Annotated in this window: 114 protein-coding genes, 1 tRNA gene and 1 pseudogene (1 of these 116 running past the window's edge); 87 read left to right on the top strand and 29 right to left on the bottom strand. The window is 68.2% G+C overall.

All coding sequences use genetic code 11. The features are described from left to right. Positions 1-29: the 5' end (the start) of a MarR family winged helix-turn-helix transcriptional regulator gene (locus ACFXIV_RS03100; protein ID WP_379400472.1), read on the bottom strand. It extends 418 nt beyond the left edge of the window; the window shows 29 of its 447 coding nt (coding positions 1-29); it begins with the start codon at positions 27-29; the stop codon falls past the left edge of the window. An 81-nt stretch (positions 30-110) separates the two neighbouring features. Then, positions 111-1,559, bottom strand: coding sequence for an APC family permease (locus ACFXIV_RS03105; protein WP_379400471.1), 1,449 nt, complete (start codon positions 1,557-1,559; stop codon positions 111-113). 103 nt (positions 1,560-1,662) lie between these two features. Here ACFXIV_RS03105 and ACFXIV_RS03110 point away from each other — a divergent pair, with 103 nt between their 5' ends. From ACFXIV_RS03110 to ACFXIV_RS03190, 17 genes are all read left to right on the top strand, one after another. Continuing rightward, positions 1,663-2,871 (top strand): ROK family protein, encoded by a 1,209-nt coding sequence (locus ACFXIV_RS03110; RefSeq protein ID WP_379400470.1) that lies wholly within the window; start codon positions 1,663-1,665, stop codon positions 2,869-2,871. Positions 2,872-3,117: 246 nt separating this feature from the next. Beyond that, complete coding sequence (gene pyrR, locus ACFXIV_RS03115; protein WP_379400469.1) at positions 3,118-3,756, top strand: bifunctional pyr operon transcriptional regulator/uracil phosphoribosyltransferase PyrR; 639 nt, start codon at positions 3,118-3,120, stop codon at positions 3,754-3,756. After that, positions 3,753-4,718, top strand: coding sequence for an aspartate carbamoyltransferase catalytic subunit (locus ACFXIV_RS03120; RefSeq protein WP_379400468.1), 966 nt, complete (start codon positions 3,753-3,755; stop codon positions 4,716-4,718). Before pyrR ends, ACFXIV_RS03120 begins: the two co-directional genes overlap by 4 nt. An 88-nt stretch (positions 4,719-4,806) precedes the next feature. Beyond that, complete coding sequence (locus tag ACFXIV_RS03125; protein ID WP_379400466.1) at positions 4,807-6,099, top strand: dihydroorotase; 1,293 nt, start codon at positions 4,807-4,809, stop codon at positions 6,097-6,099. 104 nt (positions 6,100-6,203) lie between these two features. Beyond that, a complete protein-coding gene (locus tag ACFXIV_RS03130; RefSeq protein ID WP_379400465.1) occupies positions 6,204-6,704 on the top strand; it encodes a transporter in 501 nt (166 codons plus the stop codon). After that, positions 6,701-7,819, top strand: a complete 1,119-nt coding sequence (gene carA, locus ACFXIV_RS03135; RefSeq protein ID WP_379400464.1) for a glutamine-hydrolyzing carbamoyl-phosphate synthase small subunit — start codon at positions 6,701-6,703, stop codon at positions 7,817-7,819. The genes ACFXIV_RS03130 and carA overlap by 4 nt, the downstream gene beginning before the upstream one ends. Beyond that, positions 7,819-11,124 carry a carbamoyl-phosphate synthase large subunit gene (carB, locus tag ACFXIV_RS03140; RefSeq protein WP_379400463.1) on the top strand — a complete coding sequence of 1,102 codons (3,306 nt, stop codon included), beginning with the start codon at positions 7,819-7,821 and terminating at the stop codon, positions 11,122-11,124. The genes carA and carB overlap by 1 nt, the downstream gene beginning before the upstream one ends. Then, complete coding sequence (pyrF, locus tag ACFXIV_RS03145; RefSeq protein WP_379400462.1) at positions 11,121-11,945, top strand: orotidine-5'-phosphate decarboxylase; 825 nt, start codon at positions 11,121-11,123, stop codon at positions 11,943-11,945. The genes carB and pyrF overlap by 4 nt, the downstream gene beginning before the upstream one ends. 172 nt (positions 11,946-12,117) lie before the next feature. Then, a complete protein-coding gene (locus ACFXIV_RS03150; protein WP_379400461.1) occupies positions 12,118-12,666 on the top strand; it encodes a nuclear transport factor 2 family protein in 549 nt (182 codons plus the stop codon). A gap of 58 nt (positions 12,667-12,724) precedes the next feature. Continuing rightward, the gene (locus tag ACFXIV_RS03155; protein ID WP_379400460.1) at positions 12,725-13,573 is read left to right on the top strand and encodes a patatin-like phospholipase family protein; all 849 of its coding nucleotides are present in this window, start codon (positions 12,725-12,727) and stop codon (positions 13,571-13,573) included. A 183-nt stretch (positions 13,574-13,756) separates the two neighbouring features. Next, positions 13,757-14,185: a VOC family protein gene (locus ACFXIV_RS03160; RefSeq protein WP_379400459.1), complete on the top strand. Its 429-nt coding sequence runs from the start codon at positions 13,757-13,759 to the stop codon at positions 14,183-14,185. Between the two features lie 600 nt (positions 14,186-14,785). Beyond that, the gene (gene mihF, locus ACFXIV_RS03165; protein ID WP_033086940.1) at positions 14,786-15,109 is read left to right on the top strand and encodes an integration host factor, actinobacterial type; all 324 of its coding nucleotides are present in this window, start codon (positions 14,786-14,788) and stop codon (positions 15,107-15,109) included. Positions 15,110-15,116: 7 nt separating this feature from the next. Then, a complete protein-coding gene (gene gmk, locus ACFXIV_RS03170; protein WP_379400458.1) occupies positions 15,117-15,701 on the top strand; it encodes a guanylate kinase in 585 nt (194 codons plus the stop codon). A 74-nt stretch (positions 15,702-15,775) separates the two neighbouring features. Continuing rightward, positions 15,776-16,054, top strand: a complete 279-nt coding sequence (gene rpoZ / locus ACFXIV_RS03175) for a DNA-directed RNA polymerase subunit omega (RefSeq protein ID WP_067713345.1) — start codon at positions 15,776-15,778, stop codon at positions 16,052-16,054. 7 nt (positions 16,055-16,061) lie between these two features. Next, entirely contained in the window at positions 16,062-17,282 is a 1,221-nt protein-coding gene (gene coaBC, locus ACFXIV_RS03180; protein ID WP_354837421.1) for a bifunctional phosphopantothenoylcysteine decarboxylase/phosphopantothenate--cysteine ligase CoaBC, read from the top strand. Between the two features lie 216 nt (positions 17,283-17,498). Continuing rightward, on the top strand, positions 17,499-18,713 hold the full coding sequence (gene metK / locus ACFXIV_RS03185) for a methionine adenosyltransferase (RefSeq protein ID WP_379400457.1): 1,215 nt from the start codon (positions 17,499-17,501) through the stop codon (positions 18,711-18,713). Positions 18,714-18,797: 84 nt separating this feature from the next. Then, complete coding sequence (locus ACFXIV_RS03190; RefSeq protein WP_379400456.1) at positions 18,798-21,326, top strand: primosomal protein N'; 2,529 nt, start codon at positions 18,798-18,800, stop codon at positions 21,324-21,326. A gap of 6 nt (positions 21,327-21,332) precedes the next feature. Here the strand turns inward: ACFXIV_RS03190 and ACFXIV_RS03195 are convergent, their stop codons facing one another. The 3 genes from ACFXIV_RS03195 to ACFXIV_RS03205 are packed head-to-tail and all read right to left on the bottom strand — an operon-like array spanning position 21,333 to position 23,097. Continuing rightward, positions 21,333-21,770: a MarR family winged helix-turn-helix transcriptional regulator gene (locus tag ACFXIV_RS03195; protein WP_357003188.1), complete on the bottom strand. Its 438-nt coding sequence runs from the start codon at positions 21,768-21,770 to the stop codon at positions 21,333-21,335. A gap of 10 nt (positions 21,771-21,780) precedes the next feature. Continuing rightward, a complete protein-coding gene (locus tag ACFXIV_RS03200; protein WP_379400455.1) occupies positions 21,781-22,206 on the bottom strand; it encodes a hypothetical protein in 426 nt (141 codons plus the stop codon). Between the two features lie 45 nt (positions 22,207-22,251). Continuing rightward, a complete protein-coding gene (locus ACFXIV_RS03205; protein ID WP_379400454.1) occupies positions 22,252-23,097 on the bottom strand; it encodes an SDR family oxidoreductase in 846 nt (281 codons plus the stop codon). Between the two features lie 77 nt (positions 23,098-23,174). Between ACFXIV_RS03205 and ACFXIV_RS03210 the strand changes: the two genes are divergently transcribed. Next, complete coding sequence (locus ACFXIV_RS03210) at positions 23,175-23,768, top strand: TetR/AcrR family transcriptional regulator (RefSeq protein ID WP_379400453.1); 594 nt, start codon at positions 23,175-23,177, stop codon at positions 23,766-23,768. Positions 23,769-23,931: 163 nt separating this feature from the next. On the opposite strand, the gene ACFXIV_RS03215 is transcribed toward ACFXIV_RS03210, so the two are convergent. Then, positions 23,932-24,729, bottom strand: coding sequence for an ABC transporter ATP-binding protein (locus ACFXIV_RS03215; protein ID WP_379400452.1), 798 nt, complete (start codon positions 24,727-24,729; stop codon positions 23,932-23,934). Between the two features lie 237 nt (positions 24,730-24,966). Here ACFXIV_RS03215 and ACFXIV_RS03220 point away from each other — a divergent pair, with 237 nt between their 5' ends. The 6 genes from ACFXIV_RS03220 (at position 24,967) to ACFXIV_RS03245 (ending at position 31,206) form a co-directional block, all read left to right on the top strand. Then, entirely contained in the window at positions 24,967-25,656 is a 690-nt protein-coding gene (locus ACFXIV_RS03220; protein ID WP_379400451.1) for an HAD family hydrolase, read from the top strand. 194 nt (positions 25,657-25,850) lie between these two features. Then, positions 25,851-26,447 (top strand): PadR family transcriptional regulator, encoded by a 597-nt coding sequence (locus ACFXIV_RS03225; RefSeq protein ID WP_379400497.1) that lies wholly within the window; start codon positions 25,851-25,853, stop codon positions 26,445-26,447. 93 nt (positions 26,448-26,540) lie between these two features. Continuing rightward, entirely contained in the window at positions 26,541-27,560 is a 1,020-nt protein-coding gene (locus tag ACFXIV_RS03230) for an esterase/lipase family protein (protein ID WP_379400450.1), read from the top strand. Positions 27,561-27,624: 64 nt separating this feature from the next. After that, the gene (gene def / locus ACFXIV_RS03235) at positions 27,625-28,197 is read left to right on the top strand and encodes a peptide deformylase (RefSeq protein ID WP_040858552.1); all 573 of its coding nucleotides are present in this window, start codon (positions 27,625-27,627) and stop codon (positions 28,195-28,197) included. A gap of 1 nt (position 28,198) precedes the next feature. Next, positions 28,199-29,122, top strand: coding sequence for a methionyl-tRNA formyltransferase (gene fmt / locus ACFXIV_RS03240; protein ID WP_364612524.1), 924 nt, complete (start codon positions 28,199-28,201; stop codon positions 29,120-29,122). 707 nt (positions 29,123-29,829) lie between these two features. After that, positions 29,830-31,206: an RsmB/NOP family class I SAM-dependent RNA methyltransferase gene (locus tag ACFXIV_RS03245; RefSeq protein ID WP_379421204.1), complete on the top strand. Its 1,377-nt coding sequence runs from the start codon at positions 29,830-29,832 to the stop codon at positions 31,204-31,206. Between the two features lie 268 nt (positions 31,207-31,474). Here ACFXIV_RS03245 and ACFXIV_RS03250 read toward each other — a convergent pair whose 3' ends face one another. The 3 genes from ACFXIV_RS03250 to ACFXIV_RS03260 form a co-directional block, all read right to left on the bottom strand. After that, the gene (locus ACFXIV_RS03250) at positions 31,475-33,529 is read right to left on the bottom strand and encodes an NAD(+) synthase (protein WP_379400449.1); all 2,055 of its coding nucleotides are present in this window, start codon (positions 33,527-33,529) and stop codon (positions 31,475-31,477) included. A gap of 91 nt (positions 33,530-33,620) precedes the next feature. Further along, positions 33,621-34,508 (bottom strand): RNA polymerase sigma factor SigF, encoded by an 888-nt coding sequence (locus tag ACFXIV_RS03255; RefSeq protein ID WP_379400448.1) that lies wholly within the window; start codon positions 34,506-34,508, stop codon positions 33,621-33,623. Positions 34,509-34,525: 17 nt separating this feature from the next. Further along, entirely contained in the window at positions 34,526-34,948 is a 423-nt protein-coding gene (locus ACFXIV_RS03260; protein WP_354837446.1) for an anti-sigma factor, read from the bottom strand. A 127-nt stretch (positions 34,949-35,075) separates the two neighbouring features. On the opposite strand from ACFXIV_RS03260, the gene rpe reads away from it, so the two are divergent. After that, on the top strand, positions 35,076-35,741 hold the full coding sequence (gene rpe / locus ACFXIV_RS03265; protein WP_354837566.1) for a ribulose-phosphate 3-epimerase: 666 nt from the start codon (positions 35,076-35,078) through the stop codon (positions 35,739-35,741). 7 nt (positions 35,742-35,748) lie between these two features. Here the strand turns inward: rpe and ACFXIV_RS03270 are convergent, their stop codons facing one another. Next, positions 35,749-36,093, bottom strand: a complete 345-nt coding sequence (locus ACFXIV_RS03270) for a hypothetical protein (protein WP_379400447.1) — start codon at positions 36,091-36,093, stop codon at positions 35,749-35,751. Between the two features lie 627 nt (positions 36,094-36,720). Between ACFXIV_RS03270 and ACFXIV_RS03275 the strand changes: the two genes are divergently transcribed. The 4 genes from ACFXIV_RS03275 (at position 36,721) to ACFXIV_RS03290 (ending at position 39,923) form a co-directional block, all read left to right on the top strand. Next, positions 36,721-37,347: a riboflavin synthase gene (locus ACFXIV_RS03275; protein ID WP_379400446.1), complete on the top strand. Its 627-nt coding sequence runs from the start codon at positions 36,721-36,723 to the stop codon at positions 37,345-37,347. A 177-nt stretch (positions 37,348-37,524) separates the two neighbouring features. Then, positions 37,525-38,769 carry a bifunctional 3,4-dihydroxy-2-butanone-4-phosphate synthase/GTP cyclohydrolase II gene (locus ACFXIV_RS03280; protein ID WP_364612549.1) on the top strand — a complete coding sequence of 415 codons (1,245 nt, stop codon included), beginning with the start codon at positions 37,525-37,527 and terminating at the stop codon, positions 38,767-38,769. A 36-nt stretch (positions 38,770-38,805) separates the two neighbouring features. Then, positions 38,806-39,285, top strand: a complete 480-nt coding sequence (gene ribH / locus ACFXIV_RS03285; RefSeq protein WP_357003218.1) for a 6,7-dimethyl-8-ribityllumazine synthase — start codon at positions 38,806-38,808, stop codon at positions 39,283-39,285. Positions 39,286-39,287: 2 nt separating this feature from the next. Then, positions 39,288-39,923, top strand: coding sequence for a PH domain-containing protein (locus ACFXIV_RS03290; RefSeq protein ID WP_379400445.1), 636 nt, complete (start codon positions 39,288-39,290; stop codon positions 39,921-39,923). Here ACFXIV_RS03290 and ACFXIV_RS03295 read toward each other — a convergent pair. Continuing rightward, positions 39,920-41,875 carry a gamma-glutamyltransferase family protein gene (locus ACFXIV_RS03295; protein WP_379400444.1) on the bottom strand — a complete coding sequence of 652 codons (1,956 nt, stop codon included), beginning with the start codon at positions 41,873-41,875 and terminating at the stop codon, positions 39,920-39,922. The genes ACFXIV_RS03290 and ACFXIV_RS03295 overlap by 4 nt on opposite strands. Before the next feature lie 263 nt (positions 41,876-42,138). Here ACFXIV_RS03295 and ACFXIV_RS03300 point away from each other — a divergent pair, with 263 nt between their 5' ends. Both ACFXIV_RS03300 and ACFXIV_RS03305 read left to right on the top strand, forming a co-directional pair. After that, positions 42,139-43,608, top strand: coding sequence for an amino acid permease (locus ACFXIV_RS03300; protein WP_379400443.1), 1,470 nt, complete (start codon positions 42,139-42,141; stop codon positions 43,606-43,608). A gap of 241 nt (positions 43,609-43,849) precedes the next feature. Next, on the top strand, positions 43,850-44,359 hold the full coding sequence (locus ACFXIV_RS03305) for a hypothetical protein (protein ID WP_379400442.1): 510 nt from the start codon (positions 43,850-43,852) through the stop codon (positions 44,357-44,359). Positions 44,360-44,509: 150 nt separating this feature from the next. Here ACFXIV_RS03305 and ACFXIV_RS03310 read toward each other — a convergent pair whose 3' ends face one another. Then, positions 44,510-46,171 carry an FAD-binding dehydrogenase gene (locus tag ACFXIV_RS03310; RefSeq protein ID WP_379400441.1) on the bottom strand — a complete coding sequence of 554 codons (1,662 nt, stop codon included), beginning with the start codon at positions 46,169-46,171 and terminating at the stop codon, positions 44,510-44,512. Positions 46,172-46,296: 125 nt separating this feature from the next. Here ACFXIV_RS03310 and ACFXIV_RS03315 point away from each other — a divergent pair, with 125 nt between their 5' ends. Beyond that, positions 46,297-47,532 (top strand): winged helix-turn-helix domain-containing protein, encoded by a 1,236-nt coding sequence (locus ACFXIV_RS03315; RefSeq protein WP_379400440.1) that lies wholly within the window; start codon positions 46,297-46,299, stop codon positions 47,530-47,532. A gap of 36 nt (positions 47,533-47,568) precedes the next feature. Here ACFXIV_RS03315 and ACFXIV_RS03320 read toward each other — a convergent pair whose 3' ends face one another. Both ACFXIV_RS03320 and ACFXIV_RS03325 read right to left on the bottom strand, forming a co-directional pair. After that, positions 47,569-47,916, bottom strand: a complete 348-nt coding sequence (locus ACFXIV_RS03320; protein ID WP_379400439.1) for a hypothetical protein — start codon at positions 47,914-47,916, stop codon at positions 47,569-47,571. A 3-nt stretch (positions 47,917-47,919) separates the two neighbouring features. Continuing rightward, positions 47,920-48,276 (bottom strand): hypothetical protein, encoded by a 357-nt coding sequence (locus ACFXIV_RS03325; protein ID WP_379400437.1) that lies wholly within the window; start codon positions 48,274-48,276, stop codon positions 47,920-47,922. A 130-nt stretch (positions 48,277-48,406) separates the two neighbouring features. Between ACFXIV_RS03325 and uvrC the strand changes: the two genes are divergently transcribed. The 10 genes from uvrC to kstD all read left to right on the top strand — a co-directional run bounded on the left by uvrC (position 48,407) and on the right by kstD (position 60,314). Beyond that, on the top strand, positions 48,407-50,479 hold the full coding sequence (gene uvrC / locus ACFXIV_RS03330; RefSeq protein ID WP_379400436.1) for an excinuclease ABC subunit UvrC: 2,073 nt from the start codon (positions 48,407-48,409) through the stop codon (positions 50,477-50,479). Positions 50,480-50,695: 216 nt separating this feature from the next. Continuing rightward, the gene (gene rapZ, locus ACFXIV_RS03335) at positions 50,696-51,700 is read left to right on the top strand and encodes an RNase adapter RapZ (RefSeq protein WP_379400435.1); all 1,005 of its coding nucleotides are present in this window, start codon (positions 50,696-50,698) and stop codon (positions 51,698-51,700) included. After that, positions 51,697-52,755, top strand: a complete 1,059-nt coding sequence (gene yvcK / locus ACFXIV_RS03340; RefSeq protein WP_379400434.1) for a uridine diphosphate-N-acetylglucosamine-binding protein YvcK — start codon at positions 51,697-51,699, stop codon at positions 52,753-52,755. The genes rapZ and yvcK overlap by 4 nt, the downstream gene beginning before the upstream one ends. After that, complete coding sequence (whiA, locus tag ACFXIV_RS03345) at positions 52,746-53,729, top strand: DNA-binding protein WhiA (protein ID WP_040858457.1); 984 nt, start codon at positions 52,746-52,748, stop codon at positions 53,727-53,729. The genes yvcK and whiA overlap by 10 nt, the downstream gene beginning before the upstream one ends. A gap of 212 nt (positions 53,730-53,941) precedes the next feature. Continuing rightward, positions 53,942-54,961, top strand: coding sequence for a type I glyceraldehyde-3-phosphate dehydrogenase (gap, locus tag ACFXIV_RS03350; RefSeq protein ID WP_354837476.1), 1,020 nt, complete (start codon positions 53,942-53,944; stop codon positions 54,959-54,961). Between the two features lie 6 nt (positions 54,962-54,967). Further along, the gene (locus tag ACFXIV_RS03355) at positions 54,968-56,215 is read left to right on the top strand and encodes a phosphoglycerate kinase (protein WP_379400433.1); all 1,248 of its coding nucleotides are present in this window, start codon (positions 54,968-54,970) and stop codon (positions 56,213-56,215) included. Between the two features lie 3 nt (positions 56,216-56,218). Beyond that, positions 56,219-57,004, top strand: a complete 786-nt coding sequence (gene tpiA, locus ACFXIV_RS03360) for a triose-phosphate isomerase (RefSeq protein ID WP_354837480.1) — start codon at positions 56,219-56,221, stop codon at positions 57,002-57,004. A 134-nt stretch (positions 57,005-57,138) separates the two neighbouring features. Next, complete coding sequence (locus tag ACFXIV_RS03365) at positions 57,139-57,567, top strand: nitroreductase/quinone reductase family protein (RefSeq protein WP_379400432.1); 429 nt, start codon at positions 57,139-57,141, stop codon at positions 57,565-57,567. Between the two features lie 419 nt (positions 57,568-57,986). Continuing rightward, positions 57,987-58,580 carry a TetR/AcrR family transcriptional regulator gene (locus tag ACFXIV_RS03370; RefSeq protein ID WP_379421205.1) on the top strand — a complete coding sequence of 198 codons (594 nt, stop codon included), beginning with the start codon at positions 57,987-57,989 and terminating at the stop codon, positions 58,578-58,580. A gap of 54 nt (positions 58,581-58,634) precedes the next feature. Further along, on the top strand, positions 58,635-60,314 hold the full coding sequence (gene kstD / locus ACFXIV_RS03375; RefSeq protein ID WP_379400430.1) for a 3-oxosteroid 1-dehydrogenase: 1,680 nt from the start codon (positions 58,635-58,637) through the stop codon (positions 60,312-60,314). A 73-nt stretch (positions 60,315-60,387) separates the two neighbouring features. Here the strand turns inward: kstD and ACFXIV_RS03380 are convergent, their stop codons facing one another. Continuing rightward, positions 60,388-61,104, bottom strand: a complete 717-nt coding sequence (locus ACFXIV_RS03380; protein ID WP_379400429.1) for an SDR family oxidoreductase — start codon at positions 61,102-61,104, stop codon at positions 60,388-60,390. Positions 61,105-61,212: 108 nt separating this feature from the next. Here ACFXIV_RS03380 and ACFXIV_RS03385 point away from each other — a divergent pair, with 108 nt between their 5' ends. Both ACFXIV_RS03385 and ACFXIV_RS03390 read left to right on the top strand, forming a co-directional pair. Then, positions 61,213-62,067, top strand: coding sequence for a LysR family transcriptional regulator (locus ACFXIV_RS03385; RefSeq protein ID WP_379400428.1), 855 nt, complete (start codon positions 61,213-61,215; stop codon positions 62,065-62,067). Positions 62,068-62,146: 79 nt separating this feature from the next. Then, entirely contained in the window at positions 62,147-63,268 is a 1,122-nt protein-coding gene (locus ACFXIV_RS03390) for a DUF5685 family protein (protein ID WP_379400427.1), read from the top strand. A gap of 94 nt (positions 63,269-63,362) precedes the next feature. Here the strand turns inward: ACFXIV_RS03390 and ACFXIV_RS03395 are convergent, their stop codons facing one another. Further along, positions 63,363-63,782, bottom strand: a complete 420-nt coding sequence (locus ACFXIV_RS03395; RefSeq protein ID WP_379400426.1) for a hypothetical protein — start codon at positions 63,780-63,782, stop codon at positions 63,363-63,365. Positions 63,783-63,943: 161 nt separating this feature from the next. Between ACFXIV_RS03395 and ACFXIV_RS03400 the strand changes: the two genes are divergently transcribed. From ACFXIV_RS03400 to ACFXIV_RS03420, 5 genes are all read left to right on the top strand, one after another. After that, positions 63,944-66,298, top strand: a complete 2,355-nt coding sequence (locus ACFXIV_RS03400; RefSeq protein ID WP_379400425.1) for a galactose oxidase-like domain-containing protein — start codon at positions 63,944-63,946, stop codon at positions 66,296-66,298. A gap of 50 nt (positions 66,299-66,348) precedes the next feature. Continuing rightward, entirely contained in the window at positions 66,349-67,125 is a 777-nt protein-coding gene (locus tag ACFXIV_RS03405) for an enoyl-CoA hydratase-related protein (RefSeq protein ID WP_379400424.1), read from the top strand. Positions 67,126-67,209: 84 nt separating this feature from the next. After that, positions 67,210-67,698: a hypothetical protein gene (locus tag ACFXIV_RS03410; RefSeq protein WP_379400423.1), complete on the top strand. Its 489-nt coding sequence runs from the start codon at positions 67,210-67,212 to the stop codon at positions 67,696-67,698. 5 nt (positions 67,699-67,703) lie between these two features. Further along, on the top strand, positions 67,704-68,825 hold the full coding sequence (locus ACFXIV_RS03415; protein ID WP_379400422.1) for a sensor histidine kinase: 1,122 nt from the start codon (positions 67,704-67,706) through the stop codon (positions 68,823-68,825). Further along, positions 68,792-69,448 (top strand): response regulator, encoded by a 657-nt coding sequence (locus ACFXIV_RS03420; protein ID WP_379400421.1) that lies wholly within the window; start codon positions 68,792-68,794, stop codon positions 69,446-69,448. Before ACFXIV_RS03415 ends, ACFXIV_RS03420 begins: the two co-directional genes overlap by 34 nt. 167 nt (positions 69,449-69,615) lie before the next feature. On the opposite strand, the gene ACFXIV_RS03425 is transcribed toward ACFXIV_RS03420, so the two are convergent. After that, positions 69,616-70,440 carry a TIGR02452 family protein gene (locus ACFXIV_RS03425; protein ID WP_379400420.1) on the bottom strand — a complete coding sequence of 275 codons (825 nt, stop codon included), beginning with the start codon at positions 70,438-70,440 and terminating at the stop codon, positions 69,616-69,618. 119 nt (positions 70,441-70,559) lie between these two features. Here ACFXIV_RS03425 and ACFXIV_RS03430 point away from each other — a divergent pair, with 119 nt between their 5' ends. From ACFXIV_RS03430 to ACFXIV_RS03450, 5 genes and pseudogenes are all read left to right on the top strand, one after another. Next, complete coding sequence (locus ACFXIV_RS03430; protein WP_379400419.1) at positions 70,560-70,922, top strand: ACT domain-containing protein; 363 nt, start codon at positions 70,560-70,562, stop codon at positions 70,920-70,922. Positions 70,923-71,228: 306 nt separating this feature from the next. Next, the gene (locus ACFXIV_RS03435; RefSeq protein ID WP_364612631.1) at positions 71,229-71,603 is read left to right on the top strand and encodes a BlaI/MecI/CopY family transcriptional regulator; all 375 of its coding nucleotides are present in this window, start codon (positions 71,229-71,231) and stop codon (positions 71,601-71,603) included. Positions 71,604-71,897: 294 nt separating this feature from the next. Beyond that, the gene (locus tag ACFXIV_RS03440) at positions 71,898-72,287 is read left to right on the top strand and encodes a hypothetical protein (protein ID WP_379400418.1); all 390 of its coding nucleotides are present in this window, start codon (positions 71,898-71,900) and stop codon (positions 72,285-72,287) included. A gap of 100 nt (positions 72,288-72,387) precedes the next feature. After that, positions 72,388-73,476: pseudogene (locus tag ACFXIV_RS03445) on the top strand (PLP-dependent cysteine synthase family protein); the annotation flags it as partial. A gap of 191 nt (positions 73,477-73,667) precedes the next feature. Continuing rightward, a complete protein-coding gene (locus ACFXIV_RS03450; RefSeq protein ID WP_379400417.1) occupies positions 73,668-74,990 on the top strand; it encodes an MDR family MFS transporter in 1,323 nt (440 codons plus the stop codon). A gap of 38 nt (positions 74,991-75,028) precedes the next feature. Here the strand turns inward: ACFXIV_RS03450 and ACFXIV_RS03455 are convergent, their stop codons facing one another. The 5 genes from ACFXIV_RS03455 to ACFXIV_RS03475 all read right to left on the bottom strand — a co-directional run bounded on the left by ACFXIV_RS03455 (position 75,029) and on the right by ACFXIV_RS03475 (position 82,743). Beyond that, on the bottom strand, positions 75,029-75,970 hold the full coding sequence (locus ACFXIV_RS03455; RefSeq protein WP_379400416.1) for a M56 family metallopeptidase: 942 nt from the start codon (positions 75,968-75,970) through the stop codon (positions 75,029-75,031). A gap of 540 nt (positions 75,971-76,510) precedes the next feature. Continuing rightward, positions 76,511-78,802 carry a thiamine pyrophosphate-dependent enzyme gene (locus ACFXIV_RS03460; RefSeq protein WP_379400415.1) on the bottom strand — a complete coding sequence of 764 codons (2,292 nt, stop codon included), beginning with the start codon at positions 78,800-78,802 and terminating at the stop codon, positions 76,511-76,513. A gap of 279 nt (positions 78,803-79,081) precedes the next feature. Beyond that, entirely contained in the window at positions 79,082-79,636 is a 555-nt protein-coding gene (locus ACFXIV_RS03465; RefSeq protein WP_379400414.1) for an exonuclease domain-containing protein, read from the bottom strand. 71 nt (positions 79,637-79,707) lie between these two features. Beyond that, complete coding sequence (locus ACFXIV_RS03470; protein WP_379400413.1) at positions 79,708-80,487, bottom strand: META domain-containing protein; 780 nt, start codon at positions 80,485-80,487, stop codon at positions 79,708-79,710. Positions 80,488-80,574: 87 nt separating this feature from the next. Next, positions 80,575-82,743, bottom strand: a complete 2,169-nt coding sequence (locus tag ACFXIV_RS03475; protein ID WP_379400412.1) for an acyltransferase family protein — start codon at positions 82,741-82,743, stop codon at positions 80,575-80,577. Positions 82,744-82,803: 60 nt separating this feature from the next. Here ACFXIV_RS03475 and ACFXIV_RS03480 point away from each other — a divergent pair, with 60 nt between their 5' ends. The 3 genes from ACFXIV_RS03480 to ACFXIV_RS03490 are packed head-to-tail and all read left to right on the top strand — an operon-like array spanning position 82,804 to position 84,339. Then, positions 82,804-83,058, top strand: a complete 255-nt coding sequence (locus tag ACFXIV_RS03480; protein ID WP_379421206.1) for a helix-turn-helix domain-containing protein — start codon at positions 82,804-82,806, stop codon at positions 83,056-83,058. Between the two features lie 34 nt (positions 83,059-83,092). Next, entirely contained in the window at positions 83,093-83,563 is a 471-nt protein-coding gene (locus tag ACFXIV_RS03485) for a VOC family protein (RefSeq protein ID WP_379400410.1), read from the top strand. A gap of 20 nt (positions 83,564-83,583) precedes the next feature. Continuing rightward, positions 83,584-84,339, top strand: a complete 756-nt coding sequence (locus ACFXIV_RS03490; RefSeq protein WP_379400409.1) for a MerR family transcriptional regulator — start codon at positions 83,584-83,586, stop codon at positions 84,337-84,339. Positions 84,340-84,394: 55 nt separating this feature from the next. Here ACFXIV_RS03490 and ACFXIV_RS03495 read toward each other — a convergent pair whose 3' ends face one another. Beyond that, positions 84,395-84,931 (bottom strand): hypothetical protein, encoded by a 537-nt coding sequence (locus tag ACFXIV_RS03495; RefSeq protein WP_379400408.1) that lies wholly within the window; start codon positions 84,929-84,931, stop codon positions 84,395-84,397. 369 nt (positions 84,932-85,300) lie between these two features. On the opposite strand from ACFXIV_RS03495, the gene ACFXIV_RS03500 reads away from it, so the two are divergent. Continuing rightward, a tRNA-Glu gene (locus ACFXIV_RS03500) sits at positions 85,301-85,379 on the top strand. A 256-nt stretch (positions 85,380-85,635) separates the two neighbouring features. Here the strand turns inward: ACFXIV_RS03500 and ACFXIV_RS03505 are convergent. Continuing rightward, positions 85,636-85,764, bottom strand: coding sequence for an Rv1535 domain-containing protein (locus ACFXIV_RS03505; RefSeq protein ID WP_379400407.1), 129 nt, complete (start codon positions 85,762-85,764; stop codon positions 85,636-85,638). 63 nt (positions 85,765-85,827) lie between these two features. On the opposite strand from ACFXIV_RS03505, the gene ACFXIV_RS03510 reads away from it, so the two are divergent. The 3 genes from ACFXIV_RS03510 (at position 85,828) to ACFXIV_RS03520 (ending at position 91,619) form a co-directional block, all read left to right on the top strand. Further along, complete coding sequence (locus ACFXIV_RS03510) at positions 85,828-86,094, top strand: hypothetical protein (protein WP_379400406.1); 267 nt, start codon at positions 85,828-85,830, stop codon at positions 86,092-86,094. A 645-nt stretch (positions 86,095-86,739) separates the two neighbouring features. Further along, complete coding sequence (locus ACFXIV_RS03515; protein ID WP_379400405.1) at positions 86,740-91,326, top strand: HAD-IC family P-type ATPase; 4,587 nt, start codon at positions 86,740-86,742, stop codon at positions 91,324-91,326. A 158-nt stretch (positions 91,327-91,484) separates the two neighbouring features. Further along, on the top strand, positions 91,485-91,619 hold the full coding sequence (locus ACFXIV_RS03520; protein ID WP_379400404.1) for a hypothetical protein: 135 nt from the start codon (positions 91,485-91,487) through the stop codon (positions 91,617-91,619). A 201-nt stretch (positions 91,620-91,820) separates the two neighbouring features. Here the strand turns inward: ACFXIV_RS03520 and ACFXIV_RS03525 are convergent, their stop codons facing one another. Beyond that, entirely contained in the window at positions 91,821-93,125 is a 1,305-nt protein-coding gene (locus ACFXIV_RS03525; protein WP_379400403.1) for a hypothetical protein, read from the bottom strand. Between the two features lie 3 nt (positions 93,126-93,128). Further along, a complete protein-coding gene (locus tag ACFXIV_RS03530) occupies positions 93,129-93,329 on the bottom strand; it encodes a helix-turn-helix transcriptional regulator (protein ID WP_379400402.1) in 201 nt (66 codons plus the stop codon). 1,214 nt (positions 93,330-94,543) lie between these two features. Between ACFXIV_RS03530 and ACFXIV_RS03535 the strand changes: the two genes are divergently transcribed. Continuing rightward, complete coding sequence (locus tag ACFXIV_RS03535; protein WP_379400401.1) at positions 94,544-95,002, top strand: hypothetical protein; 459 nt, start codon at positions 94,544-94,546, stop codon at positions 95,000-95,002. An 84-nt stretch (positions 95,003-95,086) separates the two neighbouring features. On the opposite strand, the gene ACFXIV_RS03540 is transcribed toward ACFXIV_RS03535, so the two are convergent. Further along, the gene (locus ACFXIV_RS03540; protein ID WP_379400400.1) at positions 95,087-95,485 is read right to left on the bottom strand and encodes a hypothetical protein; all 399 of its coding nucleotides are present in this window, start codon (positions 95,483-95,485) and stop codon (positions 95,087-95,089) included. 425 nt (positions 95,486-95,910) lie between these two features. Here ACFXIV_RS03540 and ACFXIV_RS03545 point away from each other — a divergent pair, with 425 nt between their 5' ends. The 15 genes from ACFXIV_RS03545 (at position 95,911) to ACFXIV_RS03615 (ending at position 105,598) form a co-directional block, all read left to right on the top strand. Next, complete coding sequence (locus ACFXIV_RS03545) at positions 95,911-96,072, top strand: hypothetical protein (RefSeq protein ID WP_379400399.1); 162 nt, start codon at positions 95,911-95,913, stop codon at positions 96,070-96,072. After that, a complete protein-coding gene (locus tag ACFXIV_RS03550) occupies positions 96,069-97,061 on the top strand; it encodes a YqaJ viral recombinase family protein (protein WP_379400398.1) in 993 nt (330 codons plus the stop codon). The genes ACFXIV_RS03545 and ACFXIV_RS03550 overlap by 4 nt, the downstream gene beginning before the upstream one ends. After that, entirely contained in the window at positions 97,061-97,951 is an 891-nt protein-coding gene (gene recT / locus ACFXIV_RS03555) for a recombination protein RecT (RefSeq protein WP_379400397.1), read from the top strand. Before ACFXIV_RS03550 ends, recT begins: the two co-directional genes overlap by 1 nt. Before the next feature lie 3 nt (positions 97,952-97,954). Beyond that, a complete protein-coding gene (locus ACFXIV_RS03560; protein ID WP_379400396.1) occupies positions 97,955-98,164 on the top strand; it encodes a hypothetical protein in 210 nt (69 codons plus the stop codon). Continuing rightward, entirely contained in the window at positions 98,157-98,654 is a 498-nt protein-coding gene (locus ACFXIV_RS03565) for a hypothetical protein (RefSeq protein WP_379400395.1), read from the top strand. The genes ACFXIV_RS03560 and ACFXIV_RS03565 overlap by 8 nt, the downstream gene beginning before the upstream one ends. Then, positions 98,651-99,340: an exonuclease domain-containing protein gene (locus ACFXIV_RS03570; protein WP_379400393.1), complete on the top strand. Its 690-nt coding sequence runs from the start codon at positions 98,651-98,653 to the stop codon at positions 99,338-99,340. Before ACFXIV_RS03565 ends, ACFXIV_RS03570 begins: the two co-directional genes overlap by 4 nt. Next, positions 99,337-99,795 carry a hypothetical protein gene (locus ACFXIV_RS03575; protein ID WP_379400392.1) on the top strand — a complete coding sequence of 153 codons (459 nt, stop codon included), beginning with the start codon at positions 99,337-99,339 and terminating at the stop codon, positions 99,793-99,795. The genes ACFXIV_RS03570 and ACFXIV_RS03575 overlap by 4 nt, the downstream gene beginning before the upstream one ends. Before the next feature lie 239 nt (positions 99,796-100,034). Further along, entirely contained in the window at positions 100,035-100,673 is a 639-nt protein-coding gene (locus ACFXIV_RS03580; RefSeq protein ID WP_379421208.1) for a hypothetical protein, read from the top strand. Between the two features lie 68 nt (positions 100,674-100,741). After that, positions 100,742-101,695, top strand: a complete 954-nt coding sequence (locus tag ACFXIV_RS03585) for a general stress protein (protein WP_379400390.1) — start codon at positions 100,742-100,744, stop codon at positions 101,693-101,695. Then, a complete protein-coding gene (locus ACFXIV_RS03590) occupies positions 101,692-102,219 on the top strand; it encodes a hypothetical protein (protein WP_379400389.1) in 528 nt (175 codons plus the stop codon). Before ACFXIV_RS03585 ends, ACFXIV_RS03590 begins: the two co-directional genes overlap by 4 nt. Then, positions 102,216-102,611 carry a hypothetical protein gene (locus ACFXIV_RS03595; RefSeq protein WP_379400388.1) on the top strand — a complete coding sequence of 132 codons (396 nt, stop codon included), beginning with the start codon at positions 102,216-102,218 and terminating at the stop codon, positions 102,609-102,611. The genes ACFXIV_RS03590 and ACFXIV_RS03595 overlap by 4 nt, the downstream gene beginning before the upstream one ends. Before the next feature lie 31 nt (positions 102,612-102,642). Then, entirely contained in the window at positions 102,643-103,266 is a 624-nt protein-coding gene (locus ACFXIV_RS03600; RefSeq protein ID WP_379400387.1) for a hypothetical protein, read from the top strand. Next, positions 103,263-103,946, top strand: a complete 684-nt coding sequence (locus ACFXIV_RS03605; RefSeq protein ID WP_379400386.1) for a hypothetical protein — start codon at positions 103,263-103,265, stop codon at positions 103,944-103,946. Before ACFXIV_RS03600 ends, ACFXIV_RS03605 begins: the two co-directional genes overlap by 4 nt. 96 nt (positions 103,947-104,042) lie before the next feature. Further along, complete coding sequence (locus tag ACFXIV_RS03610; RefSeq protein ID WP_379400385.1) at positions 104,043-104,726, top strand: hypothetical protein; 684 nt, start codon at positions 104,043-104,045, stop codon at positions 104,724-104,726. A 200-nt stretch (positions 104,727-104,926) separates the two neighbouring features. After that, positions 104,927-105,598 carry a DNA-methyltransferase gene (locus ACFXIV_RS03615; RefSeq protein ID WP_379400384.1) on the top strand — a complete coding sequence of 224 codons (672 nt, stop codon included), beginning with the start codon at positions 104,927-104,929 and terminating at the stop codon, positions 105,596-105,598. Here ACFXIV_RS03615 and ACFXIV_RS03620 read toward each other — a convergent pair. Continuing rightward, on the bottom strand, positions 105,595-105,909 hold the full coding sequence (locus ACFXIV_RS03620; RefSeq protein ID WP_379400383.1) for a hypothetical protein: 315 nt from the start codon (positions 105,907-105,909) through the stop codon (positions 105,595-105,597). The two genes, ACFXIV_RS03615 and ACFXIV_RS03620, sit on opposite strands and share 4 nt — an antisense overlap. A 116-nt stretch (positions 105,910-106,025) precedes the next feature. Between ACFXIV_RS03620 and ACFXIV_RS03625 the strand changes: the two genes are divergently transcribed. From ACFXIV_RS03625 to ACFXIV_RS03660, 8 genes are all read left to right on the top strand, one after another. Then, complete coding sequence (locus ACFXIV_RS03625) at positions 106,026-106,274, top strand: hypothetical protein (protein ID WP_379400381.1); 249 nt, start codon at positions 106,026-106,028, stop codon at positions 106,272-106,274. Between the two features lie 44 nt (positions 106,275-106,318). Next, entirely contained in the window at positions 106,319-107,299 is a 981-nt protein-coding gene (locus ACFXIV_RS03630) for a hypothetical protein (RefSeq protein ID WP_379400380.1), read from the top strand. Continuing rightward, positions 107,296-107,514: a hypothetical protein gene (locus tag ACFXIV_RS03635; RefSeq protein WP_379400379.1), complete on the top strand. Its 219-nt coding sequence runs from the start codon at positions 107,296-107,298 to the stop codon at positions 107,512-107,514. Before ACFXIV_RS03630 ends, ACFXIV_RS03635 begins: the two co-directional genes overlap by 4 nt. A 124-nt stretch (positions 107,515-107,638) precedes the next feature. Next, positions 107,639-108,469, top strand: coding sequence for a hypothetical protein (locus ACFXIV_RS03640; protein ID WP_379400378.1), 831 nt, complete (start codon positions 107,639-107,641; stop codon positions 108,467-108,469). A gap of 20 nt (positions 108,470-108,489) precedes the next feature. Beyond that, a complete protein-coding gene (locus tag ACFXIV_RS03645; RefSeq protein ID WP_379400377.1) occupies positions 108,490-108,696 on the top strand; it encodes a hypothetical protein in 207 nt (68 codons plus the stop codon). Further along, entirely contained in the window at positions 108,693-109,124 is a 432-nt protein-coding gene (locus ACFXIV_RS03650) for a DUF6221 family protein (protein ID WP_379400376.1), read from the top strand. Before ACFXIV_RS03645 ends, ACFXIV_RS03650 begins: the two co-directional genes overlap by 4 nt. Beyond that, a complete protein-coding gene (locus tag ACFXIV_RS03655; RefSeq protein ID WP_379400375.1) occupies positions 109,121-109,285 on the top strand; it encodes a hypothetical protein in 165 nt (54 codons plus the stop codon). The genes ACFXIV_RS03650 and ACFXIV_RS03655 overlap by 4 nt, the downstream gene beginning before the upstream one ends. Then, a complete protein-coding gene (locus ACFXIV_RS03660) occupies positions 109,282-109,557 on the top strand; it encodes a hypothetical protein (protein ID WP_379400374.1) in 276 nt (91 codons plus the stop codon). Before ACFXIV_RS03655 ends, ACFXIV_RS03660 begins: the two co-directional genes overlap by 4 nt. Before the next feature lie 472 nt (positions 109,558-110,029). Here the strand turns inward: ACFXIV_RS03660 and ACFXIV_RS03665 are convergent, their stop codons facing one another. Then, the gene (locus tag ACFXIV_RS03665) at positions 110,030-110,332 is read right to left on the bottom strand and encodes a DUF6907 domain-containing protein (protein WP_379400373.1); all 303 of its coding nucleotides are present in this window, start codon (positions 110,330-110,332) and stop codon (positions 110,030-110,032) included. A 132-nt stretch (positions 110,333-110,464) separates the two neighbouring features. Here ACFXIV_RS03665 and ACFXIV_RS03670 point away from each other — a divergent pair, with 132 nt between their 5' ends. Both ACFXIV_RS03670 and ACFXIV_RS03675 read left to right on the top strand, forming a co-directional pair. Next, positions 110,465-111,820: a hypothetical protein gene (locus ACFXIV_RS03670; protein ID WP_379400372.1), complete on the top strand. Its 1,356-nt coding sequence runs from the start codon at positions 110,465-110,467 to the stop codon at positions 111,818-111,820. Between the two features lie 38 nt (positions 111,821-111,858). Further along, positions 111,859-112,053: a hypothetical protein gene (locus tag ACFXIV_RS03675; RefSeq protein ID WP_379400371.1), complete on the top strand. Its 195-nt coding sequence runs from the start codon at positions 111,859-111,861 to the stop codon at positions 112,051-112,053. Position 112,054 lies beyond the last annotated feature (1 nt).

Below are 112,054 nucleotides of genomic sequence, written 5' to 3' on the forward strand. Positions count from 1 at the left end.
ACGGACAGGATCGCGGGGGCATCGGTCATGCCTCGACCCTAGATAGACAATCCAGATTGCGCAATTGAAATTGAACAACCTGAATTGTCTATCTCGCCACGGTCGGCCGGTCAGGCGGCGGCGGGCTCGGCGTCGAGGTACTCCTCACGGATCTGCTTCGGCCCGAACGGCCAGGTCTTCTCCACCCGCGACCAGAGCAGGAAGGCCGCGATACCCAGGGCGGTCCAGGCCAGTGACCACTCGATCGGGTGCACGCCCGGATTCGCCTTGTCGGCGTACCCGTAGATGACCGCCCAGCCGATGGCCGCCACGACCGCCGGCAGCGGATACAGCAGCATCCGGTAGGGCCTCGCGAGCCCGGGCTGCCGTCGCCGCAGGACGGCTACGGCCGCGATCTGCGCGAAGGCCTGCACGATCACCATGACCGTGGTCAGCAGTGAGATCAGTACCGCCAGTGGGGGATGGGTGGCCGAGGCGCCGACATGCCGGGCGAAGACGAACCCGGCCGCGGTGATCGCACCCATCACGATCAGCCCGAGCATCGGGAACTCGTGTTCGGGGTGCAGCCGTCCGAAGGATCGGAAGAACACCCCGTCGCGAGCGGCGTCGAACGGTACGCGGGAGCCGCCGAGCAGTCCGGCGAAGACCGAGGCGAAGGCGGTGACGAGAATCAGCACGGTCACCACATCGGCGGCACCCTTTCCGAAGGTCTTCTCCAGCACCGCCGACGCAACCGATTGTGAGGCAACGTTGTTCGGGTCGAGCATGTCGTGCCAGTCGATGACACCGAGCACACCGATCTGCATGGCGAGATAGATGACCATGACCGCGAGCACCGCGTAGATGATCGAGCGGGGGAGGACCCGCCCCGGACTCTTCAGCTCCGCACCGATGTATGCGCTGGTGTTGTAGCCCAGGTAGTCGTAGATGCCGATGGTGAGCCCGGAGGCGAAGCCCAGCCAGAAGCCGCCCCGACCGAAATCGATGGCATGGTCGGGCCAGGTGAATGCCATGCTCGGATGAAAGTGGGTGAACGCGGCCAGGATCACCGCGGCCACCGACACGATCATGACCGCCCACATCACCACGGTGATGCGGCCGATGGAATCCACCCGCCGCCACAGCAGCACCACGGCCAGCGCCACCGCCGCGAGCCCGACGATGTCACCCTGCCCGGTGGTCATGGACGGCCACAGATAGGTCAGGTACTGCACGAGTCCCTGCACCCCGGTCGACATGATCAGCGGAATGAAAAGGATTGCGGTCCAGACGAACAGGAACGGCATGAGCCGTCCCGTGCGGTACTGGAACGCCTCGCGCAGATACACATAGGTGCCGCCCGCGCCCGGCATGGCCGCGCCGAGTTCGGCCCAGATCAGGCCGTCGGCCAGCGCCAGCACCGCGCCGGCGACGAATCCGATGACGGCGTGCGGCCCGCCGAAGGCCGCGACCATGAGGGGGATGGTGACGAAGGGTCCGATGCCGACCATCTGGCTCATATTGATGGTCGTGGCCTGGAACAGGCCGATTCTCCGGGGGAGGGTGCGGGGGCCGGTCATGGCTGCCTCCGGGTCGCGCAGGGGAGGGCGTATGGGTTTTGTAAAGTTAAATTCCTTTACTATCGGAGTCAAGGGCTGCGGCCGATTGTTTACAGTCGGCTCGATGACGCATCAGAATCGGACGGTCATGGACGAACTCCCTTGGAACAGGCAGCGTTTGCGCAGCAACAACGAGTGGTTGCTGCTCGAGCAGCTGCGCACCGCCGGACCCAGCTCGCGTGCCCAGCTCGCCCGTGACACCGGCCTGTCCAAGCCCACCGTGTCCAGCGCCCTTGCCGCGCTGCAGGAGCACGGGCTGGTGCGGGAGGTCGGGACGGTCGTCCCCGAGCGCGGGCGGACGGCGGTGCTGTACGAACCGGATCCGACCGCGGGCTATGTGCTCGGCATCGACGTCGGCCGCGCGTTCCTGCGGACCGCCGTGGCCGATCTGTCGGGAAGAGTACTGTCCCGCACCGACATTCCGAACCGTGCGCGCACCGCCACCGCACTCGCCCGGACGACGGCCGGGGCCGTGCGCGAAACCCTGAGCGACGCCGCGATTCCCGTGGACCGTATCGTCCGCACCGTCCTCGGCAGCCCCGGCGTCTTCGATCCCCAGGACGGCCGGATGCACTACGCCGTCAACCTGCCCGGGTGGGGCCGTGTGGGCCTGCTCGACGAATTACGCGACGCTCTCGGCGTTTCCGAGCTGTCCGTCCACAATGACGCCAACCTCGCCGCTCTCGGCGAGTACGCCCTCGGCGGCGGCCGCGGCAGCCGCCTGTTCGTCTACGTCCTCATCGGCACCGGCCTCGGCGTCGGAATCGTCTCCCAGGGCGAGCTTTTCACCGGCGCCCATGGCGCGGCCGGCGAAGTCGGCTTCCTTCCCGCCGCTTTCGGCGATACCGCCGCCGGCGTCTCCCGGCGTGGCGCCCTCGAGGAGGCCGTCACCGCCGACGCCGTGGTCCGCGCCGCCCGCGCCCGCGGCATGACCGGCCGCCTCACCGCCAAACGCGTCTTCGATGCCGCCCGCGCCGGCGACGCCATCGCCACCGAGGTGGTCCGCCAGGAAGGCGAACGCATCGCCCTGGTGGTGGCCGCCGTCACCGCGGTCCTCGACCCCGATGTCATCGTGGTCGGCGGCGGCCTCGGCCGCAGCGCCGACCTACTGCTCGACCAGGTCCGCGCGGCGCTGCAACGGACGACCCCGCTGCGCCCCACCGTCCGTCCGAGTGAACTGGGCGACGACGCCGTGCTGCTCGGCGCCATCGCCACCGCCCTGCGCACCGCCCGCCCCTTGGTCTTCGACCGCAGAACCCCGAGCAGCCACTGACGCCGGACTGCTCCGGCGGCTGGATCGTGAACCTGGCCACAGGGCGACCGGGCTCGCATAGCTGCGGGCTTGCCGGTTGGTCTGGACGTTTCGGGTTCGGGCTGGTCGCGGCGTGTCGCGAAGGGCACGCTGACGCCGGTTGCGGAGGGGGGTGTGCGGTCAACTGCGGGTAAGCGCGCTGGTAGGGTGACCGCTCGAAAGACATCCTTTAACGGACCGTCCCGTGAGGCGGGGAAGGAGGTCGGCATGGCTGTGCCCGAAGACCGGGCGGCCAAGTCGAGCGCTGCCGAGGTCTCGCAGCGGCACGACCCGGACCGGGTCCAGACCGGACGCGAGCTGCTCTCGGATTCGGATGTGGGCCGGACCATCGCGCGCATGGCGCACCAGATCATCGAGAAGACGGCTCTGGACTCCGGCGACCCCCAGGTTGCTCGCGTGGTGCTGATCGGAATCCCCACCCGCGGAACCACTCTCGCCCATCGTCTGGCCGGCCGGATCGAGGAATTCTCCGGTGTCCGCCCCGCGATCGGCTCCCTGGACATCACCCTCTACCGCGACGATCTGCGCTCCAAGCCGCACCGTCCGCTCGAGCGCACCTCGGTGCCCGAGGGCGGGATCGAGGACGCGCTGGTGGTGCTGGTCGACGATGTGCTGTTCTCCGGCCGCACCGTGCGCTCCGCGCTGGACGGCCTGCGCGATCTGGGCCGCCCCCGCGCGGTGCAGCTGGCGGTGCTCATCGATCGTGGCCATCGCGAACTCCCCATCCGCGCCGACTATGTCGGCAAGAACGTTCCCACCGCCCGCACCGAGGACATCTCGGTGCTGCTGCGCGAGCACGACGGACGCGACGGTGTCTACCTGCGTCAGGAAGGTGACAACCAGTGAAGCACCTGCTGTCGGTCACCGACCTGGACCGGGACGCCGCCACCGGCCTGCTCGACGAGGCCGAGCGGTTCGAGCAGGCGCTGCTGGGCCGGGAGGTCAAGAAGCTGCCGACGCTGCGCGGGCGCACGGTCATGACCGTGTTCTTCGAGAACTCCACTCGCACCCGCGTGTCCTTCGAGGTCGCGGGCAAGTGGATGAGTGCCGACGTCATCAATGTCAGCGCGTCGAGTTCCTCGGTCTCCAAGGGCGAGTCGCTGCGCGACACCGCGCTGACCCTGCACGCGGCGGGCGCGGACGCGCTCATCGTGCGGCACCCGGCATCGGGCGCGGCCCATCAGATCGCGCGCTGGTTCGCCGAGATGAACGAGGCCGCAAGCGGTTACGCCGGTCCCGGCCCCGCGATCATCAATGCCGGCGACGGCACGCACGAGCACCCGACCCAGGCGCTGCTGGACGCGCTGACCCTGCGTCAGCGGCTCGGCGACCTGGAGGGCAAGCGGGTCGTGCTGGTCGGCGACATCCTGCACAGCCGGGTCGCGCGCTCGAATGCGTTCCTGCTCAGCACGCTCGGTGCGGAGGTCGTGCTGGTCGCGCCGCGCACGCTGCTGCCGGTGGGCGTGGAAGCCTGGCCGGTGCGGGTCTCGGATTCCCTCGATGCCGAGCTGCCGGGCGCGGACGCGGTCATGATGCTGCGCGTGCAGGCCGAGCGCATGAACGGCGGCTTCTTCCCGTCGGCGCGCGAGTACTCGATCCGGTACGGCCTCAACGAGCGCCGGATGAAGATGCTCGACGAGCACGCGGTGGTGCTGCACCCCGGACCCATGCTGCGCGGTATGGAGATCGGCTTCTCCGTGGCCGATTCCCCGAAAGCGGCTGTGCTGCAACAGGTCAACAACGGAGTCCATATGCGCATGGCGGTGCTGTTCCGCCTGCTGGTCGGAACCGACGAGGTGGTCGCGTGATCGGGTCAGGCCCGGAGGCGTCGCTCCTCCTCCCCGTGCTTGCCTGCGTAACCACGGAGGGCCCCCGATCGCGCGGAAAGGAGACAGCATGAGCGTCCTGATCAAGAATGTCCTTCTCTACGGCGAAGGCGATGCGGTCGACGTGTTGCTGGCCGACGGTGAGATCCGCGAGATCGGCGCCGGCCTGACCGCCCCGGACGCCGAGATCGTCGACGGCAAGGGGCAGTTCCTGCTGCCCGGCTTCATCGACCTGCACACCCACCTGCGCGAGCCGGGCCGCGAGGACACCGAGACCATCGAATCCGGTTCCGCCGCAGCGGCTCTGGGCGGCTACACCGCGGTGTTCGCCATGGCCAACACCAGCCCGGTCGCCGACACCGCGGTCATCACCGACCACGTGTGGAAGCGCGGCCAGGAGGTCGGCCTGGTCGACGTGCACCCGGTGGGTGCGGTCACCGTCGGGCTCGAGGGCAGGCAGCTCGCCGAAATGGGCACCATGGCCGCCGGAGTCGGCGGGGTGCGCATGTTCTCCGACGACGGTCACTGTGTCTACGACCCGCTGATCATGCGCCGCGCCCTCGAATACGCGAACTCGCTGGGCGTGCTCATCGCCCAGCACGCCGAGGAGCCGCGTCTGACCAAGGGTGCGGTCGCGCACGAGGGTCCGACCGCCTCCCGCCTGGGCCTGGCCGGCTGGCCGCGCGCCGCCGAGGAGTCCATCGTGGCCCGCGACGCGCTGCTGGCCCGCGATGCCGGCGCCCGCGTGCACATCTGCCACGCCTCCACCGCCGGCACCGTCGAACTGCTGAAATGGGCCAAGGCCCAGGGCATTTCGATCACCGCCGAGGTGACCCCGCACCACCTGCTGCTCGACGACTCGCGCCTGGAGACCTACGACGCGGTGAACCGGGTGAACCCGCCGCTGCGCGAGGCCTCCGATGTGGCCGCGCTGCGGCAGGCCCTCGCCGAGGGCGTCATCGACTGCGTCGCCACCGACCATGCCCCGCATGCCGACCAGGACAAGTGCTGCGAGTTCGCGGCCGCCCGTCCCGGCATGCTGGGCCTGGAGACGGCGCTGTCGATCATCGTGGAGACCATGGTGAAGCCCGGACTGCTCAACTGGCGCGGTATCGCGCAGGTGATGAGCGAGAACCCGGCGCGGATCGTGGGCCTGGACGATCAGGGCCGGCCGCTCGCGGTCGGCGAACCCGCCAACCTGGTGCTGATCGACCCGGCCGCCGAATGGACGGTGGAGGCGGACGAACTCGCCTCGATCGCCCGCAACACGCCCTTCCAGGCGATGACCCTGCCCGCGAAGGTGACCGCCACCTTCCTGCGCGGCCGGCTCACCGCCCGGGACGGCAAGATCGTCGCCGGTTAGCGGCGGGTGGGGAACCACGGGATGAGCGCTCAGGGGCCGGAGGCGGCAGCTTGCGTAACCACGCAGGTCCCCTCGCTCATCCCAAGAGGACACGGAGGACCGTAATGGAGCGCACACTGCAGGTACTGGTTTTGCTGGTGCTGTTCGCGCTGTGCCTGTGGCTGATGTACCGGGCGTGGACCCGGCGGGCCCAGAAGCAGGCTTCGGCGATCGGCGACCTGCCGCCGGTGCCCGCCGACTGCGGCGCGCAGCTGCTGGAGCCGACCACGGGGCTCTACCTCGGCAGCACCCTCGCCCCCAGCTGGATTCAGCGAATCACGGTGGGCGACCTGGGTTTCCGCGCCACGGCGGAACTGACCCGGTTCGAGCGCGGCATCCTGCTGGAGCGGGACGGCGCGGCGGCGATCTGGATTCCCCAGGAATCCATTACCGCGGTGCGCGCCGAGCGCGGGCACGCGGGCAAGGTAATGACGGAAGACGGTGTGCTGGTGATTCGCTGGACATTGCCGACGGGAACCGAGGTGGATACCGGTTTCCGCGGTGACGACAAAGCGGTGTACCCGGCATGGACCGCAGCAGCTACGAAGACGGGAGACGAGGCATGAGCAGCGGAAATACTGCCGTGATGGTGCTCGAGGACGGCCGCGTGTTCCGCGGGACGACCTTCGGCGCCGTCGGGCAGACCTTGGGTGAGGCGGTGTTCTGTACCGCCATGACGGGCTACCAGGAGACCCTCACCGACCCCAGCTACGACCGCCAGATCGTGGTGGCCACCGCGCCGCAGATCGGCAACACCGGCTGGAACGACGAGGACGACGAGTCCTCGAAGATCTGGGTCGCCGGGTACGCCGTGCGCGACCCCGCGCGCCGCGCCTCCAACTGGCGCGCCACCCGCACCCTGCAGGACGAACTGGAGAACCAGAACGTCGTCGGCATCGCGGGCATCGACACCCGGGCCCTGGTGCGGCACCTGCGCACCCGCGGTTCCATGAAGGCGGGCATCTTCTCCGGTGAGTCGCTCACCGAGTACGAGGACATGCTCGGCAAGGTCAACGGCCAGCAGTCCATGCTGGGCGCGGACCTGGCCGGTGAGGTCTCCACCGACGAGATGTACACCGTCGACCCGATCGGCGAGCACCGCTTCACGGTGGTCGCGGTGGACCTGGGCATCAAGTCCAACACCCCGCGCATGTTCGCCCAGCGCGGCATGCGGGTGCACGTGGTGCCGTCCAACGTCACCTTCGACCAGATCAAGGAACTGAACCCGAACGGTGTGTTCCTGTCCAACGGCCCGGGCGACCCGGCCACCCAGGACGCCATGGTGGCGCTCACCCAGCAGGTGCTGGGCGAGGACATCCCGCTGTTCGGCATCTGCTTCGGCAACCAGATCCTGGGCCGCGCCTTCGGGCGCAAGACCTACAAGATGAAGTTCGGCCACCGCGGCATCAATGTGCCGGTCGTCGAGCATCATTCGGGCCGCATCTCGATCACCGCGCAGAACCACGGCTTCGCCCTGGAGGGCGAGCGCGGCGAGGTTTTCGACACCCCGTTCGGCAAGGCCGAGGTCAGCCACGTCTGCGCCAACGACGGTGTCGTCGAGGGCGTGCAGCTGGTGAGCGGCCGCGCCTTCTCCGTCCAGTACCACCCCGAGGCCGCGGCCGGACCCCACGACGCCGCCTACCTGTTCGACCGTTTCGCCATGCTGATGGAAGGAGCCTGATGCCACGCCGCACCGATCTCAACCACATCCTGGTGATCGGCTCGGGCCCGATCGTCATCGGCCAGGCTTGCGAGTTCGACTACTCGGGAACCCAGGCGTGTCGCGTCCTCAAGTCCGAGGGCCTGCGCGTGTCGCTGGTGAACTCCAACCCGGCGACCATCATGACCGACCCGGAGTTCGCCGACTCGACCTATGTCGAGCCGATCACCTGGGAATTCGTCGAGAAGGTCATCGCCAAGGAGCGCCCGGACGCGATCCTGGCGACCCTGGGCGGCCAGACCGCGCTCAATTGCGCTGTCGCCCTGCACGAGAACGGCATCCTCGACAAGTACAACGTCGAGCTGATCGGCGCCGACTTCGAGGCCATCCAGCGCGGTGAGGACCGCCAGAAGTTCAAGGACATCGTCGCCAAGGTCGGCGGCGAGTCGGCGCGCTCCAAGGTCTGCTACACCATGGACGAGGTCCGCGAAACCGTTGCGGAACTGGGCTTCCCGGTGGTCGTGCGCCCGTCGTTCACCATGGGCGGCCTGGGCTCGGGCATGGCCTACAACCACGACGACCTCGATCGCATCGCCGGCGGCGGCCTGGCCGCCTCGCCCACCGCGAACGTGCTCATCGAGGAATCCATCCTGGGCTGGAAGGAATTCGAGCTCGAGCTCATGCGCGACGGCAGGGACAATGTCGTCATCGTCTGCTCGATCGAGAACGTGGACCCGATGGGCGTGCACACCGGTGACTCGGTCACCGTCGCCCCGGCCATGACCCTCACCGACCGCGAATACCAGAAGATGCGCGATCTGGGCATCGCCATCCTGCGCGAGGTCGGCGTCGACACCGGCGGCTGCAACATCCAGTTCGCGGTGGACCCGCGCGACGGCCGCCTGATCGTCATCGAGATGAACCCGCGTGTGTCGCGCTCGTCCGCGCTGGCCTCCAAGGCGACGGGTTTCCCGATCGCCAAGATCGCCGCCAAGCTGGCCATCGGCTACACCCTCGACGAGATCCTCAACGACATCACCGGCGAGACCCCGGCCTGTTTCGAGCCGACCCTCGACTACGTCGTGGTCAAGGCCCCGCGCTTCGCCTTCGAGAAGTTCCCGGGCGCCGACCCGACGCTGACCACCACCATGAAGTCGGTCGGCGAGGCGATGTCCATGGGCCGCAACTTCTCCGAGGCCCTGGGCAAGGTGCTGCGCTCGCTCGAGACCAAGGCCGCGGGCTTCTGGACCCAGTCCGACGGCGAGTGGACCGACGTGCAGGCCATCCTGGAGGACCTGAAGGTTCCGACCGAGGGCCGCATCTACCAGGTGGAGCGGGCGCTGCGCCTGGGCGCGAGCATCGAGGACGTGGCCGCCGCGTCCGGCATCGACCCGTGGTTCGTGGCCGAGGTCGCGGGCCTGGTGGAGCTGCGCCAGGAGATCATCGACGCCCCCGTGCTGGACGAGCCGCTGCTGCGCACGGCCAAGCACTACGGCCTCTCCGATCGCCAGATCGCTTCGCTGCGACCGGAACTCGCGGGTGAGGGCGGCGTGCGAGAGCTGCGCCACCGCCTCGGCATCCGCCCGGTGTTCAAGACCGTCGACACCTGCGCGGCCGAGTTCGAGGCCAAGACCCCGTACCACTACTCGGCCTACGAGCTGGATCCCGCCGCGGAATCCGAAGTGGCGCCGCAGAAGGAACGCGAGAAGGTCATCATTCTCGGCTCGGGTCCGAACCGTATCGGTCAGGGCATCGAGTTCGACTACTCGTGTGTGCACGCCGCGCAGACGCTGTCGGCCGCCGGGTTCGAGACGATCATGGTCAACTGCAACCCGGAGACCGTGTCGACCGACTACGACACCGCCGACCGCCTCTACTTCGAGCCGCTCACCTTCGAGGACGTGCTCGAGGTGTACCACGCCGAGACCGAGTCCGGCACCGTCGCGGGCGTCATCTGCCAGCTCGGCGGCCAGACCCCGCTGAGCCTGGCCCAGCGCCTCACCGACGCGGGCGTGCCCGTGGTCGGCACCTCCGCGGCGGCCATCGACCTGGCCGAGGACCGCGGCGAGTTCGGCGATGTCCTGGTGGCAGCCGGTCTTCCGGCTCCCAAGTACGGCACCGCCACCACCTTCCCGCAGGCCAAGAAGATCGCCAACGAGATCGGCTACCCGGTGCTGGTGCGCCCGTCCTACGTGCTGGGCGGCCGCGGCATGGAGATCGTCTACGACGAGAAGTCCCTCGAGGACTACATCTCCCGCGCCACCGAGATCACCCCGGACCACCCGGTGCTGGTCGACCGGTTCCTGGAGGACGCCATCGAGATCGACGTCGACGCCCTGTGCGACGGCGAGGAGGTCTACCTGGGCGGCGTCATGGAGCACATCGAGGAGGCCGGTATCCACTCCGGTGACTCGGCGTGCGCCCTGCCCCCGATCACCCTGGGCCGCAGCGATATCGAGGCCGTGCGCCGCTCCACCGCCGCGCTCGCCAAGGGCATCGGCGTGAAGGGCCTGCTGAACGTGCAGTACGCGCTCAAGGACGACGTGCTCTACGTCCTCGAGGCCAACCCGCGCGCCAGCCGCACCGTGCCGTTCGTCTCCAAGGCCACCGCGGTGCCGCTGGCGAAGGCCGCGGCGCGAATCGCGCTGGGCGCCAGCATCGCCGATCTGCGCAAGGAGGGCCTGCTCCCGGCCGAGGGCGACGGCGGCTACGCGCCGATCGACGCCCCGGTCGCGGTCAAGGAGGCCGTGCTGCCGTTCCACCGCTTCCGCCGCCCCGACGGCACCGGCGTGGATTCGCTGCTCTCCCCGGAGATGAAGTCCACCGGCGAGGTCATGGGCATCGACGCCGACTTCGGCACCGCGTTCGCCAAGTCGCAGTCGGCCGCCTACGGTTCGCTGCCGACCGAGGGCACCGCGTTCGTGTCCATCGCCAACCGTGACAAGCGCGCCATGGTGTTCCCGGTCAAGCGCCTGCACGACCTGGGCTTCCGCATCCTCGCCACCGAAGGCACCGCGGAAATGCTGCGCCGCAACGGCATTCCCTGCGATCAGGTGCGCAAGCACTCCGACGAGGTGGCCGACCAGCCCAGCATCGTGGACATGATCAAGGACGGCGACGTCGACATCGTGTTCAACACCCCGTACGGCAACAACGGCCCGCGCGTGGACGGCTACGAGATCCGCACCGCGGCGGTGGGCGCGAACATCCCGTGCATCACCACCGTGCAGGGCGCGGCCGCGGCCGTGCAGGGCATCGAGGCCACCATTCGCGGCGGTATCGGCGTGCGGTCCCTGCAGGAACTCCACGCGGTGCTGCGCGGATGACGACCTTCGGTGCGCGGCTGCGGGAGTCGATGCGCGAGCACGGCCCGCTGTGCGTCGGCATCGACCCGCATCCGACGCTGCTGCGGGACTGGGGCCTGAGCGAGGACGCCGCGGGCGTGGCGAAGTTCGCCGACGCCTGCGTGCGTGCCTTCGCGGGCCGGGTGGCGCTGGTCAAACCGCAGGTGGCGTTCTTCGAGACCTACGGTTCGGCCGGAATCCTGGTGCTGGAGGAGACGATTGCCGCACTGCGGGCGGCGGGCACCCTGGTGCTGGCCGACGCCAAGCGCGGCGACATCGGCTCCACCATGGACGCCTACGCCCACGCCTGGCTCGGCGACGGCCCGCTCGGCACGGACGCGGTCACCGTCTCCCCGTACCTCGGATTCGGTTCCCTCAGACCGGCTCTGGACCTCGCCGAGGCCAATGACCGCGGCGTGTTCGTGCTGGCCGCCACCTCCAACCCGGAGGCGGTGGAACTGCAGAACATCACTGGCTCCGACGGCCGCAGCATCGCCCAGCGCATGGTCGACGACGCCGCGGCCGCCAATGCCGGAGCCGAATTCGGTTCCGTCGGTGTGGTGGTCGGCGCGACCCTGGACGCGGCTCCGGACCTGAGCGCGCTCAACGGCCCCATCCTCATGCCCGGTGTCGGCGCGCAGGGCGGGGGAGCGGAGTCGATCCGCAAGCTGGTCCCCGCGAGCAGCCTCGGCGCGGTCCTGCCGAACGTCTCCCGCGAGGTCCTCAGGTCGGGGCCGTCGGTCGCCGCGCTGAAGCAGCGGGTCGCCGAGCTCGCAGCGGAATTCGCCTTCCTGCAGAACTGAATACGGTAGCGCCGCAACGCCCTACCCGATGCGGAATCGCCCCGGCCGCCCCAGCGCGACCGGGGCGATTCCCGTTCATCGGACACCGGGGACGGGTCATCGGGACACCCGCTGGCAGGCCCTTCCGCTCGCTCCAAGGATCGAGCCACCCCACCCCCTGGAAGGAATCCCGATGCGCCCCACCGCATTCGCCGCCACCATGCTGGCCGCCGCCTGCCTTGCCCTCACCCCCATCGGCGCGGGCGTCGCCACCGCCGCGCCCGCCTGCGACACCCCGAACCCGGAGACCCGCGCCCAGATCGACAACCTCTTCGCCGCCTACGGCCCGTACTTCGACTACGGGCAGTCCGACGCCTGGGCCGGATTGTTCACCGAGGACGGCGTTTTCAGCTTCCCCGGCAGCGACGGCAACCGGCAGGTGATCCACGGCCGCACCGCCCTGGCCGCCTTCGCGGCCAAGGCCCATCAGCCCGGCCAGGTGTTCGCACACTACCCCGGCAAGACGCTGATGATCCGGGAGGGCAACAAGGTGCACGCCTTCACCCCGGTCGGCGTGGTGCAGGTGGACACCACCAAGCAATTTGACGCCCAGTTCTCGGCGCTGGGTTCCTACGACGACATCATCGCCCTGACCCCGCAGGGGCCGCGCTTCGAGAGCCGGACCGCCGGAATCTACGGTGACGGCGCGCTACCGGACGCCTTCACCAGGTGCGGTTCCTGAATCCGATTTTCGGAGGAACCACCTCCGGTTCGGTCGCACTCGGGATAGAGTGGGCGGCATGTCTGCCGCAGTGCCGCCCAACGGAATTCGTCACGCGCTCGTTCTCGGAGGGGGTGGCGCGGTCGGCCTGAGCTGGATGGCGGGGGTTGTCATCGGCCTGCGCGAGAACGGTATCGACACCGCACTTGCCGAGCGAATCGTCGGCACCTCCGCCGGTGCCGTCGTCGGCGCGGCGCTCGCCGCCGAGGTCGATCTGAACATGCTGCTCCGGCGGCCCTCCCCGGACTCCGACACCCCGCCGATCAACTTCGACCCGAATGCCTTCGGCGAAATCATGGGCATTCTGGCCACTCCTGGTCTGGACCCGAACGAGGCCCGTCGCCGCGCCGGCGTCCGTGCACTCGAAATGAACGTCGGCGATCCGGCCGACCACGTCGCCCGCATCGGCGCCTTCGTCGGCAATGCCGAATGGCCGCGACGCGACCTCCGGATCACCGCCTGCAGCGTCACCACCGGCGAACTCCAGGTCTGGACCCCCGATGGCAAGGCCACCCTCCCCGAGGCCCTCGCCTCCAGCACGTCGGTCCCCGGCGTCTTCCCGCCCATCCTGGTCGACGGCACCTTCTACATCGACGGCGGTATGCGCTCACCCATCAATGCCGACCTGGCGGCGGGCGCGGAACGCATCCTGATCATCGAACCCCTGGCCCACCTGTTCCCGCACAGCCCATCCGATCGTGACCTGGGCGGCGCGGCAACGAGTTTCATCGTCCCGGACGCAGGTGCCATCGCCGCCTACGGTCCCGATCTGTTCAACGCCGCTGCCCTCGAACCTGCCTATGAAGCGGGTCTGCGGCAGGGTGTGGAGGCAGCCCCGGGCCTGAAGGACTTCTGGCCCGCAGCCTGAAGCAGATCCGAACCGGAACCTGGCCGCCGCGCGGGAGTTGCCGGTGAGGGCGGCATCGCGGTTGGGCTGGGCCTGCGAATCGCCATGGAGAGCAACCGATTCCGTCTCGGAGGGCCTGATCGGCCGCCTTCCCCGGAGCACTAGGCTGAAACCCGACCGCTCGGTAGAAAGGTGGGATTTCTCATGTCCGACGCCGGCCTCGGCCTCGTCTCCTACGGCCAAACCCGCGTCCTGGTGGACGATTTCGCGTCCAGCTATCGCTTCTATCGCGACGTCCTGGGCCTGCCCCTGAAGCAGGAGGTGCCCGGCGACGTCCCCGAATCCGACGCCGGCCCGTACGCCTGCTTCACCCTCGGCGGCCAGGATCTCGCGCTGTTCACCCGCGCCTACATGGACGCCGCGATCGGCGCCGCGCACCGCCCGCGCGGCGAGATCGACACGGTCGTCGTGGTTTTGCGCGTCGCCGATGTCGACTCGGCCGTCGAGACCCTGCGCGAGCGCGGCGCCCGGATCGCCGCCGAGCCCGCCGATCAGCCCGCGTGGGGCATGCGCGTGGCGCACGTGCGGGCTCCGGAGGGCACGCTCGTGGAGCTGTGCCACTACGACGACTGACGCGATCTTGTTCGCTGTTGGCGAACCCTTCCGGCGGGCGATCGAACGCTTGTCCGTATCGCCTCTCTCACGCCCGCCGCACCGCGGCGGGCGTAGTTCTCGGTGCCGGGAGGTTTGAGCCGTCAGTGGCCGCGTGAGGGGTGGAAAACGGGCCTTTCCGGCGGTGGCGGGGCTGCCCCGAACCGGCCCGACCTGCACGGGAAGGTGTCGGAATTGCGTGTTTCGGCACCGTTCGCAGTGCCTCGGGTGATACGCGACACGCGGTACTGAATCGAACGACACGCCGAGAAATCCAAGAAAAATCCAGGTCGCGTGATTACAGGTCGGTCACGGTTTTGCGCGGGGCCCGTCCGACCTCTCCCGGGCCCTGTCAAGTCCGTGAAAAAGCCCAGGCTGCAAGGCTATTCGTGACCGTGCTGAGCCGATCGCGGGGGGCGGTCCGGCACTGCCCGCGCCGCTGCCCATCCGGCCCGGTCGCGGCCCGAATCACGCGCTGACCTGGGGGGTGGGTTCGCAATCGGCAAGCGTCGTGGGTACGGTCGCTGAGACCACCGGGTTACCGGAGGTAGATCAAGCAATGAACGATGAGACGGAGGAACCGTGGCCCTTCCCCAGCTGACTGACGAGCAGCGCGCCGCTGCTTTGGAGAAGGCGGCTGCCGCTCGCCGCGCTCGGGCGGAGCTCAAGGAGCGCTTGAAGCGTGGTGGCACCGATCTGAAGACGGTCCTTGCGGACGCCGAGAAGGACGAAGTCCTCGGCAAGATGAAGGTTTCGGCGCTGCTCGAGGCCCTGCCGAAGGTTGGCAAGGTCAAGGCGGCCGAGATCATGAGCGAGCTCGAGATCGCTCCCACCCGCCGCCTGCGCGGACTGGGCGACCGGCAGCGTAAGGCGCTGCTGGCCCGGTTCGACTTCAGCGCCGAATAATCCGAGGGTGGTCGAACACACTCGGAAGGGTCGACTGGTTGTCCTGGTCGGCCCCTCGGCCGTCGGTAAGTCCACCGTCGTGCGCTGCGTGCGCGAACGACTGCCCGAATTGGTATTCAGTGTGTCGGCCACCACCCGGGCTCCGCGGCCCGGGGAGGTCGACGGCCGGGACTACCGATTCGTCACCCGTGAGAAGTTCGACGCCATGATCGAGGCGGGCGAACTGCTCGAATGGGCCGACATCCACGGTGGACTGCAGCGGTCGGGCACCCCGGCCGCACCCGTGCGGGAAGCGCTCACGTCCGGACATCACGTCCTGATCGAGGTGGACCTCGAGGGCGCGCGCTCGATCCGCAAGACCATGCCGGAAGCCAAACTGGTCTTCCTGGCCCCACCCAGCTGGGACGAGCTGGTGTCCCGCCTGACCTCGCGCGGGACGGAATCGCCCGAGGTGATCGAGCGTCGTCTGCAGACCGCTCGCACCGAATTGGCTGCATGTGACGAGTTCGACACCGTCATCGTGAACGACCACGTGACCAGCGCCTGTGAGCAGTTGGTATCGTTGTTCGTTAGCACAAATTCGGGGTCATAGGTCCCGAACCACCGGCTCGTCTTCGAAGTGAGCCGGACGCCACCCTTCCGAACAACCCCGCAGGAGTCCTCCTAGTGAGTACGGACATCAAGACCGCGCCCGCCTACGACACTCCGGTCGGCCTCACCAACCCGCCGATCGACGAACTGCTGGAGCGGACTTCGTCCAAGTACGCGCTGGTCATCTACGCGGCCAAGCGGGCCCGCCAGATCAACGATTACTACAACCAGCTCGGCGACGGCATTCTCGAATACGTCGGTCCGCTGGTCGAGCCGGGTCTGCAGGAGAAGCCGCTGTCGGTGGCGATGCGCGAGATCCACGCCGACCTGCTCGAGCACTCCGAAGGGGAGTAGTCCCGCGGTGACCCGGATCGTCGTCGGAGTCGGCGGCGGTATCGCCGCCTACAAGAGCTGCAACCTCGTGCGCCGGTTCACCGAAACCGGGCACGAGGTTCGTGTCATTCCCACCGAGTCGGCGCTGCAATTCGTCGGCAAGGCCACCTTCGAGGCGCTGTCCGGCCACCCCGTGCACACCGGTGTCTTCGCCGATGTGCCCGAGGTGCCGCACGTGCGCCTCGGCCAGGAGGCCGACCTGGTCGTCATCGCCCCCGCCACCGCGGACCTCATGGCCCGCGCCGCGCAGGGCCGCGCCGACGATCTGCTGACCGCGACGCTGCTGACCGCGCGCTGTCCGATCCTGTTCGCCCCGGCCATGCACACCGAGATGTGGGAGCACCCGGCCACCCGGGCGAACGTGGCGACGCTGCGCGCGCACGGCGCCGTGGTCATGGAACCGGCCTCGGGCCGGCTGACCGGCACCGACACCGGCCCGGGCCGGCTGCCCGAGCCGGAGGAGATCTTCGGTCTGGCCCGGCTGCTGCTCGAACGCGCCGACGCCCTGCCGCGCGATCTCGAGGGCCGCCGCGTCGTGGTGTCCGCGGGCGGCACCCGGGAACCGCTGGATCCGGTGCGCTTCCTGGGCAATCGGAGTTCCGGCAAGCAGGGCTACGCGATCGCCCGCCTGGCCGCCCAGCGCGGTGCGCAGGTGACGCTGATCGCGGGCAATACCATCGGGCTCGAACCGCCGGCCGCGGTCGAGGTCGTGCACGTGACCACCGCCGAACAGCTGAAGGTGGCCGTCGACAAGCACTCGCTGGGTGCGGACGCGGTCGTCATGGCCGCGGCGGTGGCCGACTTCCGTCCGGTGAACGTGGCGGCGGCTAAGATCAAAAAGGGTGCGGGAGAACCGGATTCGATCGCGCTCGCCAAGACACCGGATATCCTGGCCGGGTTGGTGCAGTCCCGTCGCGACGGGCACCTACCGGGCACCGCGATCGTCGGCTTCGCCGCCGAGACCGGGGACGAGCACGCGGATGTGCTCACCCACGCCCGGGCCAAACTGGCCCGTAAAGGCTGCGACCTGCTGGTCGTGAATGCCGTCGGGGAGGGGAAGGCCTTCGAGGTCGACACCAACGACGGCTGGTTGCTCGGTGCCGACGGCACCGAGATCGCCCTGGACCACGGGTCCAAGGCACTGCTGGCCAGCCGGGTGCTGGATGCACTCGGCCCCTTGCTCCGCTGAAGCCTCGGCACCGCAGGGTTCGGGCACTTGCCGCTGTCTCCCGCTGGGACGGCAGATTAACGGCGACTGTCTGAGTCACGATGTGTTCTTAACGAGGGCGGCTCGCCCCTGTGACGAACATATTGGAATAACCTGAGACAAAGGGTTGTGCGATGCAGCGGAGACGCTACTGTCGCCACCCGATACGAGAAACCCGTTGAGGGAGAGGGAACAACTGTGCGCACGTCTGGCAGCCGCCTATTCACCAGTGAGTCGGTGACCGAGGGTCACCCCGACAAGATCTGTGATGCCATCAGCGATTCCATCCTCGACGCGTTGCTCGCGGCCGATCCGCGCAGCCGGGTCGCGGTGGAGACCCTGGTGACCACCGGTCAGGTGCACGTGGCCGGTGAGGTCACCACCACGGCCTACGCCGATATCCCGACCATCGTCCGCGAGAAGGTCCTGGAGATCGGGTACGACTCCTCCGCAAAGGGTTTCGACGGCGCCTCCTGCGGCGTGAACGTCGCCATCGGCGCCCAGTCGCCGGACATCGCCATGGGCGTGGACACCTCGCACGAGGCCCGCGTGGGCGGCGAGGACGACGAGATCGCCCGTCAGGGCGCGGGCGACCAGGGCCTGATGTTCGGCTACGCCACCATCGAGACCCCCGAGCTGATGCCGCTGCCGATCTCGCTGGCGCACAAGCTGTCTCGCCGCCTGACCGAGGTCCGCAAGTCCGGCGTGCTGCCGTACCTGCGTCCCGACGGCAAGACCCAGGTCACCATCGAGTACGACGGCGCCATCCCCAAGCGCCTCGACACCGTGGTCATCTCGACCCAGCACGCGGCCGACATCGACCTGGACAACCTGCTCACCCCGGACATCCGCGAGAAGGTCGTCGACGCGGTGCTCGGCGAGCTCCAGCTGCCCAACCCGCTGGACACCTCCGACGTCCGCCTGCTGGTCAACCCGACCGGCAAGTTCGTGCTCGGTGGACCCATGGGTGACGCGGGCCTGACCGGCCGCAAGATCATCGTCGACACCTACGGCGGCATGGCCCGCCACGGTGGCGGCGCCTTCTCGGGCAAGGATCCGTCGAAGGTCGACCGCTCGGCCGCCTACGCCATGCGCTGGGTCGCCAAGAATGTCGTCGCCGCCGGCCTGGCCGAGCGGGTCGAGGTCCAGGTCGCCTACGCCATCGGCAAGGCCGCCCCGGTCGGCCTGTTCGTCGAGACCTTCGGCAGCGAGCTGATCGACCCGATCAAGATCTCCGACGCCATCGGTCAGGTCTTCGACCTGCGTCCCGGCGCGATCATCCGCGACCTGGACCTGCTGCGCCCGATCTATGCGCCGACCGCCGCCTACGGCCACTTCGGCCGCACCGACGTCGACCTGCCGTGGGAGCGCACCGACCGCGCGGAGAAGCTGCGTGCGGCCGCCGGGCTGTAATTGACCGGCACCCCACCACTCTCGACGGGAGCGTCGGGCACGGAGACCCCCTCCGAGTCCGACGCTCCCGCCGAGCGCAGGGAGGTGGAGCGCGTTGGCGCGTCCCGCCCGATCGCGCGGGTCCTGCCCCTGCTCGAACCCGCCCACCTGGACCGGGATTTCGACTACCTGGTCCCGCCCGAGATGGACGAACTCGCCCAGCCCGGCGTCCGCGTCCGCGTCCGCTTCTCCGGCCGCCTCGTCGACGGCTACCTCCTCGAACGCCGCGAAAAGTCCGATCACACCGGCAAACTCGTCCGCCTCGAACGCGTGGTCTCCGGCGAACGCGTCCTCACCCCGGAGATCCTCGCGCTCGTCACCGCCGTGGCCGCCCGATACGCGGGCACCCGCGCGGACGTCCTCCGCCTCGCCATCCCACCCCGCCACGCCAAGGTCGAATCGGAGGGCGTGGAAAAGCCCGAAAAGCCCAAGCGCACTTCGAAGAAGGGCCCACCGCCCGCTGATCCTGTTGTGGCAGCAGATGATTCGGCCCATCCCGACGTTACGCAGGCCCGCACCACCGCATCGCATCCGAGTGACGCGACGATCTCCGTCGTGCCCGGAAACGCTGAAGACGCTGCCGCACACCCCGTTCCGCAAGGTGCCGCATCGGCGGGGGAGTCGGCGCTCGCGATCGCGGAAGGCGGAAGCGACATCGGGGACGTCGCGCACGGCGAGGGCGCGGACACCGCCCCGGTTCCGGGCAGCGATGTATCCGCCGCCGATGAGGTGACTCTTGTCGCCGACACGGATTCGGTGTCGATGCCTGTGGCCGTCGATGCGGGCGCGGTCGCTGCCGAAAGCTCGACGGGAACCGTTGCTGCGCAGCCTGATCTGGTTGTGCTCGGCACCGGCGACCACTCGACGGCGTCAGCCGCCGCGGCGCCGGCAGACGAGTCCGGGGAGCAGCCGGTGACTGCTGCTTCGCCGACGTCGGCCGCTGAGTTCCCGGCGTGGGGGCGGTATGTCCACGGGCATTCGTTCCTGGGCGCGCTGGCGGCGGGGCGCGGGCCGCGGGCGGGGTGGCAGGCATTGCCGGGGGAGGACTGGGCGCGGCGGCTGGCGGAGCTGGCGGCGGTGACCGTGCGTGGCGGCCGCAGTGCGGTGATCATGGTGCCGGATCAGCGGGATCTGGATCGGGTGCTGGGGGAATGTGTTGTGCTGGTGGGGGAGTCGGCGGTGGGGCTGGCGGCGGGGCTGGGGCCCTCGGCGCGGTATCGGCGGTGGCTGTCGGTGTTGCGTGGGAAGGCGCGGGTCGTCGTGGGGACGCGTAGTGCCGTGTTCTCGCCGGTGAAAGATCTTGGGCTGATCGCCATCTGGGATGACGGGGACGATACCTTCGCCGAACCGCGGTCGCCGTATCCGCATGCGCGGGAAGTGGCCATGTTGCGGGCGCACGAGACCGGGGCGGCGTTCGTGGCGGGCGGGTTCTCGCGGACGGCCGAGGTGCAGGCGATCGTCGAATCCGGCTGGGCGCACGATCTGCTCGCGGATCGGGCCGTGGTGCGGCAGGCCATGCCGCGCATCACCGCGCCCGGCGACACCGACGCGGCATTGGAGCGGGACCCGATCGCGCAGGCCATCCGCATTCCGGCCGTGGCGTTCACGGAGGCGCGCAAGGCGATCAAAGCCGGTGGGCCGGTGCTGGTTCAGGTGCCGCGGCGCGGATACATCCCGGCGCTGGCCTGCGCCAAGTGCCGGACCCCGGCGCGCTGCCGCCACTGCAACGGGCCACTGGCGCTGCCGGACAGCGCGCCCGCGTCACGTGCCGCGCTGCGCAGCGGGCGGGAAGGGGCGGCCGAGGCGCAGAGTCCGGCCTGCCGCTGGTGCGGGATCACCGAGGCGGCCTTCCGCTGCGGAGCCTGCGGATCGCGGGCGCTGCGGGCCGTCGTCATCGGTGCGTCGCGCACGGCCGAAGAACTGGGACGCGCGTTTCCCGGTGTGCCCGTGCGAGGTTCGGGCGGGTCGTCGATCCTGAACACCGTGCCGGAGGGCCCGCAGGTCGTGGTGTCCACCATCGGCGCGGAACCCCGGGTGCCCGGCGGTTACGCGGTCGCCATGCTACTCGACGGCTGGGCCCTGCTCGGCCGTGCCGATCTCCGCGCCGCCGAGGATGCCCTGCGCCGCTGGATGTCGGCCGCGGCGCTGGTGCGCCCCGGCGGCCGGGTCATCGTCATGGCCGACGCCGGGATCCCGACCGTGCAGGCGCTGGTGCGCTGGGATCCGGTGTGGCACGCCGGTTTCGAGCTCGAGCAGCGCACGGAGGTGCGCTTCCCGCCCGCGGTCCGCTTCGCCGCCATCGACGGCACCTCGGACTCCATCGCCGAATTGCTCGGCGAGGCACAGCTTCCCGACGGCGTCGAGATCCTGGGTCCGGTGCCGCTGCCGCCGGGTGCGCGAAAGCCGTTCTCCTCCGGCGACTCTCCCGCCGAGGTCGAACGCATGATCCTGCGCGCCGACCGCGCCACCGGCGCGGCCCTCTCCCGTGCCCTCACCGCCGCTCAGGCCGTCCGCAGCACCCATCGCTCCGACGCGCCCCTGCGCGTCCAGATCGACCCCATCGACATCGGCTGAACGCGGTCAGGGGCCGGTGATTTCGTCGCGGGGGAGGGCGGCGAGGGTGATGAGGGCATTGAGGAAGCCGCGGCGATCGGCGGCGGGGAGCTTGCCCAGCAGGTGATCCTCCTGGGCCTGGATCCCCGCCTGCGCCGCGTCGCGGAGGCGACGGCCCTCGGGGGTGAGGGCGAGCAGCCGGGCCCGGCGGTCGGCCGGATCGGGGTGGCGTTCGATGAGGCCGCGTTCCTGCAGGTCGTCGAGCACCGCGATGATGCGCGTCTTGTCCGCCCCGATCTCCTGCGCCAGCACGCCCTGACCCCGCGCGGGCCCCTCGTCCAGATGCAGCAGCACGACGTACGCCCACATGGTGAGTCCGTGTGCGGCGAGCACCGGTTGCTCGGCCGCCATGAGGGCGCGGCCCAGGGGGACGATCATCGCTGCCAGGTCCGGACGGTCTGTCATGCGGACAAGATTAGGCGGCGCGCCGGTGCGGCCTTTCGATCGTGTCGCCGGCGCGGGTCAGAATCGCGTCGGCGTCGAACTTTTCGGCCTGCCAGGAGTCGACGCCGATGCCGACCCGGCCGCGCCAGGCCCGCACGATCGCGGTGTGCACCGGCCACCGCACGAACCGGCGCATATCCCGCTCCGACTCCCACACCGAGATCGAGCCGCCGCGGAACTCGGCCGGCCTGCCCCACAGCCACAGGCCGACCGCGCCCTGCATGACCGGCCACGTTTTCCCCAATTCCAGCCCGGTCGTATAGATCTCGCGCGACTCCGTCTCCGAGCTCGCGAGGAAATCGGTGACGCTGACGAAGACCGGGCCCGAGAACTGGTGATTCGGGCCGGGATTCCACGGCATCAGCACGGTGCCGTCCGAGAACGATTTAGTATGCATATGCTTACGATAAGCGATCGCGTACTAAATGTTCAATGGCGAGATTCACCGGAAGGCCGGAGCCACGCGGGCCGCCCAGTCGGCGTATCCGGTTGCCCGGCGGCCCAGCACCCGCTCGACATCGCCGCTGACCAGCTGCTCCTCGGGCGTCGGCTCACCGAGGATGGTGAGCGTGTGGTCCGCGACCGATTCCGGCATGAACCGCAGCATGTTCACCCGGGCCTGCGCGCGGGTGAGCTCCGCGAACCGCAGCGGCTCGCCCAGTGCGGCCGCCAGCGCCTGTGCCTGCTGGCGCGGGGTGACGAGCTCGGGGCCGGTCACCGTGTAGACCTGCCGGTCATGGCCGTCCTCCCGCAGCGCCGCCGCGGCCACGGCCGCGATATCGGCCGGATCCACCTGCGGCAGACCGACATCCCCGAACGGCGCGGGAATCATCCGCTCGGCCCGCACCGGCTCGATCCAGGCGAAGGTATTGCTGAAGAACCCGCCCGGCCGCAGCACCGTCCACTCCAGATCCGAAGCGGCCAGCGCCTGCTCGAATTCCAGCGTGCGCGCGTAGCCGTCGCTGCCCGGCCGCGTCACCGCGCCCTGCGAGGACAGGAACACCACTCGCCGGACACCCGCCGCCGCAACGGTTTCCAGCACCTCGGCGGCCGCCGGTCCCACCACCAACTGCGGGCCCGTGATGAGCAGGAACAACGCCCGCGCACCCGCCACCGCCTCGGCGAGGCTGTCCAGCTCCCCGATATCGGCGCGGCGGTGCTCGGCGCCCTCGGGCAGATCCACCGGCTTCTCGCCCCGCGACACCGCGACCACCTTCTCGCCGGCCTCCGCGAGCTCTTGCATTAGAGCGCTGCCGACATTTCCGGTCGCACCGGTTACCACGATCATCTGTCCACTCCTGAGTTAGTTGGCTGACTAACTCGAACCATAGGGCATGTGACCGGGCATTGTCTATAGTTAGTTGTATGACTAACTCAGTGCCGCGAGCGACGGCCCCGAAGGCGGGGAAGCGGGAGCGGCTCGCGGACGCGGCGGCCAAGGTATTCCACGAACAGGGCGTCGAGAAGACGACCATCGCCGATATCGCGCGCGCCGCCGAGGTGCCGGTGGGCAACGTGTACTACTACTTCAAGACCAAGGATCAGCTGGTCCAGGCCGCGATCGGCGCTCACGCCCGCACCGCCCAGGAGATCATCGCGGCCCTGGAACTCTTCGACGCCCCCGCCGAACGACTGAAGGCCCTGGTCCGCGGCTGGGTCGACCAGCGCGACCTCGCCGCCCGATTCGGTTGCCCCTCCGGGTCTCTCGCCACCGAACTCGACAAACGCGACGACGGCCTCGACCGCGAACTCGCCGCCGTCATGCGCGGCCTCCTGGACTGGATCGACACCCAGTTCGCCGCCATGGGCCGCGCCGACTCCCACGAACTGGCCGTCGCCCTGCTGGCTGCCTACCAGGGAATCTCCTTGCTCACCAACACCTTCCGCGACCCCGCGATGATGGAAGCGGAAGGCGCACGGCTGGAACGGTGGATCGACTCGCTCGTCCCCGCAACCTGAGCCCCCCATACGGCCTCAAGGCGCATTGGCCCATTCGCGCAGAGGAGCGGCTCGGGTCAGCTGGTCGAGCGCAATCTCGTGAAGCCGGGGCGCGCCGGATGCGGATGCGTGAGTGTGGCGCCCGTCGTGTGGTTCGGGGCCCGGGCGGCGCGGCGAGTTCGGGTCAGTTCAGTTGAGGCTGAGCGGGTCTCACGGACCAGCGGCCCTCGTCGCGGAGGATGCGGACCGGGTGGTCGAAGCAGGCGCTGATGTGGGCGGTGGTGATCACCTCGCCGACCGGGCCCGCGGCGACCGTGTGGCCGTTGCGCAGGAGCATGGCGTGGGTGGTGCCCGGCGGCAGTTCTTCCAGATGGTGGGTGACCAGGACCGAGGCGAGGTCGGGGTGGGCGCGCTGGAGCAGGTCGAGACGTTCCAGGAGTTGTTCGCGCCCGGCCAGATCCAGGCCGGTGGCGGGTTCGTCGAGCAGGAGCAGGCGCGGGTTGGGCATGAGGGCGCGGGCGATGAGGGTGCGGCCGCGCTGGCCCTGGGACAGGATCTGCCAGTCGGCGTCACGGCGGTGGGACAGGCCGAGCAGGTCGATCAGGCGGTCGGCCTCGGCGAGCTGGGCGGGCGTCGCGTGCCAGCGGGGGATGAGGCCGGCGGTGTTGGTCGCGCCGGTGATCACCACGTCGCGGACCGTGAGCGGGCCGCTCGGGGCGTGGCGCGGATCGACATGGCCGATGCTGGCCCGCAGGGCGCGCATGTCCACCCGGCCCAGCCGCTCCCCGAGCACCTCCACGCTGCCCCGGGTCGGATGCTCGAACGCACCGAGCATGCGCAGCAAGGTGGTCTTGCCCGCGCCGTTGGGACCCAGTAGCGCCCAGTGCTCACCGGCGCGCACGGTGAGCGAAACCCCTTGCAGGATGGGGTTTCCGCCGCGCACCACCGTCACGTCGCTCACGTTCAGCACCGGATCCGTCATGGGCCCACCGTAGCAAATTCCTCAGACAAGTTGAGGAGTAGTGGTTCGGCTCACGGACCGGCGGGGCAATGCGCGAGCGGGCTGACCGGTCACCGCGGTGTCGCGGGGGCCCGGCGTGGTTGCGTGGCGACCACATCGATATGTGCTGCGGCGCGCGGGCTGGATACGATGAGTCTGCTTGTGCAGGTGCGGGATTCGGCGACGTTCTCGGCGGGGTCGCCTGTGTAGGGTGGCGGGATGGCGATCGACGCGGTGCTGTTCGACTTCTCCGGTACGGTTTTCCGATTCGAGGAGTCCGCGTTCCACGACGCACAGCTCACCGACGCCGCCGGTCGCCTGCTCGATACCCACGAGATCGCCGAGATCATGCGCCGGCTCACCGCGCCCGTGGGGCAGATCGTGCGGTTCGATGCCGAGGGCCAATATGCCTGGGAGAACCGGGATCTCGATCCGGCGCTGCACCGCCGCGCCTATCTGGAGGTGCTCGAGCAGACCGGTGTTCCGCACGCGCAGGCTCTGCAGGTCTACGAGCTGCTGCTCGATCCGGACGGCTGGACGCCCTACCCGGATACCGGTGAGGTGCTGCGCGCGCTGCACGAGAGCGGCGTGCGGGTGGGCATGGTCAGCAATATCGCGTTCGACATCCGCCCGGCCTTCGCCGATCGCGGCTGGGATCGATATATCGGCGATTACGCGCTGTCCTTCGAAGTCGGTGCGATCAAACCCGACGCGCGCATCTTCAAATCGGCGCTCGACAACCTCGGCGCGACCCCGGCGAACACCCTCATGGTCGGCGACAGCGCCGAGGCCGACGGTGGCGCAGCCGCTATCGGCTGCGCATTCGCCCTGGTCGACCCACTGCCGACGGCTGAACGCCCGTTCGGGCTGTGGGAGGCCGTCCGCACCCATGGTCTCCTGACCGTCTAAGTCCAAACCGGACGGTTTGTGTCTCGCCTCACTCTTGTCGTGGATAGATTGTCGATATATCGTCGATAGCAACAAACACAACGACGAGCCTTGAAGGAGGCGCGACCATGGAGAACATGGACAACATCGAACGGGGCCGCGGCCCCTGGCGGCGACTGCGCGCAGAAGAGCAGCAGGGCCCCGAACACCCGCGGATGCGTCGCGGTGGCCCGCGTGGCCCGCGCGGCGACTTCGGCCCGCACCGCCACGGCCACGGTCGTGGTTTCGGCCCGGACTTCGGTCCCGGCTTCGGACCCGGTCCGCACTTCGGCCGCGGTCGCGGCCGGGGCGGGCGCGGCCGGCGCGGCGATGTCCGCGCGGCCATCCTCCTGCTGCTGCAGGAGCGGCCCATGCACGGCTACGAGCTGATCCAGCAGATTCGCGAACGCAGCCAGGATGTCTGGCGTCCCAGCCCGGGCTCCATTTATCCCGCGCTCGCGCAGCTCGAGGACGAGGGGCTGGTGCTGATCGAGAAGGTGTCGGGTCGAAAGACGGCCAAGCTCACCGAATCCGGTGTCGAGTATGTCGAGGCCAACCGCACCGAGCTGGGCGATCCCTGGCAGGACGTCAAGGACGGCGTCGGCGATCAGGCCCTGGACCTGCGCGGACTGGTCGGCCAGCTGATGGGCGCGGTCGCCCAGGTGGCCGCGGTCGGCACGCAGGAGCAGGCGGCCAAGGCGGCCGAGGTGCTCACCGAGGCGCGCCGCTCGCTCTACCGGATCCTCGCCGAGGACGACACACCCGAAAAGTAATGGCCTCGAAACCTCGCTTCTGGCTGGAACATTCGGGCCGATTCCGACGAAGATCGTGACATGGGACAAAAGCGCCCCATGCGATCTTGTGACATGGGACAACAGAGGAGCCGGACCCGCGCACTGCGCCGCGTGGCACCGGTGGGGGTGATGGCGCTGGCGGCCGCCGTGATCGGTACGGCCGCCACACCGACGGGGACGTACGCACAGGCCGAACCGGCCGTGACTCCGGTACTCCAGGTACCGGCGCAACAGGGGCCGCCGCAGACCGAACATCTGGCGGCGGCCCGCTATCTCAAGGAGCATCCGGACGCGGCGCCCCAGGGCGCCAACGATTTCGGCTGCAAACCGACCGCGGAGCATCCGCGCCCGGTGGTGCTCGCCCACGGCACCGACTCCTCGGCCTACTCCGACTGGTCGGGCATCAGCCCACTGCTGGCCCAGGCCGGGATCTGCGTGTTCGCCCTCAACTACGGCGGTAAACCCGGCAAGGACACCTACGGCACCGAGGACGTGTGGGCCAGCTCCGCGCAGATCGGCACCTTCGTCGATCAGGTGCTCGCCGCGACGGGGGCCACCCAGGTGGATCTGGTCGGTTTCTCGCAGGGCGCCAGCGTGACCCGGTACTGGATCAACAAGCTCGGCGGCGCGCCGAAGGTCGGCCAGTGGATCGGCCTGGCCTCGCCCAGCTACGGCGGGATCATGTACGGGCTGGTGCCGATCGCCGACGCGGTGCCGGGCATCTACAAGCTCGTGGAGATGGGATCCTCCACCGCCGCCATTCAACAGGCGGCCGGATCGCCGTTCATCAGGGACCTGAACGCGGGCGGCGACACGGTGCCCGGTGTGAAATACACGACGATCGGCAGTCGCGTCGATGAAATGATCCAGCCCAACACCAACATCGCGCTGCATGGCGCGGGCGCCACCAATATCGTGCTGCAGGAGCAGTGCGCGGAGGACCTGACCGGGCATTTCCACCTGGTGTACGACCCGTTCGTGCAGCGGCTGGTGGTCAATCTGCTCGATCCCGCGCACCCCGTGACGCCGGCCTGCGTGCCGGTCGCACTGGGCACCGGCATCAGCGATGTCGTGTTGGCGGCGCATTCCTGATCAGGGTGGTCACGGGCGTCCGTAAAATGAGACGACCGTATTCGTTCGCTATCGGGAGCTGCCCGTGACCATCCAGCCTGTCCGCCTGTTCGGCGATCCGATCCTGCGCGCCCGCGCGGCGGAGGTCGAGACGTTCGACCGGGAGGTGCGCCAGCTGGTGACCGACCTCATCGACACCATGTACGAGAGCGGGGGCGTCGGCATGGCGGCCCCGCAGATCGGGGTCGGGCTTCGGGTATTCGTCTACGACACCGGCGACGCGCAGGGGCATCTGATCAACCCGGTCTTCGAGGTGGTCGGCGACGAGACCCAGACCGGGCCGGAGGGCTGCCTGTCGATTCCGGGCGTGCGCTTCGACGTGACACGCCCGCTGACCGTACTGGCCCGCGGTGTCGACATGGACGGCAAGCCGGTCGAGTTCCGGGCCGAGGGGCTGCTGGCGCGCTGCGTGCAGCACGAGACCGACCATCTCGACGGGGTGCTGTTCCTGCAGCGGCTGGAGTCGGCCTCGCGCAAGGAGGCCATGCGTACCATCCGGGAATCCGGTTGGTTCACACAGGGAGTCACGGTGCTGCCGGCGTCCGAGATCGGTGGCGGGCGTCGCGCGGCGGCCGGTGACCGGGAACGGAGTCGCTGATATGCGTCTGGTCTTCGCGGGAACCCCCGAACCGGCGGTGCCGTCGCTACGGCGGCTCATCGAATCCTCCAGGCACGAGGTGGTCGGGGTGGTGACCCGGCCGGACGCGGTGGCCGGACGCGGCCGCAAGATCACCCGCTCGCCCATCGGGCGGCTGGCCGACGAGCACGGGATTCCCGTGTTCACGCCCAAGCGGCCGTCGGAGCCCGAATTCATCGAGCAGCTGACGGCTTTGGCGCCCGACTGCTGCCCGGTGGTGGCCTACGGCGCGCTGCTGCCCGAGCCGGTGCTCGACATCCCCCGGCACGGCTGGATCAACCTGCACTTCTCGCTGCTGCCCGCCTGGCGCGGCGCCGCACCTGTGCAGGCCGCCATCCTCGCCGGTGACGAGTACACCGGCGCGTCGACCTTCCGCATCGAGAAGGGCCTCGACACCGGCCCGGTCTTCGGCACCATGACCGAGCGCATCGCCGTCGCCGACACCGCGGGCTCGCTGCTGGAACGGCTCGCCGACAGCGGTTCGGTCCTGCTGGAATCCACCCTCGACGCGGTGGAAGACGGCACCGTGCACGCGATTCCGCAGCCCCTGGACGGTATCTCCTACGCCCCCAAGGTGGATCCCGAGGCCGGCCGCATCCGCTGGAGCCAGCCCGCCCTCGCCATCGACCGCCGGATTCGCGCGGTCACCCCCGCCCCCGGCGCCTGGACCGAAATCGACGGCAAACGCCTCAAACTCGGCCCTGTCGAAATGGTGGAGGAGACGCTCCCGGTCGGCACCATCGACATCCGCAAGACCGGCGTCTACCTCGGCACCGCGAGCACCGCGGTCCGCCTCACCCAGGTCCAGCCCCAGGGCAAACGCATGATGCCCGCCCTGGACTGGGCCCGCGGCGCCCGCCTCGAGCCCGGCACGGTGGTCGAGTGACCCGCCCGGACGGCGAAGGCCGCGACCGCGATTCGCGCACCGGCGGTCGCCCGCAGTCCGGCGACGGCGACCAGCGCCGCGGCTTCCGCCGCTCGGCATCCGCCGGGGATTCGGGCACCTCGCGGGCGAGCGACCGATCCCAGGGTGATCAGCGCCGCGCGCCGGGATACGGAACCGATGACACACGCGGCGCGAACTCGCAGGGCGGCACGCAATCCGGTGAGCGTGACCAGCGTCGCGGCTTCCGCCGCTCCACCGGGGCGGCAGGCGATTCGGGTGCGGCAGGATCCTCCGGATCGCGCGGGGCCGACGGCGGGGACCAGCGGCGCGCAGGCTTCGGCAAGGGCGAACGCCCTGCGGGAGACCGCAATTCGGGGTCGAACCGGTCGAGTGGCGGAAATCGCGGGCGTGACGGGTATGGGTCGGGCACCGGCCGCGGGCGCGATTCGGCGGTCGGCGGTCGGCAGAGCGACGACCGGCGTGGCGGATTCTCGGAAGGGGACCGGGATTCCGGGTCGAACCGGTCGGATCGCGGGTCTCGCGGTGGCGAGGGGCGGGGTGCGGGACGTGACCGCACGGCGTCCACGGGCGGACGTTCCGTCGGTGGTGACCGCGCGGGCGGCCGGAGTGGCTCGTTCGATCGCGAAAGCACCGCGGGGCAAGGGGGCCGGGGACCGAAGCGGACTGCGGCGGACGCGAAGGCCGGCATGAGCAGTGCCGCGGCCCGGCGGGCCGAGCGGGCCGGGGCCGATCCGGTGCGGGTGGTGGCGCGGGATGTGCTGCGGGCCGTGCGGGAGCGGGATGCCTACGCGAATCTGGTGCTGCCCGGACTGTTGCGGGAGCGGCATATCAGTGGGCGTGATGCCGCGCTGGCCACCGAGTTGACCTATGGAGCCTCGCGGTCGCAGGGGCTGCTGGACGCGGTGATCGCGGAGTGTGCGGGGCGAGGTGTCGAGGAGATCGACGGACCGCTCCTGGATGCGTTGCGGCTGGGGACCTATCAGCTGCTGCGCACCCGGATCGGCGCGCACGCGGCGGTCGACACCTCCGTCGCGCTGGTGCGAGCGGAGTACGGGCAGGGGCGGGCCGGGTTCGTGAACGCGGTGCTGCGGCGGGTGGCCGAACGCACTCCCGAGGAGTGGGTGGAACGGCTCGCACCGCGAGATCCGCTGGGGCACTTGGCATTCGAGTACGCGCACCCGGTCTGGATCGCGCAGGCCTTCGCGGACGCCCTGGGCGCGCGGGCCGGTGAGCTGGCCGACGCGCTGGCGGCCGACGACGCACGGCCCGCAGTGCACCTGGTGGCGCGCCCCGGCGATATCACCGCCGAGGAACTGGCCCTGGTCACCGGCGGCGAGGAAGGCCGCTGGTCGCCGTACGCGGTGTACCTCGAGGGCGGTGACCCGGCGAAACTGGAGCCGGTCCGCGAGGGCATGGCCGCCGTCCAGGACGAGGGCAGCCAGCTGGTCGCCCTGGCCGTCACCCGCGCACCCCTCGAGGGCCCCGACACCGGCCGCTGGCTCGACCTGTGTGCCGGGCCGGGCGGAAAAACCGCGCTGCTGGCCGCGATCGCGGATATCGACGGCTTCCGCGTCGATGCCGTCGAACCCGCGGAGCACCGCGCCGACCTGGTCCGCCAGGCGACCCGCGGCATGCCCGTGGACGTCCATGTCGCCGACGGCCGCGACAGCGGCCTGACTCCGGGCTTCGACCGCATCCTCGTCGACGCCCCCTGCACCGGTCTGGGCGCCCTGCGCCGCCGCCCGGAGGCCCGCTGGCGCCGCCAGCCCTCCGACGTCCGCGACCTGGTCACCCTGCAGCGCGAACTCCTCACCGCCGCATGGGATCTCGTCCGCCCCGGCGGTGTCGTGATCTACTCGACCTGCTCCCCGCACCTCGCGGAAACGGTCTCCGTGGTGGCCGATATGGTCCGCCGCACCGGCGCGGAACAGCTCGACACCCGCGAGCTGCTCCCGGGCGTCCCGGAACTCGGCGACGGCCCCGGCGCCCAGCTGTGGCCCCACCGCCACGGCACCGACGCCATGTTCCTGGCCGCCCTGCGCAAACCGCTTCAGCCGCAATAGGGTCCGACTCGCACCAGCATCCGGCCTCGGTCCACCCGTGCACCGAGGCCGAACGCTGGGCGAGCCGACCCGTGCGCCGCAGACCCATCGACGGTCGCGCGAGTCTGTGACCCGCAGACCCACCGGCGGTCGTGTGGGTGCGTGGCGCGGACCTACCGACGGTCAAGTAGTTCTGTGTGCCGCAGACTCACCGGCGGCTGCGCGAACGTGGACGTCGCCGCGGTCGTGGTTCGGTGCGGGCCGGGTGGTAGTGGATTCGCGGCGGTTGTCAGCCGGGGACGTTGCGGTCGAGCTCGTCGAGCCAGGCGGCGGCCGAGGCATCACTGGGCGCGCGCCAATCACCGCGTGGGGACAGGGATCCACCCGAGCCGACCTTGGGGGCATTCGGGAGGGTGGAGCGTTTGAACTGGCTGGTCTGGATGAAACGGCGCAGGAATTCGGCCAGCCAGTGTTTGACGGCGGGCAGGTCGTATTCGTGGCGCTGGTCGGCGGGGACGAGGTCGGGCCAGCCGCCGCGGGTGCGGTCGGACCAGACATGGTGGGACAGGTAGGCGATGCGGCTCGGCAGGTCGCCGAAGCGCAGCAGGTGGTAGAGGTGGAAGTCCTGGAGTTCGTACGGGCCGACGGTGGCCTCGGAGCTCTGCGGCGGAGCGTCGCCGTCGGCAGGAATGAGTTCGGGGGAGATCTCGGTGGCGAGAATGGAGGCCAGGACCTCACCCGCCTCGTGCCCCAGCTCGCCGGTGTCGATCGTCCAGGCCACCAGGTATTTGATCAATGTCTTGGGGACCGAGGCGTTCACGCTGTAGTGGGCCATGTGGTCGCCGACGCCGAAGGTGCACCAGCCCAGCGCGAGTTCGCTGAGGTCGCCGGTGCCGACGACCAGGGCATCGTGCAGATTGGCGAGCCGGAACAGGTGTGAGGTGCGCTCGCCCGCCTGCACGTTCTCGTAGGTGACGTCGTACTGCGGAACCCCTTCGGCGGCAGGGTGCTTCAGGTCTCTCAGCATCTGCGTGGCCGATGGCCGGATGTCGATCTCGTGTGCCGTCGCCCCGACCGCCCGCATGAGCCGCCGCGCGTCCTCGAGGGTGCGGGTGCTGGTGGCGAAGCCGGGCATGGTGTACGCCAGGACATTCGAGCGCGGCAGTCCCAGCCGGTCCATGGTCTTGGCGGCCACGATGAGCGCCACCGTGGAGTCCAGTCCGCCGGACACCCCGATCACCACCCGCTGTGATCCGGTGGCGATCAGCCGTGTGCTCAGTCCCTCCACCTGGATGCGATGCACCTCGGCGCAGCGCTCGTTGCGGCGGGCCGGATCGGCGGGAACATAGGGGAAGCGCGGGATCTCGCGCCGCAGCGCGACGGTCCCGGCGGGCACGGGCAGCTCGACGTCGATGCGCCGGAACCGTTCCAGCCGCTCCCGATGATCGTGCACGGTGTCGGCGAAGCTGGTGGTGCGCAGCCGGTCCGCGGCCAGCCGCCGCAGATCGATATCGGCGGTGACCACCTGCGGGTGTCCGGCGAACCGCTCGCCCTCCGCCAGCACATTGCCGTTCTCACATACCAGGGCCTGTCCGTCCCAGGCCATGTCGGTGGTCGACTCGCCGTGCCCGGCAGCCGAATACAGGTACGCCGCGAGATACCGCGCCGAATGTGAGGCGCACAGTTCGCGCCGGTAGTCGGCCTTGCCGATGACGATATTGCTGGCCGACAGATTCACCAGCACACTGGCCCCGGCCAGCGCGGCGAAACCGCTGGGCGGCAACGGTACCCAGCCGTCCTCGCAGATCTCGAGATGGAACACGAAGTCCGGCAGGTTGCTCGCGGCGAACAGCAGATCGGCCCCGAACGGCACCCGCTGCCCGGCGATCACCACCTGGTCGTCGAGGGCCTCCCGTGCAGCCGCGAACTGACGCTTCTCGTAGAACTCCCGATAGTTGGGCAGGTAGCTCTTGGGCGCGGCGCCCAGCACCCGGCCCCGGTGAATCACGATGCCGCAGTTGAACAGCCGGCCCTGCGCCCGCACCGGCGCGCCCACCACCAGCACCGTCTCGATGGCGGTGCTCTCCTCGACCACGCGCTCGAGCGCCAGGCCGACCGCGGCGTCCAGCGCGTCCTGATGGAACAGGTCGTCGGCGGTGTAGCTGGACAGCCCGAGCTCGGGGAAGATCGTCAGCGCCGCGTGCTCGGCCGCGGCGTGCCGGGCCAGCAGCAGGGTCTGTTCGGCGTTGAAGCCCGGATCGGCGACCCGCACCGGTGGCACGGCCACCGCGACCCGCGCGAATCCGTGCCGATACAGCGAATCGAACGGCAGTTGCTGTGACAACACCGACCCCTTTGCATCCGGCCGAGGCGATCATGACCCGACCGCAATCTACCCATGCCGGGCGCGCGCCGGGGCCCCGGCCACGCCGGAGTCACTCGCGGGCGGATTGTTCCCGCAGGCGGGCAAGGGTTTTCGAGAGGATCCGGGAGACGTGCATCTGCGAGATGCCCATCTGCTGGGCGATCTGGGTCTGGGTCATGGATTCGAAGAAACGCATGGTGAGGATGCGGCGTTCGCGTTCGGGCAGCCCCGCCAGCAGGGGCCGGATGGCCACGTACTCCTCGACGCGGTCGAACTGGGATTCTTCCTCGCCGAGAGTGTCGAGGAGCGAGGCCTCGGTGTCGCGGCCGACGGAGACGGCGTCGATGCTGCTGGGTTGGTAGGCGTTTCCGGCGATGACCGCCTGGGTGACCTCGTCGGCGTCGATCTCGAGGGCGGCCGCGATCTCCTTGGCGGTGGGGGAGCGGCCCAGCTGCTGGGAGAGGGCGTCGATGGCGGAGCCGATGCGCAGGTGGGTTTCCTTGACGCGACGCGGCACCCGCATGGCCCAGGTGTTGTCACGGAAGTAGCGGCGGACCTCGCCCATGATGGTCGGCACCGCGAAGGACAGGAAGTTGGAGCCGCGGGAGATGTCGAAGCGGTCCACCGCGTGCACCAGCCCCACCCGCGCGACCTGGGTGAGGTCGTCGAAAGGCTCACCGCGGCCGCTGAATTTGCGGGCGATGTGGTCGGCCAGGGGAATGCAACGGTTGATCAGTTCGGTGCGCAGTGCGGCGCGCCGCCCGGATTCCGGTGCGGCGGCGGCCAGTTCCGCGAACAGCGTGGCGACGTCGTCGTAGCCGGAGACGCTGCGCGCGACCTCCTCGGCCTCGTCGGCGTCGACCGTCTCCTCGGCGGTGTCCTCGGTCTCGGTCTCGTCCGGTTCCCGGTCGTCGCGCGGTTCCTCGGGTCCCGGCGCGGCGGCGGATGCTGCGAACACGTTGTCTCCGTCGGTCACTACGCCTTCCCCCGGACCCGCCGGAACTCCACCGCCGTCGGGTATCCGGAGATCGCCGGATCGAAGGGTTCCTGGGTGGCGGTGACCTCGTCGGAGAGCGTCCGCAGCACGTGCCAGCCGAAGCTGCGCTGGTCCGGTAGCCCCTCGGCCCCGGCGATGCCGCTCACCCGCACGATCAGATCCGAGTCGCCGACGGTGAACACGCACTGCAGCGTGGTGCCCGGCGCGGCGACGGCGATCAGCGTGGAGGCCGCCTCGTCGACGGCGAGCCGGATATCGGCCACCTCGTCCAGGGTGAAATCGCTGAGCAGCACCAGTGTTTCGGCGAGTCCGCGCACGATGGGCAACTGGGAGACGGACGCGGCGACACCGATCTCGACCGGTGTACCGCGCAACCCTTGTTCCGCCGAAATGTTGATCACTCTGTAGAGGCTACCCATTCCGGTGCGCGGCAATCAGCCATTCCCATTGACGTGGGGGCCTTGGGGGGCTGCCGATAGACTGCGGCCCGTGTGCACCTCTTCCTCCCCCTTCCAGCGGCCCGCTCCGATGATCGCCCCGTCCATCCTGTCCGCCGACTTCGCGAATCTCGCGGCCGAACTGCAAGCGATCGAGGGCGCCGACTGGGTGCACGTCGATGTGATGGACAACCACTTCGTCCCGAATCTGACGCTGGGTCTGCCGGTGGTGGAAAGCCTGTTGAAGGTGACCGACATTCCGATGGACTGCCACCTCATGATCGAGAACCCGGAACGCTGGGCCCCGGGCTACGCCGAGGCCGGTGCCTACAACGTCACTTTTCACGCCGAGGCCACCGACAACCCGATCGCGGTGGCGCGTGATATCCGCGCCGCGGGCGCCAAGGCCGGGCTCTCGGTCAAGCCGAACACCCCGATCGAGCCCTACCTCGAGATCCTGCGCGAGTTCGACACCCTGCTGGTGATGAGCGTCGAACCCGGTTTCGGCGGACAGTCTTTCATCGCGCACGTGCTCGACAAGGCCCGGCAGGTGCGCCGCCTGGTCGACGCCGGTGAGCTGCGCCTGGTCGTGGAGATCGACGGCGGCATCAATATGGACACCATCGAGCAGGCCGCCGAGGCCGGCATCGACTGCTTCGTGGCGGGCTCCGCGGTGTACGGCACCCCGGATCCGGCCGCGACCGTGGAAATCTTGCGGCAGAAGGTGATCGCGGTCGAGGCGGCGTCCGCGCAGTAGCGCGGGCTCAGTGCTGTAGCAGCGCTTCGATCACCGATTCCAGCGGCGGAACCGTGTCGCTGGAATCGGGGGAGTGCACCCAGGTGCGGTATCCCGTCCGCTCGTCGTCGGCGGACGGGAGCACGACCTGCGCTCCCGGGCACGCGACGGTGGCGTAGAGCCGGAACAGGGCGGCGGCCACCGATTTGGTGAGGGACTCCGGCCGGGCGGGGCCGGTGATGAAGGTCCATCGCCGTGCTCGGGGATGGTGCACGACCGGGCCGGCCAGATCGGCCTGCGCCAGCTGTTGCTGGACGCGTTCGCCGAGATCGGCGGGCATGGTGATGGCCCCGAACCGAGTGCCTATCTCCAACAGGATGTGCCGTGACGTCGGGTCGATCGATGCCGGCAGGTGAAATTCGCGTCGGTACTGTACGCAGCGAACTTCGAGTGTCGAATCGAGAAGCATGGTCACGCCGCACCCCCAACTGTGCCGATTGTGTTGTCTGCCACCTGAATCCGACCCGCGCGGGGTCCAACCTTCCTTCGGTTCTGCTTGCGATGATCGTCACGGCCCGGATCGGCCGTGGACGCGGTGACCGTTCTGCACTGAACTGCTCGCGGAGAAGTTGAACTGTGGGAATCAGCTGCATAACAATATTGCGACCATTCTCGCTGCCGCGCAAGATTCTGGGTTGAGCGAGTCGTGAATTGGGTACCACTCCGCGTTGGGCCAGGTCAGGCCATTCAAAGGAACGGTAGATCCCGGCGTTTCAATTGGCGATCGCGACCAATGAACACAATTATCCGATCGCACATTGGCTTACGCCCGATTTCGTCCATCCACCGGTATTCAACGCTCCAGTGAACGAGGCCGCATGTCGCCTACGACCCTGCGTCGTTAGGCTGAAGGGGACGGCCGTCCACGCGGGGAATACCACGTACCGCACCGGCTGTTGGCTCGATCGGAGCACGCACACGCGATCAGGGAGAGGTACGCATGTTCACAGGCATCGTCGAGGAGCTGGGCGAGATCCTCGCCACCGAGCAGCTGGACGACTCGGCGCGGCTCACCATTCGCGGCCCCCTGGTGACCTCCGATGCGGGACACGGTGATTCGATCGCCGTCAACGGCGTCTGCCTCACCGTGGTCGACCGGAAGGTCGAGGGCGACACCTTCACCGTCGACGTCATGGCCGAGACCCTGGACCGCTCCAGCATCGGCGGCCTGACCGTGGGTTCCCGCGTCAACCTCGAGCGCGCGGCGGCCGTGAACAGCCGCCTGGGCGGGCACATCGTGCAGGGTCACGTCGACGGCACCGGCACCATCGTCTCCCGCACCCCGTACGAGAACTGGGAGGTCGTGCGAATCTCCCTGCCCGACAGCATCGCTCGCTACGTGGTGGAGAAGGGCTCGATCACCGTGGACGGCATCTCGCTGACCGTCTCCGGCATCGGCCTGGCCGAGGACGCCTTCGCCGACGGCGCCAAGGACTGGTTCGAGGTGTCGCTCATCCCCACCACCCGCGAGCTCACCACCCTCGGCACGGCCCCGGTCGGCACCACCGTGAATCTCGAAGTCGACATCATCGCCAAGTACGTCGAACGGCTCGTACAGCGCGGCTGACGTCCAAGGTTCGCGGCCCGTCTCGTTCTGGACCGACGGAGCGGGGAGCGAAGCGGAAGAGCGGAGGAGGGAAGAACGAGACCTCCAGGGCCGCGAACCCGCGACGCCGGAGGCGGCGCAAATTGGACAGTGCCCTACTGTAATGAGGCACCTAATTCGAGATGGAGCACAACAGACGTGACCAGGTTCGACACCATCGAGCGCGCAGTCGCCGACATTGCCGCCGGTAAGGCGGTTGTCGTCGTCGACGACGAGGGCCGGGAGAACGAGGGCGACCTCATCTTCGCGGCGGAGAAGGCGACACCCGAGCTGGTGGCCTTCATGATCCGCTACACCTCCGGTTACATCTGTGTGCCGCTCACCGGGGACGACTGCGATCGCCTGGGCCTGCCGCCGATGTACGCGGTCAACCAGGACAAGCACGGCACCGCCTACACCGTCTCCGTCGACGCCCGCGAGGGCATCACCACCGGCATCTCGGCCGCCGACCGCGCCACCACCATGCGCGTGCTGGCCGACCGCAACGCCAAGTCCGACGATCTGACCCGCCCGGGCCACGTGGTTCCGTTGCGCGCCAAGGACGGTGGCGTCCTACGCCGGCCCGGCCACACCGAGGCCGCCGTGGATCTGGCCCGGATGGCCGGGCTCAGCCCCGCCGGCGTCATCTGCGAGATCGTCAGCCAGAAGAACGAGGGCGATATGGCGCGCACCGAGGAGCTGCGCATCTTCGCCGACGAGCACGATCTGGCGCTCATCTCCATCGCCGACATGATCGCCTGGCGCCGCCGCAACGAGAAGCACGTCAAGCAGGTGGCCGAGGCCAAGCTGCCCACCGAGTTCGGTGACTTCCTGGCGATCGGCTACGAGAGCGAATACGACGACGCCGAGCACGTGGCCCTGGTCATGGGCGATATCGGCGACGGCACGGACGTGCTGGTGCGCGTGCACTCCGAATGCCTCACCGGCGACGCCTTCGGCTCGCTGCGCTGCGACTGCGGCCCGCAGCTGGACGCCGCCATGGAGATGATCGCCCAGCAGGGCCGCGGCGTGCTGCTCTACATGCGTGGCCACGAGGGCCGCGGCATCGGGCTGCTGCACAAGCTGCAGGCCTACCAGCTGCAGGACGGCGGCGCCGACACCGTGGACGCCAACCTGGACCTGGGCCTGCCCGCCGACGCGCGCGACTACGGCATCGGCGCGCAGATCCTCGCCGACCTGGGCATCACCTCGATGCGGCTGCTCACCAACAATCCCGACAAGCGTGCCGGGATCGAGGGCTACGGCCTCAGCATCAGCGAGCGGGTGGCGATGCCCGTGCGCGCCAACAAGCACAATCTGCGGTATCTGCGCACCAAGCGGGATCGGATGGGCCACGATCTGGTCGGCCTGGAAGACCTGGACCTGGGCGAAACCGCGAACTGACGCGGCGGAACCGACTATCGAGAGGGCGGAACGAGAATGAGCGGTACGGGCGTACCGACCTTCGAGCTGGCCGATGCCAAGGACCTCAAGCTGGGGATCGTGGCGTCGCGCTGGCACACCACCATCTGCGACGCGCTGGTCGCGAACGCGGAGCAGACCGCCCGGGCCGCGGGCGTCGCCGACATCACCGTGGTCCGGGTCGCCGGTGCGATGGAGCTGCCGGTGGTGGCGCAGGCACTGGCCCGCAGCCATGACGCGGTGGTCGCACTGGGTGTCGTGATCCGTGGTGAGACACCGCATTTCGAGTACGTGTGCGATTCGGTGACCGCCGGTCTGACCCGGGTGTCCCTCGATGAGAGCACCCCGGTCACCAATGGCGTGCTCACCGTGAACACCGAGCAGCAGGCGCTGGATCGCGCGGGCCTGCCCGGCTCGATCGAGAACAAGGGCGAGCAGGCCGCGGCCGCCGCCCTCGATGCCGCGCTGACCCTGCGCGAGCTGACCCAGACCGTGTAGCCATGCCGGTCGTGCGGATCTGGAAGCGGGACGGCGGCTCCGAGGAGCCGCCCCGCAAGCCTGCCGCCACGCCGGAAACGCCTGCGGCGCATTCCGATCCGCGGGCCGAGCAGAGAGCGGAGTCCGAGGACGCCATGGCCGAGCCGACCGAAACCGAGACGCCGGTGCAGCCCGGTACCGCCGCGGGCGATTGGGATCTCGAGGTGCGACCGCACCACGCCATCGTCACCGTGCGGATCGTAGCGGCGGTGCTGGCGGCCATCTTCATCTTCGGCGGCATCGTGCTGCGGCACGGATCCACCGGCGTGAACTTCCGGGTCTCCGACCAGATCGGCCTGATGGTGTTCGGCCTGCTGCTGGCCGGCGGCGTGCTGACGCTCACCCGGCCCCGGGTGCGGGTCGGCCGGCGCGGGGTGACGGTGCGCAATATCGTGGGCGACAGCGAGTTCCAGTGGAAGGACATCCGCGGGATCTCCTTCCCGGACAAGAAGTCCTGGGCCCGGCTGGAATTGGTGCACGACGAGTACGTGCCCATGATGGCCATCCGCTCCAACGACAAGATGCGCGCTGCCGAGGCCATGGACCGGTTCCGGGAACTCGGCGCCAAGTACAGCGCCGAGAACCAGGACCGACGCTAGCGCGGGGCGCCGAGCACCGCGCCCTCGCGGCGCGGGTCCGCGCCGCCGATCCAGCCATTACCGTCGTGGACCAGGGCCGACAGGCCGCTGGACTGCGGGGCGACCGAGACCTGGTCGCCGTACTGGCGCAGTTTCTGCACCAGCGGATCGTGGTCGCCGTTGTCGGAGGCGTCGACGGCCGGGTGCTCGCCACCCACATAGGTGGTGGGGGAGTTGGCCGCGCCGAAGTCGATCATCGACACCGCCTGCTGCGGGTTCATGCCCCAATCCAGCATGCCCACCAGGGTTTTCACCACGAACTGGATGATCACCGCCCCGCCGGGCGAACCGGTGACGTAGCTGAGTCCGCCGCGCGAGCCGTCGGGATTGCGGTCGAAGACCAGGGTCGGGGCCATGGAGCTGCGCGGCCGCTTGCCGGGGTCGAGGCGGTTGGCGATCGGGGTGCCGTCCTTGTCGACCGGTTCGGCCGAGAAGTCGGTGAGCTGGTTGTTGAGGATGAACCCGTCCACGAAATGGAATGACCCGAACGCGGATTCGACCGTGGTGGTCATGGAGGCCGCGTTGCCGTACTTGTCGACGATCGAGATGTGGCTGGTACCGTGCTCGGGCTGCTGCGGGCCGTTGCCGACCGGCACCGGGCCGAAGTCACCCGGTTTGGCGGTGCCCAGGCTCTTGGTCGGGTCGATGAGCGACGCACGCTGCTTCAGATAGCCGGGATCCAGCAGGGTCTGCGGCGAATTGCCCGGCAGTGGAACGAAATCCGAGTCGGCGATGTACTTGTCGCGGTCGGCGTAGGCCAGGCGTTCGGCCTCGGCGATCAGGTGCACGGCCTCCGGGGTGGGCTTGCCGCCGTTGCGGGCGGTAGTGCTGTCGCCGCCGAGGTCCGTCGGTTTCATCGACGCCAGATCGAAGTTGGACAGGATGCCCAGGGTCGCCTCCACCGTGATGCCGCCCGAGGACGGGTTGGGCATGCCGCACACCTCGTGGGTGCGGTAGGGCGAGCACACCGCGGTGCGCTTCTTCGCCTGGTAGGACTGCAGATCCGCCAGGGACATCAGCCCCGGGGTGCGTCCGCCCGCGGTGGTGGCGGTGGTGTCCACGATGTCCGCGGCGATCGCGCCGGTGTAGAAGGCGTTCGCCCCGTCGGTCGCGATGGCCGAGAGGGTCTTGCCGAAGGCCGGATTGGTGAGCGTGGTGCCGGACGGCTTCGGGCTGCCGTCGGGCTGCAGGAAATACGCCTTGGCATTGTCGTCGCGCGCGAGGTCGGCCTTGGAGTCGGAGATCTGGCTCGCCATCCGCGGTGAGATCTTGAAGCCCTGATCCGCCAGGTTGATCGCCGGGGCGAACAGGTCCTTCCACGGCTGCTTGCCGTGCTCGTTGTGGGCCAGCTCCAGCATCCGCAGCACTCCCGGCGTGCCGATGGAGCGCCCGCTTGCCCGCGCATTCGGTTGCGGCACAGTGTGATCGGCGGCGCTGATGTAGCGCAGGTAGTCCTCGGTGGCGGCCGCCGGGGCGGTCTCGCGGCCGTCGTAGGCGTCGACGGTCCCGGCATTGGCGTCGTAGTACATCAGGAACGCGCCGCCGCCGATGCCGGTGGCCTGGGGCTCCACCAGATTCAGCACGGTCTGTGCCGCGATGAGCGCGTCCGCGGCGGTGCCGCCGTCCCGCAGTACCCGGCAAGCCGCCTCGGTGGCAACGGGATTGGCGGTGGAGACCGCGAAATCGCCGGTGCGCACGGGCGTCATGCCGGTGCGGTAGCCGGTGGCGACCTCGGGGTGCAGGGCCAGATTCGTGCTGCTGGGCCCGGCGGGCACCCCGGAGGTGACCGGAGTTCCGTTGGGGGACACCGTGCACGACGCACTCTGGTTCGTCGAGGACGAACAGGCGGTGACCAATCCGACCAGCAGCAGCAGAGCGGCAGCGCCGCTCCCGATTCGTCGCGAGCGCCTCATGATCGGACTCTAGCGCCGTGGGCCCGCGCGGGCAGGGCTTTGACGGGCCGGATCGGGGGGCTACCGGGGGAACTCCGGGCCGCCGGTCGCCCGAGGATCTCAGTGCCTTCGCGGCAATCTCCGAAAAAGCATGCCAATTGGTCGCTTGACTGGCCTTCTTTTTTCGAAGGTTTCCCCGCTCGGGGTACCAATGTGGAACTCAGCAAACGGCAAGGTACCCTCAGGCTGCCTCACTTCACGATTGCGGAGGGTTAACCCGGCGAATGACCGAGATCCGGACTACTGCCACCAGCCTCAATGCCGAGGACAGCGGCTATCACAAAGCCCTGAAACCCCGGCAATTGCAGATGATCGCCATCGGCGGTGCCATCGGTACCGGCCTGTTCCTGGGCGCGGGCGGCCGGCTGCACAATGCCGGCCCATCGCTGTTCCTGGTGTACCTGATCTGCGGCATCTTCGTCTTCTTCATCCTGCGCGCGCTCGGCGAACTGGTATTGCACCGCCCGTCCTCGGGCTCGTTCGTCTCCTATGCGCGCGAATTCTTCGGTGAGAAGGCCGCATTCGTGGCCGGCTGGATGTACTTCCTGAACTGGTCCATGACCGGCATCGTCGACACCACCGCGATCGCCACCTATCTGCACTACTGGGGACCCTTCCAGCCGATCGCGCAATGGCTGCTGGCGCTGGGCGCGCTGATCATCGTGCTCGGCATCAACCTGGTCTCGGTCAAATGGTTCGGCGAGATGGAATTCTGGGCGGCCATGATCAAGGTGGTGGCCCTGGTGACCTTCCTGGTCGTCGGTACCGTCTTCCTGGCCGGGCGCTTCGAGGTCGAGGGCCAGAGCACCGGCCTGCGCATGGTCTCCGACGCGGGCGGCTGGTTCCCGACCGGCGTGCTGCCGCTGGTCACCGTCACCTCCGGCGTCGTGTTCGCCTACGCCGCCGTGGAAATGGTGGGCATCGCGGCCGGCGAGACCGAGAATCCGGCCAGGATCATGCCGCGCGCCATCAATTCGGTGATCATGCGTATCGCCGTATTCTATTGCGGCTCGGTGATTCTGCTGGCGCTGCTGCTGCCCTACACCGCGTACAAGGGCGGCGAGAGCCCGTTCGTCACCTTCTTCGGCAAACTCGGTGTCGCGCACATGGGTTCGATCATGAATTTCGTCGTGCTCACCGCGGCGCTGTCGAGTTTGAATGCCGGACTGTATTCGACCGGCCGCATCCTCCGCTCGATGGCGATGAACGGCAGCGCGCCGAAATTCACCTCGCGGATGTCCAGTGCCGGTGTGCCGTACGGTGGCATTCTGCTCACCGCCACCATCGCGCTGTTCGGTATCTGGCTGAATTACATTGTGCCGTCGCAGGCTTTCGAAATCGTGCTGAACGTCGCGTCGCTCGGCATTCTGGCGTCCTGGGCGACCATTGTGCTGTGCCAGTTGAAGCTGTTCTACCTGTGGAAGAAGGGGCAGGCGGAGCGTCCGGCGTTCCGGATGTTCGGTGCGCCCTACACCGGCATCGCGACGCTGGTGTTCCTCTTCGCGGTGGTGGTGCTGATGGCTTTCGACCATCCGGTCGGTACGTGGACGGTGGCCAGCCTGGTGATCATCGTGCCCGCGCTGGCCATCGGGTGGAAGGTCGCCAGCCCGCGGGTGCTGGCCATCGCCAGGCTGCGCGAGGGCTACACCGGCGAGTTCCCGGTGATTCCGCCGATCCCCATGGACGACAAGTAGTTTTCCGCTTCCGGGGGTACACTGGGAAACTCTGTCCGGACCTGCGCTTTTCAACGGCCGCACGCGAGATCGCGTGCGGCCGTTATGTGTTCGAGATCACTGTTTTGAATGCTAGCTATCGGCTGTGGCCATGGTCATAACTTCGTCAACCAGATTGTCCGGAATCCGAACATTTGGTTAGCGTCAGGTTCAGCGCGTTCGCAGGGGGCGCGCGACCAGGGGTTACTCGATGAGGAGTGCTGTGAGTTCGCAAATGGCCGTTGCCGACGGGGCGAATATGACACCCGTCGCCACGGAAAACGGCATTCCAGCCACATTTTTCGAGCGGGTGCTCGACGGGGTGCGGGGGTTGCGCCGTGATGGTTCCGAGATCGACATGCCCGCCCAGGTGCGGGAAACGCAATACGCCGCGCTCGGCGCGATGGGACTGGCGGTGCTGCACAGCCTGCTGTCCATCACCGGCGGCGTCTCGTGCGTGGTCGGCAGTATCGGCCACTTCTTCGCCGCCTGGGTGACCGGTGGTGTCGCACTGCTGTTCGGGCTGCGCTCGCGCTGGATCTGGGTGACCGCACTCGGATTGGCCAGCCTGCAGTCGTTTTTGGGCATCTTCACGCTGGTGTCGGCCGAAATGCCCACGGGCGTGGGACCGTTCACCGTGCTCTTCGGCGTGATGGTGTCCGGCGTGGTGCTGGCGCTGCTGCTGCGCCGCGACCTCTACCGCTGGTTCAGTCCCGCCTCCCCGGAACTTTAGCGGACGGCCGAGTGCCGCGGACCGCTGTGCACCCGTGCCGGCGGTCGGGTGCCGAACCGATTCGGGACGTACCCGGCGAGTTACCCTGACGGGCGCGAAATCAGTTGTCGCCCACCGCCCGGACGCTGTCCGGGCGGCAGGATCGAACTTCTACTTCAGGGTGCGGCCCAGGGCACGCCCGGCATTGCGGCCGGAGAAGATGCAGCCGCCGAGGAACGTGCCCTCCAGCGCGTTGTAGCCGTGCACGCCGCCACCGCCGAACCCGGCGACCTCGCCCGCGGCGTAGAGGCCGGGGAACGGGGTGCCGTCGGCGCGGATGACCTGTGAGTCCAGATTGGTCTGCAGGCCGCCCAGCGTCTTGCGGGTCAGGATGTTCAGGCGCACGCCGATCAGCGGGCCGTGCGCGGGATCCAGGATCTTGTGCGGGCTCGCCACCCGGACCTTGTCGCCCAGGAAGCGGCGCGCATTGTTGACGGCCATCAGCTGGGCGTCCTTGCTGTACTTGTTCTCGACATCCCGGTCGCGGGCCACGATCTGACGCTCGATATCGGCGAGGTCGAGGTGCGGGCCGCGCGAGATCTTGTTCATGCCCGCGATCAGCTCGGCGAGGGTGTCGGCGACCACGAAGTCCACCCCGTGCTGCTTGAACGCCTCCACCGGGCCCGGCGCGCCCTTCGCCACCCGGCTCTTGAGGGCCAGCTTCAGATCCTTGCCGGTGATGTCGGGATTCTGCTCCGAGCCCGAGAGCGCGAATTCCTTCTCGATGATCGACTGATCGAGGATGAACCACGAGTAGTCGTAGCCGGTCGCCAGGATCTGCTTCATGGTGGCATTGGTGTCGAAACCCGGGAAAGCCGGTGCGGTCATGCGCTTTCCATTGGCGTCGAACCACAGCGAGGACGGGCCGGGAATGATGCGGATGGCGTGATCGGGCCAGATCGGATCCCAGTTGTGGATGCCCTCGGTGTAGTGCCACATGCGATCCCGGTTCACGATGCGCCCGCCCGCGGCCTCGGTGATGCCCAGCATGCGGCCGTCCACGTGCGCGGGCACGCCGGAGATCAGGTACTCCGGGCAGGGGCCGAGCCGGTCGGTCGGCCAGTTGCGGCGGATGAGGTCGTGATTGTGGCCGATGCCGCCGGAGGACACGATGACCGCCCGCGCACGGAACTCGAACTCGCTCACGACATTCCGTGAGGACGCGACCCCGCGGGCCTCGGTGGCGGGCTCCAGCACGCTGCCGCGCACGCCGGTCACCGCATCGTCCTCGACGATCAGTTCGTCGACCCGGTGCCGGAAGGCGAAGCCGACCTGTCCCCGCTGCTCGGCCTCGAGCACCGGCTCGAGGAACACCCGCACCACCTCGGGGCCGGTGCCCCAGGTGAGATGGAAGCGCGGTACCGAGTTGCCGTGCCCGTCGGCGGTCACGCCGCCGCGCTCGGCCCAGCCGACCACGGGCGTCACCCGCAGCCCGAGATCGTAGAGGTACTGCCGCTTCTCGGTGGCGGCGAACTCCACGTACGCGCGCGCCCACTGCCGCGCCCAGTGGTCCTCGTTCTCGCGGTCGAAGCCGGCCGAGCCGAACCAGTCCTGCATGGCGAGCGCGAGGCTGTCCTTCACGCCGAGCCGCCGCTGTTCGGGACTGTCCACGAAGAACAGCCCGCCCAGCGACCAGAACGCCTGGCCGCCCAGGTTGGCGCGGTTCTCCTGATCCAGCACGAGTACGCGGCGTCCCGCCTTGACCAGCTCGTGCGTGGCGACGAGACCGGCCAGCCCGGCCCCGACCACGATGACATCGGGATTCTCGATCATGCCCATGATTTCCTTGGTGTCGAAGTTCGATACACGAATGTATCGAACGAGGTCGCTGCTGTACAGGCGCTCGATACAGCGCTGTATCGAACGAGGTTGTCGGTGGGACATGGCATGGTTCGAGTGTGCCGACTTCTTCGTCCGGATCCCTGTCACTCGCGGCGGCGCGCCGCACTGCACTCGCGGCACAGGGCTTCGCCTCGGCGCCGCCGAGCGGGACGCCCACCCGGCGGACGGTTCTGAAGGTGCTCGACAGCACCCGGCTGCTGCAGCTGGACTCGGTGTCGGCGGTGGTGCGCGCGCACTATGCCCCGGTGTTCAGCCGGATCGGGGCCTACGACCGGGCGCTGCTGGACGAGGCCGCGTGGGGGCACACCGCCCGGCGGCCCCGGCAGCTCATCGAGTACTGGGCGCACGAGGCGGCGCTGATCCCGGTCGAGGACTGGTCGCTCCTGCGCTGGCGCATGGTGCAGTACCGGCACGGACGCTGGAACGGGATGCGGCAGGTACTCGAACGCAATCCGGCCCTGGCCGACGATGTGCTCGGCGTGGTCAAGGAGTTCGGGTCCAGCACAGCAGGCGAGATCGAGCGGCATCTGGAACTGGATCGGCCACGGGCCAAGGACAATTGGGGCTGGAACTACAGCGACACCAAGGTGGTCTGCGAGGCACTGTTCGCGGCGGGGGAGCTGACGGTGCCGAAACGGGTGGGCTTCCAGCGGCATTACGACCTGGCCGCGAATGTCCTTCCGCCCGAGGTCCTCTCGCGCGAACCGGACGAAGCCGACGCGGTGCGGGAACTGGTGCGGCGTGCGGCGCGGGCGCACGGCATCGGCACCGAAACCGATCTGCGGGACTACTACCGGCTCAACCGCCGCCAGACCGAGCCCGCCATCGCCGACCTCCTCGACGCCGGAGAGCTGGAGCAGGTCACCGTCGCGGGCTGGGACAAGCCCGCCTACCTGCATGCCGAGGCCCGCACCCCGCGCCGGGTCACGGGCGCGGCCCTGCTGTGCCCCTTCGATCCGCTCATCTTCTTCCGCGACCGCACCGAGCGGCTCTTCGACTTCCACTACCGCATCGAGATCTACACGCCGGAACACAAACGCGTGCACGGGTATTACGTCTTCCCGTTCCTGCTCGACGGCGAACTGGTGGCGCGGGTGGACCTGCGCGCCGAGCGCGGGACCGGGCGGCTGCTGGTGCCGGGCGCGTTCGCCGAGCCGGGCCGGGACCATCCGCGGGTGGCGGCCGCACTGGCCGCGGCGCTGCGGGACATGGCCGGCTGGCTCGAACTCGACACCGTCGAGGTGGGCGAAAAGGGCGATCTCGCACCGGCTTTGCGGCGTGAGATCGCCTAGCTCCACGCAACGCGGATCGGAACGGTGAAGGTCGGGTCAGAACGGCCCGTCGGTCCAGGCATTCAGCACGATGCCCTTCTTGCCCTCGCCGTTGCATTCGATCGTCATCGGGATGAGCGGCCGCGGCGAATCGCCCACGATGTAGGTGGGGGCCTGGTAGCCGCTGCCCACCTGCCGGGTGCCCAGGCACTGCACCACCGCGGCGTACCAGGTGTCCGCGGGGCAGGTGAAGGTGGCGGTGTCGAGCGTCCGATCGATGCGGCAGACCGAGTCGGCGCCGGCGGCCGGCGCCGATACCGCGATCAGGCCCGCGGCGCCGATGCCGAGTGCGGAACCGATCGCGAGCGACCGGCGGCGCGGGTGGAGATGGTGATGGTTCGTCATCGATCAAGCTCCCTCGTGTACGGACAGATCAAGCGAAACAGTTCGTCCCATACTGACCGCGGGACCCCGCTGGACGGCCGAACCTCGCGGAGATCGGTGCTCCGGCGTGGCGAGTCCTCCGGGACGCGCGGGTGCTGTCGGGCCGCGCCCGTGCTGGGCGACCAGCAGCTCCGGCGCCGAATTCGCCACGGCCCCAGCGCGGATCGGCAGCGGCGTCGTGTGCTCGCGGTGGTGGCCGTGGACGAAGATCGGCCCGGCGGCGGCCTCGGCCGGCACCGAGACCGCCACCAGCGCGGCGGCGGCCAGGCAGACCGCCCCCACGATGGCGAGCGAGCGGCGGCGCAAACGCAGTCGGATCATGGCGGTCCCTCCAGATGAATGATCTTGCGGATACTTCGTCGCCGTGACCGGCGCGGATGGTCGCCCGGGGGCCCGGCGGGTGTGTCGGAGGCCTTGGCCGCCTGTCGGGGGCACTGACTAACCTGGAGCCGTGGCAGATCCCGCGACCTACCGGCCCGCACCGGGCACCATTCCCGTCGAACCAGGTGTCTACAAGTTCCGGGACAAGTTCGGGCAGGTCATCTATGTCGGCAAGGCGAAAAGCCTGCGCCAGCGGCTGAACTCGTACTTCGCCGACGTGGCCGGGCTGCACCCGCGCACCCGGCAGATGGTGACCACGGCGGCCGGGGTCGAGTGGACCGTGGTGTCCACCGAGGTGGAAGCGCTGCAGCTGGAATACAACTGGATCAAGGAATTCGATCCGCGCTTCAATGTCCGCTACCGCGACGACAAGTCGTATCCGGTGCTGGCGGTCAGCCTCGACGAGGAGTATCCGCGGGTGTTCGTCTACCGCGGCGCGCGCAAGAAGGGCGTGCGGTACTTCGGCCCGTACGCCCACGCCTGGGCCATTCGCGAGACCCTGGATCTGCTGCTGCGGGTGTTCCCGGTGCGCACCTGCTCGGCCGGAGTCTTCAAGCGGCACAGTCAGATCGGGCGGCCGTGCCTGCTCGGCTACATCGACAAGTGCTCCGCGCCGTGCATCGGCCGGGTGAGCGCGGCCGAGCACCGGCAGATCGTGGACGACTTCTGCGACTTCCTCTCCGGCAAGACCGATCGCCTGGTCAAGCAGCTCGAGCGCCGCATGCACGAGGCCTCCGACGAACTCGACTTCGAACTGGCCGCCCGCCTGCGCGACGACGTGCAGGCGCTCAAGCGCGCCCTGGAGAAGCAGGCCGTGGTGCTGGGCACCGGCACCGACGCCGATGTCATCGACTTCGCGGTGGACGAGCTCGAGGTCGCGGTCCAGATCTTCCACGTGCGCGACGGCCGGGTGCGCGGGCAGCGCGGCTGGGTGGTCGACAAGTCCGGCGACGCCCTGGACCTGGGGCGGTCAGGCCCGGAGGCGGCAGCCGGCGTAACCACGGAGGGCCCCGGCCCAGGTCCGATCGAGCCCGACGTGGCGGAGTCCGGTGGGGAGCTGGCGGCCCTGGTCGAGCAGTTCCTCACCCAGTTCTACGGCGAGCAGACCGCGGTCGCCCAGCAGAGCGGGGACGCGCAGCCCGGGGCCGTGGTCCCGCGCGAGGTGCTGGTCCCGGCCCTGCCCAATGATCATGAGCAGGTTCAGCAGTGGCTCTCGGACCTGCGCGGGTCGGCCGTGCAGCTGCGGGTGCCGCAGCGCGGCGACAAGAAGGCGCTGGCCGAGACCGTGCAGCGCAATGCCCAGGAGGCCCTGGCCCAGCACAAGCTCAAGCGCGCCGGCGACCTGACCGCCCGCTCGGCCGCGTTGCAGGAACTACAGGACGCCCTGGATCTGGACAGCGCGCCGCTGCGCATCGAATGCGTGGACATCTCGCATGTGCAGGGCACCGATGTGGTGGCCTCGCTGGTCGTGTTCGAGGACGGCCTGGCCCGCAAGTCCGAGTACCGGCACTACGCCATCAAGGAGGCCGCCGGCGAGGGTCGTTCGGACGACGTCGGCAGCATCGCCGAGGTGACCCGGCGGCGCTTCGGCAAGCTCCGCCGCGACCTGGACGCCGCCGAGGCCGCCGAGCTCGAATCCGGTTCGGACCCGGTCGAATCCAGCCTGCCCGGCATCGATCCGAAGACCGGTAAGCCGCGCCGCTTCGCCTACCCGCCCAACCTGTACGTGGTGGACGGCGGTGCGCCGCAGGTGAATGCCGCCGCCGAGGTGCTCGACGAACTCGGCATCACCGATGTCGCGGTCATCGGGCTGGCCAAGCGCCTGGAGGAGGTGTGGGTGCCGAACGAGGCCGACCCGGTGATCATGCCGCGCACCAGCGAGGCGCTGTATCTGCTGCAGCGGGTCCGCGACGAGGCGCACCGCTTCGCCATCACCTTCCACCGCTCCAAACGCTCGCGGCGGATGACCGAGTCGGTGCTGGACTCGGTGCCCGGGCTGGGCTCGGCGCGCAAGACCGCGCTGGTCACGCACTTCGGATCGGTCGCCAAGCTCAAGCAGGCTACGGTGGAGCAGATCACCGAGGTCCCGGGCATCGGCGTGGCGACGGCCAAGGCGGTCCTGGCCGCCCTGCAGCAGCCGTAGCAATCGTGCACGGACCCATCGGTTTGCCGCGATGGCGCGTCGAATCGGGACGCACCGGGTAGAGTGCGACACGCCGAATAGAAAAACTGCGACACGCCGTGTGTGCAGGTCGGGAGCAGAAATCACAGCTGTATCTCGCTCCCGTCGTGTGCCTGCCGCGTTTCCGGGCGTCGGTGCAGGATGATCGAGGGAACTCCAGACACGAACCGGTAGGACATGACGCGCGTCGAAGCCAGTACTGATACGGCCGAAAACAGCAAGGCAACCGATACAGGTGAGTCCCAGCCGACCGCTCGCCGCGGGCGGTCGGCACCCGAATCCGCACCGGTCGAGGTCGTCATCGTGACGGGCCTGTCCGGCGCCGGGCGCGGCACCGCCGCCAAGGTGCTCGAGGATCTCGGCTACTACGTGGCCGACAACCTCCCGCCCGAATTGATCGGCCGCATGGTCGATCTCGGCCGCGGCGCCGAACCGCCCATCCGCAAACTGGCGCTCGTCATGGACGTGCGCAACCGCTTCTTCACCGGGAACCTCGCCGCGGTCGGCGAGCAGCTACGGGCCGCGGGTGTGCGCACCCGCATCCTGTTCCTGGAAGCCTCCGACGACGTGCTGATCCGCCGCTTCGGGTTCGCGCGCCGCCGCCATCCGCTGCAGAGCGAGAGCGCCGACGGCACCCTGACCGCCGGCATCGCCGCCGAGCGGCGGCGCCTGGACCCGGTGAAAACCGCCGCCGACGTGGTCATCGACACCACCGCGCTGTCCATCCACCAGCTGCACCGCAAGCTCGAGGAGGTCTACGGCGGCGACGCCGCCACCGTGCTGCAGCTGACCATTCAATCGTTCGGTTTCAAATACGGAGTCCCGCTCGACGCCGACATGGTGTTCGATTTGCGGTTTCTGCCGAATCCGCATTGGATTCCCGAACTCCGCGAAAAGACCGGACAGGACGCCCCGGTCAGCGAGTATGTGTTGTCGCAGCCGGGCGCGCAGGACTATCTGGGTACCGCGCGGCATCTCGTCGACCTGACGACCGAGGGCTACCGCCAAGAGGGGAAGCGATACATGACCGTGGCAGTGGGTTGTACCGGCGGCAAACACCGCAGTGTGGCGATAGCCGAGGCGCTGGGCGAGGCGCTGGCGGGCAACGAATCGGCCCCGGCCGGCAACAACGACTCGGGTGACGTGGTGCGTGTGGTTCATCGGGATCTGGGGCGGGAATGAGTGAGAACGACTCCGTCCGCACCACCAATCCGGCCATCGTTGCCCTCGGCGGTGGGCACGGCCTGTATTCGACGCTGACCGCCATCCGGCGGCTCACCCGCAAGATCACCGCGGTGGTCACGGTCGCCGACGACGGCGGCTCCTCGGGACGGCTGCGGTCCGAGCTCGGCATGCTGCCCCCGGGCGATCTGCGAATGGCCTTGGCGGCCTTGGCCGAAGAGGCCGACGGCATCTGGGCGCGAACTTTGCAACACCGCTTCGGCGGCACCGGCGCGCTGGCCGGGCATTCGGTGGGCAATCTGATTCTGGCGGGTCTCACCGAGGAGCTGGGCGATCCGGTCGCGGCCCTGGACGAGGCCGGAAAGATCCTGCGGATCACCGGCCGCGTGCTACCCATGTCGCCCATCGCGCTCACCATCGAGGCGGATGTGTCTGGGCTGGAAGGCGATCCGCGCGTGAGCCGCTGCATCCGCGGTCAGGTGGCCGTGGCGACCACGCCGGGCAAGGTGCGCCGAGTGCGGCTGATCCCCTCGGATCCGCCCGCCTGCCCCGAGACGACCTCGGCGATCGAGCACGCCGACGTGGTGGTGCTGGGCCCCGGAAGCTGGTTCACGAGCGTCATCCCGCATGTGCTGGTGCCCGAATTGCACGAAGCGCTGCTGTATACGCGGGCACGGAAAGTGCTGGTGCTCAACCTCGCTGCCGAACCGGGCGAAACGGCCGGATTCAGCGCCGAACGGCACCTGCATGTATTGTCCCAGCACGCACCGGATTTCACAGTCGACCATGTTCTGGTGGACTCCGGTTCCGTACCCGAGGGTAGGGAACGCGAACATCTGGCAAGAGCTGCCGAACAGCTGCGTGCGCGAGTAACCTTCGCTGATGTCGCCGAGGCGGGGACGGACCGGCACCACCCCGGAAAGCTTGCCGCCGCACTGGATCAGGTGATCCGGCAACCTCGGCCGGAAATGGCAGGGCTTCGAGTCGAAGGACGGCATATGGGCCAACGTGTGCGGTCCGGGTTGGGTGGAAAGGAGCGCGTCTCGTGGCGATGACAGCGGAAGTGAAGGACGAGCTGAGCCGGCTCTCTGTATCACAGGTGAGCTCGCGCAAAGCGGAATTGTCCGCGCTACTGCGGTTCGCCGGTGGATTGCACATCGTCGGCGGTCGAGTGATCGTCGAAGCCGAGGTGGACATGGGTTCCATTGCACGTCGGCTGCGCCGAGAGATCTTCGAGCTGTACGGATACGGCTCGGACGTGCATGTCCTCGGCGCCGGCGGGCTCCGGAAAACCTCCCGGTACGTGGTGCGGGTTTCCAAGGAGGGCGAGGCGCTGGCGCGCCAGACCGGATTACTCGATGTGCGCGGCCGCCCGGTGCGCGGGCTGCCCGCCCAGGTGGTGGGCGGCAGCATCGGCGATGCCGAAGCCGCCTGGCGTGGAGCGTTTCTCGCGCACGGCTCGCTCACCGAGCCGGGCCGCTCCTCGGCCCTGGAGGTGAGCTGCCCCGGGCCGGAGGCGGCGCTCGCCCTGGTCGGCGCCGCGCGGCGGATGGGCATCTCGGCCAAGGCGCGCGAGGTGCGCGGCACCGATCGCGTCGTGGTGCGCGACGGTGAGGCCATCGGCGCCCTGCTCACCCGCATGGGTGCGCAGGACACCCGGCTCACCTGGGAGGAGCGGCGCATGCGCCGCGAGGTCCGGGCGACCGCCAACCGGCTGGCCAATTTCGACGACGCCAACCTGCGTCGTTCGGCCCGCGCGGCCGTGGCCGCCGCGGCCCGCGTGGAGCGCGCGCTCGAAATACTGAGCGAGGATGTGCCGGACCATCTGGCCGCGGCGGGCAAGCTGCGCGTGCTGCACCGGCAGGCGTCCCTGGAGGAGCTGGGCCAGCTGGCCGATCCGCCCATGACGAAAGACGCTGTGGCGGGCCGGATCCGACGGCTGCTGTCGATGGCGGACCGGCGCGCCAAGGAACTCGGCGTGCCCGACACCGAAAGCGCTGTCACCGCAGAGCTGCTCGAAGAGGCGTGAAACACCCACGCGGCCGGATAAACTGATGAATACCGCACGGTGATTCCGTCCGGAAGCGCCGCAACCCCAAGGGTCGCGGCGCTTCCGGTCGTCTGTGACGAAAGTGAACGTTTCGTAGTTCACCGTGGCGGGGGTGTGTCCGTGATGTTTCTGTTACAGGTCTAGGGTTAGCACCGCAACGGAAACGATCCGCAAAGCTGAGGAGCGAAAACGTGACTGTCCGGGTAGGGATCAACGGCTTCGGCCGCATCGGGCGAAACTTCTTCCGAGCCGTCGAGGCGCAGAAGGCCCTCGGCACCACCGACATCGAGATCGTGGCGGTCAACGATCTCACCGACAACAAGTCGCTGGCGACCCTGCTGAAGTACGACTCGATCCTCGGCCGCCTGCCGCAGGACGTTTCCCTGGACGGCGACGAGACCATCGTTGTCGGCGACCAGCGCATCACCGCGCTGGCCATCAAGGAGGGCCCGGCCGCGCTGCCGTGGGGTGACCTGGGTGTCGACGTGGTCGTCGAGTCCACCGGTATCTTCACCGACGCCACCAAGGCGAAGGGCCACCTGGCCGCCGGCGCCAAGAAGGTCATCATCTCCGCGCCCGCCAAGGGCGAGGACATCACCATCGTGATGGGCGTCAACGACGACAAGTACGACGGTTCGCAGAACATCATCTCGAACGCGTCCTGCACCACCAACTGCCTGGGCCCGATTGCCAAGGTGCTCAACGACTCCTTCGGCATCGAGCGTGGTCTGATGACCACCGTGCACGCCTACACCCAGGACCAGAACCTGCAGGACGGCCCGCACTCGGATCTGCGTCGCGCCCGCGCCGCCGCGCTGAACATCGTGCCCACCGGCACCGGCGCCGCCAAGGCCATCGGCCTGGTGCTGCCCGAACTGCTCGGCAAGCTGAACGGTTACGCGCTGCGCGTGCCGGTCCCGACCGGTTCGCTCACCGACCTGACCGTGGACCTGGCCAAGACCGCCTCGATCGACGAGATCAACGCCGCCATGAAGGCCGCCGCGGACGGCCCGATGAAGGGCATCCTGAAGTACAACGTCGACCCGATCGTCTCCTCCGACATCGTGACCGACCCGCACTCCTCCATCTACGACGCGCCGCTGACCCAGGTCATCGACAACCAGGTCAAGGTCGCCTCGTGGTACGACAACGAGTGGGGCTACTCCAACCGTCTCGCCGACCTCGTCGGCCTCGTCGGCAAGTCCCTCTAAGCGCCGATGACGATCAAGACTCTGCAGGATCTGCTGACCGAGGGTGTCGAGGGCCGGGGCGTGCTGGTGCGCTCCGACCTGAATGTTCCCCTCGACTTCCCTGTTTCGAGCGACCCGCAAGCGATCGCTGGCGGCGGCGTCATCACCGACCCGGGCCGCATCATCGCGTCCGCGCCGACCATCAAGGCGCTGGCCGAGGCCGGCGCCAAGGTCGTCGTGACCGCGCACCTCGGCCGCCCCAAGGGCGAGCCGGATCCGAAGTTCTCCCTCGCGCCGGTCGCGGCGCGGCTGTCGGAGGAGCTGGGCCGCAATGTCCAGCTCGCCGGCGACGTGGTGGGCCAGGACGCGCTCGCCCGCTCCGAGGGCCTCACCGACGGTGATGTGCTGCTGCTGGAGAACATTCGCTTCGACGCGCGCGAGACCAGCAAGGACGACGCCGAGCGCACCAGGCTCGCCCGTGCCCTGGTCGAGCTGGTCGGCGACGACGGCGCGTTCGTGTCCGACGGTTTCGGTGTGGTGCACCGTAAGCAGGCGTCGGTGTACGACGTGGCCGAGCTGCTGCCGCACTACGCGGGCAACCTGGTCGCGGCCGAGACCGAGGTGCTGAAGAAGCTCACCGAGAACCCGGAGCGTCCGTACGCGGTCGTGCTCGGCGGCTCGAAGGTCTCCGACAAGCTGGCGGTCATCGAGGCGCTCGCGCCGAAGGTCGACACGCTGGTCATCGGCGGCGGTATGTGCTTCACCTTCCTTGCGGCGCAGGGACTTCCGGTGGGCACCTCGCTGCTGCAGCAGGAGATGATCGACACCTGCCAGGAGCTGCTGGCCAAGTACGGCGACGTCATCCATCTGCCGGTGGACATCGTGGTGGCCGACAAGTTCGCCGCCGACGCGGACTCGAAGACCGTGCCCGCCCACGAGATTCCCGACGGCTGGATGGGTCTGGACATCGGTCCCGACTCGGTCGCCCGCTTCTCGGCGCTGCTGACCGAGGCCAAGACCGTGTTCTGGAACGGCCCGATGGGTGTGTTCGAGTTCGAGAAGTTCTCGGCCGGCACCCGCGGTGTCGCCGAGGCGATCGCCACGGCGACGTCGAAGGGCGCGTTCACGGTGGTCGGCGGCGGTGACTCGGCCGCGGCCGTGCGCACCCTGGGTCTGCCCGACGACGGTTTCTCGCACATCTCCACCGGTGGCGGCGCGTCGCTGGAATACCTGGAGGGCAAGGAACTTCCCGGCCTCGCTGTCCTGGAGGACTGAACCATGGCACGTAAGCCTTTGATCGCCGGCAACTGGAAGATGAACCTCAATCACCTCGAGGCCATCGCTCTGGTGCAGAAGATCGCATTCGCGTTGCCGGAGAAGTACTTCGACAAGGTCGACGTGACGGTGATCCCGCCGTTCGTGGACCTGCGCAGCGTGCAGACGCTGGTCGAGGGTGACCGTCTCCTGATCACCTACGGTGCCCAGGACGTGTCCACCCACGACGAGGGCGCCTACACCGGCGAGATCAGCGGCTCCATGCTGGCCAAGCTGGGCTGCAGTTTCGTCGTGGTGGGTCACTCGGAGCGGCGTCAGTACCACAACGAGGACGACGCCACCGTGCTGGCCAAGGCCAAGCAGGCGCTCAAGTACGGCATCACCCCGATCGTCTGCATCGGTGAGGGCCTGGGCGTCCGCGAGACCAAGACCCACGTCGAGTACAACCTCGAGCAGCTCCGCGGCTCCCTCAAGGGCCTGACGCCCGAGGAGATCTCGAAGATCGTCATCGCCTACGAGCCGGTCTGGGCCATCGGCACCGGCAAGGTGGCCACCCCGGCCGACGCACAGGAAGTCTGCGGCGCCATCCGCAAGGAACTCGCCGAACTGGCGAATCCCGAAGTGGCGGCCGGTGTCCGGGTCCTCTACGGCGGCTCGGTCAACGCCAAGAACGTCGGCGAACTGGTCGGCCAGACCGACATCGACGGCGCTCTCGTGGGCGGCGCGTCGCTGAAGGGTGACGAGTTCGCCACCCTCTCCGCGATCGCCGCCGGCGGCCCGTTGCCGTAAGGGTTTCCGTTGCACAGGGCCGGGCATCCACTGGATGCCCGGCCCTTCGCCGTCTCCGGGCGTGAGTGGGTGATCGCGGGCGGATGACGCCGCGCCCGGAGCATTCCCCTCGGCCGCAGTGCTCGTACAGAAGAATGATCGGTATGAGCGACTGGAATACGAACATCATCAACGAGTTCCGGGCCAACGAGGGACGGGTCGGCGGGCCGTTCGAGGGGGCGCCGATAATTCTGGTGCACCATCGGGGCCGCAGGACCGGGCGGGAGCTGGTGACGCCCATGATGTACCTGGCCGATGAGCAGGATCCGGCGATCGTGTACGTTTTCGGGTCCAAGGCGGGCGGGCCCACCAATCCGGACTGGTACTACAACCTGACCAAGGCGGGGGAGGCCGAGGTCGAGGTCGGGACCGAGACCTTCCAGGTCGAAGTCACCGAGGTGACCGGCGCGGACCGCGACCGGATCTTTGACGAACAGGCCCGGCGATACCCGGGTTTCGGCGAATACGCCGTGAAGACCGCCGGTATCCGCACCATCCCGGTGCTGGCGCTGCGTCGGGCCTAGGCTCGCGGCCGCAGGGCGCGGGTGCTCGGCCCCGCGTCCTGGCAGGCGTCGGCGCGGGGGTGCGTTCGACGTGTGGGCGGTCGGGGTGTTTGCGGGGGATGGTGGGCGCGGAGATCGATCCCTAGGAGGCGACGGCCAGGGTTCGAGGTGGGGTCGAGGGTTTGGCGGCCTCGTTCGTCGGTGGGGAGGCCGGGAGCGGATGGGCCACCGTGTCCATGAATTCATTTGCGGCGGTAGGGGAGTCGGCGGGGGAGTGACGGCCGCCCAAGTGTAGGGGCGGGTGTTTCGAGGGCGAGTGGATCGCCGAATCTTGCTGGTCAGAACCTTGTCGAATGCTGTCCGCGATGCTGACAGGAAGTCCCTTCTTGACAGTAACTGTCATATCGGCAGATACTCGCTCTAACGAAGGAGGGCGACGGATGTCATTGCGGGAGCGGCAGCGCCGGCAGGTGCGCGGCGAGATTCAGCGGGCGGCGTACGAGTTGTTCGCGGAGAAGGGCTTCGGGGAGGTGACGACCGAGCAGATCGCCGCCGCAGCGGGTGTGTCGGCCAGTACCTACTTCCGGCATGTGCGGAGCAAGGAGGATCTGCTGCTGGATCCGGTCCGCGAGGGCGGGTCGGGAATCGTCGCGCTGCTCGAGGAGCGCGACGGCCACGAGCCCGCGGATGTGGCGCTGGCGCAGTCGCTTCTGGCGCGGTCCACCGCGCTGGCCCCAGCGGAGCTGGAGCAGTGGCGGGCCGCGTTCCGCACCGCGCCGCATCTCCTGGAGCGGGTGGCTCTGATCACTCCGGAGCATCGGGCGCGCCTGGTCGAGCTGGTCGCGCAGCGGATGGGCCGAGACTCGCAGCGGGACAGCACTCCGGGTTTGCTGGTGCATCTCATGCTGGCGGCGGCGGAGTTCGGCTACCTGCAGTGGCTGCGTAATTCGGCGCAGCCGGAGATGTCGCTGGCGGTGTGCGTCGAGGGCGCCCTCGACGCCGTGGCCGGGGAACGCTGGCGGCATCACGGCTGAGAGCCGTTGGCATGCACGCGGATAGCTACAACAGAACACGAAGATAGAGGAAACATGCAGCACGACAGGGCAACTGACGAGACGTTCGATCTGATTGTCGTGGGGTCGGGGGCGGCGGGCATGACCGCGGCGCTGACGGCCGCCCACCACGGACTGTCCACGGTGATCGTCGAGAAGGCGCGGGCATGGGGCGGATCCACCGCGAGATCCGGTGGCGGCGTGTGGATTCCGGGCAACGCGGTGCTGCGCCGTGACGCCCCAGCCGATGACCTCGAGGCCGCGCGAGCCTATCTGAAGCACATCGTCGGCCCCGGGGTGCCGCCCGAGCGGATCGACACCTTCCTCGACCGGGGGCCGGAGGCCTTCGACTTCCTGGCCGCGCACGCGCCGCTGCGCATGCGGTGGGTGCCGGGCTATTCCGACTACTACCCGGAGGCGCCCGGCGGCCGCGGCCACGGCCGCTCGATCGAGCCCGTGCCCTACAACGCCACCGGCCTCGGCGCCGAATTGGCCACGCTGGAGCCCGATTACGTGAAGGCCCCGAAGAATGTCGTGATCACCCAGGCCGAGTTCCGGCAGCTGCATCTGGGCCTGCGCAATCCGCGCAGTCCGCTGGCGGCCGTGCGCGTCGCCGGGCGGTGGCTGGCGGCGGCCGTGCTGCGCCGGCGCGTCCTGGCCCGCGGCCAGGCGCTGAGTGCCATGCTGCGCGCCGGCCTGCTGGAGGCGAATGTGCCGCTGTGGCTGGACACTCCGCTGGTGGACCTGCGCACCGAGGACGGCCGGGTCACCGGCGCGGTGGTGCTGCGGGACGGGCGCGAGCAGGTGCTCACCGCCCGCCGGGGCGTGGTCATCGCGGCCGGCGGCTTCGAGCACAACGAGGCGATGCGCAAGCAGTACCAGCGCGAGCCGATCGGCACCGACTGGACCGTCGGCGCGCAGGCCAATACCGGTGACGGCATCCGGGCGGGCGAGAATGCCGGTGGCGCGGTGGAATTCATGGCCGACGCCTGGTGGGGCCCGTCCATTCCGCTGCCCCGGCTGGCCTGGTTCTGCCTGGCCGAGCGCAATCTACCCGGCAGTATCGTGGTCAACGACCGCGGCGAGCGGTTCATGAACGAATGCCTGCCCTATGTCGAGGCCACCCACCGCATGTACGGCGGCGAGCACGGGCAGGGCGCGGGCCCGGGCGAAAACCTGCCCGCCTGGCTGATTTTCGACCAGCGCTACCGCAACCGCTACCAGTTCGCGGGTGTCCCGCCCCGTCAGGCCCTGCCCGGCCGCTGGTTCAAGTCGGGCGCGCTCACCCGCGCCGACTCGCTCCCCGAACTCGCCGAGAAGATCGGTGTCCCGGTCGAGAAACTCCGGGCCACGGTGACCCGTTTCAATGAATTCGCCGCCGCCGGTACCGATCCCGACTTCGGTCGCGGTGACAGCGCCTACGACAACTACTACGGCGACCCGCGCAACCGCCCCAACCCGAATCTCGGTGCGCTGGAGACGGGTCCGTTCTACGCGGCGAAACTGGTGCCGGGCGACCTCGGCACCAAGGGCGGCCTGAGCGCCGATGTCGACGGCCGGGTGCTGCGGGCGGACGGCTCGGTGGTCGAGGGCCTGTACGCGGCCGGCAATGCGAGCGCTCCGGTCATGGGCCACACCTACGCCGGTCCCGGCGCGACCATCGGCCCCGCTGTCGTCTTCGGCTACCTGGCGGCCCGCCACGCGGCCGGCCGGTAACCCCGGCGCCGACCGGCGCACCGCTGGGGGATCCGTCCGGTGTCCCGCGGCGGTGCGCCACCCGATGTCCGGGTCAGGCCAGGACCGCGCCGCCGTCGAGGGACAGCACGGTGCCGGTGGCGTGGGGCTGGGTGAGGAAGAAGACGAAGGCCTGCGCGATATCGTCCACTTCGGCGATGCGGCGCAACGGCGTCGCGGCCGCGGTGTCGGCGTAGAACTGCTCGCGCAACTCCTCGGGGAAGTTCCACAGCGGCGACCGGACCACGCCGGGCATGACCGCGTTCACCCGGATCGGCGCCAGTTCCACCGCCAGCGCCCGGGTCAGGGTCTCGATCGCGCCACAGACGCTGGACGTGATCGTCGAACCCGGGACGGGGCGCGGCCCGGCGGTACCGCTGGTCAGGGTGATCGACCCGTCGGCCCGCAGCCGCGGCGCGGCCGCCTGTACCGCGGCCACCACGCTGAAGTAGCGCAGGTCGAAGAACTTCCGCGCGGCGTCGAGATCCAGTTCGGCCAGCGGGGAGAGCAGCAGCGGGTCGCCGGCGGTGTAGACGAGGTGGTCGAGCGCGCCGAGTTCATCGAAGATCGCGCGAATCCGGTTGGTGTCGTTGAGGTTCGCGACCACGCCGGTGACGCCGGCCGGGAGTTCGGCCACCGCGCGGTCCACGTTCTCCTGGCGGCTGGAGACGACGGTGACCTTCGCGCCCTGTGCGGCGGTCGCGGCGGCCACGGCGTAGCCGATTCCGGAGGTGCCGCCCAGGATGACGACGTGCTGTCCGTCGAGAGACATCGGATTTCCTTTCGGGGAATGCTGTGCGTGTGTGCCTCTCCACCTTGGGTTTCGCGACCTGCTCCCGTCCAAGACCTATACCGCCGCCTGTAATACCCTGAAGACATCATGAGTGACGTCGATCTGCGCAAGCTGCGCTACTTCGTGGCGGTGGCCGAACACCTGCATTTCGGCCGCGCCGCGGAGCAGCTGTTCATCGCGCAACCGGTCCTGTCACGTCAGATTCGCGCGCTCGAGGAGGAACTGGGCGCGCAGCTGTTCGCCCGCGATCGGCGCGGGACCGCGCTGACGGCGGCGGGGGAGCAGCTGCTGGCCGACGCCAGACCGCTGCTCGCCGCCGCGGAAGCCTTGCAGCGCAGGGTGATTCGGGCCGTCGAGGGGATGCAGCGCTTCACCGTCGGCTTCATGCCCGGCCTCATCGTGACCGCCGCGGTGCGGACGCTCACCGAGCGTCACCCCGGCCTCACCGTCGATCTGGTGCGCACCGGCTGGTTCGATCAGGTCGAGGTGGTCCACGACGGCCGCGTCGACGTCAGCGTGGTGCGGCTGCCGGTGGACCCGCACGGTCTGGTCGTGCGCCCGCTCTACACCGAGCCCCGGGTCGTGGTGCTGCCCGCCGACCACCGCCTCGCGGGCAAGGACGCGGTCGCCGTCGGCGATCTCGCCGACGAGCACCTGCTCCAGGACCCGGACACGGTGCCCGAATGGAGTGCGGTGGCAACCGAATTGCGCACCGACCGCCGCGCCGTCCCGGTCTTCCACAGTGTGGAGGAGAAGCTCGAGCACGTCGCCGCGGGCCGGGGCATCATGTTCCTGCCGCTGTCGGTGATGACCTTCTACACTCGCCCGGACATCGCCTACGTCCCGGTTCCCGACCTCGCGCCGCTGCAGGTGAGCCTGGCGTGGTCGTCGGCGCGCCCGGTTCCGCTGGCCGAGGAGTTCGCCGCCCTTGCCGCCCAGTGAGATTCGATCTACGGCGTCCACGCGGGAGTGATCTCGATTCCGGGCGACGAATGCCGCGCGAGCGGCTACCGTCGATGGTGTGTTCGGCATCATCCGGCCCTGCCGTCATCGGCTGGGCGAGGAACTCGGGCGGGCCTGGCTGGCGCAACTGTGCGGACTCTGTCTGGCACTGCGTGACGACCACGGCCAGAGCGCCCGCATGGCAACCAATTACGACGGGCTGATCGTCTCGGCCCTGGTGGAGGCGCAGTCCACGGCGCCGCCCACCCGCCGCGCGGCCGGGCCCTGCCCGCTGCGCGGCATGAAACGCGCCGACGTCGCCACCGGCGACTGCGTCCGGCTGGCCGCCACGGTCTCGCTGGTGCTGGCCGCCGCCAAGGTGCGCGATCACGTGGCCGACCACGACGGCGTGGCGGGCGCGGCCGGATTCCGGCCCGCCGCCCGGCGCATCGCCCAGCGCTGGGCCCGGCAGGGCGAATCCACCGGCGCCGGACTGGGTTTCGACACCGGTGTGCTGGTGACCGCGGTGGATCGGCAGGGTGAGGTGGAGGCCGCGGCCGCGGTGGGCACCCCGTTGCTGGAGGTGACCGAACCCACCGAGACCGCGACCGCCGCGGCCTTCGGCCACACCGCCGTCCTGGCTGGACGCCCGGGAAACCAGGCAGCACTGTCGGAGGTCGGCCGATTGTTCGGCCGCATAGCGCATCTCGTGGATGCCGTCGAGGACCTGGACGAGGATCTCGCACACGGGAAGTGGAATCCCCTGGCCGCCACGGGAACCGAGGTGGCCGAGGCGCACCGCCTGTGCACCGACGCCTTGCTGGGTATCGAATTGGCGTTGGCCGACGTGGAATTCACCGATGGGCGGCTGATTCACAAACTGCTGAAGCATGAGCTGAACCGGTCGGTGGCAAGAACCTTCGGTGGTCCCGCGCACACCTGCGCGAATCACGGTGCGGCCACCGCGCCGCTGAGCCGCTGGCGTCGCCGGGGTCCGGGGCCGGGCCCATGGGGTCCGCCGCCGCCCGGCTACGGTCCGCCTCCGGGCTACGGCCCGGGTCCCGGCTACTACGGTCCCGCCCCGCGGCGCCGCAGTGGCTTCTGCCTGCCGTGCTGTGAGGGCTGCGTCTGCTGCGGCGAAGGGTGCTGCTGTTGTGAGGAATCCTGTTGCTGCTGTGAGGAAACCTGCTGCGACTGCTGAGTCACCGCGAGGGGCGGGCACTGCGGATTGCCCGGCCCTCCCGGCCCGATGAACCCGCCACCTCCGGGTAGACGGCTCACCGATGCCGGATCGGCTAGCTGGAGGCGGAGGCGGAGCCGGTCGAGAGCAGGCTGCTGCCGCTCGCGCTGCCGCTGATCAGATTCGACAGGCCCGACGAGCCGGTGTTCGTGGTGGTGGTCTGCAGGGTCCAGGTGCCGCAGCCGCTGGTGTAGAAGGCGACGTCGGTGGGCTTGATCTCGACGGTGACGGTGCCGTTGACCGCGCCGCCGGCCTGGATGGTGGCGCTGGTGTCGTTGGTGATGCCCGACAGCCGCGCCCAGGCGCACACGGTGGCGGCCGTCGTGGTCTTATAGACACCGGGCTGGATGTCGACGCCGACCTTGAAGGTGGCATCGGTGCTCATGCTGTTGCCGACGGCATTCGCGGTGCCGGTGGAGGCCAGGATGGCGGCCGCGGTGAGTGCGAGGCCGTTGGCCCAGACTGTCTTTCTCATGGTATGTCCTCCAGGGGTGTGAAACGAGAGCGTTTCGGAGGGTAATGGGCGCCCGGGTCGCCGGGGTGCGTTTTCCGTAACCTGGCGTAAATGGGCATCCGGACTATCCGGACATCGAACATCGGATGCCGGAATTGCCGCGGGCCGCCATGATTGGTTGCGTGGCAGGACAATTCGTTCCCATCCCGGATTGGTTCTCAGCGGACAACCAGGATTGCGGTCTCGCCGTCGCCGATCTGAGCGGCGACGGCACCCTCGACGCGGTGGTCCTCATGGTCGATAATCCGCCAGGTCAGAACACCGGAAACTATCGAGTCGGCCACGCCCTGGGGGCCGACGGCACCGTTCGCGAGTGGGGCCCGTGGCTGCAGGTGCCCGACTGGTGGGGCTGGGAGAACCAGGGCGCGGGCATCGCCATCGCCGACCTGAACGGCAACGGCCGCCCGGACATGGTGGTGTTCCTGGTCGACAACCCCGCCGGCCAGAACCAGGGCTACTTCCGCATCGGCCGCGACCTCGCCCCCGACGGCACCGTGACCGGCGGATGGACTGCGTGGCAACAGATTCCGGACTGGTACGGCTGGGAGAACCAGGGCGCCGACATCTGCCTGACCCACCTCGACGGGCAGCCGGTCCTGGTCGTCATGACCGTCGACGATCCGGTCGGCCAGAACAGCGGCCAGTTCCGGCTCGCCAAAGGTCTCGGTGCGGACGGCTCCGTCGCGGAATGGACACCGTGGCTGGCGATTCCGGACTGGTGGGGGTGGGAGAACCAGGGCGCGGGCATGACCGTCGCCGACCTGGACGGGGACGGGCGGCCCGAACTCATCGTCTTCACCATCGACCACCCGCAGAACGGCAATGCCGGGCTCTACACCATCGGCTGGGGCCTGGACGGAACCGGGCACTGCGTCGACGGCTGGAGCCGCTGGTCGCAGGTGCCGGACTGGGGTTTCCGGGAGAACGAGGGCGCGGCGGTCGCCCTGCTGCCCGGCGCCGGCGGACTGCCGCAGCTGGTGGTGTGCGCCATCGACCATCCGCCGGGCGGCAATGCCGGATACCTGCGCGTGCTCGACCTCGACACCGATCTGGCCACCGCGGCCACCCAGGGCACCTGGCGCATCCTGGATTTCGGCACCGAGATCAATCCGGTGCACGCCGCCCTGCTGCACACCGGCGATGTGCTGTTCTTCGCCGGATCCGGTAACGACCCGGATCGGTTGAACGCCCACGACTTTCGCACGCGGGTCTGGCACTACCCGAATCCGGGACTGGACGCGCCCGCGACGCCCTTCGACATGTTCTGTTCCGGGCAGGCGTTCCTACCGGACGGGCGGCTGCTGGCCGCGGGCGGGACCGAGCAGTACGACCCGTTCCTCGGGCTACGTGACGCGTTGCTGTTCGACCCGCAGTCGCTGAGCTGGAACCGGCAGCCCGATATGGTCTCCGGGCGCTGGTATCCGACCCTGACCGCGCTGAAAAACGGTGCGGTGGTGGCGGTCTCGGGCCTGGGGGAGGACGGGTTCCTGTCGGAGACGCCCGAGTTGTTCGACCCCGCCACGCTGACCTGGTCGAAACTGCCTGTGCCCGGACCCATTCCGACCTACGCACACCTCGTGCTGCTCGCCGACGGCCGGGTGTTCTACACCGGCGGGCAGTTCGGCACCAACAACGGTATGCACCCCTCGATCTGGGACACCGCCACCGGTGTGGTCACCGAGGTGCCGGGGCTCGTCGATCCGGAGTCGCGCAGCCAGTCCACCAGTGTGCTGCTGCCGCCCGCGCAGGCGCAGCGGGTGATGCTGATCGGCGGCGGCAGCGTCGACCCGCACGGTCCCGGCATGGCCTCCGCGGACACCCGGATCGTGGATCTGAGCGCGGCCGCGCCGGCCTATCAGGCCGGTCCTGCCATGGCGTATGCCCGCATGCACGTGTGCGCGGTGATCCTGCCGGACCGCACGGTGCTGGCCGCGGGCGGATCGAGCATGGAGGAGATGGCGGATTCGGTGCCGCCGCACGGCGAGATCTACGATCCGGTCGCCGGAACCTGGTCGCCCACCGGGCCGGAGCGGGTGGCGCGGCTGTACCACTCGGTGGCGCTGCTGACACCGGACGGCAAGGTGGTGACCGCCGGATCGAATCCGCTGCGCAAGACAGAGGAACTGCGCATCGAGATGTTCTGGCCGCCCTACCTGTTCAAGGGCGCCCGGCCCGAATTCCAGATATCCAGCGGCACAGCGGAATACGGCGCGACCCTGACGATCACCACCACGGCCGCCGTGCGCGAGGCCAGCCTGCTGCATCCCACCTCGTGCACCCACTCCTGCGACAACAACCAGCGGCTGATCGACCTGCCGATCGCCCCGGCCGCGCCCGGCGCCCTCACCGTCACGCTGCCCTCGAACCCGGCGCTGGCCCCGCCCGGCTGGTATCTCGTGGTCGTGGTGGACACCGACGGCGTTCCCTCGACCGGGCAGTGGCTGCACCTGAATCCGGACGTGCCCGCACCCGTGTGACCTGAGAAATGCAACATCCCGGGCCGGTACTCCGCACTACCGTGGAAGGCATGACCGCGGAGTACCGGCACCTGCTCGTGAAGCGCGACGGCGACACCATCACCGTCACCATGAACCGACCCGACCGACGCAACGCGCTGTCCGCCGACCACCTGACCGAACTGCTGGCCGCGTTCCGCGCCGCGGGCGACACCGACGCCACCGGCATCGTGCTCGCCGCCGCCGGGCCGGTGTTCAGCGCGGGCCACGATTTCGCCGATGTGGCCGCCCGTGACCTGCTCGGCGTGCGCGACCTGCTCACCCTCTGCCAGCAGGTCATGACCACCTTGGAGACGGTGCCGCAGGTGGTGATCGCCCGCGTGCACGGGCTGGCCACCGCGGCCGGCTGTCAGCTCGTCGCGTCCTGCGACCTGGCCGTCGCCGCCGATTCGGCGGGCTTCGCCCTCCCCGGCGGCAAGGGCGGCTGGTTCTGCCACACCCCGGCCGTCCCGGTCGCCCGTTCCATCGGCCGCAAACGCCTCATGGAGCTGGCCCTCACCGGTGAGGTCATCGACGCCCGCACGGCCGTCGACTGGGGTCTGATCAACTACACCGTCCCCGACGCCGACCTCGACGACGCCGTCGCCGACCTGCTCGCCCGCGCCACCCGCGGCAGCCGCGCGAGCAAGGCGCTCGGCAAACGCACCCTCTACGCCCAGCTCGACCGCCCCGAGGCCGACGCCTACACCCTCGCCCGCGAGGTCATGGCCGCCGCCTCCCAATTGCCCGGCGCCCGCGAGGGAATGGCAGCCTTCCTGGAGAAGCGCCCGCCCGTCTGGCCCGACTGACCGGCGAGTGGGTGGGCGGGAATCCCACCCGGTCTCCACCCTGGGGTGGTGGGTGGAGGCGGTTCGCGGGGCGACCGTAGAGGCATGAACTTGCAGAATGCGGTGGTCGACGGCGCGGTGGCGGTGCTGGTGATCGGGTGGATCATGTACCGGCAGACCCAGTGGCAGGCCCTCGACGCCAATCGGCTGTGGCGGGGACCGATCATTCTCGGGCTGGTGGGGTTTCTGCAGATGAAGTCCGTGGTCACCGGTGGCGGGCTCGGGGTGATGTCGGTGGCGCTGCTGGCCTTGTCGGCGGCGCTCGGTGTCGGGATCGGCGTGCTGATGGGGGTGCTGTCCCAGGTGCGCCGCACCGCCGCGGGATTGGAGGCGCGCACCGGGTGGGCCGGATCGCTGCTGTGGCTGGTGCTGCTGGCGGCGCGCATCGGGGTGGACGTGGTCGCGCACCTGGCCGGCGCGGTGGCCGTCACCTCGGTCGGGGCGATCCTGCTGGTGGTGGCGCTCAATCGGGCGGGCCGGGCGCTGGTGCTGACCCGGCGGGCCGAGCAGGCGCACCCGGTTGCGGCACACTGAGACCGATGTCCGTCATCGACCCACCCTCGAGCCTGTCCAGGCTGCTGCGCCTGGTCGGGCTCGTCGCCGTGGTCTCCTCCTCGGCGAGTGTGGCCCTGTTCCACCGGCCGTGGGTGGCGGCGCTGGTGGTGCTGTCATGGCTGGGTTGGGCGGCGTGGGTGGTGATGCCCGCACGGAAGTGGCGGCAGGAACGAATCTGCTTGTGCGTCATGGCCATCAGCGGGGGATCAACCGTCGCCCAGTCGGTCGGCTCCGGAATCACGGCCCTGGCCACGGTATTCATCGCCCTCGGCGTGCTGAGCGCGCCGCTGTGGTTCGGTCTGGCGATCGCGGTGTCCACCTCGATGCTCATGTGCGTCTCCATCCTGGTGGACGGTGCGCGTCCAGGGGCGTTGGTGGGATTGCTGGTCGGTGTGGTCGTGGTCGGCCTGGCGGGCTGGAGCCGCCGCCAGGCGCGGGTCGGCGCGGAGCGCAATCGGATGCTGGTGGAACAGAATCGGATCATCCGCGAGGAACGGGACCGGGCGGCGGCGCTGGCCGAGCGCGGGCGAATCGCCCGCGACATCCACGATGTGCTCGCCCACACTCTGGGCGGTCTGGTGCTCCAACTCGACGCCGCGGACGCACTGTTGGAGGCGGGGGAGACGGACCGGGCCGCGGAGCGGGTCAAGGCATCTCATCGGCTGGCGGTGTCCGGGCTGGCCGACGCCCGCCGGGTGGTGGGCACGCTGCGGTCGGGCGGCTTCGACGCGTCGGCCGAGCTGCGCCGGGTGATGGAGGAGCACCGCGCCGCCGGCGGGCAGCTGGCCGAACGATTCGATGTCGCGGTGGATCCGGCGAACGAGCAGGCGGCGGTGGCCCTGACCCGTGCGGTACAGGAGGCGCTCACCAATGCGCGCAAACACGCACCCGGGCAACCGGTTACGCTCACGCTGCGCGGGAGCGGCGCATCGCTGGAGGCGGTGGTTTCGAATCCGATTGCCGCGCAACGGATGCCGCTCGGCGGCACCGGATCGGGGGCGGGGCTGCTGGGTATGCGGGAGCGGATCGAGGCGGCGGGCGGGCTGCTGTCCGCCGGGAAGGAGGAGGGTCGGTGGACGGTGCGAATCCTGCTGCCGCGGAAGTGATCACGGTGGTGGTGGCCGACGACCAGACCACCGTGCGCGACGGGCTCACCACGGTGCTGTCGCTGCTGCCCGATATGCGGGTGGTGGGGGAGGCCCGCGACGGCGCGGAAGCGGTCGAGCTGGTACGGCGGGTGAAACCCCGGGTGGCGCTGATGGATCTGCGCATGCCCGGCATCGACGGCGTGGCCGCGACCGCCGCCATCACGGCCCGGTATCCCGAGACGGCGGTTCTGGTGCTCACCACCTACGCCGACGACGCCTCCATCGCGGGCGCGCTGCGGGCGGGTGCGCGTGGATATCTCACCAAGGACGCCGGTCGCGCCGAGATCGCCGCGGCCATCCGATCCGTCGCGAGCGGTCACACCACCCTGGCCGCCGATGTGGGCCGCCGCCTGCTCTCCGCCCTCGACGCGCCACCCGAACCGCCCGCCGACCTCACCGACCGCGAGCGGGACGTCCTGCGGCTGATGGCGCAGGGGCACAACAACTCCGAGATCGCCAAGGAACTGTTCATCGGCGTGAGTACCGTGAAGACCCACATCAATTCGCTGTTCGCCAAGCTCGGGGTCCGCGATCGCGGCCAGGCCATCGCCTACGCCCATCGCACGGGTCTGGCCCGCTGAGCGAGGGGTCCTCGCCTACCGGCCCTCAATCGACTATCTGAGTCTGTAGATATTGCAATCTGAGCATGGATTGCTGGTACGGCACCGCTGCCGCGACACTCGGACCATGAACCTGTTCAGCACACCCAGCTGAGAAGAGCGGTGCCCGCCATCGGATTTCGCCGCCGCTAGGGGGAAACCGCTTGCCCGAAGCGGGCTTCGAATGCGGCGCGGTTGGCCGAGACGGGGGAGCGGTCCCAGACGGCGAACACGACGCGATCGAAGGCGGCGCCGTGGATCTGGAGCGCCCGATCGAAGGCCTCGGCGACCTCGTTCGGGTCATTGCGGAACACGCCGCATCCCCACGCGCCGAGGACCAATTCGCGGACGCGCTCGTGGGCGGCGACGGCGAGCACCCGCTCGGCGCGGGCGATCAGGATCTCGCGAACATCGACCCGTTCGCCCGAACGGTCCGCCAGTGCACCAGCATTCGGGGCGGGTGAGGTCAGGAACGAGGTGGTGAAGGTGTGCGCGGTGAGCGCGCCGCGGTCGTCGCGGATGACCGGGACCTCGCGGGTGAAGATGACGCGATGGCTGTAGCGGAGGTCGTCGGATGCGCGGTGGGCCTCGTAGTAGCGGGGCGTCTCGAGCAGGCAGCGGTAGAGCAGGGCGCTGCGGCACAGGTCTTCCTCCTGGGCGCGGGCACCGCGGAGGTAGCCGCCGCCGGGGTTGCGGGCGGAGGCGAAATTGAGGACGGCGATGGCCTTTCCGCCTTCCCCGTGTAGCCGGCGCGCGGCCTGCATGCTGCCTTCGGCGGTGACCTCGGGGCGTCCGGTGAACGGTCCGAGGTCTCGGTTGTAGAGCTCCTCGTCGGGTTCGAAGCAGTGGGTCCGGGCGCGTGCCTCGGACAGTGCGTCGGTGATGTCGACGAGGGTGCCGTCGGCCGCACGATAGGTGCCGAGGGCGGCGATCCGCTCGTTCTCGTCGGCGATTTGTTGTGGGCGGGTACTCATTTCAGTGACCATACGGGCCGGGACCGGGGATGGCATCCGAATTTTAGTCGCAGACACCAATACTGGGCTGTCGTGGTGCACGCACCGGGTTTGTCCGACCTTCGGCCTACGATGTCGCCATGACCGGCTCCCAGCGTTTGCGGATCGTCCCGTCGCAGTTCGCGGTGGATCATCTGCCGAATTCCACCTTCCCGGAGGATGACGAGTGGATCGCCCTGGTGCGGGCGCCGGAGGGGCTCACCGTGATTCGCGAGGCGCCCGCGTGGGCCGAGGGGGAGACCTGGAAGGGCTTCTACGGTGTCGACGCGGGCAGCCTGAACGCACCCGGCACGCTGGCCGCCTTGATCGGGCCGCTGGGGGAGTCGTCGATCCCGGTGTTCGTCGCCTCCACCTTCCACGCGGATCTGGTGCTGGTTCCGGCACATCGGCTGGAGGAGGCTTCGGCGGCGCTGCGTGACGCGGGGCATCGCATCGCCGACTGATGGCACCGCATCGCCGGCTGACGGCACCGCATCGCCGGCTGATACCGCGCCGCGGTCGGCGGGCGGGGGCTGTCAGGTGTGAGAAATGCCGGTCCGGCGTTGTCCCGCTCTCCGGTTGCGTGGGACGGCCCACGGGTGCACCATATTACTGTCTACGTACGTAGAACGTATGAGCGGGCGCGCCCCCGGCGCCCGGGGCGGCTTGAGTCCATACCGGCGATCACCCTACGATCGGGTGCGCACCAGGACAGTGGGCCGACACGCGACGCGGAATCGGCTGAGCCGTGAGGTGAGGAGACGTCAGACGTGAGTGCGCGAGGCTTCGGAGATCTGGAAGCGGTCGTCATCGAACGCATCTGGGACCGCTCCGGCAAGACGACGGTCCGGGAAGTGTTCGACGAGCTGGCCGGCGAGCGCGACATCGCATACACCACCGTCATGTCCACCATGGACAATCTGCATCGCAAGGGCTGGCTGGAACGCGAACGCGTCGGCAAGGCCTACCGATACTGGGCCACCCTGAGCCGCGAGGAGTACAGCGCCCGCCTCATGCGTGAGGCGCTGGGCAGCGGCGGTCGTTCGGATCTGGTGCTCGCGCACTTCGTGGAGCAGATGAGCGCCGAGGAGTCCGAGGGCCTGCGCGCGGCCCTGCGCAAACTCGCGCGCTCCAAACTGCGCTGACCGAAGGGTCTGCACGCCACCTCGATTCCCGCCGCCGCCACCGGTAGTGGTGTGCTGCCGTATGTCGGCCGCGGGTTCGGCGTGTCGGGTGGCCGATTGCGCAAACCTCATGCGTGTCCTGTCGCTTTGCCTCGGATTCGCCTCGGCCGGGCGTGAGCCCGATCACCGGCTCCCAACTAACTACGTACGTAGATAGTAGATTGTTTCGAGGGTGTGTCAATGACATGCCGGCGAGGAAACCGGTCGGTCAAAACATCGGCCGGGCAGTCGGATTCGAGGCGGGAGGTGTCGGCGGTGGGTCGTGTCGGCGGGTTCGGCCGGTCGCTGTGGGTGCTGCTCGGCTCGGGGCTGGTGCTGCTCGCCGCGATTGCCGGTTGCGCGCTCGGCGATGGGTCCGACCATGCGCGCCCGCTGGAAGCGGTGTCGATCGCCCCGGGCGAACCGGGGGATCCGGGACCGCACGGCGGCGAATCCGTGCACTGCGACCCGCATGTCGAGGACGCGATCCGGACGGCCTCGCCCGGCGCGGAACACCCGCCGGAGGCGGCAGCCGATCCCGTTATCCCGGCGGCCGGACCTGCGGATACCGGAATCGCCGCCGTGTCCCACGGCGTCCGGGGGCCACCCGATTACGCGGTCGGCGGCCGAATGCTGCTGACCCGCCTGTGTATCGACCGACGCTGATCGGCCGGCGACAGGCCCTGGGCGTCCTGCCCCGGGCCGGAGTCCGTTGCCGTGCACGTCATGCCGCCGCCGCGGCGGTCCGATACCGAAAGCGACAGTCATGGACAAAGGTCTGCTCGACGACTTCGACACGATCACCGGCCGTTCCGGGGTTCCCGGCCTGGCCCGGGAACCCCGCGCGCTGGTGGGCAATACGCCGGTGCTGTGGGTGGGGGAGCCGTTCGCGCCCCCGGGGCTCGGCTTCTGGGCCAAGCTCGAGGGGCGCAATCCGGGCGGGATGAAGGACCGGCCCGCGCTGCACATGGTGCGGCGCGCCCGGGAACGGGGAGTACTGGCGCCCGGCGGCCGGATCATCGAATCCTCCAGCGGCACACTGGGGTTGGGGCTGGCCCTGGCGGGGCTGGTGTACCGGCATCCGGTGACGGTGGTGACCGATCCGGGGCTCGAACCCATGGTCGCGCAGCTGCTCGCGGCCTACGGGGCCCACGTGGAGCTGGTGTCCTAGCCGCATCCGGTCGGCGGCTGGCAGCAGGCGCGCCGCGATCGGGTCGCCGAACTGCTGGCGGCCGAGCCCGGCGCGTGGTGCCCGGACCAGTACAGCAATCCCGACAATGTCGACGGCTACGAGTCGCTGGCCCGGGAGTTGATCGAACAGCTCGGCGGTGTCGACGTCCTGGTCTGCGCCGTCGGGACCGGCGGCCATTCCGCCGGTGTCGCCCGTGCCCTGCGCCGCACCAACCCGGACCTGTCCCTGATCGGTGTGGACACCGTGGCCTCCACCATCTTCGGCCAGCAGGCGGGCCCGCGCCTCATGCGCGGCCTCGGCTCCAGCATCCACCCGCGCAATGTCGACTATGCCGCCTTCACCGAAATCCACTGGGTCGCACCGGCCGAAGCCGTTTGGGCCTGCCGCACCCTGGCCGCCGCCTACCTCGCCAGCGGTGGCTGGAGCGTCGGTGCGGTCGCGCTGGTGGCCGGGTGGGCGGCCCGCACCCACGCGCCGGGTACCCGGATCGCCGCCGTCTTCCCCGACGGTCCGCATCGCTACTTCGACACCATCTACAACGATTCCTATTGCGCCGCACACGGACTGCTCGGCGCTGCGCAACCCACCGCGCCGGACACGATCGCTCATCCCCGGGACCGGCAGGTGGAGAAGTGGACCCGCTGCTCCACGGTTGTCGACCCCCGGGTGTCGGAGACGGGGGCCCGCGACGGCGCTCCGGCGCTGATCGCGAACACGGTCGGCCCGATTCCCGGTTGCGGTCCGGGCGGTGGTGTGGCCGCTCGTCCGACGGCGGTGGTGCCCGGAGCTGGTGAGCCGGTGGGGAATCCGGTACTCGGTTCGGCGAGCGCACGCGACGTCGAGGAGCCGCTGTCGTGAATATCGTGGCGAAGTTCCGCGGGTTCGATCGGGCCGCGCAGCTGCTGATGGTCAATCAGTTCGGCATCAACCTCGGGTTCTACATGCTGATGCCGTATCTGGCCGGGTACCTGTCCGGGCCGCTGGGTTTGGCGGCGTGGGCGGTGGGGCTGGTGCTGGGTGTACGGAACTTCTCGCAGCAGGGGATGTTCCTGGTGGGCGGCACGCTGGCGGATCGGCTGGGGTACAAGCCGCTGATCGTGGCCGGATGTCTGTTGCGGACAGCCGGTTTCGCGCTGCTGGTGTTCGCGTCGGATCTGCCGGGTCTGCTCATCGCCTCGGCGGCAACGGGATTCGCGGGGGCGCTGTTCAATCCGGCGGTGCGGGCCTATCTGGCCGCGGAGGCGGGGGAGCGCCGGGTGGAGGCGTTCGCGGTGTTCAACGTCTTCTACCAGGCCGGGATGCTGGCGGGCCCGCTGGTCGGATTGGCGCTGCTGGCCTTGGATTTCCGGGCCACGGCGGCCGCGGCGGCAGTGGTGTTCGCGCTGCTCACCGTCGCGCAGCTGTTCGCTCTGCCCGCGCGCCGCGGTGCCGAACCGGCCGTGCGGACCTCGGTGCTGGAGGATTGGCGCACCGTCGTCGCCAATCGCCGTTTCGTCGCGTTCGCACTGGCCATGACCGGCTCGTATGTGCTGTCGTTCCAGGTGTATCTGGCGCTGCCCCTGCAGGCCGAGTACCTGGCCGGTGCGCGGGCGCAGACGCTCACCTCGGCGCTGTTCGTGATCTCCGGCCTGGTCGCGGTCGCGGGGCAGCTGCGCATTACCGCCTGGTTCCGCAAACGCTGGGGGACCGGCCGGGGTCTGGTGGTCGGTGTGACCCTGCTGGCGGTGGCGTTCGTGCCGCTGGCGATCCTGCCCGGACCGCGGCCCTTCGGAGCGCCGGTGGCCATCGGCGCACTGCTGATGGCGGCGGCCGTGCTGGCGGTCGGCACGGCGGCGGTGTTCCCGTTCGAGATGGACACCGTGGTCTCCCTGTCGGGGAATCGCCTGGTAGCCACGCATTACGGCTTCTACAACACGGTGGTGGGGATCGGTATCCTGGTCGGCAATCTCGCGACGGGTGCGCTACTGGGTGCGGCGCATGCCGTCGGGGCGGACTGGGCGGTGTGGCTCGGTCTCGCGGTCATCGGCGCGCTGGCTGCCTTCGCCTTGCATGTCCTGAATTCGTCCGATCGGGATCCGGCCTCCATCGGCAGGCATCGCACGCCGATCGACGATCCGTCATCGCATGCGGGTCGGCGGGTCGACTATCCGACCCGGCCGCTACCGGTGCGGCGCTGAGCCCGGGACCCGGCGCGGCGATCAGCGCCGGGTCCCGGCTAGACGGCACAGACCTGGATGCCGATGCCGGCGGTGACGATGGCCGCCACCGGGATGAACACGGCGGTGAGCGTGATCGCGGTGACCGCGATGCGCGTGTGCAGGCGGGGCGGGTTCTCCGGTGCGGAGAGGCGGCGGACCCGGGGCAGCAGTGCGGCCTCGGTGGTCGCGGGCGGGGTGGGGAGGGTGGAGAGGGTCAGCAGTGCCTGTAAGACGGTGTCGCGCCCGTGGATTCGAGCGGCGACATCGTCGGCGAGCATCTCCAGCAGGCGCGCCACCTCGGAGGCGCCCAGGGTGAACAGCTCGACCCGCGGCAGCACGGTGGCCAGGCCGCGGGTGAGGGTGAGCAGCAGGTGGTGGCGGCCGTCCAGGTGGGCGCGCTCGTGGGAGAGCACCGCATCGAGGTGATGGTCCTCGAGCGCGGCCAGCACGCCGCGGCTGACCACGATCGTATGGGGTTTGCCCGCAACGCAATACGCGGCCGGATGATCGACCTCCAGCACGACCGCGTCCAGGCCGGGGTGGTGGCGTCCGGCGAGCCGGGCCATGCGCGCGTGCTCGAGAGTGGTGCGGCGCGAGCGCAACAGGGTGGTGCCGAGCCGCACCGCCAGCACCAGCACGGCGAGCGTGGCGAATCCCGACAATGCGAAAAGCCCCGTCTGCATGTGCCCGCCGTAGTCGCCGACCGCCGCGTCGTGCAGGTGCAGCAGGCAGCTGTCCATGAATCGGGCGGGGAAGAGCGAAATCCGGTGCGTGACAAGGTCGATGATGATGATCGCCAACGTCACCGTCCAGGCCAGCACGGTCGAGGCCATGGCCGCCAGCCAGGCCGCCACCGCGATCCGCGGCGCTGCCCCCTCGGTGCTGAGCCGGCGCAGCAGCCGGGGCGCGAGCACGGCCACGGCGAATCCGTACAGCAGCAGACAGACGGCGACGCTCATGCCGGCACCCGCGATCGCGCTGCTCGCATCCGATCTCCTCCCGTGGAATGGGCACGAGTGTAGAGGGCAAAACTGAGGGCAGGCTTACTCCCGCGGCGTCACGGCCGCCGCAGGCGCCCGGCAGGAGCACCATGTCCGATACCCCTGTTGGGTATAGTGTCCAAATACCCGCTGGGGGTATAACTCCGAAACCGGCGACAGGAGAACCGATGTCGACCCGAACCGAAGCGGCATGGCGCATGGCACGACATCCAGCCACTGTGACCCTCGCCCGCTGTGTCGCTCTCTGTGTGATGGCGGGCGTGCGGGCCGGCCTGCGCGGACGCGCCGCCGACTCGCCGTGCCGGGGTAGGAGAACCGCATGAATCGACCGGGCGTGCTTGCGCTCGGCGGCGATTCTCCGGTATTACGTATCTACGTAGTTGATACGTAGATAGGCCGGGTGTCGTTCCCTCGACGGCACCGGGACGCCGACCGGACCGGCGTCGACCACGGGTGGGGCCGGGTGTTTTCCGCGAGCAACCCCGGCCCCACCCGTTGTTACCGCGGAGCGGTCAGCAGCGCGTGGGCGGCGCCCTCGATCGCCGCCTCGTCCAGCAGCACCGCCGCGGCGGCCGGACCCAGCGGCACGAAACTGTCGGCGCTGGTGACACGGGCCACGCGGCCCTCGAACCCGGCATCCAGCAACACCGCGCACACCGCCTCGGAAACGCCTCCGCTGCGGCGGGTCTCGTCGGCGACGAGCACCCGGCCCGTGGCGCGGGCATGCTCGAGCAGATCCGCCACCGGCAGCGGCGCCAGCCAGCGCAGATCCAGCACCCGCGCGTGAATCCCCTGCGCGGCCAGCCGCTCCGCCACCCGCAGGCTCATCGGCACGCCATTGCCGAAGCTCACGATGGTGAGATCCGCGCCGGTGCCGTACACGCGGGCGCGCCCGATCTCGGCATGGCGCACACCGGAAATCGGCGCCAGCCAGCCGCTGTCCCCGGCGCGATACAGGTCCCGGGTGTGATAGAGCGCGATCGGCTCGAGGAACACGCACACCCGCCCGTCCACCCGCGCCGCCGACACACACGTGCGCAGCATCGCCGCCGCGTCATCGGCCCGGGCCGGCGTGGCGATCACCAGGCCGGGGATATCCCGTAGCGCCGCAAGGGAATTGTCATTGTGGAAATGTCCGCCGAACCCCTTCTGATAGGCCAGCCCGGCGATCCGCACCACCACCGGATTGCGGTACCGCCCGCCCGAGAAGAAGGACAGTGTCGCCGCCTCCCCCCGCAACTGATCCTCGGCATTGTGCACGTACGCCAGGTACTGAATCTCCGGAATCGGCACGAACCCCGCCAGCCCCGCCCCCAGCGCGGTCCCCAGCACACTCTGCTCATCGAGCAGTGTGTCGAAAACCCTTCGTACTCCGAAACTTTGCTGCAACCCCTTCGTCACCCCGTACACTCCACCCTTACGCCCCACATCCTCCCCGAACACCAGCACATCCGGATCGCGAGCCAGCAACTCCGCCAGTGTGTGATTCACCGCCTGCGCCAGGGTGAGGGGCTCGCCGGAAACCGGTGAAGGAGACGCTGCGGACGAGATCGCTTGTGCCGCAGCCGGGTTCGCTGATACCGCGCCGGAGGCTCGCATGGCGGAGGCCAGGTCGGATATCGCACCTGCCGCGTCCTCGGCAGCCGGGGCCGGACCGGCGGTCGCGGTCGCCGAGTCCACGGCAGCCGCGGCCGGGGGCGTGAGATCGGCGGTGCGCAGGGCATCGGCGCGGACCAGAGCCGGGCGGGCGGGGGCGAGCGGGGCGGTGATCTCGGCGGCCGAGTGCAATTTCGGTTCGTGCCAGGCTGCTTCGGCGGCCTTGGCGACCTGGTCGCCGATCTCGTCGTAGCGCCTGACGATCTCGGCGGGGGTGGTGACGCCGGTGGTGACGAGCAGGCGGGCGGTGGCGGTCACCGGGTCGCGGCGCAGGTCGGCGGTGATGTCGGCGGGGCGGCGGTAGGCCGATTCCACATCGGAGCCCGCGTGGCCGAGCAGCCGCACGGTGCGCAGCCGCAGGAAGGCCGGTTTCCGGTGTGCGCGTACGTGATCCGCGGCTGCGGTCGCCGCCGCCAGCGCGGCCGGCAGGTCCGTGCCGTCGGCATCGAAGTACGCGAGTCCCGGCCGGGACCCGTAGGCCTGCTCGATCCAGGTGCGCGGAGTGGGCACGCTGATGCCCAGGCCGTTGTCCTCGCACACGAACAGGATCGGCATCGGCACGCCCTGGTGGGCGGTGTGGATCGCGGCATTGATGGCCCCCGCCGCGGTCGAATGGTTGGCCGAGGCGTCGCCGAAACTGCACACCACCACCGCATCCTCGGGCCATTCGGTGTGCAGGCGCAGTTGTGCGGCCCGGTCGAGGGCGAAGGCCAGGCCGACCGCGCGCGGCAGGTGCGAGGCGATGGTGGAGGTCTGCGGAATGATGTGGGCCGGCTTGCTACCGAAAACCTTGTGCCGCCCACCGGAAATCGGGTCCGCGGCCGCCGCCACGACACCCAGCATCACATCGCGGAGCGGATCCAGGCCGGGCACCTGCCGGACGCGGTGCACGAAGAACGCGCCGGACCGATAGTGCAGCAGCGCCGGATCGGTGACCCGCAGCGCCGCCGCCACCGCGACATTGCCCTCATGTCCCGACGAACCGATGCTGTAGTACCCGTGCCCTTCCCGGGTAAGCCGCCGCGCGGCCAGATCCAGCTGCCGGGACGCGGCCTGGGCGTCGAACAGTTCGAGGCACCGCGCCCCGGTCAATCCGGTGGCGGCGTCGATCGGTTCCCGGTGCGCGCGAGCCACTCCCGGCGTCGTCGCCGCCACCTCCGCGCGAAACCACTGATCCAGCTCAGCTTCCCGATCGTTGATGACGCCCTCCCATGGTTCGAGTTCGCCGGGACCTCAGCGTAGGTGTGACACCGCGCGATCAGCGGCAACATCGGATCTGTCGGCCAGTCTGTCCAGAGTGCCGGGTCCAGGCCCGTAGCGGGCATATTTCCATCATGTTGATGATCTGTTCGGAAGTATTCCAGTGATTCCGCAGTCATGGCTGTCTATTTCCGAAGCCGCGGTCGCAACTGCTCAGCGCGGCCAGACGTCGCGCGCCAGCATGTCGGTGATCAACGCGGCGATGTTCCAGGCGTCGTCCCCGCCGCGATGGTGGGTCCCCTCGAGGGGCAGCCCCGCCAGCCGCAATGCCTCCGCCATCCCGTACCGCCACTTGGTGTCCCGCGCGACCGAGAAGGCCAGCTTGGCATTGGTGTGCCTGCTGCCGAACGGGTACCGCACCCCCGTCCCCGCGCACTGCGCGGTGAACTGCTTGCGGTCGTAGTCACCCCAGCTCGCCCACGGCCGCGAATCGGCATGAAATTCGGTGCGCAGCAACTCGCAGGCCTCCGCGAACCCGATTCCCGCCGCCACCTGGTCCGCCGTGAGTGTGGTCAGTTGGGTACAGAACTCGCTGACGGTCGAACGCTCGGGTCGCACCAGAATGCTGTGCTTGCGCACCCGCGCCCGGGTGACCGTATCGAGCACGCACAATCCGATCTCGATGATCTCGTTCGGCTGTCCCGGCGGATTGGGCCCCTCCCAGCAGGTGGCCTCCACATCCACCACATTCAGATATCTCTCGTCCATACGACCGCACGCTAGTGCGTGGATATCCGCGCACGACAACGATTTTCGGTGGCTTGGCACCGGAGCACCACTCACTCCGCGCGCAGTTTCAATCCCGTGTCGTTGCCGGAGTTGCGGATGGTGAGTTCGTTGGAATCGATGGTGGCCTTGGTCTTTCCGTCCAGTGCTTGCAGCACCTGCTGCTCGACCTCCATGACCTGCGGGTCGCACGTCATGCGGGTGGTCGCGATCTGGAAGGTGACAGTGCCGTCGTCGATCTGGGCCGTGCCGGTCATGCTGTTGCAGCCCGCGCTGCCCGAAACCTCGCCGTCCGGGGTGATGGTGAGGGCGGGGCGGACCTCGTCGAGGGTGGCCGAGTGGACCTCGGCGTCGGGGCTCAGCAGGGCGGTCACGATCCAGGGCGTGTCGATCAGCGGTTTGTCCGGGTGGGCGGCCTTGCGGTCGAGCATGGTGACGGTGGAGCCGTTGCCCTTCACGGTGAGCGTGTCACCGGCCAGCGTCCAGGTCGGCTGGGAGCGCAGCAGCCCGTCCTGCCAGCCGTCCGCGCCCGCGAGATCGCCCGGGCATGCCATGAGCGTGGTCGCCATCTCACCCACCTGGATTGTATTGCCTTGCAGGTCAACGGGTCCGGTGGCGGTATTGCAGCCGGAGGTGGCCGAGATGCGCCCGTCGGCGAAGGCCAGGGTCAGCGGCCCGCCACCCGGGATCGGGGTGCCCGCCACCGCGGTCGAGACGAAGGAGCGGCCCATGAGCGAGGCGGGCGGGATGTCGTTGACGCCGCCGTTGGAGGAGCATCCGGCCGCGGTCACGGCGGTCAGCGCGAGCAAGACCCACAGACGAGTTGCTGGCATATCCCCGATCGTACGGCGATCGCACCGGCATCCGGAGGGCGGACGCGAGCGTCCGCCCGATCGAGTTCACGCACGAGCCCGCGCAGCTCAGCCCTGGGCGAGCGCCTGGTCGGTGAGTGCGCCGATGGCCGGTCCGAGTGTCCGGGCGTAGCTGACGGTGACATGGTTGTCGTCGCGGTACACCAGGGTGTTGCCGACGATGAGGGGACAGCGGACAGCAGTGCAGAACAGCGAGGTGAGGTCGGCGTACCGGCCGCCTCCGGCGACGGCCGCAGTCTGCTCGGCCACGACACCCGCGTCGTTCACCGCGACCGGTCGCTCGGGGGTGCATGCCAAGGCATCGTCGATGTGCTCGGACAGGCATGCCGGCACGGTGGTGTGCGGATCGGGGATCGGCCCGAGAACGAGGACGGTCGAGCCGATCGCGCGCAGCTGGGCAACCAGGCGGGTCAGGCCATCGATCCAGGCAGCGTCATAGGAGACGAAGCCGAAGTCTCCGCCATAGCGTCGGGACATGCTCACCACGATCAGCCGTGGGCGTTCGCTCTGCAGGCGGGCCAGCACCTGGCCTCGCCATTGCTCGCATTCGGTGTACTCCCGGTCCAGATAAGGACTCGTGATGGGCAGGTCCAGCAGTGGGCAGGTGACCTTCGCCATGGTTTCCAGCCGCCAGCCCCGCGCCGCCGCGATCGGCTCCAACGCCGGACTCCACATCGCGGCGTGCGAATCACCGACCAGGGCCACCGTGGTGGCCGAGTCCGGATCACCCGAGGCACACTCGGGCTGGCCCACCTCGCGCCAGGAGCGCACACACCCGTTGGTGAACACGTCTGCCTTGTCGCCGGACGCGTTGCCGAGCGAGGGGGTGAGATTCGATGGGACAGCCCGGATTTCGGCCGAGGCGGCGACCGCCGACTGGGTTTGTGTCACCAGCTGCCGAACCGCCTCCTCGCGGGGGTCGGCGGCCGGCGCGGACGGGGCAGGGGGTGCGACGAGTGTGAGCGCCGGCGCCGACATACCGCGGCCGACCGGGGCGGGGACGAGCACGAGCAGTACCACCGCCACACAGATGGCGACTGCAGTGCACGCGCCGCCACAGGCGAGGCTGAGCCTGGCAGAGCTGCGCAGCTGTGCGGCGAAGCGGACCGGATTCTCGACCGACCAGTGCGTCAGCAGGGCGAGTCCGCCGCTCATCATGACCGCGCCGAGTGCGCCGACCCGCCCGAGCGGGTGGCCGAGCGCCAGGGGCGCCAGTAGCAACACCGGCCAGTGCCACAGATACAAGGTGTAGGACAGGCCGCCGATCGCCCGCACCCGAGCCGGAGCCAGTACCCGGCCGGCCCCGAATCGTGGTGCGGCACAGCCGGACACGATCACCAGGGCCGCGCCCAGGACAGGTACCAGCGCCGCGACGCCGGGATACGGTGTCCTGCCGTTCAGCTGGGTGCAGGCCATGACGATCAGGACCAGGCCGATCCATCCGACGAGCACGGCCACCGATTTCGGCAGCCGGGACCATGCGACGGCCGAGAGCGCCACCATGCCGCCGACCGCCAGCTCCCAGGCCCGAGCGGGCAGCGAGAAGAAGGCCCAGGGCGGCAGCACACGGGTCCACGCCAGCGAGATCGTGAACGAGGCTGCTGCGACAACCGCGAGCACGATCAGATACGGCCGCAGTGTGGCCGATCCGGTTCGTCGCCGCCGCACGAGCCAGGCCGTCGCCATGATGACCACCGGCCACAGCAGATAGAACTGCTCTTCCACACCGAGCGACCAGAACTGCTGGAACGGCGACGGCGGCGCATCGGCGGCGAGGTAGTCGGTACCGTGCAGGGCGAGCCGGTAGTTCCCGGCGTACAACGCGCTCGCGATCCCGTCGCCGAGGACCTGGCGGGCCTGCAGCGGCGGCAGCAGCACCGCCGCGCCGATCGCGGTGGTGACCAGGACGATGCTCGCCGCGGGCAGCAGCCGACGAGCCCGTGCACCATAGAACCGGGCCAGCTCGATGGTGCCGGTGGCCGTCGCCTCCCGGCTGAGTATGCCGGTGATCAGGAAGCCCGATATCACGAAAAAGACATCCACGCCGACGAATCCACCACCGAGCCCGGGCGCACCCGCATGGAAGAACACGACGGCCAGGACCGCGACTGCTCGCAACCCTTCGATATCGGGACGAAATCCCTCCCGGGGCGGCGATGCATGCTGAACCCGGTCTGCCTGCCGATTTATCAATCCGCTCCCGGCCGTGTCCGCCATGGGGCTGCATTGTTATCGATCGGGTGGGCCATGTCACCGCGACTCTCCGGGTGGCCCCATTTGCCGCTTCGCCCGCGCACCATCGCCGTGCGGCCCGTGTCGATCGCGTCCTGCCACGGTCGGGCCGGGTGTTTGCTGCACGGCACCATCGCGGCCATCGGAGAGGTCGGTTATCAACGCACCACCGTCCAGGAGGTGTGCAGGCGGGCCGGGCTGTCGGCGGGGGCCACGTTCCGGCAGTTCGACACCCGCCTGGACCTGATCGTGCGCACGGTTTACGCCGCCCACGCCTCGACCCCGCCGGCGCCGAGTTGACCTTGCCGCTACGTCAACTCATAGCGTCGAGGCCATGAGCGAGCCCACCGAACCGGCCATCGACCGGACCATCTACCCCATGCCCATGTTCGCCACCTTCCGGGTGCGCGACCTCGCCGCCGCCACCGCCTGCTACCAGGCCGCCGGATTCATCGCGCTGGCAACCATTCCCGGCGCCGACGGCACACCCGTCCTGGTGCACCTGCGGCGGATGAAGTACCAGGACCTGCTGCTGGTCCCGGGCGAACCGGTGCCGGGCAGCACGACGGTCACCTTCGCCGCCGGCGGCGCGGACCTCACCGCACTGGCGACAACCCTGCGGGAGTGCGATCTCCCGGGCCTCGGCGTGGACGGTCCCGCGGACACCGCGTGGTACACCACCGATGTCACCCTCGACGACCCGGACGGCAACCGGGTCATCTTCACCGCACCCCGCGAGGCCGAGCTGGACCGGGCCAAGGAATGGGCGGCGACCTTCGAGGGCGACTGGGTCGGCAAGAATTAGCGACGAGACGGGAGGGCTTCGTGGAGTGGACGATTCAGCAACTGGCCGACAGCGCCGGCGTCACCAGCCGCACGCTGCGTCACTATGACGAGATCGGGCTGCTCCCGCCCGCCCGGGTCGGCCACAACGGCTACCGCTGCTACGACGCCGATTCGGTGGCCCGGCTGCAGCGCATCCTGCTGCTACGCGAGCTCGGCCTGAGCCTGCCGGTGATCGCCGAGGTCCTCGACCGCGAACACGACGCGGACAAGGCCCTGCACACCCATCTGCGGTTGCTGGAAGACGAACGCGCCCGCCTCGACGAGCGCATCCGGACCCTGCGCCACACCCTCGACGCGCGCGCCGGAGTCGACGGATCACTGCAGATGATGCTGGAGGGTTTCAACGACCCCTACCGTGACGAGGTCGTATCCCGCTGGGGTGAACGCGCTTTCGCCGTGAGCAACCAGTGGTGGCACGGGAAGTCGTTGCGGGAGCAGCGGGAGTGGAAGCGTGACACCGACGATCTGATCGCCTGCTGGATCGCCGCCCGCAAGGACGGGTGCGCCTCGGACTCCGAGCGCGCGCAGGCGCTGGCCGCCCGGCACGTGGCGTGGTTGCGGGCCATCCCCGGAACGCCACTGGCGGACGGTGATCGGGAGCGCTCCATCGCCATGATCGGCGGTCTAGGGCGCATGTACGTCGAGGACGAGCGATTCGCCGCGGCCTACGGCGGACCCGAACACGCTGCGTTCGTGCGTGATTCGCTCGACGAATACGTGCGCCGGACACTGTGAAGCCCTGCCGCGCCGCGAAACGCATGCCCGGCAGGGCTTTTCACGTGCGCACGGCTCAGCTGCCGTAGACCTGGTTGGAGTTGAACGAGAACTGGTGGCCCATCGAGCTGCACTGCACCCCGCCGCGGTAGCCCTGCGTGCACGTCGCGCCCGCGTAGCTGATGCTGGCCGGAGCCCACACGTCACCGCTGGATGGCAGCGCCTGGTTGCCGCCGGACGGCAGTGCCTGGTTGCCGCTGGACGGCAGCGCCTGGTTGCCGCCGGGCTGGGTGTGGCCGCCGCCGCTCCACTCCGGATGGGCGGGCCAGGCGGCGTTGTCGATGATCGCGGCCGGGGCGTACGGCACCGGATAGGCCTGGCCATTGGGCCCGGCCAGTGACACGTACATCAGCACGCCCGCCGGGTTGATATCGCAGCCGACAACGCCATTGGCGGCGATCGAACAGTTGAAGCCACCGATATTGAAGAAAGCAGTGTCTCCGACGAGGAAACCCGACGGATCGGTGGGGTCGGCGGAAGCGATGCCGGTGCTGAGGAACAGGGCGCTCCCGGCCGCGGCGGCGAGCAGGACAGATCGAGTTTTCATCGTCATGAATGCCTCTCCTGTAGTGAACCACCTTAGATAGCTGGTCATGTGCTATGCGTTTCAGCACTGGTTAACGGATACTACAGGTGGGCTCGCTTGTCCCGTGGTGGCGGTGGGAATCTCGGGTGGTCTGCTGTTCCCCCAGATCGATAGCTGTAAATAAGCTGTCGACGTGACGAGGAATTCATCGACGTCATGGCCTGGCGGAGCCGGAAATTCGGTTGCGGCCTTCCCCAGCTGGCTGCGAATGTTGTTGTACCGCACGCTCGATGGGGCGGCGGTTTCGGAGGGTTCCGGCCTGTGGAGGTCGGCCGGTCTTGAAAACCGGAAGCGGGCAACGTGTCCCGGGGGTTCGATTCCATCCAGCCGGACGATGGCGTAGTTGCTCTGTCGGCACGGGCAGCCTGACTTTCACTCAGGACCCACGTCGGTTCGACTCCGACCTACGTCACCAACGACCTCGTACCGCGCCGGCCCGGCACCCTGACTCTCACTGCGGACAGCTCAAAGCGGCTCCGAAACCGTGATGGTTCAGTCGGCGAGAGGATTTGCCCGGGGCTAAACTCTGGTTAGCTTCGTTGGCGCGACACGCGCAGAACACACGTTGATCGCTGCGATGGGACTGGGCCAAGATCCTGATCCGGCTGCTGGCGGACGCTATTCACCGTCGCTCCTCGGCCGTTCGCCACCGGCGGTTGCCGGCCGGATGATCAGTCGACGATCTCGATGAGATCCAGGCGCAGCAGGACCGCATACAGCTCACGCAACGGCACAGCGAGCATCTGCGTCAGTGCCCCCGTCAATGGATCCGACCCGCCGCCCACACCAGTACTCAACACACTCGACACACTGCGGATCCCAGGCGTCGAACACTCGAACGCACTATGGCCGGGAGGCAACAAATGGCCGAAAAACCACCAACCGGCCACCAGAACGCCGTCGACCGTGTGCTGGCTGCGCAGGGTTTCGCAGTGGACCTGCCGGTGCTCGGCCGGGTTCGCATCCCCCGGCCCGAGCAGTTGGCGTACTACGGCGTACTGGGCGCGCTGGCCGCAGCGGAGATCATCGAATGGCCTGTCGCACTGGTCCTCGCAACGGGTCATTGGCTGCTCCACGATCAGCACAATCGCATCGCTCATCAGATCGGCGAAGCTCTCGAAGAGGTATAGATCCAATATGCAATAGCAACTAGTCTGCAATTTCGGCCGCTCAGGTAGCGGAAATATCATCGCTACAACGGTTGGATCGGGTCGGCACCGCTTGGAAATGGCATTTTCTGCCCCCGTCTCACGTGGACGAGTTGATCGCGCCGCTTTTCGTTTCGATAACGTAGGGCCGATTAGAGCATCGCGGAGTATTCTGGCAACGCACTAGTTTCCGCAGGAAGTTCTTTGCGCTACCTACGACGACTGGGGTGTGATGAGCAGCGTTGCATCGGACACTGTGAGGACGCTCGAGGCTACGGCATCGGCGACTGTGCATGCGGTTGAGGCGGCCGGTGGAGCCGTGGTCGGGGCGGTGACAGGTGCGGCGCGCGGCACAGTCGAAGGCGCCGTATCCGGCGCTCGCAGTGGGATGGACCTATCTGCCGCCACTGTGCTCGGCGTCGTTGCGGCCGGTTTGACGGGCCTGGTCGAGTGGCCCGTGGCCGCCGCTGCGGGCGGCGTCGCGGGTGCGGTCTATCTGTTGCGGCGCGCCAGAACCCAATCCGGGAATCAGGACAAGTCCGAACGACCGCAGCCTCGGGAGCGCAAGAGCACTCGGCCGAAGCAGTCCACCGCGGGTTCGCGACGGTCGCGAACCGCCGCACAGTAGTGGCGTCCCTGCGCGGTCTGGCCACTGCGCCGATCCGGCTGCCCCTCGCGGCCACCGGAGCCACGGTGGGATTGCTCCGGCGGCCGGTCGCGGTGGCGTCGCGGCTGGCGGACCCAGCAGTCGCTCGAACAGTCGTCGAATTCACCGAGGGCATCGGCCGGGAACTCGGCGCGCTCGTGGACCCGCGGCGCATGCGTACGCAGCGGCGGCTCACGGTGCATGCCAACCGTATTCACGCCGAGGTTCGCGGCTTGCAGTCGGCACAGAGCGCTCGGGTAGCCGAGTTGGCGCGCAAGCACCTCGAGCAGGAACCGGAGGTGTGTTGGTTCCAGGTCAATGCCGCCACCGGGCGGGTCGTCGTGGCCGCGGACCCGCAACGCCTGTCTCCGGCACAACTGGAAGCGATCCTGGAACGCGTCGAAGATCTCGCCGGAACCAGTGCGGAGCCGTGGAGCCGTCGACTCGAGCACCCCTCCGATCGAGAGCCGGTACTGACATCCGCGCTGCAGCTGGCCGGCGATCTCATCGGGATCGGAGCGGTCGTCACCGGGCGGTTGCTTCCGACACCGCCGCCGGCCCATGTGGTCCGGGGGGCGGTGGCTCTCGTGGACGGACAGCCGAGGTTGCGCGGCGCACTTGAAGCCCAGCTCGGCCGCCACCGCGCCGATACCGTGATCACGATCGGAAATGCCGTGGGTCAGGCATTGGATTCGGAAGTGACCGGCCTGTGCGCCGACGCGATGCAGCGGGCGGTGCGGCTGGTCGAGGCCGCCGCTCGTTTCGCGCAGTGGCGGCGCTGGGAAGAGCTGATCGCCGACCCCGACCTGCCGGGTGTCGACGTCTACGATCCGCCCGAGCCCCGGCCGGTACCGCTGCCGCATGGACCGATCGAGCGGTGCACCGAACAGGTCAGCGCCGCCGCGGCACTGGCCTCGGCGGCAACGCTGGTCGGCGGCCGCGCGGTCGCCGACGCCGCCGACGCCGTGGCGGCGGGCGTGCCGAAGGCCGCGCGGGCCGGTCGCGAGACCTTCGCCGGTGCGCTGTCGACCCTCATGGCGGCGCGCGGCGTGCTGACCCTCGATCCGTTCATGTGGCGCCGCATGGACCGGGTTTCCGCACTGGTCGTCGACCGGGATGCGGTGCGCGGTCAACGGGCGGTGGTCCTCGACGCCGAATCCCGCCACGACAGCTGGCCGGTCGAACACGTGTGGAGCGCCGCCCAGCGGCTGCTCTGGTGCGACGGTGAGGAACTGCCCATCCCACCACCACCCGAGCATCGGCGTGAGAATCTGCATCTGGGCATCGACGCCGACCTGCGACCCGGCATCGACACCGATCCTCCCGGCCCGGAAACCGATCCAGGGGGCCCGCGCTGGCACCTGCTGCACGAGCACGGACGTGTGGTCGGGCGGGTGCTGATCGGGAGCGAGCCACATCCGGGTGCTGCCGGATTGCTGTCCACCGCCCGACAGGCGGGCCTGCGGGTGGTACTCATCGGAGACGAGAGCACCGGCGAATTGCGTCGCAGCGCCGATGAATTCGTGCTCGCCGGCGGGTCGGTATCCGGGCTGGTACGGCGACTGCAGCAGCAGGGGCACGTGGTGGCGGTGGTCAGTGGCGAGGCACATCGCGCCCTGGGTGCCGCCGATCTGGGCATCGGTATCGCCTCCCGAACTCCCGGCGCTCCGGCACGGATCCCCTGGCAGGCGGATGTGGTGTGCCCGGATCTGAGTTCGGCACGGCAGATCATCGCCGCTACCGGCCAGGCACGCAATGTCAGTGAGCGTGGCCGGGTCCTGACGCTGTCGGCAGCCACGCTCAGCGGTCTGCTGCTCGCGTCCGGTCCGGCTGGGTCACGCGCGGCGCGAGCCACCAGCCCGGTCACTGCGGCCACCCTGATGGGGTTGGCAACGGGTCTGAACGGCGGGCGCCGGGCCGCCCGCGCGACCGGGCCGGCCGAGGTGCGGCTGGTGCCGTGGCATGCCCTGGAACCGGACGAGGTGCTGGCCCGACTACCCGCCCCGCTCCGGTCCGCGCCGCCGCCGCGCTCGCACGTCACCACCGTCGCCAGGCGTATCTCGCAGCGATTGGCCATGCCCGCGACGAGTCTCGCCGGTCTGGTCGCAGATGTGCGCCGCGAGCTGGCCGATCCGATGACTCCACTGCTGGGTGTCGGCGCGGTCGCCTCCGCGCTGCTCGGCTCGCCTACCGACGCCGTGCTCGTCGGCACGGTGCTGGGGCTCAATGCCACGGTGTCGGCCCTGCAGCGCCGCCGCGCCCGGCTGTCGCTGGACAAACTCCTGCTCGGCGAGCGCTTGACTGCTCGGCGGCTCACCGAGGACGGCGAAATCGAGACTCCCGCAGACGGTCTGCTGGCTGGTGATGTGATCGCTCTGGCCACCGGCGAGGTAGTCCCCGCGGATGCGCGGCTGCTGGAGACCGATGGGCTGGAAGTGGACGAGTCCGGCCTCACCGGCGAGACCGTGACCGTGGAGAAGCAGACCCCCGCCACACCCGGCGCCCTGCTGGCAGAACGCACCGGCATGGTGTTCGAGGGCAGCGTCGTGGTCAGCGGCGAGGCGACCGCGGTCGTGGTGGCGGTCGGAACCGCAACCGAGGCCGGTCGTGCCCTCGCCGCCGCCGGGCCGCCCCCCAGCGGCGGTGTGCAGGAACAGCTGCGCAGCTTGACCGAACGCGTGCTGCCGTTCACCCTCGGCGGCGGAACCGCCGTTACTGTCACCAGTTTCCTGCGTGGGCTGCCGCTGCGCCCGGCCCTCGCCGACGGGCTGGCCGTGGCCGTCGCCGCCGTCCCCGAGGGACTGCCGCTGGTGGCGACGGTCGCCCAACTGGCCGCTACCCGCCGCCTGTCCCGCCGCGGCGTGCTGGTCCGCTCCAGCCGCACCATCGAGGCACTGGGCCGCGTCGACACCATGTGCTTCGACAAGACCGGCACCCTCACCGAAGGACAATTGCGGCTGGTCGCGGTTGCCGATCTCGACCTGACGTGGGACAGGGACCATCTCGCGAGCACGCCACAGTCGCGGGGGCTGCTCCGCGCCGCCGCCTACGCCTGCCCCAACCCTGACGATGCCCCACTGGTGCACGCCACCGACCGAGCTGTCGTCGAGGCGGCACACACATATCTGGGCCACAGACAGCCGCATGCCTGGGCTCCCATCGAGGAGTTGCCGTTCGAGAGCTTCCGCGGCTACTCCGCGGCGGTGGGCAACACCGGTCAGCACATCCGGCTCGCCGTCAAAGGCGCCCCGGAAGTGCTGCTGCCACATTGTGATCAGGTCCTGCGCACCGATGACGAAGGCCGCCGGGAGGCCCGGCCGTTCACACCCGCGTGCCGCGCCGCCGCGGAGGCGGCGGTGCGCCGGCTGGCCGCGCAGGGGCTGAGGGTGCTGGTGGTGGCGCGGCGCGATTTCGCCTCCGCCCCCCGCGATCTCACCGAAGAGATCGAGCAGCTCACCCTTCTCGGCTTCCTCGGTATTGCAGACAGCCCGCGCCCGCAGGTACTGGAACTGCTTGCCGAATTGGCCCGCAACGACATCAGCGTGCGGATGATCACCGGTGATCACCCGATCACCGCGCGCGCGGTCGCCGAACAGCTCGCCATCCCCGCCGACACGGTGGCCACCGGCGCCGATCTGGACCTGCTCGACGAGGACGGCCAAGCCGAACTCATCGAGCAGGCAACGGTTTTCGCGCGGGTATCGCCTGAACACAAGGTGCGCATCGTGTCCGCGCTCCAACGCCGCGGGCACACGGTGGCGATGGCAGGCGACGGCAGCAACGATGCGGCCGCCATCCGCACCGCCGATGTCGGTATCGGGCTGGCCGCTCGAGGGTCGGTCGCCGCACGGGAGGCCGCGGACCTGATCCTCACCGACACCGGCAAGGTCCTCGACCTCACCGTGCTGCAGGAGGCACTGGCCGAGGGCCGTGGCATGTGGCAGCGAGTACGTGACGCGATCGGCGTGCTGGTCGGCGGCAACGCTGGTGAGGTGGCGTTCACCGTCCTGGGCACGCTGCTGTCCGGCCGAGCCCCGATCGGCACCCGGCAATTCCTGGTGGTGAACCTGCTCACCGACCTCGGTCCGGCGATGGCGCTCACACTCTCGGACACCCGGCCCGCCGACGACACCGAAACGACCGACAGGACACTCGGGCCACCGCCCGGTATCGGCAGCGACTTCCTGCAAGCCGTCGCCGTGCGCGGCGCCTGCACCACCATCGGCGCCGGCGCGGCATGGCTGCTCGGCCGCGCCACCGGCCGCCGCCGCCGCGCGGAAACCATGGCACTGGCCGCCCTGATCGGTACGCAGCTCGGGCAGACCCTGGTGATCGGCCGGCACAGCCGCCTGGTCTGGGTGACCGTGGCAGGCAGCTCCGTAGTCCTCGCCACGATCATCATGATGCCCGGAGTGAACCGGTTCTTCGGGTGCGTACCACTGGGGCCGGTAGCGTGGTCGATCGTGCTGGGCTGCGCCGCAACCGGCACCTGCGCGGCCCTGCTCACCGGCCGCGCGCTGTCCGGGCCGCCGCCCGACGTGGCAGGCTCGTCGCCTTCGGATCGTTGAGTCGGCGCGCGTTGAGAACACCGTTGCCATCTGCCACTCGGGACGATGTGGGTTCGATTCGATGTCACCATGTTTCGAAGCTCAATGGTCAGAGCACCGCCCTGAGAAGGCGGGCCTTTTCGATGACGGGGTCTCGAAGAGAGCTGAGACAATTCCTCATGCGAACAACCACAGTCGTCGTACTTGCCGTGGCCGCCGCGGTGCTGGTCGCGGTGCACGCAACGCCGGTTTACTGGGTTGTCTGGTCCGTGCTGGTCGTACTTGCGACTGCGCTCTGGCTCGTGCGGCGTTGACCAGGCGCCTCATCGGGGTGTTCGAGCTCGGCAAGATCATCTTTTGGTTCCGGCCGTCACCGTATGCGCCTGGCCACAGCGGTTCCCGGCCTGATTCGGGGTGTTCGCTATCGACCGCATACACTGTCGGCCATGCGGATGTTCCTGGATATCCACTAGGTTCCAAGCGTTTCCGCAGGTCAGAGTATCAAATCGGTTGAATCATACGGACATAACGCCGTCGGATTCCCAATTTGCTCCCACATCCAGCGGATTCAGCAACTCGAGCTCGTCCGCATTGTCGACGACCGCGACCCGCTTCGCCTCCGCGCTGATGTAGTACTTCTGCGCGATCGAAAGTTTGCCATCCGTGTGCCCCAACTGCGCACTCGAACGATCATCATCTTTCGTCACTGACGCAATATGACTGGCAACAGTGTCCCGAAGATCCGACAACCGGAAGTCCGGCACCGGACTCTCACGCCGCAACCGGAGAACCGAGTCCTCGGCCGACTGCACACTCACCCACGAATGCGAAACCGGACCGCGAAAGACCGGCACCTCGTCCGACGCCGGCCGCACCCGAGCCTTCTCCGCGGCCAGCTCTGCAGCCAACCACTGCGGCAGAACAATCCAATACGGGTTGCCGCTCTTGCGGTTCGGGTGCCGAAACGTGCCGACCTTGGTGCGCCGGCGAACAGTGGCCCCGATATAGGCGACGGTCCGCACGGAGCTGTCCTCGAGCATTTCCGTCGCGATGTCCACCCAGCGAACCGCCAACCCCTCGCCCGGGCGCACTCCGGTGCCCAACAGGAACAGGTAGTACAGCCGCAAATACGCACCCTCCCGCGAGCGGGCTTCAACGATGTAGGCGTACATGGAGATCTGCAGCGGTCGCGCCAACGGGCGAGGGATGGTCGGTTTGCGTGGTGGGCAGATCACGTGTGGCATCGGGTTGTCCGATGTCGGCAGTCCGCGGCCGAGTACCGCCATCTTGAATGCCATACCGAGCACCAGGTGCTGCATCTCGGCTCGGGACGGGGCCGTCTCGGCGACCTCGTCGAGGTAGTCGGTGATGTCGGCAGCGTCGGCGGCCTCGGCGATGGACAGGTCGCCCATCTCGGTTTCGAGTTTGAATGCGTCGGGGTTGTGGTTCTTTGGGCCGGGCGCGCAGGGGTAGATCGTGCGGTGGTAGTTGCTGTGCGTGTCTCGGGACAGGGTCCCGTCCTCGACACGCTGCTTCCACTGCCTGTCCATCTCGGCGAAGACTTTGCTCATCGGGTCAGTCGGCGCGAACTGCACGCGCTTACTGATCCGCCGGCGCTTCGATCCCTTCCGATTGTTGATGTCGAAGCGGCGCATCCACTCGTCGATGCACTCCTTCTTGGTCCGCCCAACCGCGCTGGTGCGAACCACTTCTCCGTTGAGCGCGCGATGACGGACGCGGTCGAGCTCGTAGCTGCCGTCTGAGCGCTTCGTCGGGATCAGCTTGTTCTTCGGCGGCAGCTCGCCTGGTTCCAGGGCCATGAGTCAGGCCGCCTGCCGCGCGAAGGCGTTGTCCTGCTGGTTCTCCCAGGCGACGACATCGGTGAGTCGGTAGCGGACCCGGCCACCGAACTTGCTGAACTGCGGCCCTTGGCCCTTGCTGGCCCAGTTGCGAAGTGTCTTCTCGGCGTAGTTGGTTCGCGCTGAAACCTCGGCCCGTGTGAGCCAGATGGTGTTGCGGGGCATCATGACCTCGTTCGTCTGATCACTGGTATGTCCCGGGGTGTCCCGGCCAGTCAAGCATACAGTGCACAGGTCGAAGTGCAATGGATTGCATTCAAGATGGGGCCGTCAGCGGCGTTGCTCATGTCTGCGCCCACCCTCACTTTGAACCCGCCTCGGGTCCATCGAGGCCCTTTGGTGAGAGATTTGAGAGGCGATTAATCGTGTGCGTGTCGTGTGCGCGTGCCTTTCCGGGAACCGGTTGTGCACAATCAGCTGCCGGATAGGCGCAATGACACGCGGGAGAAGCGTTTGGGCCGAATCCTCAGCGGATTTGCTAAAGGGTTGCGTCAACCTAGGTGATTTGGTTATTCACATTTGAACGAAAAAGTCCATAGCTGGCGTGGATGTGGCACAAAATAGCACATTTTGGTGTGACTGAAATTCTCAGATAATCGTAGATCTGAGCAAGTTCGGGCTGGTAACCGGCCTTCGATGTACCCGGGTGTTTCCTTGACGCCAACCCTTCGCTGCATCCCCGGCGGGTGGTTGACGTGAGCCCTTGTCGACGTTGGCTGACGCAATGAATGGCGAGGTGGTGTCGACTGCGGCTCGCCAGGCGTCGGCAACTTCTCTTACTGGCATCGGTGCGGCAAAGATGCAGGTTGCGTGACTGGCGGCGGCCTCCTGCTGTGCCGCTGGCGCATTTGCCCAGTGACGTGACCTCACGATCGCGTTAGGATTCGAACGCTTGTTCGATGTGACGGGTTTGCCTGGAGGTGAGGAGGTGGACGGGTGCGGACCGCTGGCACGCTAGGTCCGACCGCTGTAGTTACCGGCTGGTATCTGCGGTTGAAGAGTCATCAAAGGTGGCGATTCTTGTTTCGGAAAATGGTCCGTTTGAGATTGCTGTCCGTGTGCAGGATCGGTCCGATTTCGAATCGCTCGTTTGTCGCCCGACGATCGAGGAAATTTTGAAGGAGCCATATGGGACAAAATGCATGACACATACTAGAGTCGCAGGTATGCCACACCGACGGGGCGCAGATGGGACACCCGAAACCCGTTTGCGTCAGGTTTGTTATGGCGTAGGCCAGTTATGTACCGGGGGTTCGCTGGCCATGTACGGGGGTCAACGGGATCGAAGGCAGCGATCCTCGGTGGCCCGGGAGACCGAGGTGACCGCTCCGTAGCCGCGGTGGAGCGGTACACCCATGCGCACACTAGGAACTCATAGGATGCTTGAGTATCAGAAAGTCCACTACAGCTACATCGACAGCGAATCGGCCGACGACATTGAGCGCTCGGCCGAAGACTTAAAGCGCTTGGGGATCGAAATCCTCGATCCAGCAGGATCTACCTGCGTCTCGGAAGACCTCGAAGGGTTCTGGAAGGAGATCGGCCGAATCGTCGTGTGGGCAAACCGAATCGACGTCCGCCCCTACGAGCTCCTCTCGGACGCCGAACTCGGATACTTGCGCACCGCCGCCTGGGGAGCGTGGATGAAGCGCCCCGCAGGGCACCGGCCCAAGTACTGGAGACGCAGAACCCACCACATCCACGGCTTCTACTACGAGTGCCACATCAGCATCGAAGCGTCCGAGAACGATCGCGTCGTCCGAATGATCCAGGCGGCCCGCGGATTCCGCGGCTGGCAGGATCAGCAGTTCCAGCGGATCTACAACGCAACGGTATAGACCAGTGAGGCAGGGGAGTGGCGACTACGACGAGGGTCGCCGCCCTGCCCCTGGGTGCGGGGCACTGTCAACTTTCTGAGCGTGTTAAGGGCGGCCAGTTGGGCCTTGACGTCCCCTGATCCTCTTCGGCGCGCGATCCGCTGCCGGTAGCTTCTTTCCTCCGGGATCTGGCTCGGCTTCGTTGCCGGCCATCACCTTTCGCAGCGCCGTGAGCTCATCGAGCCGGTCCTTGAGCAGCAGGAGCAGCTGCTCGTTGGACATTGACTCTGGCGTCAGGGGTGGCGCCACGAAGTTGAGTTCCTCCGAGGTCGCGAATCCGGCTCGGATGAGTGCCTCGCTGAGTGGGCGGTTGAAGAACTGCGCGACAGACCTAACCTGTTTCCAATCTGGGACGACGCCCTTCTGCTGCCAATTGCCTACCGTGCTGCGTGATACGCCGATGGCATCGGCGACCTCGCTGTTCTTGACCTGCTGCGCGGTCATTAGAGACGTGAGGTATCTGGACCACTCCGTCTCGCTCTGTGCTGTCTGGGTCGACACCGGACACCCTTTCGTGTGCGGCCAGCCCCGTAGGGGGCCTCTCTCTCTGGCGTCTCGATGCTATCGGGTGTTCGTTGGAGTTTGAACGGTTCGCTGCACACTTCCCCCTACTTTCCCAGGATTCCGGAACATTTCCGCTGTTCGGGCGGGGTGGGCGCGTTGGGGCGGCGTTCACTTAGCTCACCAGACAGGCGGTGTTGCGCTGAGGTCTCTCCCACTGTACTGTGTGCAGTGCAAACAACAAGATTCACTGCACTGCACGACACTCTCTCTCTGGTGACTCTCTCTCTGAAGTTAGATGCCCGCCCCCACTGGCATGAGGACGGGCCGAACCGCCACAGCAACCCAAAGCGAAAGAAGGCCATGGCATGTCCAACCGACAGCCTATCCCTGAAAGCCCTGATGGCAACGCCATGCACGGGCTCGTCCACGCCGTGATCGCGTACTTCGTGCTCATCGCGTTCGGTGCATTCCTCGGCGCAACGGCCTGGCTCCTCGACTGGAGCCTCACCCCGTGGAGCACCTGGTGACGAATCCCGCTCTCTACCGCGAACTTCCGCGCACCGCGCCCGGCAGCCCCGAATGGCTCGAAGCACGCCTGGCCGGCATCGGATCTTCCGAAATCTCCGGGCTCCTCGGCCTCGTCGACTGGGACTCGCCCTACACAATCTGGCTGCGGAAAACCCGCCGCGCACCAGCGGATTCCGGTGTCGACACCGAGGCCATGTTCTGGGGCCGCATGCTCGAACCGATTATCCGCGCCGTCGCCTGTGAACGACTCGGCCTCACCGTCGAGCTCCCCGGCACACTGCAGTCGGTCGAACGACCGCACATGCTGTACAGCCCGGACGGGTTCTTGTCGGACGGGGGACTACTCGAAACCAAGAACACCGCGTGGTTCATGGCTGACAAGTGGACAGGCCAAATCCCTGACCACGCCGAACTGCAACTCCACCACGGCATGTACGTCACCGGCGCCACTCACGCCTACGCGGCGGGACTGATTGGCGGCAACCATCTGGAGACCGCTCGTGTAGAACGCAACGAGCGCCTCATCGAGATCGTCGCCAACACCTGCGACCAGTTTTGGCGCGACCACGTCATCGCCGACATCGAGCCGCCCATCACCGGCACTACAGCCGACCGCGAAGCCATCAGCCAGCTGCACCCCCATGTCGGGGGAGACCTGCACGTCACCCGCCAGCAGATCAGTGTCCTGCACCGCGACTACCGGACCGCCCAGCAGGACGAATCCGCGGCCAAGAAGCGGAAAGACGCAGCCGGCAACAAGATCCGCGCCCTCATGGACGGCCACGACCGGCTGCTCGTCGGCAACGACGTGTGGGTCGCCACCAAGGGCGGCCCGTTCAAATCGGCGGCATTCCGAGACGCCGAACCCGAGCTGTACGCCGAGTACCTCACCATTCCGGGCCTCGACGTCCGCGAGCTACGCGAAGAGCGCCCCGACGTCTACGCCCGCTTCCGCTCCACTTCCCTTGACCTGAAAGAGGTGGCCTGATGGCCCGCAACCTTGTCGACCGCATCGCACAGAACCAGACCGCGCCCGCGAAGAAGGACGACGATCTGAAGTCGTCGATCCAGAAGATGGAGAAGGCGTTCGAGCTGGCAATGCCGCGCGGCGCCGAAGCTAAACAGCTCATCCGCGACGCCTTCACCGCCATCCAGCGCACCCCGAAGCTCGCCCAGTGCGAACAACTCAGCGTGCTCGGCGCTTTCATGACCTGCGCCCAGCTCGGACTGCGCCCTGGCGTCCTGGGACAGGCGTACGTCCTGCCTTTCTGGGACCGTAAGGACCGCATGTACAAGGCGCAGTTCGTGGCCGGCTACCGCGGGCTTGTCGACCTCGCGTACCGATCCGATCGTGTCCTGTCGGTAGCGGCGCGCATCATCCACGCCAACGACTTCTTCGAGGTCGAATACGGTGCAGCGGACGACAAGTGGGTCCACAAGCCGTTCCTCGACGGTGACCGTGGAGACTCGCGCGCCTACTACGCCGTTGCGCGGACACGCGGAGGCGGTTACGCGATCACGGATCCGATCTCGTATGCCGAGATGGTCAAGTACCGGAACAAGTACGCGACCGCGAAGAACAAGGACGGCGCAGTATTCGGCCCGTGGGTCGACGAGTTCGACGGCATGGCCAAGAAGACCATGGTGCGTCAGCTCTCGAAGATGCTGCCGATGTCCACCGAACTGGCGCTGGCCGTCGAGAACGACGGGTCCGTCCGATTCGATCTCGGCAAAGAGGCGATCGACACTCCCCAGCACGTCGAACCGGACGTCATCGACGCCGAAACTGCCGACGTGCAGGACGCACCCGCGGACTACTACGAGGGCGTTCCGCCCGCTGAAGACGGCGGCATGTTCCCGCCGGACGCGGGGGAGTAGCTGATGGCCGTGCCACTCGACGACGGGGCATGGCTGGCGTTCCCCGAGGCAGGGGAGAGCGAAGGCGAAGGCGGCGACTGCTACGCGGTCGCCTACTTCGGCGACGACGAACTCGAAGCGCTCCGATACGCCAACCGCCGCCCCGGATACCGGGCCGTCCTCATCAAACCCGGCCAAACCCTTCTCGAAGCAGTGAAGGCGCAACATGACTAAACGGACCTCGCGCCGCCTATGCGAGCGCTGCAACGATCCAATCCCGGCCGATCACAAGCGATTCTGCGGAGAGTCCTGCCGACTCGAATGGCTGACGCTCGAGCGCAAGAACGGGATCGACGAACACAACACCAACTGGCGCGGCGGTAAATCGAAGCACGAGTTCTATCACATCTACAACGACATGGTCGGACGCTGCACGCGACCGACCCACAAGCGATACGCCAGTTACGGCGGGCGCGGGATCTACGTCTGTGACCGTTGGCTGGCAGATTTCTGGAACTTCGTAGACGACATGGGCAAGCGACCTGGTCGCTCCGTTGGCGGCCGAGCGGAATACAGCCTGGACCGGATCGACAACGACGGTCCGTATTCTCCCCAAAACTGCCGGTGGGCAACGTACTCCCAGCAGTCAAAGAACCGCCGCGCCACTGCGCTCCTTGGCCAGAACCGCGATCACTCGACAGGTCGATGGAAGGCCGCGGCATGACCTCGTGGACAAAACTCCCGCTTGCGTGCGCGGACCTTGAGACAACTGGCGTGGAGATCGGCACCGATCGAATCGTCACCGCGTTCATCGGACGCATTGACGGCGCCGACATCGCCCGCCGGCACTGGGTCGCCAACCCTGGAATCCCCATCTCAGCCGAGGCCACCGAGATCCACGGCTACACAGACGAATACGTCCAGAAGCACGGGCACCCGCACGCCGAGGTGGTCGCCGAAGTCGTCGCGGACTTGTACCGGGTGTGGGATGAAGGCCGGATCGTCGCTGTCTTCAACGGCGCATTCGACTTCTCGATGCTCGCCTCCCATCACCGCGGCTTTGAGATCCGCGGTCCAATCGTGGACAGCTACGTCCTGGACCGCGAATTCGACAAGTACCGCAAGGGATCCCGGAAGCTGTCCGCTGTCGCAATCCACTACCGGGTCAGCCTGGACAACGCCCACGACGCCGAAGGCGACGCCGTTGCTGCGGCCCGCCTGGCTTGGCGACTGCCGCGCATCTATCCCGCCCTCGCCGAGATGACCGCCGACGAACTCATGGCCGCGCAAGCCCACTGGTACCGCGAGCGCGCCTACAGCTTCATCGACTGGCTCCGCCGGAAAGGGGAGTCGTTCACCGACGTCCCCACCGAGTGGCCCATCTACTCCACGAAAGCCGAAGCAGCATGACCACCACCGAACCCACCGTCGGCGCCCAACTGCTCATCGACCGCGGCTACATCGACGCCACCCGAGCCACCGAACACCTCGCCACAATCATGGCCACCCGCTGGGTCACCATCCACCGCCTCTCACGGCACCTCACCTGGCCCTCCATGACACTGCTGCGACTGCATGCCGGCCGGTCACGGCTGATCCACCCCGACCTCGAAAAGCGGCTCCTCGCAGTCGATCCGACCGAGCTGCCTGCGCTGTTCCCGCGACCTGAACCGCCGATCACAACACCCAACGCGGTTGTGCTGCAGCGCATCTTGGAGGGCCGACCGGTCCGTGTCGAAGCCAAAGACAAGCCGGTGTACGCGCGCGCACTTCGTGAGCATGGCTGGGCTCAGCGGCGAATCGGCATCCAGCTCGGCATGTCCGGCACCAAGGTCAACAAGGCGCTGGCGGGCGGGCGGTCATGAGCCATTCACGTCAGCCTGCCGCTCCCGCGTACCCGAGAGCGGAATGGCGTCAGCCAACAGCGGTCGGACCCCGCAAAACAACCGTCCCCAAGCTCGGCCGATACAAAGCCGCCAAGGTGACGAAAATGCGTGCCGCACGAGGGATCCCGGCCTTCGTTCCCCTCGCGGAACCCGCCAGCCACCTGGACACCCTCTACAACTGGGGGTTCAGCGACCATGCCATCGCAGCGGCTGCGGGAATGGACCAGAAATCGGTGTGGAAGATCCGCCACCGTGTCCACGACAAGGTCAGCATCGAATGCGCCGCCCGGATCATGGCCGTGACGCATGTGCCCGTACCCGCACAGTCCGGGATGAAGGTCCCCAACATCGGCACTAAGCGCCGCATTCAAGCGCTGCTGGCTATCGGTTGGAAGCTCGACGATCTCGGGCAGCTCGCTGGCGTGTCCGGTCGGCAGTTCAGCCAATACAACACGCGCACTTGGGTCCAGTACGAGACCTGGGCGAAGGTCCGAGAACTCTATGAAGAGCTCTCCGGCACACCGGGTTCCAGCCGCTACGGCGAGACCCGAGCCCGCAACAGCGGCTATCTCCCGCCCCTGGCGTGGGAAGGCCACGATATCGACCACCCGCAACAGTCGCCGATCTGGATGCCCGCGACACCAGACGACGAACTCGACGAGGTGTTGCTCGATCGGATCATCCACGGAAAGCACAGTGGCAAGGTGCACGAGCCGGAACGCACCGCGCTGCTGGACTACGCGATCGCAAACGGCTGGACCGGAACTCGCGTCGCTGAAGCCCTCAACCTCAAACAGGACGCCGGCGAGCAGGCCCTCGTCCGTCGCAAAGCGAAGCTCCGCAAGAACGCGGCCTAACCTCTCGAACTCCCATCGGAGAGGGCGCGCACGCACCGGCGCGCCCCTGCAGGAGCACTCAACACACCATGCCCAGAGACACCCGACCGTTCATCACCGTGGCCGTCGACATGGACCGCAACCCGAAGTACGCGGCCCTCAACGACGCCCAGAAGTTCCTCATCATCCGTGCCTGGCTGCACTGCGCGGAGTTCCTCACCGACGGCGTCATCAGCATGGCCGCCTGGCGCAAGATGGGAACAGATCGGAACAGAAAAGCGATTCTTGCTGCCGGTGCGTGTTCTGAAGACGCAGAACAAAATTGCGTCGTCTTCCACGACTATCTGGAGCACCAGCAGAGCCGCGCAGACGTCGAAGCGAAGCGGGAAAAGGCCAGATCAGCCGGGCAAAAGGGCGGTCAAGCGAAGGCGGCCAACGCCAAGCGAAACCAGCCTCGGAAGGCTAGCGGGCGTCTAGCAACTGCTACAGATTTTCCTAGCGGATCTGTACCAGATATAGATATAGAAGAAGAAGTACTTACGTACGTCCCTAGTGCGGCTCTAGTAAGTAACGCGCGCGAGCTCGAAAACACCGCCGCGGCAGCAGCGCTCGACGAACCCGGCCGCAAGGTCGACATCGACGGCTGGAAGCTGATCAAGGGATCCTGCAACGGCTTCCCCCAAGCCACCCGCACAGCCCTCGCCACACACGCCGGCGCCATGCTCAAGCAAGGCATCGCCCCCGACGACATCGCGGCGGGCCTCGAACGCTGGCTCGCGAAAGACCTCGGGCCGAGCCAACTCCCGCACTTCGTCACCGACGTCATCCGCGCCCGCACCCGGCCCGCAACCGTGGCCAGCCCCGACCCCGGCGCCCCGCACCTGTCGAACCACGACCGCAAAACACTCGGCTGGGACGCCGCCGCGGCCGAAGTCAAACGCAGCCTCGGCATCCTTCCCGGCCAACAGAACACCCTGCCCTCCAGCGACAACCGGCCCCTGCTGGGCGTCATCGACGGCGACTACACGGAGCAGACCGCATGACCACCAACCCCGAGCAGTACATCGAAATCGCCACCGACATCCTCAAACGCTGCAGCGGCTACGACCTCTGGTTCCCCCACCCCAGCCAAACCGCCGTCGTTGCTTGGGCCAACGCCTTCGCTGAATCCCGGCTCACCCGTGACGAACTCATCGCCGGCGTCGACCACGCCTACAACCACGAACCCCCCGGCTACCGGCCCCTCCCCGCATCGATCCTCCAACACGCGCGCACCGCACGCCTCGACGCACTCCGCGCGCAACCCGACGAACGACGCCACCGCATGGACGACGCCTGCCACGCGCTCCAGGAGATGGGATTCACACCACCGCAGGCGCATCGCCTTTCGCGGCAAATCGCCCTCGGGCAACGAACCGACACCCACTTCACCGCGGACCAGCGCGCCGAACTCCAGCGACGCCTGGCCGCTCGCGACGAACTCGCGCAGACACCAACCGACCCGCGCGCCAACCCGTTCCACCGGATCCTCACCCGCATCGCTGACCAGAAAGCGATCCCGTCATGAACCGCGCCGACACCGGCCGCGTCCTCGCAGCCATCGCCGAATACGACCGCCGCGAAATCAACGCCGACGTCATCAAGTACTGGCACGACGCGATCGGCCACCTCGATGTCGCCGTAGCGCTCGAAGCCGTCGCCATCCACCTCAAAACCTCGCCGTGGGCCATCACACCCGCCGCAGTCATCGACCTCGCTGGACAAATCGCCACCCGCACAACCACACAACGCCCCATGCGCCGAGCAGTCGGCCAGGCATACCAGATCGCAGGAGCCATCAACTACCCCTGCCCCCACTGCGGAGCCGACGCCGGCCACTACTGCACCAGCGCCACCGGCCAAGAAGCCTTCGCGCCCTGCATCTCCCGCCTCACCGGCGCAAAAACGCAGGTCGCGTAGCCCTCCACCACTTAATGAAAAGGATTTTCAATTGGTAGCGACGCAGTCCCATCCGACCGCCCCTGTTTTCAGCGACCACGTATCTGATCTTGACGCGCCCGCATTGCCGTCCAGCGTTGCCGTGGAGCGATCTTCGAGCGACTTCCGGGCATCGGTATCGGTTCGCCCGAATCGAAAGCCTGTGCGGGCCGTCCTCGGTGACGCGGCTCTCGACACGATGGTGCGCGCCGACCTCCGCGACGAAGCTGGCACCGGCCCGCAGTTCGAAGTGTTGCGGCGCAAGGAGAATCAGGTCCGCTGGTTGCGGGCGCTGGTTCAGGTCCGGACTTCGATCCTGGCGCAGAACACCTACGACAACGCCGCCCTGAAGTCGCACCCAGCGCGGACCAACAGTGGCCGGCCGTCGAAGGCGTACACGGATGCGAAGAACGAGATCGGAGAGCGCAAGCGTGCGCGGGCGACCGTGATGGCGAAGGTGAACGCGCGCATCGCTGAAGCGCGGGAACTGATCGGGTCTGACCCGCTGACGGTTTCGACGCTCGGCGGCCTGGTGCTGGTGCTCGCGGATGTCGACATGATGGTGCGGGACGGGCGCTCTGAGGAAGCGCGGAGCAAGCTCTCCTGGATCATGCAGCAGATCACGGACGCGGCGTGACCGAGATCGTGTGCGCGTGCGGGCGGGTCGCGAACCCGCCCCGCCGCGGCATGTGCCACCGCTGCTACGAGCGGAACCGGTACCGGCAGAACGCATACGGGCGGTGGGACGCGGACCGGGTGGATGCAGCGCCGGTTCGTGCTCATGTCGAGGAGTTGATCGCGGCGGGCGTGAGTCGCCGCCAGATCTGTGTGGTTTCCGGTATGCCGCGGCAAACGCTGGCGGTGCTGTTGCGCGGCAAGATTGGGCGGGAGCCGGCGGCGTGGTTGAAGAAGTCGACCGCGGATGCCTTCCTGTCGGTTCCGCTTCCGGTGGTTCCACATGAGATCGCCGCCCCGACTGCGCTCGTGCCATCGATCGGCACCCGCCGGCGCCTACAGGCGCTCGTGTCCGCGGGATGGCCACAGGCTTCACTGGCCGCCGAGTTGGGGATGAGCCCAGGCAATCTCACAACGCTGCTGCACCATCAGGACAATGTGACCGCATGGCGCCACCGCGCGGTGTGCGAGCTGTTCGAACGGCTCCAGATGCAGCCGGGACCATCAGAACGTGCACGCGCCCACGGCCGGAAGCATCGGTGGCCGTTGCCGTTCCAGTGGGACGAAGGTTCACTTGATTACTCCGATGCTGGTCCGGCGTATCGGACGCGGCGTGAGCCGTATGTCCCGCGGACGGCATGACCGAGGAGATCCCTGGACGGACTGGAGACGGAGGCTGGGCAACCTCGCCGTACCCTACTTCGAGTGTGTGCGGGTCAGGCGAGGAATGGTGATTGAATGGCAATCGGGATCCTGGAGATTGATGAGCTCCCATGGTTGAAGGCGGTTCCTGGCCTTCAAGCCGGGATTGGGTCCTACCTTCAGGGGGACCTCTCCACAGAGGAGTTGGAGCTACAGCTGGAGCAAGCTTCAAGCATCCTGGACAGGATCGAAGGTTATGTTCGCGTTACCACGGATCCGGATCCGAAGGTCAAGATAGGCAGCGCTTATCCGACGGCGTCACTCGTCAGGTCTGTGGTCGGCAAGTACAAGAACAACTTGGATGCCCTGCTCGCATCCCGAGCGACTGAAGCGCAAGTTGCGAAAGTCAAGGACACGCTGAACGTCCACGTCACGGATCCTGAAGCTCGACAAGAACTTGCAGAGCAGCTGCTCGAGATGCAGCATCTACAAACAGCAGAGCAAGACGCCAGGATCAAAGTGGAGGCTGCGAAATACGCCCGCGACATGCAAAAGGCTGATCTTCAAGAGCGCCGTTGGAAGATGTGGTGGAACCTGCTGCAGCGTGAGCCGGTGGCCGTGCTCATCGGGGCCATGGTCCTTGTCATGTTCAGTGTCGTTCTCATCGTGGCGATGTGGACACACACAGCCGTTCCAGAGGTCATGGTCAACATGCTCTTGCTGATACTCGGATTCTTCTTCGGTCAAACCACAAGCGGGAGGGACAAAGCCAGCGAGTAGGCGCCTCATCGGCGCTGTGCTCGGTGACGGCCCGCAGCGGGGTCGCCAGCCGGAACGCTACTACGCACACGCCATGAGCAAAGACGACTGAACCAGCCGGTTTGACTCCCGAGCGATGATGTGCACGCTCGTCTCACATTCGCGACCACGAGACGGTCGCATTCTGAAATGGGAGCCCACATCTGGGCTCGGGAGGCACCATGACCGTTGCCCCGTACTACAGCGACAACCTAGTGACGCTGTACCACGGCAGCTGCCTGGACATCGACACCTGGCTCGCCGCGGACGTACTCATCACCGACCCGCCCTACGGCATGTCCTATGCAGGCCGCGGCGGACGAACAACCCTCATCGCCGGCGACGACACCACCGAAATCCGAGACCAAGCACTCACACGATGGTTCGAACACAACCCCGGCCACCCTGCTCTCATGTTCGGAACCTGGCGCGTCCCAAGACCTCCCGGAATCAAACTCGTACTCGTCTGGGACAAGACAGACGGCTCCGGCCCAGGAATGGGCGACCTCAGTTGCGCTTTCGGGTCCAGCCACGAAGAGGTCTACCTATGGGGCAAATGGCCCAAAGGCACACACCGGCGTATGGGATCGGTCCTGCGTACATCTGTCAGCCCGTCGGCGTTGACCAGGAAGATAGGCCATCCCACCCCGAAACCACTCGGCCTCATGGAAACCCTCATCGCACGCAGCGTCGGCGGCGTCATCGCCGACCCGTTCGCCGGGTCCGGCTCCACGCTCGTCGCCGCCCGCAACCTCGGCCGACCCGCGATCGGCATCGAGCTCGAAGAACGCTACTGCGAACTCATCGCGAACAGGCTCGCGGAAGCTTCCTTCGAATTTGGTGCCGCGGCCTAGCATTCATCACACGGATCGGTCAGCGCCCGCCCGTGTTCGCAGGTGAGCCGCGCGGCGATCCCATAGCCGCTGCCGTTGAGGAAGTACTCCGGGTAGTTGTCCACGTCCGCGGGCGTGATCGGCCGGCGCAGGACTTCCGGTGGAGGAGCGGGAATGCTCACGTGATAGTCGAACCGGGCCTGGGCATCCTCGCGTGTCGCTGCTCGAATCAGTAGCCCACAGGCAGTGCAGGTCCCCACGAACACCTCGGTCCCGTCATCGGCTCGGCCACGCGAAAACGTGATGCTGCAACCAGATTCGATGTCATTCATACGAGAATCCTCCGCAAAGGGTGAACGCTAGAAAGCGAACCTCTATTGCGATACACGGTATCGCATTGGTCCAGCTGATCAGCAGACCGGCTTTCCAAACCCGATACGATCGGGAAGTGACCGCGGAGATGGACGGCCTCAGGAAGGCGACGAAGAAGTTCCTCCGCCTGTCTGCTCGGACCGAGGAAGCCCGCAAGGAAGTCTTCGACGCAGCAATCACAGCGCTGCGCGCCGGCGAACGCCCCACCGATGTCGCGGACGAATCACCGTACACAGCCGCCTATCTCCGGCGCGTAGCCCGCGACCACGGAATCGCGCCATCGACGCCCGGCCGAAAAGCGCCCCGCGAAGAACCAATGGGGTAGATCGAGCCGCCCGGGTGGCTTGACTCGCTCTCGAGAATGAGCGCATGCCAGTTCGTGACGTCCTCGCCGACATCGACGCTTTGATCTCCGAACAGCTCGACGCCGGCGAACTGATCGGCGGCTACGACTACGGCGACCCCGGCTACCCGAAATGCCAGTGGCCAGGCTGCTGGCACAGCTGGCACGGGCTCGCCATCACCACCCGCATGCGCGAAATGCGCTGGCACGGAACAATGCCCGCGGACTACCGGTACCGTGACGACGACTCCGAAGTGATCTGCCCGGGTGGAGACTTCACCGGACCACCCGCGCCTGCGAAGCCGTACGAATGGCCGCGGCCCGCGCACTACCCAGACATCGGCTCGCTCCTGTATTCGGCCGTGTCCCTGTTCGGGGACTTCGCCGCCAGCCTGCGGACGGTGGCGGCGTCGTTCCACGAATTGCCCTCGATCCTCGGCTCCTGGGACATACCTGATTCGTCCACACTGCACCGGCTAGTCCTGCCACCGAACCCGCTGCTGCCGGCCGAATGGCCACACGCCGACGACACGCCCACCGCACCCGACCCCGTGCTGGACCGGGCCATGCAAGAACATCCGCCGGCGCCATCGCTGCTCGATCCAGACACCGAGTACGCCGACGGCTTGGTGTGGGTCGATCAGGGGAGTGGCTTCGAATCGGTTGCGAGACAGGGTGACCGGACCCCAGCGTTCGGGCTTTCAGTGACTGCGCGCCTCGACTCGGAACGATGGCCGTTGGAAGCGTGGGGGCAGAGAATCCAGCCGCCGCGGCGAATTCAGTATCCGCGGCCCATCATCCGCGGCTGGGGTTCCGGCATTCCTGTGCGGTGGGAGATCACCATCGGCGACCCCGCGGAACCGACACCTCCGCCGCGGCGACAAGCCACGCTCGTCCCGACCTACCGATGCCAGCACCCCACCCGCATTGAGCAGCCGCGCCCCTGGGTGCAGGAACGCACCTTCGATCGACGCGGCCAACGACCGAAACGAGGACCGAAACGATGACCGACGCTGCGCAGCAACCCGACTACATTCTCACCGTGCAGGACCGCAGCATGACTCCGGCGGAGTTCGAGGTGGGGGAGCGCATCGGGCCGGAAGACTTCAGGATGGTGCCGGCGCTCCCACCGGAGCTCGAATCAGCATGGGCGCGAACCGAACCGCCAGAGTGGACCATCTCGATAGGCACCGACAGGGGTGAGCATTCTGAGCCAGGCTGAGCCGCGTACCACTCTCAATAATCCCCACGCCGACCGGCACTGGGTCTGAAACCGAAGCCGGTCCCCAGCCCGGGAGGGTTCATCCCCTTGGGAAGCACGGAATCCCTTGGGGGAGAATCGGAGGATGACAGTGGCCGAATCTGCGGATGACCTAGACGAACGGCTCGCCGCCGCCCGCGATCAGCTCGAAACCTTCGACGGGATGATCTCGACGGCCGTCCGCTCCGCCTATGAGAGAAGCTTCCCACCGCCCGTTAGCCAACGTTTCCTCGAGCACGAGCCGGTGCTGAGTTGGCGGCTCCTTGAGGATTTCTTCGAGCCCTACCAGTCGGCGGGCATCTATCCCATCGCCCGCCTTCCCCACCTGGCCTATGCCGTGATGGACCTGAAGATGCAGTTCTACTTCGTCACACGTGTCAGTGGTGGCACCTGGAACGCGCTTCTCAGCGGCACCGAGTTCAGCCTCGATGACGACCCCACGAGCCGACCAGGGCAGTACTTCCAGCACCTCTACTTGATGCAGGCAGGGATCGGCCAAACACGGATCCTGTGGGACCGGCTGATGGGTTTCGTCTACTGGCTCGAGGAGGGCAGAGAAACACCCGGCAAGTCGATACGAAGCGCCTTCTTCAAGCGTCTGCCTGAGTGGAGCCCTCGCTGGGACGTTCTGGACGAATGGGAGGCCCGGATCGACAAGTACGACAAGCGCTTCCGGACCGCCGAATTTCACAAAAGCTCCACCCTGCGGGCCAGCATCTTTAGCGAGGCCATCAACCCGAACGAAATCATTGCGCTCATAGAGCCAGTAATGAATGGCTTCTGGGACGTGCTCAAGGGCAACATCACGGGCACCCCGACGGGCGTGATGGCGCTCGGACGGCAAGTCGACCCTGCATTCGACAACGTGGACGATCCTGGCCGTCCCGCAGCCGGCAGCCCCGAACCGCGGACGTGAGCGACTCTGCTTCCGAGTTCATGTCCGCCGTGGACGCGGTGGCCCAGCTGATCGCCGAAGCGAGCATCGCCGCCGAGCGCGCTCGCGCAGACAAATGGATGAAGCTGGGCCGCAAATTCGATGACATTCGCGACTTGATCCGTGCTTGTGCAGATACACCTGAAGGGCATGCGGAGTTCTACAACGAATGCGCGCGAATCATCTTCGGACAGGAGACGACTGAGTGACCATCGAGGATTTTCTGAAGGCCCGGATCGCCGAGGACGAACGGATCGCTGAGTGGTCGACCGCAGGCCCGTCCTATCTCGAACGCGACTGGGAGTCGGTGATGTACGGGGACGGGCACGGCGGCAATGTGGAATCCGTCGCGGACTCGGCGAACGTGTTTCTAGCCCCCGAACTCGGGCGCACGTCCGATCACATCGCTCGCCACGACCCTGCGCGCGTGCTCGCTGAGGTACCCGCGAAACGTCACGCACTCGGCTTTGCGCTCGCGGCATTCAACCAGGAAGAGAAGGCCGAAGAGCGCCCCGGTCGAGATCCCGAAACGAACGCCTACGACAGGGGCCGGGCTGATACTGCTCGATTCATGCTTCGCGTGCTAGCGGCTCCGTACGCCGAACACCCTGACTACCAACAGGAGTGGAAGCTGTGACAACCCTGGCCGAGGCGTTCCACCATGGATTCAAAGCGGGACGCGACTACATGCTGTGGGCCGAGCGATCATCGGACGAGAAGACTCGTCCCAACACGCTCAACCCCTACGACGGCGGTGACGAAATTGACCCCGATTTCGAGGCAGGATTGAACCCGTGAGCAGCGAGCCCTCCTTGACAATCGCCGGCGGTACGGTCGAGTTCACTGACGCGTACGGCTACACCCACATGGCCACTGGGATCGATCTCCAGCCGGGCGATGTGGTCAGCGCCCAGATGGCCGGAGATGGCCTCTACTTCGTCGTCGAGCGAGGAGATGAGAGGCAACGACATCCGCTGCGCCTCAACAGCACCTGGCACTACACCGACGTGCATGCAATCCCGGCGCCGGCCAATCTGTTCCTGCCTGACGCCGGAGAATCAAACCCATGAGCGTCGGCGGAACTGATCGCCGCCGACGCACAGGGTCGCGCCCGGTGGATCAGTAACTGCCGCGGTCCCGCCCGAGACCGTGATTGCTTTGCGGGCAAGTGATCATGAGGTCCCGTTCAAAGTCCGGGACGTCGTGCGGCTCGAAGACCAGATGCCCATCCTCGGCGGGCGTCATCCGAACCTGCGTGTTGCATTCAGGGCAGCGCCTCATTCTGGCTGCTCCTCTCTATGTGGAGTTGTCACCCCAGAGGGGTGTATTGCGACAAACAGCTTACTCGCTCCGTCTGACAAGACCTTCAAGGACTTCCGGACGGGAACGCCGCTTGCTTGAGCATGTCGGCTCGAGATTGCCGGCGAATCGGCGTACTGTAACGGCCGTCACATCAGGAATAAATGCCGATGTGCGTCTGGCGAAGCCGGTCCCGGAACCCCCCCTCCGCGACCGGCTCTCGTCATCTCAGGGTGGCTGGAGCTACCGTGCGCCCTCGAGCCGATCGGCGGCCTCGTCGAGCAGGCGCGCCAACGAGCGCAGTTCCACGGCGGTCAGTTCGGTGCCGTTGCCCGCAATGTTGAGATCGGCCCACTCGTCAAGCAACCCCTCAGAGGTGTATGCCCCTTCGAGCTGGACCCGGACCATCGCCGACACCTGCGCCAGGTTCGAGCCCGAGATGGCCAAATCCGCGGGGGTGCTGCGGTGCAGTGGCTCCGCGTCGAGGTCTGCGGCATTCAGGTAGATATGTTCGGAACACCATCGGGGGCACGGGTTTTGACTCATGGGCTCTATCCTGCCCAACCCGGAAGGACTCTGCCCGCCACAGCCAGTGAATAGCTGGCTGCGAACAGGGGAAGACCGGACCCATCGAATGAATCTATGAGCTTGGCTTGACCTCGTCTCGAGAATAGCCGTGTGACTGACCCGGCCGGCCGCGACATCCTCGACGCCATCGACGAACTCGTCGACGAACAGCTCGCCGGCTTCGACAACCGGTCCGGGTGGGACCACGACGTCAACCAAGACGTGTGCCCGCACAAGTGGTGCTCGGAGCCGTGGCACGGGCTGGCGATCGCCGCGCGCATGCGGGAGATGCGGCGCCTGCATCGCTCGACGGTCGCCTACTACGAAGACGAACCACGGGTCTCGGAGGAGACTGCTGCTGCGCTCGATGCCTACCGGTACGACGAAGACGACTCCGAAATCATCTGCCCCGGATCCACATTCGAAGGCGAGTTCACACCAGTCACACCGCCGAGCCCGCCGGCGACGGTTCGTGTCTGGAGCAACGAGGGCTGGGAGGACTGGGAGTCCATCGGCTACATCTCCGGCGGCGGGATCCAGTTCACGCGAGCCGACGAAGCCTCTCTGGACCTCGTGCGGTGGACGCAGTCACTGCGGAACCTCGAAATGACTTTCCAGCTGCTGATCGAGCCCAGCCGCAGCGCCACGGTCTACGGGATCCTCACCGGCGCAGCGGCAGCCGTGCAATCCGGCCCGCACTGGTGGCGATGCGACGACATCCGCGGCCACGACGACATCCATCTCGAAACCGCCGAATACGACCACCTCGGAAGCTACAACCCGCCCCACATGATCACGGAGCCACGGCGCTACGTGCTGCGCGTGGGTCGTCAAGTGGTCGAACTGATGTCGGAGCGGTACACGGGGATCCATGCACGGCATGGTGTCGGCTTCGACGGCCGGTACTGGATGGAAGTGCACTCCTACGAACGCCCTCCGGCTGACGGCTGGTACCTGCGGGACGAGGACCCGATCCTCACCCTCGACCAACTCCGGCAGCTCCAGGACTACCGGCTCCCGTTCCACAGCCTGCATTCCGCGATGGACGCGGACCTGGACCACATGCACGCAGCCGAATTCCGTGGTCGGGTCCGACAGGACTTCCCAGCCGTCCACATCGCGGACATCGCCGCCACCGAAGTCGGACGCGACGAGCAGACAGGCATCGTGACTCGCGAACTGTTCTGGCTGGCACCGGACTCACGTACCGGCGAACTGCGAGGCGGACCAGGGAACGGACGCACCCAGAACCTCCACCGACCGGGCTCGCAGGTCGATCGCATCGCCGCTCGGCCATCACGGCTCGAGCTCTTCACGCCCGGTGAGGACATGCCGCGCACTGCAGAAGTAATCCCCCTCGTCGCTTACGAGCGTGCCGGCCTCAACACCGTCACGGGCAACTGGGTGTACCGGCCCGAAGGCCAAGTCCGCGCAATTCCAGGACCTGCTGAATCCGCTGTGGCGTGACCGCCGACATTGAAATCCATTACAGGAGAAACCCTCTCATGCTCCAAATCACCCCTCTGCCGCGCGACACTCGTCCCGACCCTTACGACACCCCATGGGCACGCGCCATCCTGCTCGGCCTCCAAGGCAAACCGATCTACGCCGGCACCGTCCCCGACGACGAGATCTCGCGTCGGCGAGTGAAGAACCGCGCCGCACGCAAGGCCCGCAAGACCAACCGCCACGGCCGGTAGG

The sequence above is a fragment of the Nocardia sp. NPDC059236 genome (genome assembly GCF_042754085.1).
Taxonomy (GTDB): Bacteria; Actinomycetota; Actinomycetes; order Mycobacteriales; family Mycobacteriaceae; genus Nocardia.

Excerpts from the sequence above, each read along its gene's own strand:
- ACFXIV_RS03105 (WP_379400471.1), bottom strand. The coding sequence starts at position 1,559 with ATGACCGGCCCCCGCACCCTCCCCCGGAGAATCGGCCTGTTCCAGGCC.
- ACFXIV_RS03110 (WP_379400470.1), top strand. The coding sequence starts at position 1,663 with ATGACGCATCAGAATCGGACGGTCATGGACGAACTCCCTTGGAACAGG.
- pyrR (WP_379400469.1), top strand. The coding sequence starts at position 3,118 with ATGGCTGTGCCCGAAGACCGGGCGGCCAAGTCGAGCGCTGCCGAGGTC.
- ACFXIV_RS03125 (WP_379400466.1), top strand. The coding sequence starts at position 4,807 with ATGAGCGTCCTGATCAAGAATGTCCTTCTCTACGGCGAAGGCGATGCG.
- ACFXIV_RS03130 (WP_379400465.1), top strand. The coding sequence starts at position 6,204 with ATGGAGCGCACACTGCAGGTACTGGTTTTGCTGGTGCTGTTCGCGCTG.
- carA (WP_379400464.1), top strand. The coding sequence starts at position 6,701 with ATGAGCAGCGGAAATACTGCCGTGATGGTGCTCGAGGACGGCCGCGTG.
- carB (WP_379400463.1), top strand. The coding sequence starts at position 7,819 with ATGCCACGCCGCACCGATCTCAACCACATCCTGGTGATCGGCTCGGGC.
- pyrF (WP_379400462.1), top strand. The coding sequence starts at position 11,121 with ATGACGACCTTCGGTGCGCGGCTGCGGGAGTCGATGCGCGAGCACGGC.
- ACFXIV_RS03150 (WP_379400461.1), top strand. The coding sequence starts at position 12,118 with ATGCGCCCCACCGCATTCGCCGCCACCATGCTGGCCGCCGCCTGCCTT.
- ACFXIV_RS03155 (WP_379400460.1), top strand. The coding sequence starts at position 12,725 with ATGTCTGCCGCAGTGCCGCCCAACGGAATTCGTCACGCGCTCGTTCTC.
- ACFXIV_RS03160 (WP_379400459.1), top strand. The coding sequence starts at position 13,757 with ATGTCCGACGCCGGCCTCGGCCTCGTCTCCTACGGCCAAACCCGCGTC.
- ACFXIV_RS03195 (WP_357003188.1), bottom strand. The coding sequence starts at position 21,770 with ATGACAGACCGTCCGGACCTGGCAGCGATGATCGTCCCCCTGGGCCGC.
- ACFXIV_RS03200 (WP_379400455.1), bottom strand. The coding sequence starts at position 22,206 with ATGCATACTAAATCGTTCTCGGACGGCACCGTGCTGATGCCGTGGAAT.
- ACFXIV_RS03205 (WP_379400454.1), bottom strand. The coding sequence starts at position 23,097 with ATGATCGTGGTAACCGGTGCGACCGGAAATGTCGGCAGCGCTCTAATG.
- ACFXIV_RS03210 (WP_379400453.1), top strand. The coding sequence starts at position 23,175 with ATGACTAACTCAGTGCCGCGAGCGACGGCCCCGAAGGCGGGGAAGCGG.
- ACFXIV_RS03215 (WP_379400452.1), bottom strand. The coding sequence starts at position 24,729 with ATGACGGATCCGGTGCTGAACGTGAGCGACGTGACGGTGGTGCGCGGC.
- ACFXIV_RS03220 (WP_379400451.1), top strand. The coding sequence starts at position 24,967 with ATGGCGATCGACGCGGTGCTGTTCGACTTCTCCGGTACGGTTTTCCGA.
- ACFXIV_RS03225 (WP_379400497.1), top strand. The coding sequence starts at position 25,851 with ATGCGTCGCGGTGGCCCGCGTGGCCCGCGCGGCGACTTCGGCCCGCAC.
- ACFXIV_RS03230 (WP_379400450.1), top strand. The coding sequence starts at position 26,541 with ATGGGACAACAGAGGAGCCGGACCCGCGCACTGCGCCGCGTGGCACCG.
- fmt (WP_364612524.1), top strand. The coding sequence starts at position 28,199 with ATGCGTCTGGTCTTCGCGGGAACCCCCGAACCGGCGGTGCCGTCGCTA.
- ACFXIV_RS03245 (WP_379421204.1), top strand. The coding sequence starts at position 29,830 with ATGAGCAGTGCCGCGGCCCGGCGGGCCGAGCGGGCCGGGGCCGATCCG.
- rpe (WP_354837566.1), top strand. The coding sequence starts at position 35,076 with ATGATCGCCCCGTCCATCCTGTCCGCCGACTTCGCGAATCTCGCGGCC.
- ACFXIV_RS03275 (WP_379400446.1), top strand. The coding sequence starts at position 36,721 with ATGTTCACAGGCATCGTCGAGGAGCTGGGCGAGATCCTCGCCACCGAG.
- ribH (WP_357003218.1), top strand. The coding sequence starts at position 38,806 with ATGAGCGGTACGGGCGTACCGACCTTCGAGCTGGCCGATGCCAAGGAC.
- ACFXIV_RS03290 (WP_379400445.1), top strand. The coding sequence starts at position 39,288 with ATGCCGGTCGTGCGGATCTGGAAGCGGGACGGCGGCTCCGAGGAGCCG.
- ACFXIV_RS03295 (WP_379400444.1), bottom strand. The coding sequence starts at position 41,875 with ATGAGGCGCTCGCGACGAATCGGGAGCGGCGCTGCCGCTCTGCTGCTG.
- ACFXIV_RS03300 (WP_379400443.1), top strand. The coding sequence starts at position 42,139 with ATGACCGAGATCCGGACTACTGCCACCAGCCTCAATGCCGAGGACAGC.
- ACFXIV_RS03310 (WP_379400441.1), bottom strand. The coding sequence starts at position 46,171 with ATGATCGAGAATCCCGATGTCATCGTGGTCGGGGCCGGGCTGGCCGGT.
- ACFXIV_RS03320 (WP_379400439.1), bottom strand. The coding sequence starts at position 47,916 with ATGACGAACCATCACCATCTCCACCCGCGCCGCCGGTCGCTCGCGATC.
- ACFXIV_RS03325 (WP_379400437.1), bottom strand. The coding sequence starts at position 48,276 with ATGATCCGACTGCGTTTGCGCCGCCGCTCGCTCGCCATCGTGGGGGCG.
- rapZ (WP_379400435.1), top strand. The coding sequence starts at position 50,696 with ATGACGCGCGTCGAAGCCAGTACTGATACGGCCGAAAACAGCAAGGCA.
- yvcK (WP_379400434.1), top strand. The coding sequence starts at position 51,697 with ATGAGTGAGAACGACTCCGTCCGCACCACCAATCCGGCCATCGTTGCC.
- ACFXIV_RS03355 (WP_379400433.1), top strand. The coding sequence starts at position 54,968 with ATGACGATCAAGACTCTGCAGGATCTGCTGACCGAGGGTGTCGAGGGC.
- tpiA (WP_354837480.1), top strand. The coding sequence starts at position 56,219 with ATGGCACGTAAGCCTTTGATCGCCGGCAACTGGAAGATGAACCTCAAT.
- ACFXIV_RS03365 (WP_379400432.1), top strand. The coding sequence starts at position 57,139 with ATGATCGGTATGAGCGACTGGAATACGAACATCATCAACGAGTTCCGG.
- ACFXIV_RS03370 (WP_379421205.1), top strand. The coding sequence starts at position 57,987 with ATGTCATTGCGGGAGCGGCAGCGCCGGCAGGTGCGCGGCGAGATTCAG.
- kstD (WP_379400430.1), top strand. The coding sequence starts at position 58,635 with ATGCAGCACGACAGGGCAACTGACGAGACGTTCGATCTGATTGTCGTG.
- ACFXIV_RS03380 (WP_379400429.1), bottom strand. The coding sequence starts at position 61,104 with ATGTCTCTCGACGGACAGCACGTCGTCATCCTGGGCGGCACCTCCGGA.
- ACFXIV_RS03385 (WP_379400428.1), top strand. The coding sequence starts at position 61,213 with ATGAGTGACGTCGATCTGCGCAAGCTGCGCTACTTCGTGGCGGTGGCC.
- ACFXIV_RS03395 (WP_379400426.1), bottom strand. The coding sequence starts at position 63,782 with ATGAGAAAGACAGTCTGGGCCAACGGCCTCGCACTCACCGCGGCCGCC.
- ACFXIV_RS03405 (WP_379400424.1), top strand. The coding sequence starts at position 66,349 with ATGACCGCGGAGTACCGGCACCTGCTCGTGAAGCGCGACGGCGACACC.
- ACFXIV_RS03410 (WP_379400423.1), top strand. The coding sequence starts at position 67,210 with ATGAACTTGCAGAATGCGGTGGTCGACGGCGCGGTGGCGGTGCTGGTG.
- ACFXIV_RS03415 (WP_379400422.1), top strand. The coding sequence starts at position 67,704 with ATGTCCGTCATCGACCCACCCTCGAGCCTGTCCAGGCTGCTGCGCCTG.
- ACFXIV_RS03425 (WP_379400420.1), bottom strand. The coding sequence starts at position 70,440 with ATGAGTACCCGCCCACAACAAATCGCCGACGAGAACGAGCGGATCGCC.
- ACFXIV_RS03430 (WP_379400419.1), top strand. The coding sequence starts at position 70,560 with ATGACCGGCTCCCAGCGTTTGCGGATCGTCCCGTCGCAGTTCGCGGTG.
- ACFXIV_RS03455 (WP_379400416.1), bottom strand. The coding sequence starts at position 75,970 with ATGAGCGTCGCCGTCTGTCTGCTGCTGTACGGATTCGCCGTGGCCGTG.
- ACFXIV_RS03465 (WP_379400414.1), bottom strand. The coding sequence starts at position 79,636 with ATGGACGAGAGATATCTGAATGTGGTGGATGTGGAGGCCACCTGCTGG.
- ACFXIV_RS03470 (WP_379400413.1), bottom strand. The coding sequence starts at position 80,487 with ATGCCAGCAACTCGTCTGTGGGTCTTGCTCGCGCTGACCGCCGTGACC.
- ACFXIV_RS03475 (WP_379400412.1), bottom strand. The coding sequence starts at position 82,743 with ATGGCGGACACGGCCGGGAGCGGATTGATAAATCGGCAGGCAGACCGG.
- ACFXIV_RS03485 (WP_379400410.1), top strand. The coding sequence starts at position 83,093 with ATGAGCGAGCCCACCGAACCGGCCATCGACCGGACCATCTACCCCATG.
- ACFXIV_RS03495 (WP_379400408.1), bottom strand. The coding sequence starts at position 84,931 with ATGACGATGAAAACTCGATCTGTCCTGCTCGCCGCCGCGGCCGGGAGC.
- ACFXIV_RS03510 (WP_379400406.1), top strand. The coding sequence starts at position 85,828 with ATGGCCGAAAAACCACCAACCGGCCACCAGAACGCCGTCGACCGTGTG.
- ACFXIV_RS03520 (WP_379400404.1), top strand. The coding sequence starts at position 91,485 with ATGCGAACAACCACAGTCGTCGTACTTGCCGTGGCCGCCGCGGTGCTG.
- ACFXIV_RS03525 (WP_379400403.1), bottom strand. The coding sequence starts at position 93,125 with ATGGCCCTGGAACCAGGCGAGCTGCCGCCGAAGAACAAGCTGATCCCG.
- ACFXIV_RS03530 (WP_379400402.1), bottom strand. The coding sequence starts at position 93,329 with ATGCCCCGCAACACCATCTGGCTCACACGGGCCGAGGTTTCAGCGCGA.
- ACFXIV_RS03535 (WP_379400401.1), top strand. The coding sequence starts at position 94,544 with ATGCTTGAGTATCAGAAAGTCCACTACAGCTACATCGACAGCGAATCG.
- ACFXIV_RS03540 (WP_379400400.1), bottom strand. The coding sequence starts at position 95,485 with ATGACCGCGCAGCAGGTCAAGAACAGCGAGGTCGCCGATGCCATCGGC.
- ACFXIV_RS03545 (WP_379400399.1), top strand. The coding sequence starts at position 95,911 with ATGTCCAACCGACAGCCTATCCCTGAAAGCCCTGATGGCAACGCCATG.
- recT (WP_379400397.1), top strand. The coding sequence starts at position 97,061 with ATGGCCCGCAACCTTGTCGACCGCATCGCACAGAACCAGACCGCGCCC.
- ACFXIV_RS03560 (WP_379400396.1), top strand. The coding sequence starts at position 97,955 with ATGGCCGTGCCACTCGACGACGGGGCATGGCTGGCGTTCCCCGAGGCA.
- ACFXIV_RS03565 (WP_379400395.1), top strand. The coding sequence starts at position 98,157 with ATGACTAAACGGACCTCGCGCCGCCTATGCGAGCGCTGCAACGATCCA.
- ACFXIV_RS03570 (WP_379400393.1), top strand. The coding sequence starts at position 98,651 with ATGACCTCGTGGACAAAACTCCCGCTTGCGTGCGCGGACCTTGAGACA.
- ACFXIV_RS03575 (WP_379400392.1), top strand. The coding sequence starts at position 99,337 with ATGACCACCACCGAACCCACCGTCGGCGCCCAACTGCTCATCGACCGC.
- ACFXIV_RS03580 (WP_379421208.1), top strand. The coding sequence starts at position 100,035 with ATGGACCAGAAATCGGTGTGGAAGATCCGCCACCGTGTCCACGACAAG.
- ACFXIV_RS03585 (WP_379400390.1), top strand. The coding sequence starts at position 100,742 with ATGCCCAGAGACACCCGACCGTTCATCACCGTGGCCGTCGACATGGAC.
- ACFXIV_RS03590 (WP_379400389.1), top strand. The coding sequence starts at position 101,692 with ATGACCACCAACCCCGAGCAGTACATCGAAATCGCCACCGACATCCTC.
- ACFXIV_RS03595 (WP_379400388.1), top strand. The coding sequence starts at position 102,216 with ATGAACCGCGCCGACACCGGCCGCGTCCTCGCAGCCATCGCCGAATAC.
- ACFXIV_RS03610 (WP_379400385.1), top strand. The coding sequence starts at position 104,043 with ATGGCAATCGGGATCCTGGAGATTGATGAGCTCCCATGGTTGAAGGCG.
- ACFXIV_RS03615 (WP_379400384.1), top strand. The coding sequence starts at position 104,927 with ATGACCGTTGCCCCGTACTACAGCGACAACCTAGTGACGCTGTACCAC.
- ACFXIV_RS03620 (WP_379400383.1), bottom strand. The coding sequence starts at position 105,909 with ATGAATGACATCGAATCTGGTTGCAGCATCACGTTTTCGCGTGGCCGA.
- ACFXIV_RS03630 (WP_379400380.1), top strand. The coding sequence starts at position 106,319 with ATGCCAGTTCGTGACGTCCTCGCCGACATCGACGCTTTGATCTCCGAA.
- ACFXIV_RS03635 (WP_379400379.1), top strand. The coding sequence starts at position 107,296 with ATGACCGACGCTGCGCAGCAACCCGACTACATTCTCACCGTGCAGGAC.
- ACFXIV_RS03640 (WP_379400378.1), top strand. The coding sequence starts at position 107,639 with ATGACAGTGGCCGAATCTGCGGATGACCTAGACGAACGGCTCGCCGCC.
- ACFXIV_RS03645 (WP_379400377.1), top strand. The coding sequence starts at position 108,490 with ATGTCCGCCGTGGACGCGGTGGCCCAGCTGATCGCCGAAGCGAGCATC.
- ACFXIV_RS03665 (WP_379400373.1), bottom strand. The coding sequence starts at position 110,332 with ATGAGTCAAAACCCGTGCCCCCGATGGTGTTCCGAACATATCTACCTG.
- ACFXIV_RS03675 (WP_379400371.1), top strand. The coding sequence starts at position 111,859 with ATGCTCCAAATCACCCCTCTGCCGCGCGACACTCGTCCCGACCCTTAC.